Genomic DNA, 115,343 nt, shown 5'->3' on the forward strand with positions numbered 1-115,343 from the left:
CTTGAATGCTTGTATAATAAAAATTGGATTCAAAAGTCAATTGATTATCTATGTTAGCTCTAAAACCAGCTTCCCATGTTCTGAATCTTGTTGGAACGGTATGAGAACCATTTTTTACAGCTACACTCGGGTTTTCATCCATCAGCCCTTGTGCTGTAGCTTCTATAACAGTCATTCCTTCTGGTGAGCCTATGTATGCAGAAGCCATGGCTTGTGCTGTAGCATCATCTGCGCCACCGGCCACTGCAGCATCATATGCTCCTTGATATACTCCTTGTGTAGCTGCTTGTGTCCAAGCTTCTTCAGATGGTGTTTGAAATAAGTATAAATCAATGTTGGTGTTGTTGAAACCAGGCGTACTGAAAGACTGCGTGAAACCTCCCCAAACGGTGAAATTTTCTGTAGGAATGTAACTCACTTTAGCCATTGGTGATAGATAAAAATCATCATTTACCAATGAGTAATTTTCGGCTTTGATTCCAAGTAGGAAGTTTAATTTCCCATCAGCTAACTTGATTTTGTCTTGTATGAATGCCCCTTTCAAAGATTCAGTGCTTTGTGCATTCGTATAGTTTATCGCACTTGTTGCATTAATATCATGAACATCAAATTTGTTGATTCGGTAGTTGAAGCCTACACTTAAATCATTTTGATCTCCAATAGAGAGGTTATCTTGAATTTCAAAATCAATGGTAGAGTTGGATATATCAAAACCACCTGAAAGCCTGTGGAAATCATTTTCCATGTTGGTAGATGCCCTGACAAACAAACTATGGTTTTCATTGAAGCTATGATCGTATCTAAGATTACCTACGAATCTATTTGCACTCACATCATTCCCTGTTAAAACATCACTGCCGGAAAAAGCAAAATCATCTCCAAAATAACTGCTGTAATCAGTAGTTTTAAGCGTATTGTAATGAGAGTTGAAAGATAATGAGCCATTTTCATTGACATTGTATTTCGCTTTAAGTCCCATACTAAACATATCACTTTTGTCAAAGTCTTCAGTAAATCTACTATTTGCTAGAACTTGATCTCCATCTTCGTCTGTACCTGCCAGAGACTCCCACCCTTTGAAAAGTCTCATTTTACCATAACCTGAAATCGATAATTTGTCGTTTATTGCTCCACCAGCTCTAACACTTGTAGCTACATATCCTGCTGATGCTACCTCAGCTCTTGCATTGACTCCGTCATATTTATCAGGCGTTTTAGTGAAAATATTTACCACACCTGTGGCAGAGTTTGCACCATAAACTGTTCCGCCCGATCCTCTTATTACTTCAATTCTGTCGATTTCATCTAGTGGAATATCGAAATTTCGAAATGAAAAGGAAGATGACATTAAATCCTGGATTGGAGTACCATCCAGCAGGTAAAGCACGGTACCTGTCAATCCATTGGTCACTTGCGAATATCTTACATTTGATTCTGCAGAAGAATATTCATCTTGTACGCCCCAATAGCCTGGCACCAATCTTAAAATTTCATGAATAGTAGTAGCACCAGAATGTTCAATATCCTTGGAAGTCACTACATAAATAGAAGAAGAGACATCTTGTAGCCTTTCAGCCTTTTTAGAAACTGAAGTAATCTCAAGATTCATTAAGTCTTCAAGAGACATTTCAAATATGCCTTCGTCTACTTCTTGCGCAAGTAGATTTGGGCTTATTATTATGCCGAAACTCAGCATGTAATAAAATAGTTTGTTTTTTAATCGCTTCATAGTTTTTGATTTAGGGTGTATCCTTCTTTGCTTTCTTACGAAAGCCTGAAGTTTGCCTGAATTAAAAGTTTTCTTGAGTTAGATTGTTTTGCCCAAAGCCAGAAGTTTGGAGCTAGGTATCATTTTTTTATCTCTGATACTTTTTTCATGAATAAGAAATCTAAGTTTTCCACTTTCTAAGTAGAAACCAATATCCGAGCCTTTTCCTGTGAGGTCGCTGTTTTCAGAGACCATTAATACGCTTTTACTACCAATGGCCGAATTGTATGCATCCACCTGAGAATCGGAAGATTTTGGTAGAAAAATGATGTCACATTTACTCACATCACTAGGGCCTGCAATATTCATTACCGTCATATTGCCTTTAGAGGCAGCGAAAGTGGATAGTTCTTGGGACACATCAGATTTTCCAGCCATACCAACGGTAATATTCTTTTTACCAGATGGCCACTCGATGTACTCGGCAAATTTGTAAATAAACAGGGCTTTAAATTTGCTTTCTTGCGCTTGACTTTGAAAGGATATCAAAAGGCCTAGAGCAAGTGCCAATCCAAAAATATTTCTTTTATGCTTCATTAAGTTTTCATTTAAGTTTTCAGTTCAGATCAATTGTTCTCTTCTTTTGCCAATTTAAATTTGCTTACGCTGTCTTTCAAGGCAGAAGCTACGTGAGTCAATTGTTCTGATTTTTGGTTATAATTTTCCATTCCGGAAGACAATTCCGTAGCAGAACTCGCTACTTCTTCTGTGCCTGCCGCTGTTTGCTCAGCAATCACTACAACAGATTCTGTAATAGAAACTACTTTCCCAATATCGGATTGCTGGAATTGTGTTGCGTTCACAATTTCTTCAGAATAGGAAAGTGTTCTACTAGTAGAGTCTGTAATTTCTTTAAACACTTCTGAGGCTTCGGTGGAAGCTTGACCACCTACCTTTACGCTCTGATTCATGGTTTCCATCACTTCAGCAGCTTGTTCTGTATCTTTCTGAACATCTGCGACAAGTGTTTCAATTTCACGGGCTGAGCTTCTTGAATCTTCAGCTAATTTTCGAATTTCTTCAGCAACAACTGCAAATCCTCTACCAGCATCTCCAGCTTGGGCAGCTTCAATTGCTGCATTTAATGCCAAAAGATTGGTTTGAGATGCGATTTCGGTGATTACGCCAAGTACTCTTGTGATCTCTGCAGATCTCTGAGTCAATACTTTTATGGAGTCGTTTGTTTTTACTGAGTAAACAGAAATTTCCTCCATACTGGTGGCTACGTTGTCCACCATTTCTTTCCCTTTTTTACTACTTTCTACACCTGATTTTGCCGCCTCATTAATATTTGCAGCTTTACTTCCCATTTCGTTGGATGAGTTACGGATACCTTCTACAAGGTTTGATGCTTCATCTACTTTCACTACTTGATTTTGTGCTCCTGAACTCATTTGCCCTATCGCGGAAGCTATTTCTCCTGTATTTGCCGACATCTCTTCGCTGGCGTTCAGCATTTCGGTCGAAGCTTCTTCTACTACCACAGCACTTTCTGATATTTGCAGTAATAGTTTGTTAAGGTTAGAGGTAGCTTTATTCAAATTGCTAACCAGCGTATAAATATCTCCTTTAGAATCGAGTAAATATTTATGAGTAAGGTCTCCGTCAGCTAGTGCTGTTACAATTTTATTTACTTCTAGTATTGGTGTAGCAATCGAATGTAGCAAGTGATTGATCGTATCACTCAATTCTAACCATGCGCCTTCTTTGGCCTCTGTAGATATTCTAGTGTCTAATCGACCATCTTCACCAGCAGCTTTTACAACCTCGTTAGTTTCATTTATTACCTTTTTAAGGTTAATCCGCATGGATAGTAAGGCATGTCCTAATACATCATCTTCGCTCAGTGCGTCGAAACGCGCTTCTAAGTTTCCTTTTCCTATTTCACTAGCAAATTCTGACGACGATTTAAATCCTAAAATCAAGGAATTAATTCCGTGACTCATCTCTCCAATTTCATCATTATTCATTACTTGGATGGATTCAGGAATTACACCACGTCTGATTTGACCAATTTTTTCTTGTAAAGATTTTATTGGTTTTGTAATATTTCTTGACAACCATCCAGAAATAACCAATCCGAAAACTGCTCCCATCAAACCAAGTATAAAAATAGCTAGACTTAGATCAGAAAATGACTCTCCCATAGTCGTATTAATGACGTTAGTTTCAGCAGACTTGAGAGCCATAGTGGCATCGAGTTTTTCAATTAACTCATCACAAATAGGGATAATATTGCCTTCTACTAAATCTTCACAGATAAATAATGTCATGGCATCTTCATAGGCGAGCGCCGAATTGAGACTTTCCATAACTGTTTTTTGGTCTTCCAAAATACTATCGAAAGTATCCAATATGGAACCTATAATTTCCGCTTCTTCAGGATGAGTAGTGGTAATTATGGTTTGAAGTTTTTCTTTGAGAGCGGGATAGGTTTCTTGGTGAATAACTCTAAGTTTTTCTTTATCCTTTTCGTATCTGCTCACATACACCCAGTTTGTCGAATAGGCCTTACTGTCTTTTATGAGATTCCGAAAATCACCATAAGTATTAAGAGTAGGGTATACGTCTTTGAATACTTTGTTTAGTAAGTCAATGCTATTATTAAGTGTGCTATAGGTATATAGTCCGTTGAGAACGATCACACCTATGAGTACATAAAAGCTAATTCGGATTTTTCTTCCGATTGTGAAGTTGATTTTAATCAGATGCCTAAGCTCCATCATTGTTTTGGTTCTGTTTTGTCCCAACTTTAATTTACTAAAATCGAAACAAACTGAGTTATAATTGTCTATTCTCTTAAAATAAAAATTGCCTTTGAGAATTAACTTTTACAAAAGTACAATGGTACTACTGAGTAAGACAATAAGCGGAACTACTCAATTTTCGAATAGGAGAATATACGGATGGATATATGTAGCTACATATAGGTAAATCATTCAATGATCATCTTAATGGGATATTTGTGTAGCTGAATGGCACTATTATGTAGCTGAAAGGATATTTTCTTTTCAGATGCCTTACTTAGTTGGATTGGCGGTCGTTCAAAGAAAATTATAACTTACATTGATTACAAGACATGACTTTTAATGACCATGAGTTTTTCACGTGTCATATCATGCATTGAATGAGGAATACTCCCAAGTCCTAATCCAGAAGAATCTCGACCACCAAATGGCATCCAGTCTACTCTAAATGCAGTATGGTCGTTCACCATGACAGCTGTCGAATTAAGCTTTTTCACCGTGTCTAAGGCTACATCAATATCTTTCGTAAAGACAGAAGATTGAAAAGCAAATTCTAAAGCATTCGATTTGTTGATAGCTTCCTGCCGATCAGTATATGAATAAAGACAAACAACCGGCCCAAATATTTCTTGTGTCGACACCTTACAATCATCGGAAGGGTTGAGTAAAATGGTGGGCTCGTAAAAAGAATTAGAGATTTTTTCTCCACCACAAATTACTTTGGCTCCTGATTTTTTGGCTTCAGTGACCCATTCGTGTATGCGATCCACTTCTTTAGGAAGAATTAACGGACCCACTTCGGTTTCTTTTTCCAACGGATTGCCTGATACTAATGCCCTCACTTGCGTATCCATTTCCTCTATGACTTCCTCCATGATTGATTCATGAATAAAAATACGCTGAACAGAAACGCATACTTGACCCGCATGATAAAAGCCCCCTTTGACTAAAGCGGGAATCATTGATTTGATTTCTGCGTCTGGCTCGATGATGACAGGAGCGGAGCCTCCATGTTCTAAAGCGCACCGAGTGCCTGGAGCTAATTTTGATCGTAAATACCAGCCTACTTTAGCAGATCCTATAAATGAAAAGAAATTGACTTTCGGACTAGTGACTAATTGTTCCGCAACATCATTGTCGCAAGGCATGGCAGTACACCAGCCTGCAGGTAATCCAGCAGATTCGAAAATTTCCACCAACAATAAACAAGTCAAAGGGGTAGTAGGAGCTGGTTTTATGATCACTGGACTGCCAACTGCAATAGCTGGTATGGTTTGATGAATAATTAGATTAATCGGATGGTTGAAGGCACTCACTGATGCCACAACACCTATGGGTTCGCGCATGGTATAGGCTATTCGATTTGCCGATGAAGCCGTGTGACCCATGGCCACTTCTTCGCCTTTTAGATGTCCTATATTTTCGATGGCTAATTTTACTCCATTTATCGCGCGCTTCATTTCTACTTCTGTATCCATCCAAGGTTTACCACCCTCCAGTGCTGAAGTTTGAATGAGTTCTTCACTTCTTTCTTCCATCAGGAAGGCTATATTTTCAAGGATTTCAACCCTCTTGTATTTTGGAAGCCATTTTTTATGATCCAAAAATAAGTCGTGAGCTCGATCAATAGCATCGTTCATTTCTTTGCTAGTGGCAAGTGGGATTTCTTTTATAAGCGACTGATCAAAAGGGGCGTATACTGCTAATTTTGACATGGTAAGAGGGGTGCTAGTAATGATTAAAGTGCTTTTGCTTTTTCTTTGATTTTAACGTTGAGAATGGCATGATTGAGTGAATAATCCACCGGACAATCGATGACATGTACTTTATTCGAATTTAGACAATGTTCAAGGGTTTTGCTGAAATCCGCGTCACTTTCAATTCGATGCCCAACGGCGCCATAGCTTTCTGCATATTTTACAAAGTCAGGGTTTTGATAATCCAATCCAAAATTATCGAAGCCCATGCCTTCTTGTTTCCATTTGATCATACCGTAGGCATTGTCATTGAGGATAATTACCACCACATGAAGTTTCTCCCTGACAGCTGTTTCTAGTTCTTGTGAATTCATCATAAACCCTCCATCACCACATACTGCCACAACTCTTTTGTTTGGGTGAATTAGTTTGGCGGCCATCGCAGAAGGTAATCCAGCTCCCATAGTAGCCAAGGCATTATCCAGCAATAGTGTGTTTGGTTCATAGCATTTATAATTTCGGGCAAACCATATTTTATAAACTCCATTGTCGAGTGTAACGATCCCATCTGACGGCATTATTTTTCTGATTTCATTCACAATGCGTTGTGGGAGCATTGGATATCTATCATCTTCAAAATACTTTGAAATGTGAGTTTCAACTTCTTCGTCGACTTTTTTGAAGAAACTAAAATCCCAATGCTTTTGCTTTGTGATTCCTTCCATGATCTCCCATACAGATGCGGCAATATCTCCTAAGACGTCAAGATTTGGGAAATATACTTGATCTACTTCTGCTGAAAAGAAATTAACATGTATCACTTTTTTACCTCCATGCTCCATGAAAAATGGAGGTTTTTCGATCACATCATGTCCGACATTGATAATCAAATCTGCCTTGTCGATGGCATAGTGGAGGTAGTCATTGGATGAGAGTGCTGCTGTGCCTAGGTGCTGATCATGGCGGTTGTCAACCACTCCTTTTCCCATTTGAGTATCGAAGAAATAAATGCCTGTTTTTTCGATGAGTTTCAATAATGCATTTCCTGTACGTTTTCGGTTCGCACCTGCACCAATCAGAATAAGCGGCATTTTTGCCTCCTCAATCATCTGAATGGCTTCTTTGATGGCTTTTGGGTCCGGTGCTGGTCTCCGAACTTGAGGTACGTCAAAAACGGACTCGTCTGCCATTTCTGCTGCGACATCTTCAGGCAATTCTATATGCGCTGCGCCAGGCCTTTCTTCTGAGGCAATTCGAAAAGATTCTCTTACAATCGAAGGAATATTATTGGCACTTACTACTTGTTTGGTGTATTTCGTGATGGGTCGCATCATGTCGACCACATCAAGAATTTGAAACCTACCTTGCTTACTTTTTTTAATTGGTTTTTGGCCAGTGATCATGAGCATAGGCATGGCGCCCAATTGAGCATAAGCAGCTGGCGTAACAAGATTGGTAGCACCTGGTCCGAGCGTTGATAGGCACACACCGGGCTTACCCGTTAACCTACCGTATGTGGCAGCCATAAACCCAGCACCTTGTTCGTGTCTGGTAAGTATGAGTCTGATTTTTGAATTTTTTAGTGAGTTCAATAAATCTAGGTTCTCTTCTCCTGGGATGCCGAAAATATATTCGACTTCTTCGTTTTCAAGGGCTTGGATAAATAAATCAGAAGCTTTGGTCATGATGTAGTTTGTTTACTTGATCGATTTTGAATTTACGTTTTTAGCATGGACACACCAAGGGTCTGAATGATTTTATGTCCCTTACGTACGAATGATCGGTATTTTTACTTACTTTCATATTGAATAAACGAAGCAAAATGGAAGACTTTTTAGATTTTTTTACAAATATCCCTATCTGGTTTCGAGCCACGATATTAATTGGTGGGCTCATGTTTTTTTGGGTTTTGGAAGGTTTAATACCCCTGTATCATTTTCAGTATAAAAAAGTGAGCCATGCAGGGATCAACCTGTTTTTTACTTTGACGACTATGATTATTGGTTTTGGAATGGCTAGTTTGTTGTTGTTAGCATCTGATACAGTATCTACCAATGAGTTTGGGTTATTATATATTGTTGATTTACCACTTTGGCTTCAAGTGGTTGCAGGTGTATTATTCATGGATTTAATAGGCGCTTACTTTATTCATTTTGTAGAGCACAAAGTGAAATGGATGTGGAAGTTTCATCTAGTTCATCATACAGATACAACTATAGATGTGACTTCAGGTCTAAGGCATCACCCTGGTGAGACCGTATTTCGCATTCTGTTTACAATAATGGCAGTGATAATTATAGGTGCTCCTATGGGAGTCATTATGCTTTATCAAAGTTTGTCTATTCTCTTTGCGCATCTAACGCATGCCAATAGCTCCTTTTTTGGCAAATGGGATAAAGCGATGTCTTATGTATTTGTAACACCGAACATGCACAAAGTGCATCATCATTATACACAACCGTGGACGGATACCAATTATGGAAATATATTTTCTATCTGGGATCGAGTTTTTGGTACTTTTCAATATGTGGATGACATGGAAAAAGTGAAATATGGAATTGATACACACATGAAATCTGAAGAAAATGCAGAATTGGGAAACCTATTGGCTATACCGTTTCAAAAGTATCGAGTGCCACCAGAATCAAAATTTGGTTCGGAATGAAAAATAACCGACTACCTTATCTGCTAAATCACTGAATGATTTGTGATAAACAATGATGTCATAGTTGTTTTCGGTTTGGAAAAATGAGCCTTCAAAATAATAAGGATCTTCCCCATCGACCCAATACGTATAATCATACAGACCTTGCTTTAAGAATATTTGAGTGCTATAGGTCTGTGCAACTGTATTGTATTTCATTCTACTTTCTTCATTTTTAGTAAAATCATTAAAACCACCTAGTACGTACACTGGTTCCGGTATTCGCGCTGATTTCAATTGAAATGTTGTTAATAAATAGTCGCAGGCGAGATAATCCCCCATGGCCTCCGTCGACGCAATAATGAACCCTCCATTTTTATCTTGAATTAATGAATAGGCTTCGTGTTTTCTGCTTTTACCCGTATTGATTTCAGCTTCTCTAGGATTAGTGTCAGGTTTCACATGAGAAACGTAAGCACCTCTGAAGCTATAACTTCTTAAATCGGCCATTCGAAATTCATTCCCACCTTTAAAATTATTTTCCATATTAAAATGTCTGTATTCAAGCAGAGATTTATCTCTTCTTATAGCAGTCGGCTGCAATCCTTCTAATGTATTGTCCCACCGTTGATTTTGCCTAATCACAATTTTAAATTCTGTTCGGGGATTAGAAGCTTTGATCCGACTATGAATGATGTCAAAATCAATCTGTTGATTGAAATCTCGTTCCATGACTCCAGTGGAAATTCTAAAATTGGGCTGAATGCTGACATCATTGTCAAAAACGATAAACCTTCGCGTAAATAACACATCGTCCTCGTCTCCATTCTGATAAACTTGAACGATGTAGTTACCAGTGACTTTCACTCTAGGCATGTTGAACCAATAGTTGACATACAAAGCTTTGGAATTGATCGAGTATTCAAAATCTCGGAGATCAAAACTGTTGTAGTCATATAAATATTCAATGTCATTGAGTACAGATTTAGTCCAATCTGCATTACAATGTATGATTTTGGCTTGCACGTCAATGTATTCTTCTAGCAACAAGTCAAATTGTAAAAGGAGTGACTGCACATTTCCTCTAGGTACAATGGGTGAGCCTAATTCTTGATTGGGAAGGTTAGTCACAGGATAGAGTTGAACTACTCCGACAAATGACTCATATTTTTTGTTTTCGTAGGCAATTACTTTTTGTTGAGCTATGCAATTCGGGCTAATTTTTGCTAGCAAAACAGAGATAACCAAAAGGCGGAGGGTAATTTTCATATATCAGATCGAATAAGGTATCAACGAAAGTACATTGGAATATTTTGAATAAAAACAATTTTCATTCCAACCATTTGCCAAAGTGCTGTGTCTTAACAGCGAACCAAAACTAATTATCATTCTTATAGAATGGCGATAGACGAAAAAAAACTCATCAACAGTTGTGTCAAGGGAGATCGACAGGCTCAGGAGCAACTATACCGGCAATATTCTGCCAGTATGTTTGCGATTTGTCTGAGATATACCAAAGCTCAGCAAGAAGCAGAAGATGTGTTGCAAGAGTCATTTATCAAAGTTTTCAAACAAATAAAGAATTATAAAGGAGACGCACCATTGGTGTTTTGGATCAAACGAATTGTGATTAATACAGCTCTTAATGCGCAAAGGGGAAAACTGTATTTGTATCCAATGGTGGATGTGGATGAATTGAAAGAGTCACATGGGCAACAGCAAGAGATTGCTGATTACACCATGGAGGAATTGATGACTATGGTGCGCGCCTTACCAGGCAGTAGTCAGATTATATTTAATCTATATGCCATAGAAGGGTATAAGCACAATGAAATTGCCGAGATGTTGGGTGTTTCAGTTGGGACATCAAAATCACAATACTCCAGAGCAAAATCATTGCTCAGAGAGCGGATGAAAGAAAATAAGAAGAATTATGGAAAGGGCTAATTGGACATTTGAAGAACAATGGAGCCAGTCATTGGGTAATGCTGAAGTGACTCCTCCAGATCGAGTTTGGGTTGCGATAGATGGAAGCCTAGCTAATGAGCAAGCAATTGGCTATAAAAAACAAGCGGATTTTTATCGATGGATCGCAGCTGCTTGTTTGTTTTTGATTACGCTTGGAGGAGCTTTATTCTGGATGAATGGAAATGTAAGTGTTCAATCTGAAATGGCACAAAATGAGGGATTTAATAATTCTAAAACTTCAACCGATGGGAATGAAAACTCTATTGCTTCTTCTCTAATTCTGGATGAAAAAAAAGAAGAGATAAGCGGATCAGACAAGTCTATTGAAGATGTAAGTACCACTTTGTCTAAATCTTCTTCGGATGAATTGAAAAGTCTAATGCCAGCTGATGAAGAATCATTAAGTAGTCCTGCAACTGAAACTAAGAAACTCAAATCAAGAAATAATTATAATTCAGTAAAATTTAATGCTTTAACCTCTAAACCTGCGTCGCTTGCAACTATAAATGAGCCATGGAAAGCTGAACACTTGTATGGTATAGCGAGAACTTGGGAGGTAATAGATCCCGCTAAAACAACGAGTCCACTATGGGCAGGAGTGAGTTTTTCTGCAGGGGCTTTTGATCCTGGGTTTGGTAATGGATCGGATATGGTTAATGTACAAGAAGAAGGATTTTCAGGCCAAATTGCAGAGCAAATTCAGTCAGTAAGCCCTTCGTACTCGAGTGGCCAATCTGTGGCTGGTGGCTTGAATGTAGGTAAGAAATTTACCAATCGATTGGTTGTAAGTAGTGGATTACATTACAGTTCGTTCAATACAGGTTCGGCTACAAGTCAAGTGGTTTCTGACCAACAAAATAATACTTATGCGCTGACCAGTGAGACAAGCGATCGGCAATTAGAAAATGCCTTGTCAAGTGGGAATCTAAGATATGAAGGAGAACAGGTTCAATTGGCAAATGAATATCAATACCTAACGATTCCAATCAAAGCAGGATATGTATTGTTGGATAGTAAATTTAATATAACACTCAATACAGGCTTGTCAAGTAATATTCTTGTTGATTCAAAGCTAGTGTCTGATAGTGATACTCAAAACTTAAATAATGATTTCAACACATCAGAGAATTACGAAAATATTTATTTCAATTTTCTCACAAGTATCGAATTCGGGTATGTATTCAGAAAGCATTATCAATTTCTGCTTGAGCCAAATTACAATCAGGCTATTACAGATTTCACGAATTCAAATCATAGTGAAAATGGAAAACCAAAAAATTTGGGTTTATCCGTAGGATTCAGGTATAACTTCTAAACTAATCTAACATGAACACCAACAAATTAGCTACAATTAGTATAAAAACATTAAGCAAGCTTATAGCTTCGGGTATTTTATATATACTCATGCTTTTCATTTTGGGGAGTTGTGAGAATCCGTCTTGCGATACAGAGATGGTTACTTATTATGAACCAGTATTTGCGGCAAGATCTGAGATTATAAAAGATGCTGAGTTCGGCGTGCCTAGACCTATAGAAAACGCAGGTAAAATTTACTATAAGGATGGTTATTTGTTCATCAATGAAGTAGATAAAGGTATTCATGTCATTAACAATTTGGATAAATCTAACCCAAGGGAAATAGGTTTTATTGAACTGCCTGGGAATAAAGATTTGGCTGCTAAAGGTGAGTTTTTGTATGCGGATAATTATACAGATTTGGTTGTGTTAGACATCAGCGACAAAATGAATATTTTCGAAGTCAATAGAATTGAGAATGTATTTGACGGCTACTACTATTATACAGAAGAGGAAGGCATGCTGATCTCATACACCGAAGTCCAAGAAGAAGTGGAAGTTGACTGTAGTGAAGATAATTGGATGCATCAAAGGGATGATTTAATGTACACTACTGCGGAATCATCGAATCTAGCGAGTAGTGGAGCGGGAATAGGAGGGTCTTTGGCTCGATTTACTATCACCGACAATTTTCTATATACTGTCAATGAATATCGCTTGAAACTGTTTGATATTACTATTACAGATAGTCCAATCGAAGGAAATAGTGTTGATTTAGGATGGGGGATTGAGACCATATTTCCGTATGGCGATAAGCTATTTTTTGGAGCCAGATCAGGAATGCATATCTACGACAATTCAAATCCAGCAGAACCAACATTTATTTCAACCTACGAACATATCAATACCTGTGACCCGGTAGTAGTTCAAAACGATCTAGCTTATGTTACTCTTCGTTCCGGGACTGAATGTGAAACTTTTACTAATCAACTGGATGTCATTGATATTTCAGATGTGAGTCATCCTGAGTTGCTTATTACGCATGAAATGGATAATCCCCATGGTTTAGGGGTCAAAGGAAACTGTCTTTTTATAGCAGAAGGAGATTTTGGGCTCAAGGTTTTTGATGCATCAGATCCTTTGAAAATAGGAGATCAAATGACGGCTCATCATCAGGGTATCCATGCCTTGGACGTCATTCCACTCGATGATGTTTTGTTCATGATTGGCAATGACGGGCTGCATCAATACGAATATGATTGTAATAATCTCTTTACATATATAAGTACCATAAGCTATTAAGGTTTCGGTTTATTTGATTAGTTAAAGGCTAGCTCTACGGAGTTAGCCTTTTTTTATTTATGATTCTGATTTTAATAGAGTCATATCAACTATGCTTTAAGTATTTTTAGACATTAATTTGAATTAAAAAAATAGAAATGAAATATAGTTATAGTTTAATTGTTGTTTTAGGCCTGTTGGTTTCCTGTGCTCCTAAGCTATCATTTACCTGGACAAAACCTGGATACGAGACCGCAAAGTATCAGAAGATCGCCATTTTTTCGAGTGGAAAAAACCTGGAGATTGCTATGAAATTTCAGGATACAATGGTTGAATACCTTGGTAATGAAGGGATAACGGCCATATCAGGAATGGCTATTATGAACCCCACTCAAATAGCAGGCATGGATGAGGCGGCCATTCACGGTATGCTCTTGAAAGAAGGTATTGATGCAGTAATATCTGTTAGTTTAGTAGACAAAGACAAATCTGTGGATTATGTTCACGGAACCAATACTTACATGTATGGAGGTTATGGAGGTTATGGATTCGGTGGGTACTATGGCTATCGATATGGACCATCTTACTATGATCCTGGATACTACCAAGAGACTACTACCTATTTGTTAGAAAACCATTTTTACGAAGTAAGTAAGTCGAATTCTAAGGATGATGCATTGATTTGGGCTTCACAGAGTCAAATTTCTGACCCATCAAAAAGCATAACAAAAACTTACTCAAAACTTCTAGTAAATACTTTGATTAAAGAAGGGATTGTTAAATAATTGAAAGGAAAGTCACTTTATTTTTATCAGTGAAGTGATTTTACCTTTTTGTAATTTCAACCACACATCTAAAACCTACATCTGTTTTGTAAGATGGCGAATATTCTTCTTCGAATATTGCTTCTTCAGTGTTAGGTGTTAGATAGCTCCCTCCAAATGCATAGCCTTCTGCAACTAATTCCTTGACATTCCCATAAAGGTTGTAGAAACCTCTTTTGTTTGGTTCGAAACTATAGATGTACTGGGGAATTTCTATGGGGACACCACCGCTTTCATACTTAAGATTTACATTATAGCTTATAAATGATGCCTTGAGTAACGTAGACTCTGCAGCAAATCGATTTTTAAGAATATCTTCTTCGAGAAATTGGCTGCCCTTTTTCGTTACTTCATGTGGTGCTATTCTAATTTCATCTATAGGAGAACCTGCGGCTGCTAGCCATTCCTCTTTTGTAGGTAGTCTGCCTTTGAACTTGTATTTGTTGGATTCATTGACCAACATTTCTTTGAGTCCAACATTCAGTTGATCTGCGCGCCATTCACAATAGGTTTCTGCCGTTTCAAAAGAAATAGCAAGTACAGGGAAAAATGAAAATTCCGAATTTTTGTAATAATTAAGAACATACTTATTTTCCTGCTTGGGAATGTACGCTCTGTCTTTATACCTGCCAGAATCTTTCACCATAAAGAATAAGAATTCTTCAAAATGAATATTAGCGACTTCCGTTTGGTCTAAAAATTTTCCTTTAGCGATTGGTATTGTACCTGGCGGGACAATATATCGCTGATTATAAAGTTCGGAATCCTTGTATTCTGAGTCCTTCCACGGATCATATTTGCCATAATAAAAGATAGACTTCTCGGAGAATTTATTGGCTATATATACCGGCATCATCTCACCTGAATCGTCTGGGTTGTAACTATAAATAGGAATGCCAGTCCTTTCACTACAACAGCCAGGGTCAAAACTCACTGGGTGTAAATCTTGAGCCATTGTAAGTGTTGGGAATAATAACAAGAGTAATATTTTCTTCATAATGTGAGGTCTTTCGGTTAGCGTACAATTTTCGTAACGCATCTAAATCCAATGTCTGTTTGATAGTCAAATGTTGTAGAATGCTCATACAGGTCATGGTGTGTTTTCATAGTTTTATAACTACCTCCTATGGCATATCCTTCATTAACGATTTCTTTCACGTTTCCAAACATGTTATAGGTGCCAGAAGTTTTGGGCTCAAAGCCATAAATGTAGAAAGGTATTTCCTTTCTCAATGCAAATTCGGTTCCGTGATCTAAGTTTACATTGTAACCATAGTAGGTATCTGATTCTAAAATTTTAGTATCTGCAAAACCATTTTTTACAATATCATTTTCAAGGTATTCCTTTCCTTTTTTAGAAATCTCATAGGTTCTATCTTCGATTTCTTTTGTGCTGTGTCCGGCGGCTCGTTTCCATTCGTGTTCTGTTGGAAGCCGACCTACATATTTGTATTTTTTATAAGGGCTCTCATTTTCGAGAAAAACCTTCAACCCTTCATTCAGGTTTTTAGCTCTCCAATCACAAAATGTTTTAGCCCCCTGTGGGTTAATTCCTACTACAGGAAAAAAATAAAACTCTGGATTATTATAATAATTAGTCATGTATTTTTCATCGAGTACAGGTAGATAAGAATCGTGTATTTCTTGACCAGAGTCACGTTCTACAAAATGCAAAAATTCTTGGTAATGAATATTAGCCACTTCTGTGGCATCGATGTATGTTTTCTTAAACAGTGGAATGGTATGCGGAGGTACAATGTAGAGTTGATAGTACAGCGCATTGCTTTTATTATCCTTGTGTTTCCAAGCATCGAAATAGCCATTGTAGAATATGGATTGCTCCGAATATTCATTAGCGTCATCTAAAAACAGATGGTCAATTTCATAGACCCTATTGTAGGTGTATATCTCCCGATCTGTTACTTCTGATACTGGTCCGGGAGCATTTGCCACTGGGTGCTTTTTCGCTTGTGCAAATAACAGATCACTATTTAAGGTTATTGAAATAGTGAATATCAATAATGATAGTATAAATGATTTCAATCTCAAATTTTTATTTACTACAAATCCAATCTACAGCATCATCCATTTGGCCATAATCAAAACGTCGGAGTTCGGCTTTTACAAAATGACTGGCAAGACCTGGAAAAGATGAAATCAGATTATTCTCGGTCATGAACCCGATTTTGCCAATAACTTTATGATGGTCTTTAACGAATTTCAAATGATGAAAAAAACTATCAAGATTATCCCATCCTGGAAACTGCTTCACTTTAATGATAAGGCCTTGCAGTTCGCCAATATCCTCGATATACTGATCTACTTCTTTTGTCAAATTTTCTATATCAAAAACTGAAATAGGCCCTGTTACCAGGAGAATTGCGTAGCCTTTATTTTTATTAAGACTTAGATTAATCATAAAAATTTTGTGATTGCTGCATTTAAAAATACATGATTTAATTTATAATTCCAGCAATGGAAGATCAGCTATTCGACGAATGAGTTATGTAATTGTACACGAGGAATTAGAATTCTTAAGATCGTAATAAGTTTTGTTTGTTTAGTGCATATTTCTCAATTATACTATCTGCAGTTTTTCGACCATTTTTCGATTGCCTCACACTATCTTAGCGGCAAATTGTAAAATTGAAACATGGATTATCTTTTACAAATTAAAGAAGCTACAGAATTCATTAGAAGTCAGACTGATTTTCAGCCAGACTTTGGAATAGTTTTAGGTACTGGACTTGGAGCCCTCGTTAAGGATATTGAGGTAGCTAAAGAAATAAACTATGAGGAAATTCCTCATTTTCCACTTTCAACTGTAGAGTCGCATTCGGGTAAACTGATTTTTGGACAATTGGGTGGTAAAGCTGTAGTAGTAATGAAAGGTCGCTTTCATTACTACGAAGGGTACAATATGAAGGAAGTAACTTTTCCTATCCGGGTGTTGAAATTGTTGGGTATTAAAAAACTGATTATTTCGAATGCTTCTGGTGCGCTCAATCCTGATTACAAAAAAAGTGAATTGATGGTTATCAATGATCATATCAATTTGCAGACAGAGAATCCATTGACAGGTAAAAATTTGAACGAGCTTGGTGTGAGGTTTCCAGACATGAGTGAGCCTTATGAGCAGTCGATGATAGATGCTGCCATCAGAATCAGTAAGGAAGAAAATATACCTTTGCATCAGGGCGTTTATGTAGGTGTGAACGGGCCAAACTTAGAGACGAAGGCAGAATATAATATGCTTAGGATAATAGGAGCCGATGCAGTAGGAATGTCCACGGTTCCAGAAAATATTGTTGCAAGACAAATGGATATTCCTGTTTTTGCAGTTTCCGTTCTAACAGATTTGTGTTATCCCGGCCACATTCAAAAAATATCCGTAGAAGAAGTGATAGCTGCGGCAAATAAAGCAGAACCTTATATGACAAAATTGATCAAAAAGGTAATTGCAAAAGACAAAGATTAAAAAACATTGAAAGTAGTATATAACAATATGAGTTTAGAAGGGAGAGTTGCCATAGTTACTGGAGCGAGTAAGGGCATTGGGTTAGAAATAGTAAAATTACTGCTTGCTAAAGGAGTGAAAGTAGCAGGCTGGAGTCGAACCGACAATGATATTACGGATCCGAATTATCTTTTTATTTCAGTCGATGTGAGCGATCCTGAGAGTGTGGCTCATGCCTATAATCAAACTACAGAGATGTTAGGGGAAGATGTAGATATACTGGTGAATAATGCCGGTATTGGACATTTTGGGAATATGGATGAAATGCCTTTTGATCAATGGAAACAAATGTTTGATGTGAATGTACATGGCATTTATTTCGTTTCAAATGCAGTTATTCCTAAAATGAAAGAATTGGATCGTGGTCATATTATTAATATTGGATCTATAGCTGGAAAAAATCCAGTGAAAGGTATGGTAGGCTACGCCGGTACTAAACATGCCGTGACAGGAATTTCTCATTCCATGTTTATGGAATTGAGAGATTTTGGAATCAAAGTGACTTGCATCTATCCAGGAAGTGTAAATACCAATTTCTTTGACGACATCGATGCTGTGACGGCTAATGAAAATATGATGAGACCTCAGGACGTAGCGAACAGCGTAGTTCACTGTTTAGAAACCCATCCCAACTACTTGCCAGTAGATTTCGAAGTAAGACCTTTACGTCCAAAACCTGCTAAATAAATAATTAACAAACTGCATCTCTCTTGTCAATAGAAGTCCAAAACCTTACAAAAATCTACGGAAAGCAAAAAGCCGTCAATCAAATTTCCTTTACAGTCAATAAAGGTGAAATTTTAGGTTTTTTGGGTCCCAACGGTGCTGGTAAATCCACTACCATGAAAATAGCTACAGGGTACTTGGGCGCCAGTGATGGTAAAGTATTAATAGGAGGTATAGATGTGAGTGAAGACCCATTAGAAGCCAAACGAATGACCGGTTATCTACCGGAGCACAATCCATTGTATTTGGATATGTATATCCATGAGTTTTTGGCCTTTTCGGCAAAAGTGAACAAGATGAAATCTGGTGAGATAAAATCTTCGGTGAAACGAGTAGTCGAGATGTGTGGATTGACTTTAGAACAAAACAAAAAAATAGGTCAATTGTCTAAGGGATACCGACAGCGGGTAGGATTAGCACAAGCGCTTTTACATGATCCAGAAGTGCTGATATTGGATGAACCAACCACAGGTTTAGATCCCAATCAAATCCTTGAAATCAGAAAATTGATCAAAGAGGTGAGCCAAGATAAAACAGTGATTTTCTCTTCTCATATCATGCAGGAAGTCGAGGCACTTTGTGATCGCGTGGTGGTGATCAATAAAGGTGAACTCGTGGCAGATAAGCCTATTGCTGAGTTTTCCAAAGGAATGACAGATGAGACTTTGCTTCGCGTAGAATTTAAGTCTGATGTAGATGTCAAATTATTGGAGTCTATTGAAGAAATTAAAACTGTAAAGAATTTGAGTGAAGGAATTTATCAATTAAAAGTGACCAATAGCGAGGAGGCAAGAAGTGCCGTATTTAGGTTGGCTGGGGAAAAGAACCTGCCTTTGGTTGGCTTGCAAGAAGAGGAAAGCTCTTTCGACGAAATATTCAATTTGCTGACTAAAGAGAAATAGATGCTGGCAGTATTTGTAAAAGAGATTAATAGTTTTTTGAATAGCCTGATTGCTTACATCGTGATTGGGGTTTTTCTGACATCGATTGGCTTGTTGATGTGGGTATTTCCTGAAAGTAGCATTCTGGAATATGGCTATGCAGATATGAGTACTCTATTCAATCTGGGACCTTATGTTTTTATGTTTTTGATTCCAGCTATCACCATGCGCTTTTTTTCAGAAGAAAAAAGGACCGGAACTGAAGAACTTTTGATGACGAAACCTTTGACTTCGCTTCAGATCATCCTCGGAAAATACCTGGCGGGTTTTGCTTTGGTTGTTTTGTCAGTCTTGCCAACTCTGATTTATTTCTATTCGGTTTATTCGCTGGGAAATCCTATTGGGAATCTGGATATTTCTGGAACTGTGGGTTCATATATTGGACTCATCTTACTTGGTGGCGTCTTTGTTGCAATAGGAATATTTTCTTCCGCGCTTACGGATAACCAGGTAGTGGCTTTTGTCCTAGCAGTGTTTCTATGTTTTGTACTTTATTCTGGGCTGTCATCCCTAGCCACCATAGATGTGTGGGGTGATACCTCTTTAATACTTCAGCAGATGAGTTTGGTTTTTCACTACGAATCTTTGAGCCGAGGCCTCGTTGATTTTGCCGACCTCGTCTACTTCATCAGTGTAATATCACTAATGGTATTTTTTACTCAACTCAAACTGGACGCTAAAAAATGGTAAATCATAAGCGAATCGAGAGCCTATTGAGACTGGGTGTCGGCATTATGTTGATTGTGATTTTGAATCAGCTCGCAGGTTTGTTTCCTGCAAGATTGGACTTGACTGAGGAAAAAAGATATTCTGTTACGCCAGCTACTCGGGCACTATTAAATGACTTGCAAGAAGTAGTTTATGTAGAAGTATTTCTTGAAGGAGAAATGCCTGCAGGGTTCAAGCGTTTAAGAAAAGCCATAGAAGAGACTTTGAGTCAATTCGATTATTATGCTAATGGTTTGGTCAAGGTAAATTTCATCGATCCTTCTGCAGCTCTAAATGAGAAAGCGCGAAACGAATATTTCCGATCTCTCATGGGAAGGGGACTACAGCCAACCAATCTTTCCTATAAGAGGGATGGGAATAAGACGGAGAAACTCATTTTTCCTGGCGCTATCATTAGCTATTATGGTCAGGAAGTGCCAGTTACCTTGTTGAAAGGCAGTCAATCTGCAACTGCCGAAGAACGACTAAATCAATCCATTGAAGGATTGGAATATGAACTGGCCAATGCGATAAGAATATTATCCAATGATCGCCGTAAAACGATTGCTTTGATTCAAGGACATGGAGAGCCAGATAGTTTGAATTTGGCCGGACTTACTAATGCACTTCTCGAAAAGTACGACGTATTTAACGTTGATTTGAGTAAAGCGGATAAGGATTTGAATAAATACGATGCCTTGATTTTTCCAAAACCCACAACCGAATTTGCACAGACCGAAAAATATCAAATTGATCAATACATTATGAATGGAGGAAAGGCCTTGTTTTTTATTGATGCACTTCGGGTAAATATGGACAGCGCTAGTGGGGAAGGTACTTTTGCTTTTCCTTACGAAACTGGGTTAGACGATATGCTTTTCAAATATGGAGTAAGAATCAATCGTGATTATGTGCAGGATATAGTCTGTGGTGAATATCCAATTGTGGCAGGGAATATGGGCGAGCAAGCTCAAATTAGAATGTTGCCTTGGCCATTTTTTCCAATGGTGAATAATTTTGGAAATCACCCAATAGTAAAGAACCTGGATGCAATCTCCATGAAATTTGTATCTACGATTGATACTGTGAAAGCAGATGGTATTGAGAAGATTCCTTTGCTTAAAACTTCACAATATTCTATGGTCAATCAGGCACCCGTTAAAGTGGCGTTTAATGAGTTGAGAAAAAATCTAGACCCAGAAAGATTCAACCATGGTTCAAAAAATGTTTCATATCTCCTCAAAGGTAAATTCACTTCTATTTATAAGAACAGAATTTTACCAAAAGGGATTGACAAAAGTGGTTTTTTAGAAACAGGAAGAGAAACCTCCATTCTGGTTTGTTCGGATGGCGATATGATTAGAAATGAGTTTAGCCTCAAGGATGGTACGCCTATGGAGCTTGGGCTCAGTCCTTATAGTCAGATGAAATTTGCCAACAAGGATTTTGTAATGAATGCGGTGGACTATATGCTGAATGATAATGGGTTGATTGTGTCAAAGAATAAATCCTTGGCTATTCGCCCATTAGACAAGGTGAAAGTAGCCAATGAAAAGCTCAAGTGGCAACTGATTAATCTGGTTTTGCCTATTGTATTACTGGTTATATACGGTGTCTTGAGGGCTTATTGGAGAAAGAGAAAGTACGCCAGTTTTAAGTAATGAGGAAATGACTAAAATTAAGAAACTTAGTTTTGTATTTGTAGGATTGCTTATGGTCTCTATATTACTCCTATGGGTAGGGAAAAAAGAGCGTGTTGTTTCGGTAGATAAAAACCTGTTTGCCATCGCAGATACCACTCAGATCTCTGGAATTAAAATTGAATTTGGAAACGAAAATATTTCAATCCAACGAGGAGCTAATGAATGGTTAATCAATGAGCAGTACAAGGCAGATCCTCAGCTCATTTATCTATCACAACGAATCCTAAATGCAGTTCAAACCCAACGACCAATCAGCAAATCTAATTTGGATGGCATAAAAAAGGAATTGCTTGAGTCTGGAAAAAAAGTGACCGTAGAATTGTCAGATGGTGATTCAAAAACGTTTTATGCAGGAGGTAATTCAGCTAAAACAACAGCCTATTTTGGAAATGAAGACTTGACTAAGATTTATACTGTAGCGATTCCGGGATATCAAAGTTACTTATCTGGCATTTTTGAGCTTTCACTTAATCAGTGGAGAGATCGTGTGTTGTTTGCATCCAGTTGGCGGACGATTCAGCATTTGACTGTTGATTATACAGATCCAATGTTAAATGATTTGAACATTTATTTTGACAATCAATTTCTGGCTGTGAATGGAGTGAATGACATGGACACCACCTCACTTATGACTTATCTCCAGCCATTGGAATTTTTTCAACTGAATGATTATCTTAATCCTGGTACTTTTCCAAGGTATGATAGCTTGTTGAATGTTGAACCTATTGCCAAGATGAGTTTGGATGACATTAATGTCACGAACAATAGGCAATTGAAAGTTTATCCTAAAATAGATGGTGAACGTTTCTACCTATTGACCAATGCCGCCAGCGAAATGATGGTGGTAGATGCAGAGCGAATGCAAAGACTAATGGCAGAGCCAGTTCAGTTTCAAAGAGAATAATTTCGCGAAGGATGAGCTCAATAGTCCATATCAAAAACATGGTTTGTCCAAGATGCATCACAGCTGTCGAACACCTATTTGACCAACTTGAGATTGAAGTGAATTCAATACAATTGGGAAGAGTCGAGTTAAAATCGGATTCGCTGAATAAAGATCAACTTTCATCGCTAGACACGCAATTGAAGGAGCAGGGGTTTGAGAGAATAGATGATGGCAAGTCCAAGCTGTTAGAACAAATCAAGACACTTGTAATTGATAAAATTCATCATCAGGATCATTCTAATTTCAATGTTAATTGGTCGAGTTTTCTTGCCGAAAAATTAGATTACGACTATCATTATTTAAGTGCCTTATTTTCATCCGTCGTTGGTATGACCATTGAGCAATTTATCATTAGACAAAAGGTCGAAAAAGTAAAAGAATATTTGATTTATAATCAGTTATCCATTAAAGAAATAGCTTATAAATTGGGCTATAGTAGTGTAGCTCATCTCTCTTCTCAATTCAAGAAAACAACTGGCATGACCCCCTCTGTTTTCAAAACTGGTTGTTCAAGCAACTTGCGCAAGCCGCTAGACAACATCTTATAATTTTGTTATTCTTCCCGAAGATTATGTAATACAAAATATATTGACCTAGTACAGTTTTGTATAGGTTAATTTTATAAGCCAAATATGATGAAACATACTTATCAGATAACAGGCATGTCTTGCAATGGGTGCAAGTCCCATGTGGAAGAAGTCTTACTTCAAATTCTTCAGATACAATCAGTATCAGTGGATCTCAAAGCAGGTGAAGCGGACGTTGAAATGTCGGAGCATGTGCCCATTAGTCAACTCAAAGATGCTTTGGCGGATTCTCAGTATGATATTTTTCCTGAAGGCCATCAAGTGGAAGAACAGAAGTTGGCACCAATGCCAGTCATAGGAGTAAAGGGCGTTTACTATTGTCCAATGCATTGTGAGGGAGAAAAGACATATCCGAAACCAGGACATTGTCCTGTTTGCGGTATGGATCTGGTTTCAGAAGCGAGTAGCCAACCAGAGGGAGATGATGAAGAGCACTATGCTTTCCAAGTTTTAGTAAAGAAGTTTAAGGTTTCTGTGGCTTTTACTGTCCCTATTTTCATTATCGCCATGTCCGAAATGATTCCAAACAATCCTTTGTTCGAATGGATGCCTGTCAGATACTGGAATTGGGTTCAGCTGGTTTTGTCTATTCCTGTTGTTTTTTATGCTACATGGATGTTTTTCCAGAGAGCTTATGCTTCTATTGTTTCGGGTATGTACAATATGTTCACACTGATCGGAATTGGAGCAGGTGTGGCTTGGTTATTTAGCCTGATGGGGTTACTGTTTCCGGAAGTATTTCCAGCTCAGTTTCATACTGCATCTGGTACCATTCACATGTATTTTGAGTCAGCCACTGTCATTCTTACTTTGGTACTGTTGGGTCAATTGCTGGAAGCACGTGCACACAACAAAACGTCTAGTGCTGTTAAAGAATTACTCAAGTTAGCGTCTAATGAAGCTGTAAAAGTTGAAGAGAATCAAGAATTTGTCATTGCAATTGACAGGATAAAAATAGGGGATATCCTTCGTGTTAAACCTGGAGATAAGATTCCTGTGGATGGGGTGATCTCTGACGGACAAAGTGTCATTGATGAATCTATGGTAACGGGAGAGCCAATACCAGTTGATAAGCAAATAGGAGATAAGGTGATAGCAGGAACTATCAATGGCAATCAATCTTTCTTAATGGAGGCAACCAAAGTAGGCGCTGATACTTTGCTTTCTCAAATTATTGAGATGGTAAAGCAGGCCAGCCGAAGTCGCGCACCCATACAGAAATTGGCGGATAGAATATCTGGATATTTTGTTCCAGCAGTCGTTGGCATATCGGCCATTACATTTGTCATTTGGTTGATTTTTGGCCCAGAGCCTTCGATGGTTTATGCTTTAGTCAATGCCATTGCAGTTTTGATAATTGCTTGCCCGTGCGCGCTTGGATTGGCTACACCTATGTCTGTTATGGTTGGTGTAGGAAAAGGGGCAGAAATCGGGGTACTGATAAAAGAGGCAGCATCTCTTGAAAAAATGAGTGGTATCGATGCATTGATCATTGATAAAACTGGTACTCTGACAGAGGGGAAGCCAGTAGTCGAACAAGTATTCACTTTTGATTTTAACGAAACTGAATTAATCAGTCTGGTGGCTTCTGTCAATCAGCAAAGTGAGCACCCGTTGGCAACTGCCACCGTGGATTATGCCAAATCGAAGAGTGCTGAGTTGGTAGCTTTAGATCGCTTTGAGTCTATCACAGGAAAAGGAGTCGTGGCTGATATCAAAAATTCTGAAATAGCCATTGGTAATGAAAAATTGATGAATGACTTCAAAATTGAAATTGTTCCATCTGTGGAAAAACATATAAAAGAAGTACAACAAAAAGGTAAAACGGTGCCTTACGTAGCCGTGAATGGCCAATTGGTCGGCGCTATTGTGATTGCTGATCCTATTAAACCGACAAGTAAACAAGCCATCAAGAAACTCCAAGCAAATGGGATCGAAGTAATCATGATGACCGGTGATAATCAGTTGACTGCTCAGGCGGTGGCTGATGAATTGGAGTTAGACGACGTTATCGCTGACTGTCTTCCTGAAGATAAAATGAATCGGGTATCAGAACTGAAGAAAGACGGTAGGGTAGTGGCTATGGCTGGTGATGGAATCAATGATGCGCCAGCGTTAGCATTGGCGGATGTAGGTATTGCCATGGGAACTGGAACTGATGTTGCCATAGAGAGTGCTGCTATTACTTTGGTGAAAGGCGACTTGAATGGCATAGTAAAAGCCAGGAAGCTCAGTACAGCAGTAATGAAGAACATCAAACAAAATTTATTCTTTGCTTTGATTTACAATGGACTGGGAGTTCCACTTGCTGCCGGAGTATTATTCCCTGTATTCGGTTTGCTATTATCTCCTATGATTGCGGCTTTGGTCATGAGTTTTAGTTCTGTTTCAGTTATATCCAATGCGCTTCGATTAAAGTCTTTGAAAATCGAATAAAAATCAATTTTCGCATGCCTGAAATGCTATGAAAAGCCAGCGCTTTTTTATTAGCATTTTATCATTAACTTTGGCTCAAATTTGGGGTGGCTTTGCCTCATGCGATTTTCTGAATCTACAAACTTAAATATAGACTAGCGAATGAAATTTATAGTTTCTTCCTCTTACCTACTCAAACAGTTGTCTGCCATTAATGGTGTGATTACAACTAACCCAGTAGTTCCAATTTTGGAAAACTTTCTATTTGAAATCACGGACGGCAAACTGACCATTACCGCATCAGATTTACAAACTTCTATGATTACAGAACTAGAAGTTGAAGCCAAAGAAAACGGCAGCATAGCCGTACCTTCTAAGATCTTATTGGAGACTTTGAGAAACTTACCAGAGCAGCCAGTTACTTTTAGTATCGACGAAGAAACTTATAGTATTGAAATCAATTCTGACAACGGTCGATACAAATTGGCCGGAGAGAACGCTACTGATTTCCCTAAGGTGCCAAGTGTTTCTGATGGGAATGATGTAAATATTTCGTCTGACGTTTTGGGCAATGCCATCAACAACACGATCCTTGCAACTAGTAGCGACGAATTGCGTCCAGCGATGACAGGAGTTTATTTAAATTTGTCTGATACAAATACGACTTTTGTAGCCACAGATGGACATCGTCTGATCAGATATAGAAGGGTAGATATTGCGGCTGATAATGGAGCCAACATGATCATTCCTAGAAAGGCTTTGACCTTGTTGAAGTCTACATTGCCTAGCAGCAATACGAATGTGAATGTACAATATAACGTGGCTAATGCGTTTTTCAAATTCGATGGTATCCACATGGTTTGTCGATTGATCGATGAGCGTTTCCCAGACTACGAAAACGTGATTCCTGCAAACAATGACAATGAAATGATCATTGATAGAACGGAGTTTTTAGGTTCGTTGAAGCGTATAGCGATTTATGCCAACAAAACAACTCATCAGGTTCGATTGAAAATCACCGGTAGTGAATTGGTAATTTCATCTGAAGATTTAGATTTCTCAAACGAAGCCAACGAACGTTTGTCATGTGACCACAATGGAGCAGATATTGAAATTGGGTTCAATGGTAAATTTTTGATTGAAATGTTGGCCAATGTAGATTCAACTCAGGTGTCTATGAAGTTTTCTGAGCCAAATAAAGCGGGGTTACTTTTCCCAGTGGACAAAGATGACAACGAAGACCTATTGATGCTTGTCATGCCAGTGATGTTGAGCAATTATTCTTCGTAAAAGAAGATAATTCCTGAAAAAATAAAAAGTCCCGATGAAAATCGGGACTTTTTTTATACTCCGAAAATAAGGCTAGTTAAAAGCCTAAGGCCTTTTTCTCTTTCACATCTAACTTGATGTAATTGAAGTCTTCCCAAAAATTTTCTGAAAAGGAAGAGGCTTGATGAAAGAAAATGTCGTCTTTGGTCAATGATTCAGTAAGTTCTGGTTTGGTTGTGATGGTCTCAAAATCTGTAACCACTAACAACGCTTCAAAAGATACAGTCTGACCATGCTGATCCCACTCACCGAGATAGGAGACCCTGTGGATATACCAGCTGCTATTGACCTCTTTATATTCTTCTACCCACTTGACTTTTTTCCAAAAATTCTGTCCATGTAGTAACGGCTCATATTCAGTGCGAATAATGGCCTTCGATTCTGAATCGATGAATATCATTCCCCGGCAGTCGGCTTTTTTGGATTTGGGTTCGAAGTGAATTTGAAAGACTTCGCGACCATCATACCAGGTCAGCCCTTCTTTTGTGTAAGTGTAGTGATCCAATTTCTCCTCCTTGACAAAACTATCAGTCCTCCTCGTAACGCCATTGATCATATCCGTGGCATGACCATGGATCAATGGCATGAACATGGTGTCTAGGGAAGCAAAGGTTTTTTTTCTGGTTTTACGAGCATGTATGGTTGGTTTTTCTTTGCTATACACCGTAGGATAGTAGATGTCGAATATTCCTTCTGCCAAATAAATACAATCCTTGTCGGTGGTTAAGGTTTCTTTATAGTAAGAAGAAAGTAATTGGTCTGAGTACTCATAATTGATCTGATGATAATTATTGACATCCATCAATACTTGTTCTGCAGTGACCACGACTACCTCTTCCAGCATTTCTACTTTCGGTGTTAAAGTGACAAATAGGTTGGTGTTATCGGTATCAAGTGCAATGGCAGCTGTTTCGTAACCAATGAACTTGATCAGTAATGAATTTTCTGCTTTGTGGTAATTGATTTGAAAAACAAATTCCCCTTCCAGGTTAGTGGTTGTTCCAGTATGGTTATAGATGATATTGGCGAATGCTAGTGGAAGACTAGTCGCTTGATCAATAACTTTTCCGGAAACTTTCAGAGCAGTTCCTTCTTCTAGGTTAGGAAGGTTGGCTAGAATTCCGCCTGCTATCAATAGCATTACGGATAATAGAACCAATCGCTTCATGATTTTTGCACACTAATTGTCTAATAATTTAAATCTTTCTTAGCTGATTATTAGAATAATACCAATCCATGTGCTGATGAATGGATGAAGTAATTTAGATAAAATAATATTATTTATTGCAATTATTGGTCGTATGAATAGCAACTATTCGTCGAATAAACTCTCCATGCCAACCATCATAATTAAAAATGAACATGAAATTGTGATGTTTTTAAGATTTTATTGTCAGTTCGTCAAACAATTCTCTGATTTTTGGGTCAGAAGGACGAGAAGCATTAGGATCTAATATATTTCCTTCAGGATCGATAATAATAAATCTTGGAATTCCATCTATGGCGTAAGCCTTCACAAATTCGGATTTCCAATCGTTATCAGCAAACAATTGAATGCCTTGGAGCTCTTTATCAGCGACCATCTGTTGCCATTTTTCAAAGTCTTTTTGTACATCAATAGAGATACTCACAAATTCAATAGGTGCATCGTGGTAGTCGTTTTCTAAACTTTTCAACGATGGAATCTCTCTCAGGCAAGGACCACACCAAGTAGCCCATACATCGATATAAAGATATTTTCCACTTAGGTCTGCTAAAGAAACAGTGTCATCATTTATACTGTGATAGTCGAATGTAGCAGATGGCATCCCAACTTGCAGTTTTCTTATTTTCTCTATTTTCTCAGTCAGTTTGGCATTAATCGTGCTATCTGTACTTATAGACATGATACCGTTATAAATGGCTTCTGCATTTTCATTTCCAGCTTGGACATCATAAATGAAGCTTGGAATAATACCGTCCTTGATGGTGGAAGATTCAATATTTCTTATTGCAGCAAAAGCAGCTTCAATCTCTCCACGTTGGATCATTGCTCCAAAATAGCTCTGGATTAGATTTTTGTAATTGCTAAGTAAATTGAAATGAGACTCATTGTTGAGTTTGATATCAGCAAGGTTTTGATTGAATCCATCTGATACCTTAAACTCAGGGTCTTTTGTAGCGAATTGATGATAATATTCGTAGTTGATGAATTGAACAAGGTATTCATAATGAACATTTTTACTTTCCAAGGCAATAAAATCGGTATCTTCAATTTTTGATGACCCCAGTAGTTGTGTCATTTGTTCTTTCCAGTCAGCCACCGTTTTAATGAACTCACCTTCGTCTTTTGAGAAAAGAGATTGAAAATCAATGGTGAGTTCTTCATCTAGTCGAGCTTTGTTAGCTAAATAGTTGTTGATGTTTGTGCCTTTTCCTTCGTTATTGAATATTAATGTCTCATCAAACATTGGTTGATCAATAGATAAATCAATGACATAACCTTTGTCAAGAAAAATATTGGTTCTTTCTCTTCCAGAATAGAATAGGTAATATCCTCTTTCAATTCTCAATGTATCAGAGAAAGTACCATCCGAATTGAGATCAATATCGTAAGAGAAATTATTTCCTTTTACCGTAACATACGTTCCATCTGTGTTAGCAATGGTTCCTGAAAACAAGACATAATCAATGTCGCTATTAGGTTGGCAAGCAGCTACTGCAAGCGTTAAAATGATTAAGTAAAATGAGTGAAAATTTTTGAGTTTTATTGACATTTTATGGGTGTTTTTTTATTTCAAGATACTTATTCTTTTGGAAGCTCTACGATAAATTTTGATCCCTGATTGAGCGTGCTTTGGACTTTCACTTTCCCGTTGAGCGCATTGACATGATTTTTAACTAAGTACAATCCTAAGCCTCTGCCATCGATTTTACCATCGAGTTTTTCATAAATTAAAAATAATCTATTCTCATCAGCTTCTAGATTGATACCAATGCCATTATCGCTTACGGAGATCACGTAGCTGTCTTGAGTTTCTTTAAAACTGATCTTAACCTTCGGCTGTACATCTGATCTTCTAAATTTAATGGCATTATCCACCAGATAGGACAAAATGTTTTTAATGAAATCGTGCACAGATTTTAATTGTGAATCTGGCATAATGTCAAATTCTATTTGAACATCATTGTCTTCTATCACACTCCTGAAATTGATAAGAATATCATGTACCATCGGGTATAGATCAATGACTTCCCTTAATTTTTTCTGGCCTTCACGAACAGTCAATGTCTGATTCAAGTCTTTGATGATTTGATCAAGGTTGACTGTACTTTGTTCTATTAGATTCAGAATTTCAAGATTATCCGAGGTGACAGAAGATTTGTCAAAAATTTTGGTTAACCCCATCATATTCGAAAGGGGGCTCCTGAGGTTGTGAGAAATAATGAAAGCAAACTCCTCCAGATCTCTATTCTGCCCTTTTAAGGTTTCGATTAGATTAGATTTTTCTTTTTCATTTTCTACACGATCAGTAATGTCTTGTATGATACCGTGCAATTCATTCCCTTCAATCAGCGAATTTTGTTCGCCTGTAAAAGTACTACCATCTCGTCGCTGAAACGACATCTGGTAATCAGTCAATTTCCCACTTTCATTTAATTCATCCAATAGCTCTTCCCGATCTTCTGGATTTGAATAGAGTGCAAAACAATTTTGTCTGAGTAGTTCTTCTTCTGATTCAAAACCAAACATCTCCACCATGGCTTGATTGACAAACAATAATTCACCTTTTACATTGGATCTAAAAATGGCAACTGGCAAGCTGTCAGCCAAAAGATGATATTTTTTCTTTTCCTGAAAGAGCGATTTTGAAATTTCCTTCTGTGTAGTAATATCTTGGGCAGTTCCAAAAAGACTGTTTGGCTTTTTGTCTTTATCAAATATGGCGCGGCCTGTGGCAGCGATGTATTTTATATCTCCAGTGCTAGTGCGAATGCGATATTCCATTCTTCGAGATACGCGACCATTCAAATGATCTCTCATGGACTGATCAAACATGGTTCTATCCTCTTCAAAAATTAGTTTCCGAAGATGGTCTATGTTGGGACCTTGATCTTTTGGGAGGTCGAAAATGGCGTACATCTCATCCGACCAATAAACTTCATTGGTTCGAGTGTTCCATTCCCAACTGCCGATTTTGACTTCTTGCTGTGCTTGCCTAAGCATAAACTTCAGGTTCTTATTCTCCTGAAGCAATTTTTTGTTAGGTGGTATGCGTTGCTTGAATCGTCGGCTCCACGTGCCTTGATAAATTGAGTATACTCCACTACCAAGTATTAACATACCTAATAGGGTACTCACAGTACTCTGTATCTCCATAAATGCTACTCTGCGAAACTGGTACAGGTGGATGTACATTTCGCATTTATTTAATCTAACCTTTCTTTCTCAAGTCTAATCTATATCAAAAGGAAATCCTAGCCAAGAATTCAAATAAAACTTTAAACTACACTTGAATAAAATTATTGTAACTGCTTGATTTACAGTTGCTTTTGTCTTAAGTATTTTTTCAATTCTTTAATTGGGTTTAAAAGCATTAAAAATGATACTTTCGCAGTGAAAGTCTTAACCTTCCCAAATGAGTAAATCAAGAGTAATTGGCATTGTTTTAGCCTTGTTAGGTGTGGTGCTGTTTTCGGCAAAAGCTGTGATGGTCAAATTGGCTTATCAGTATGATGTAGATGCTGTTTCGCTGTTGCTTTTGAGAATGTTATTTGCTTTACCGTTCTACGCGGTTATTGCGCTGGTGAAACGACCCAAAGATCCAAAAGTGATGCATTCAAATATTTATTTGTGGATTCTAGGTCTGGGTGTTGTTGGATATTACCTGGCGAGTTTATTCGATTTTTTAGGATTGCAATTTATCAAGGCAAGTCTTGAACGTATTATCTTATTTGTCTATCCCACAATTGTTCTGCTTATTTCAAGAATCTTTTTCAAGAAAAGAATCACGAAACGACAGTTGCTAGCTATAGTGCTTACATACCTGGGGATTGTATTGGCTTTTTCATTGGAGTTTTCATTGAAGAGTGAAGATTTGTTCATAGGATGTGGTCTGATATTCCTCAGCGCGCTGACCTATGCTTCCTACATAGCTGGGAGCGGATGGTTGATTCCGAAAATTGGGGCAACTGTATTTACATCTTATGCTATGATAGTTTCTTGTATTTGTGTGCTTATACATTATGCGATTGTAGGTGATTTTGAATTGGCAAATTATTCTTTTGAAGTTTATGTTTTGGCGCTTTTCATGGCCATATTGTCAACCGTTATTCCTTCCTACTTAGTATCATATTCAATAAAAATGATTGGGGCACCAAGTTTCGCTATTGTGGCAAGCTTTGGTCCTATATCCACGATTTTATTGGCTCACGTTTTTCTAAGTGAAAGTATGCACTGGGCTCAGTGGATTGGAACCTTTTTGGTTATCATAGGGGTCTTTTTCGTTACGAAAAAGGATTGAATGACTAAATAATGATTTCAATCATAAACTTCAAGTTTAACAATTAGTACGTTTGCAGTTGGAAATTTTTAAGGCCTATTAAATTGCTATGAATCAGTCGCTAAAAAAGGCAACTTAATTCATTTTGTACAGTTAACCATTTCTACTACTGTGGGTGATCTATTAGAGCTAACGGTTTCATAAAAACGATTGAGGAGAGGAATCTGATATAATGATATTAAAATTTTTAAAGCCACTGTTTTCAAACAAATTGACCACAGTGCTCTTAGTGCTTTATGCCTTCACTATGGCATATGCGACTTTCTTGGAAAATGACTTCGGCACACAAGCCGTTCTATCTATCATTTATCGAGCCTGGTGGTTTGAAGTAATCATGGGATTATTGGCTCTGAACTTTGCGGGCAACATCTGGAGATATAAGCTTTATCGGAAAGAGAAATTGGCCATTTTAACTTTTCATGTAGCCTTTATAGTCATCCTGATAGGGGCGTTTGTAACACGCTATGCTAGTTTCGAAGGAATTATGCACATCCGAGAAGGTGATTCTACCAACAAAATCGTTTCACAAGATCGATACCTGATGATCGATGTGAAAAAAGGAGAGGAAGTAGAAACCTTTGAAAGGAAACTAAACCTTTCTGTTTTCAAACAGCCGGATCTGGTCGTAAACATGGGAGCCAACGATGAAATTAAGATTGAGCCCAAAGCATTTGTGCCACAAGCAGAACAGCAAGTGATTGAAGCTGAAAATGGATCGACAGTCTTGAAACTGGTGACTACTTCAGGTGAGGGTAGAGAGAATTTGTTTCTGGCTTCTGGTGGGGCGTTGCTCATTAATAACTATCCGGTGACCTTCGATCGTCCAGTAGATGGCGCGATTAACATTTTTAGCAAAGGAGAGGAGTTGTACATCCAATCGCCTTTCGAAATGAACTTTATGGTAATGGCAACACAAAATGCGGGTATATTGCCAGCAGATTCGTTGATGCCCTTGCAAACCAGAGCGCTCTATCGCGGTGAAAACACGCAATTTGTGATCCCTGAGGTGTATGACAAAAGCTCGATTGTTTACCTGCCTGCCAAGGATCAGGAGAAAGGCAAAATGCTGGATGATCTACTATTCGTGAAAATCCAATCTGAAGACCGATCGCAAGAAATATTGTTGAGTTCGTTCGATGGCAACTTCAGCGAAAAACAACATCTGGAAATAGGTGATTATCATGTGGACATCAGCTACGGGCCTAAACCAATTGAAATTCCGTTTTCTATTGAACTTAGAGATTTTCAATTGGATCGTTATCCGGGGTCTACCAGTCCGTCTTCATTTGCTAGTGAAGTGACGATTATTGATGAAGATTCTTCTTTTCCTTATCGGATTTATATGAATAATGTGTTAGACCACAAAGGCTATCGTTTTTTTCAAGCATCTTATGATACAGATGCTCTTGGAACCGTGCTGTCAGTCAATCAGGATTTCTGGGGTACAAACATTACCTATTTGGGTTATACATTAATGACCTTAGGCATGTTGTTGACGCTCTTTGGTAAATACTCCCGTTTTCAAACTATCAATAAAAAGCTGAATGACTTGAAAGCCAAAAAAGTGGCAGTGACCATCGTGTTGTTCATGTTAGGGTTTGGTGTATCGGCACAAGATGGACAAAGCAAATTCAACTATGAGCAATCGCTTTTGACGAATGAAATCGATAAAGACCATGCTTCTAAGTATGGGGAATTGATGGTGCAGGATATGGATGGTCGTATCAAACCGATCAATACGTTGGGTTCTGAATTCCTAAGAAAAGTACATGGTAAATCCAGTTTCAAAGTGAGTGATGGGGATTATACTTCCAAACTCAACAGCGACCAGGTTTTCCTTATGATGCACGTCAACCCTTTGGTTTGGCAACAAGTGCCCATTATCAAAGTTGATCCTGATGGCGGAAAAGAAATTATAGCAGTTATAGGTGAACGGGAGGATAAATATCACACCTTCATCGACTTTCTGGATAAGGAAGGCAATTATTTGTTGACCGATATGGTAGATGTAGCTAGCCGTAAAAAACCAGCCGTTCAGAATGCTTTCGATAAAGAACTGATCAAAGTAGATGAAAGGTTCAATGTCTTTTTTCAAGGATTGACAGGTAACTATCTGAAATTATTTCCTAAAGAAGGAGATCCAGCTAATACGTGGTATACTGGCAACTTCGAAGGGCAGACTTTTACGGGAGAAGATTCGACATTTGTGAGACGAATTCTTCCGATGTATTATCAGAGCATCATGGAATCGGTACGTGAGAAGGACTGGAGCAAAGCAGATGAAGTGCTGGGTTATATCAAAAAGTACCAAGACATCAAAGGTGCAGATGTATTGCCAGATAATGGCATCATCAAAGCAGAACTCTTATATAACAAGCTCAAAATATTTAATCATCTATTTGGCTATCTGTGGTTGTCCGGCATCGCCTTGTTGGTCGTCGCGATCATGAAAATATTCAAATCAGAATCTAAGGCGATCAACGTGGCCAACAAACTACTGGTTGGTTTAGTATTCCTTCAGTTTCTGGCAATGACGTTCAACCTGGGATTGCGCTGGTATGCTTCGGGTCATGCACCATGGAGTAACGGCTACGAGATGATCATCTTGGTAGGGTGGGGCTTGCTTTTCTTTGCTTTTATCTTTTACAAAAAATCCAATTTTGTGGTGCCTTTGGGTGCGCTGTTTGCCGGGACTTTGCTGTTCGTGGCTTTCCTCGATTGGCTCAATCCAGAGATCACCAATTTGGTGCCTGTATTGAAGTCTTACTGGCTCAAAATTCATGTGGCGATCATCGTGAGTAGCTATGCGCCACTAGGCTTGTCGGCTTTGTTAGGTTTGATGACTTTAATTTTTATGATCATTGACAAGAAGAAAAATCTGAAGATCGACATCACCATGAAGGAGATGACCTACATCAATGAAATGTCCATGACGATCGGTTTGTTTTTGTTGACGATCGGGACTTTCTTGGGTGGTGTATGGGCCAACGAATCTTGGGGTCGCTACTGGGGATGGGATCCGAAAGAGACCTGGGCTTTGATTTCTGTCATTGTTTATGCGACAGTACTTCACCTACGTCTCATTCCCAAACTGAATGATGCTTACGTATTCAACACCGCCAGTGTGATTGCCTTTTTCTCAATTATCATGACGTCCTTCGGGGTGAACTACTACTTGTCTGGGTTGCACTCTTATGCCAAAGGTGACCCGCTACCGATTCCTACTTTTGTGTACTATACCGTAGCTATCATATTAGGGATTTGTGCCTGGGCATACTTTGCGAGGAGAAGGAATCAAAAGGTATGATATCTTTGGATGTAGTAGGGAATAAACATGTTGTAAAAAAATGAGATTCATTAAACCAGACGAGATTTCAGGTAAAATTCTATCACTATTAGAAGAAAGCAAGGAACGAGTATTGATAGTCTCTCCTTATGTAAAAATTTCTAAATGGTATAAACTAATTAAGAAGTTAAATTCTCTTCAAGATCGAGGGATTAAATTGGAATTCATTATCCGCGATGATGAAACTAACCGCAACTCTTTTGAAGAACTTGAACGCCTAAATGTTAGGTTTCGAGCAATTCCAAATCTGCATTGTAAGCTGTACATCAACGAAAGAACAGCAATTTTCACATCAATGAATCTACTTCTGAGTTCAGAAATTAACTCACTTGAGCTCGGGTACGAAACTGAAACAGAAGAAGAATATCTTGAACTTCATAATTTTTGCCAGAATCACTTAAATGTTGAATTCTCCATCCAAACACATTCAAATAGCGATCAATTGGCAGATAGATTGATAAATGAACTTTCTTCAAAAACCAACAAACGAGTAAGGATTAAAAAAGAAAACGGATCTTTTAGGATTAACACAATCACTAACAACTATGACTGCTTTATTTGGAATAGAGGAAATGAAAATAGATTAAGAGTTTCCGGCATACTATCTGGACAAGAATTTGAAAATCTATCTAACAATGGTGGAATAATTGTTCCGAATCTATTAATTGAATATCAGCCAGGTAACGGTAAACATTACGACATGGCATGGGGAACTGGAATGGCTAATTTAAAATCTCAAAACCTTGACGCCGTTGCTGATAGCGAACTGAACATTCTACTTACTAACATAATTGATTTTGTAAAGGCAATAGATGAATTCAAAAGAACTCCTCACAACAAAGACTTCCATGAATAATCCCTTATTAACTAATTAACTAAAAACCCTCCTTATGGTAGCTAGGAATTGTTTTATGACATGAATTAGATGAAATAGAGTACGTATTTTTCTATTTTACTTTCATTTAATTGATTACACAAAGCATCATTAACCATGAAGAAATTCACATTTTCATTAGGCTATATATTAACACTGACTTTTGTTGTTGGTATTACGTTCCAACTATTTCAATGGCCATTTTCGAATACTATTATGCTGGCTGGCGTGACTGGACTTGCAGTCTTGTTTATTCCGTTATGGCTTCTTTTTCAATATGAGGTTCATGTTGCGGTGAAATGGATAATGGTTGCCCTGAGTTACGCACTTATCTTTTGGTTTGAATATTTGAAATGGCCAGGTGCAGGAGAGTTACTCTTGCTCGGCTCTTTATTATTTGGGTTTGGAATCTTGCCCTATTTCTTTTTTAGACTTTATAAGAAGTCATTGGAAAATATGTAATTCGTTCTTCCGCTCTTGCTGGTCTTGTGATCAACAATCAGCATTAGATGATTTTGTTTTCAAAGGAAAGAATGAACTCCAGCTTCTGAAATTTGGATTCAAAATCAATACTTCTCTGGCACAAACGTTTGGTAGTCCTTCGGAGGTCTGACGTATTTTTTGTCCCTGGGAAGAGGAGGGAGATCAATCGGGTCGATATGCATCGGTTCGTAAGGAATTTTGCTCAGCATGTGACTGATGCAGTTTAATCGTGCTTTCTTTTTGTTGTCAGCATCTACCACAAACCAAGGTGCCTGTTTGGTGTCGGTGTGGGCAAACATATCATCTTTGGCTTTGGAGTATTCGAGCCACTTGGCTCTGGACTCCAGGTCCATGGGGCTAAATTTCCATCGTTTGAGCGGATTTTCAATTCTACTTTTGAATCGTTTTTCTTGTTCCTCGTCGCTCACCGAAAACCAGTACTTGAGTACAATGATGCCTGATCGAACCAGCATACGTTCAAACTCAGGGCAAGACCTCAAAAATTCATCGTATTCTGCTGTGGTACAAAATCCCATGACTTTTTCCACACCAGCTCTATTGTACCAGCTTCTGTCAAACAAAACAATCTCTCCAGCAGCTGGTAAATGTGCCACATAGCGCTGGAAATACCATTGCGTCTTTTCTCGTTCGGTAGGTACGCCCAAGGCTACCACTTTGCAGACCCTAGGATTAAGCGGCTCAGTAATTCGTTTGATAGTGCCTCCTTTGCCTGAGGCATCTCGCCCCTCAAAAATGATAACCACTTTTAAGCCCTGAGATCTCACCCATCTTTGTAAATGAATCAGTTCGACATGGAGTTTGTCTAATTCTTTTTCGTAATTGAAGCTGTTGCTTTGATTTGCCATGTTTCAATTTACAAAAAAATGATTTTAGATATGGCAATCAACTAAGTCGAGATGGGTGGCTATTGTATCTACTCCGGAAAGTTCAAAACTAAAAAGGGTGCAAAAATCACGAAGAACTTTGCACCCTCTTCAATGTACATCAACCGTGGCTGATGTGCACTGCCAAACTACCGTCCAAAGCCCTTTAATGTTGCAGATCAACTTTCGTCAACCTGTCCGCTTAAAACCTCTCTGAAATTCGATTTAGTTTGACGTATCTCCTTAAATCTTCCCTTCTTTGAGATTGTCTTTCGACTGACTTTTTTCTCTTATTTGGTAATTCTAAGGTAGAAACTAAAACAGCTTTGTACAATAATTTTGCACTTCTCTTATCCTCAACTTTCCCACGCGATATACACAGGTTATACACATATGCCATTTCATATATCAAAAAGGGCCTAACATTAGTTGTAATCATCCGTAGACCGTAAATCAACAATTCTAATGGCATTACAAGATTTAGGTTATACTTCAGATTTAGAAGATTATAGGAATGAGCATGGACTTAATTCGTTAGATGTAGGACGTGTGATCGCTGAGCACCGAGAGCGCTACGCCGTAAGCACTTCGGAGATGGTTTATGACGCCGAATTGTTAGGTAACCTCAGATTTACCGCAGAGAGTCGTGAAGATTTTCCAGCGGTTGGCGATTGGGTGGCACTTTCTCCTTACGACGAAGATAAAGCTTTGATTCATGCAATTTACCCCCGGCGTGCCACACTAGTCAGACAATCCGTGGGTAAGAAAGGAGAAAAGCAGATCATTGCCACAAATATTGACGTCGGATTTATAGTTCAATCTGTCAATCGTGATTTTAACATCAATAGACTAGAAAGATATTTGACAATTTGTCATTCCGCAAAAATTGAACCTGTAGTCATACTCAGTAAAATAGATTTGCTAGAACAAACAGAGTTGACTAATGTGTTGGCGGAAGTTGAAAGTCGCATCAAAGAAGTAAAAATTATACCTGTAAGTAGTCAAATGTCTAATGGTTACGATTCTGTTTTAGCGCTTATTGAAACTGGAAAGACCTATTGCCTACTTGGTTCTTCTGGAGTGGGTAAGTCTACGTTGCTCAATCATCTTTCTGGTCGAGAACAAATGGAAACTGGAGAGATTAGCGAAAGCATCGATCGAGGTAAACACGTGACTACACATCGAGAATTGGTTGTATTAGATAATGGCGGTATTATAATCGACAATCCAGGTATGCGGGAAGTAGGTATTGCTGATGCTAATGGTGGCCTGGAAATGACTTTCGATGAAATTTTAGAACTATCAGAAGATTGTAAGTACAAAGACTGCTCACATTTACATGAAGATGGATGTGCCATTCTCAAAGCCCTGGAAGAGGAAGAGCTAGATCAGAATTCCTATGATAACTACCTCAAAATGTACAAAGAGAAAAGGCATTACGAAACTAGTGAGGAAGATAAGAAACGCAAGGACAAAGGATTTGGGAAGATGATGAAACAGGTCAAAAAAGTAAGAAAGCAGAATAAGTATTAGACTTATTGTTCATCAAACTGACTATCTATGTCCTGTTCTTTTTTGATGGCAGGACGGTAGATTTCAAATTCCACGCGACGGTTTAGTTTGCGGTCTTCTTCTGTCAATTCTTTCACTATGGGCTGGGTGCTCCCGTACCCCTCATTTTCTACTCGGTTTGAAGCCACACCTCCGAATATTACGATGTAATCTCTAATGGTCTGGGCGCGATCTTTTGACAATTGCAAGTTCAGTTGATCCGAACCGTATTTATCTGTATGCCCCGAAATACGTAGGTAAAAATCAGGATTGTCATACATAAAATTGATAATCTTATTCAAATCTCCATACATCTCTACTTTAAGGTTAGCCTGACCAGCATCGAACTCGATAGATTCAAATTTTACTTTACTGGCGATAGGTTCCGTTACTTCATGGAATTGCGCGGGGCCGTCCAGATAAAACATCTCTTCAATTCTAAAATATTCGTCTCCTTGTATGATTAGCAAGTAATTGCGATGATTGATCAAATCAAATTCAAAAGTACCATCTGGTTTGAGGTATTTTGGAGCTACAGCAGTTCCTTCATCCAGGTCTATGACAGATACGATTCCTGTAAATGGTTTGCCTGTGAGCGAATCAGTCAATGAACCAGATATTTTGGTCAATGCTTCTGGCTGTGCTTCCATAGGCAATGGAAAAGAATACAAATCCAGCATATTCAAATCATGTGTAGCTGATCTGGAATAAAACAAATCTTTAGACTCTGAGTCAATAGAAAAATAAAATTCGCTTCCACGCCCATTGACTAAGGGGCCGATATTAATTGGTTCGCTCCATTGGTCATTGTTGTGGTAGGACTTGTAAATATCAAATTCTCCAAACTTGAATAACTGTCCATTCGAGCTAAAGAAAAGCACTTCATGGTTAGGGTGATAGAAAGGACTCACTTCATTTTTTCTGGTATTCACCACTGGTCCTAGGTTCTGTGCGGGCATCCATTTGTCGTCATCATTCTTATAAGTGAAATAAATGTCTGACAGACCAAAACCACCAATTCTGTCAGAAGCAAAGTATAAAGTGTCTTCGGTATGAGACAAACTAGGATGAGAATCCCAACTGACGCTATTCACTGTAAATCCAATATTTTCGATATCCGTCCAAACACTGTCTTCATTGAGTTTAGCCAGAAAAATATCACAGTTACCCATAGAACCCGGAGAATCACATCTTGAGAAAAATAGCGTTTTTCCGTCCTTAGATATGCAAGCAGATCCTTCATTATATTGTGTGTTGATCTCTTTCAAATCGGTGCTTAATTCCCAATAACCATCTTCTTTGACTGAAATAAACAAGTCCTCATTTTTTCTATAAGTCAATCCTTGAAAACGTTCATTTCGTTTGGAAGTAAAAATCATTACTTGATTATTCATTCCTAAGGTAGGGGCATAGTCTGCTTGTCTGGAATTAATCTTTCGTCCCATATTCAGAAGTACTCCTCGTGGTGGGCGAATGGTGTCGATGGCCTTTCTGTGTTCTACCAATTTGTAGTAATAATCCAGCGGAACAAAATTGTCAATCTCCTGCGTATTGAGAGAGTCATAGTACAATTCAATCTCTCGAATATCAACACTTTGATGATGGTGGCGAAGTGCCAGCTTGTAAAGTGATCGAGCTTCTTGTTCTGTGCCATAGATTTCTGTCAATTTGGCTAGTCTCCAGATCCAATACGTGTCTATATAAAAATTTCTTATTCCAAATTGCATCACATATGATTGCAAGGCTGGGTAAAGCTCGGACCATTTCTTTTCTGTTTCTAATTTTTGGATGTGCTGTAATTTCGACTTGTCATAATACTCATTGATGACATTGATGTTTTTGAAGTTATATATACTGAATTGCCCCTCTGTGCCTAAGGTGTCAATCTGCAATAGGGCGGCGCTTTCCTTCTTTTTACCTAATAACTGCGCATTTGACGATGAGATGGTCAGTACTAAAATCGATAGCAGTAAAAAGATATTTTTGGATAAAGTTCTAAACAATGAAATTTCCTTTTTTCGTTACAAGCACATAGGCTATCTTAAGTTTTTGTAAGGTTGTGTCACTTTTTTCAAATTTAGTACAGTCAACTTTCATAACGAATGAAAGCAACGATTAAATATACTTACTTTGGCATACCGATTGTAATTATAGCGTGACTAAAAAATAGACCAGCTGCATACGTGCAATTGTGCCAATATGACAGCTTAGGATGAATACTATATGGAGTTGAATAATTTTTATAATTCTTATCTTTTTTCTGAATTGGCTGATGAAGATGCTGAGGAACTTATACCACTAGATCTCACAGGAGAAGATGACGAATTAGAACCAGGAGATCTTCCAGAAGAGCTACCGATATTGCCATTAAAGAATGCTGTTTTGTTTCCAGGAGTCGTAATTCCTATTACTGTAGGGAGACAAAAATCGATACGATTGGTGAAGAAAGCTTATCGCACCAATAAGATAATTGGAGTGGCAGCACAAATGAATTCAAGTGCAGAGGATCCAGGAGAAAAAGAAATATATAAAGTAGGTACTGTTGCCAAAATTTTGAAAATGCTGGTATTGCCCGATGGGAATACAACCATTATTATCCAAGGCAAAAGTCGAATGGAGATAAAACAGGTGGTTCAGGAGAACCCCTATTTGACAGCCAAAGTTGATTTGCTTCATGAGAATTTTATTGAAGATGAAAACAAAGAGACTGTAGCCATCATTTATTCTTTGAAAGATGCGGCTAAGAAAATTTTGAAACTCAACCCAGAGATTCCAAAGGAGGCGCAAGCGGCTTTAGAGAATATCAATAGTTTCAAGTTTCTAACACATTTCTTATGCTCCAATATTAATACTGAAGTAAAGGATAAGCAGAAATTGCTCGAAATTAATGATGGCAACAAAAGAGCAGAAGCTCTTTTGAAGTACATGTTGAAGGATATTCAGGTCTTGGAGCTGAAGCATGAAATTCATGATAAGGTAAATACGGACATCGACCAGCAGCAAAGAGATTATTATTTGCGACAGCAAATGAAAGTGCTACAAGATGAGCTAGGAAATGGAGGAGCTGAACAGGAACTCGATGAGCTGAGAGCCAAAGGCCTGAAGAAAAACTGGTCTAGTGAAGTAGCAGAGCATTTTGAAAAAGAATTGACCAAAATAGAAAGAATGAACCCCATGGCAGCCGAGTACCCTGTGGCCATGAACTATGCAGAATTACTGGTCGAACTACCTTGGGATGATTTGTCAGAAGACAATTTTGATCTAAAACGCGCCAAGAAAATATTGGACGCGGATCACTTTGGATTAGAAAAGGTTAAAGATAGAATTATTGAGTACTTGGCGGTGCGTAAACTCAAAAATGATCTTAAGGGACCTATTTTGTGTTTGTTTGGCCCTCCGGGAGTGGGAAAAACGTCATTAGGCAAATCTATCGCTAAAGCTTTGAATAGAGAATACGTGAGAATGTCTCTCGGCGGTGTACATGACGAAGCAGAGATTCGTGGCCACAGAAAAACATATATTGGCGCCATGCCTGGTAAGGTGATTCAAAACATCAATAAAGCAAAATACTCAAATCCAGTATTTGTACTTGATGAGATAGATAAAGTATCCTCTGATTTTAGAGGTGACCCTTCTTCTGCTTTGTTGGAAGTATTGGATCCTGAGCAGAACGAAACATTCAAAGACAATTTTCTTGAAGTAGAATATGACTTGTCCAAAGTGCTATTTATAGCTACAGCTAATTCATTGGATACGATCCAACCTGCACTTCGAGATAGAATGGAGATCATTGAAATCACGGGTTATACTCTGGAAGAAAAAATCCAAATTGCTAAGAAGCATTTGTTGCCAAAGCAATTGGAAGAGCATGGTCTAAAATCTAGCCAATTGTCTATGGATAAAAAGTCATTTGCCAAATTGGTTGATGATTATACACGTGAATCTGGTGTAAGAAATCTAGAGCGAAAAGTAGGTGCTGTGGTTCGCGATGCAGCCAAATCTATCGCTATGGAGGAAGAGTATCAGAAGAAAGTGACTCCAGAAGAAATTAGAAGGATTCTTGGAGCAGAAGTTTTTGACAAAGAACTCTATCAAGACAATAAGCACGCTGGAGTAGTGACCGGATTAGCCTGGACTTCAGTTGGAGGGGAGATTTTATTTATAGAATCCAGCCTGAGTAGAGGAAAAGGAAAGTTGACGTTATCTGGACAACTCGGAGATGTGATGAAAGAATCAGCCATGACCGCGCTTTCTTACCTCAAATCGAATGCTGAGAAATTGAAATTGGATTATCGAGTCTTTGATAATTACGATCTTCATATCCATGTACCTGCAGGAGCTGTTCCTAAAGATGGGCCATCAGCAGGTATTACCATGTTGACTTCTCTTGCTTCGGTGTTTACGCAACGAAAGGTTAAACAAAAGCTGGCGATGACAGGAGAGATTACCTTAAGAGGTAAAGTGTTGCCAGTAGGAGGAATCAAAGAAAAGATTTTGGCAGCGAAAAGAGCAGGCATAAAAGAGATTATTCTTTGTCAGAAAAATAAAAAGGACATAGACGAAATCGACGATAGATATGTGAAAGATTTGAAATTCCATTTTGCCGAAACCGTAGAAGAAGTATTGAGTGTGGCTTTGCTCCCTCAAAAAGTTCCGAATGCAATGGAATTGGTAATTACCGAACAAAAATCATAAGTTCATTTATCTTCGAGTGTGCAAAAAATAATAAATATGAAAAAACCCGCTTTAGCTTTTCTATTATGGATGCAAGTGGGTTTTTTATTTGCGCAGATCGAGGACTCCTTTCAATTTCTAGATCTACCGGTAGGAGCTAGAGTAGCTGGATTGGGAGGAGTGATTACTACCTCTACTGATGCTGATGTAAACCTGTTTTTGTCCAACCCTGCTCTCCTTGATTCGGCCAATGACAATCATGTTTCTTGGTCTTATTTAGGTTTTTATGCAGATGTGAAATACAACACTTTCGCTTATGCCAAAACTTTTGAAAAAGCAGGTACATTCGGGATTGGTGTTCAGCACCTTGGGTATGGAACTATAGACAGTTATGATATCTCAGGAAATACTATGGGTACTTTTGATGCCAATGAAACAGCCGTTGTTATTTCTCACAGTCATCAATTGAGCGTATTTAGGTTGGGAGCCAATTTGAAATATGCCCATTCTGGAATTTATACTTTTAATAGTTCGGCCTTAGCTCTTGATATTGGAGGGGTGTTTATACATCCAGACAAGGAACTGATGTTTTCAATTCTGTTTAAAAATTTAGGATTTGTGGTGTCTGATTATTCAGAAACTTCTGATTCATCTTTGCCTTCTGATTTGCAGTTAGGGCTTACATTCAAGCCTGAGCATATGCCATTTAGATTTTCATTTACAGGTTATCACCTATTTAACCCAAATGAAAATTATTATGATGAGTCAATCAATGATGACGAGGGAAAACCGGGTGTGGTAGACCGAGTGTTTCGACACATTAATATTGGAACCGAAATATTATTCAGCCGTAATTTCAATATACGATTGGGATATAACCACAGGGTAAGAAAAGAAATGAAACTGTCAGAAAAAGCAGGATTGTCTGGGATCTCATTAGGATTGATGGCAAGAATCAAAGCTTTTGAACTCTCCTACACTTTTACCAACTATCACGTAGATAGTGGGCGCAGTTACTTTACTATTACAAGTAATTTGAATCGAGTATTTAAGAAAAAGTCAATTATTTAAAATGTTATCAAAAGATCAATACCTCACTCCCAAACAAATTGTAGCGGAGTTAGATAAATATATTATAGGACAGAATGATGCGAAACGCAATGTAGCCATTGCTTTACGTAATCGATGGAGACGGATGAATGTGAAGACTGAAATTCAGGGTGAAATTGTGCCTAATAATATTTTAATGATTGGCGCTACGGGTGTAGGTAAAACTGAAATTGCTCGTCGTCTGGCTAAAGTAGCAGATGCTCCATTTGTGAAAGTGGAGGCCTCTAAATTTACGGAAGTAGGCTATGTAGGTAGAGACGTAGAAAGTATGGTTCGTGATCTGGTAGAGCAATCTGTAAGTTTGGTGAAGCATGCACAGAAGGAAAAAGTGAAAGAGAAAGCCGAAGATATTGTAGAGAATATCATTCTGGACGCACTAATTCCACCAGTAAAAAAGACGCCTTCACCTGTGTCGACTAATTCAGATGGGACGCAAACGATACCAACAGAAGATGCTGAACTCAATGAAAAGACAAGAGAGAGGTTCAGAGAAAAAATCAGAAATGGTGAGCTAGAGGATCGCAAAATTGACATCAGTGTAAGTCAGAATTCTTCTGGCGGAGTGGGTATGATTGGAGGTGGAGGCATGGACGAAACCTCCATGATGAATATCCAGGAAATGATAGGGCAGATGATGCCTAAAAAATCCAAGAAAAGAAAAGTAACGATCGCTGATGCTCGAAAACTATTGATGGAAGAGGAAACCTCTCGCCTGATCGATATGGACGAGGTGAAAGAAGAAGCCATAGCTAAGGCTGAAAATACCGGTATCATTTTCATTGATGAAGTGGATAAGATAGCAGTAGGCGCTTCTAAAAAAGGCGGACCAGATGTGAGTAGAGAAGGAGTGCAAAGAGATTTGTTACCCATAGTAGAAGGAAGCGCAGTTAATACTAAATATGGTGTGATCAATACAGATCATGTATTGTTTATTGCTGCGGGTGCGTTTCATTTTGCTAAGCCATCGGATCTAATTCCAGAATTGCAAGGCAGATTTCCGATCAGAGTGGAATTGGAGAATTTGACTAAAGAAGATTTTGTGAGAATATTGAATGAACCAAAAAATGCACTTACCAAGCAGTACACTGCGTTGATTGGATCTGAAGATGTAGATATTTCATTCAATCAAGAAGCCATAGAAGAAATTGCTTCTATTGCTTTTGATATCAATTCTGAAATCGAAAATATTGGAGCCAGAAGATTGCATACAGTCATGAGTCGATTACTCAATGACATTCTTTTTGATATTCCAGATGTAATTGGACCAAATGCTAAGATTGTAATTGATAAAGAAAAAGTGCAGGAAAAACTGAACGGTATGGTGGAAAATAAGGATTTGAGTCAGTTTATTTTATAAGTTGCACACCTATGCTACTCACTACTAAAATCCCATTAAAGTACATTTTTACGAGTACCTGGAAGGATTTATGCTTCGTTTTTTGCGTAGCTATGTTGACAGTTTTGGCATATAAGTATTACGATATTGCCAATATACCGCCGAATATTACTGGATTAGTGGGTACCTCTATCTCGCTAGTCATAGCTTTCAAGCTCAGTCAATCTTATGATCGCTGGTGGGAAGCAAGAAAAATATGGGGTGCCATTGTCAACGATTCGAGGACATTAGTTTTACAGTTGCGGAGTTTTACGATGGGTGAAGAGACTGGAATTGTTAGTCAGATTGCAGAGCGACAGATCGGGTGGTGTTACTCCTTAGGACAAACCTTGAGGAAATTACCTCCGATGGCAGGACTTGATTCGTTTTTATCCACAGAAGAATTGAGTCAAGTTGAAAAACATAAGAATGTTCCTCTTGCCCTTTTAGACTTTCATGCCTCAGATTTAACGCGACTTCGTAAGTCTGAAACTATTAACGATTTTCAGCAGATTCAATTGGATAAAACCATTGTTAGGTTGTGTGAATCGATGGGAAAGGCAGAACGGATAAAAAACACAGTATTCCCTACGACCTATAGACTTTTCTTGCGTTGGTTTATTTACATATTTGTGGTTTTATTATCTATCACTTTGGCCGAAACCGATGGCTATGGAGATATCCCCTTATTACTTCTAATTACCGGGCCATTTTTCCTACTTGAGAAAACCGCTTATTTCCTTCAAGACCCTTTTGAAAATCGGCCTACAGATATTCCCGTCACTCAGATTGCCAAAACCATTCATTGGAATATTAGGCAACTTTTAGGAAGTGAAAATTTGCCTGAAACACATCAAAGCGGAGAATTTTTTGTGATGTAATTGAGTCATTTCTCAATAGTATAAATTGAAATTGATCGAATACCTGTGATAATGTTTTTTGGTTAAAGAATAATTTCCGTATCTTATTCCTAATCTGAATTAGTTGAAGAATTTTTTATTCATTTTTTTGAAAAAAAAGGAAAACATTCTAAACCACCCATTTAAAAAAATATCTCTGGCAATATTGCTAGTTTGGATTGGATTGATGGTGGGCTGCAATGAAAGCGATCCCAGAGTAGATGACACTTCTGAACAGAAAGACTATGGCTTATTTGAGCCTGTAAATCGTATCAGTCTCATCCAACCGGACGAAATCACCATTGGTGAATTGCCAAAAACTAAAGCGATAGGGACAACAGTAAGGTCGAAACCTCCTCTAACCAGAACTTTTTCACCATTTACCATTAAGTGCAAGGAGCCCCAAATTGTACCAATTAATCGGAAAAAATTAGAAACCATTGTTGTCTCTGACAATGATGCCAATCGAATCACTACGGTTGACTCCATTCGTCCTCAACTCATTTCTCAACCTATTCCAATTAAGGCATTGCCCATGAGGTTTAAAGATGCGGCACAGTTTAATATTCAGTACCTAGATGTAGAACAAGGAATCTCATCTTCATTTATATATTCTATGTATGAAGATAAAAAAGGCAATTTATGGTTTGGAACGTATGGAGGTGGGTTATGTCGCTATGATGGAAAAAATATCCACAACTATACGGACATAGAAGGTTTGTCAAACAATAGAATCCGAGTGATTAAAGAAGATCGTTCTGGCAATTTATGGATTGGAACCAATGGGGGCGGAGCGATTAAGTACGATGGTCAGAGTTTTACCAATTACTCAGTGGAAAATGGATTGGTAGACAATCGGATCTATGGAATTCATGAGGATAGGAAAGGTAGATTATGGTTTGGTTTTGCAAATGGTAGTGCGAGCCGATTTGATGGGGAATCATTTTTTACATTATCAGAAAAAGATGGATTGAGTGGTGATCGAATTTATTCTATTTTGGAAGATCGCGGAGGTAATGTTTGGTTTGGTTCAGATGGAGGAGGTATTTCTATTTATGATGGAAATAACATGCTTAGATTAAAAGCAAAGAATGGGCTCCCCAGCAATCAAATAAGATCAATAATAGAAGATGAATTTGGAGATATTTGGATTGCCACCAATGGCGGTGGATTATGTAAATATGATGAGAAAACTTTGACCTTGTTTGGGGAGAAGCAGGGATTGCCAAATGGAAAAATACTATCGATGATTCAGGATAGTCAAGGAAGTTTTTGGGTGGGAACTTATGGCGGGGGAGCTATCAAATTTGATGGAAATCAATTTAGTCATTATATGGAGGCAGATGGCTTATCAAATAATACAGTTTTGAGTATTCTGGAAGATCGAAGTGGTAATATTTGGTTTGGCACCAATGGTGGGGGCGTGAGTAAATTCAAAGAAAATTCATTCAATAGTCATGTTGCCAAAGATGTATTGGAATATAATACGATCAGATCTATAACAGAAGATAGAAGAGGCAATATATGGTTTTGTACAGATGGCCAAGGAATGACTAGATTCAACGGATCTGCCTATGAAACATTTAGTGAAGAATCAGGCCTGCCCGACGGCAATATTTATTGCATGATAGAGGACCGAAATGGTGTGTTTTGGTTTGGGACACGTGGAGGAGGTGTGTTTTCTTATGACGGTCAAGTTTATACGAATTATAAAGAAGAAGATGGGCTGGCTCATAATAATGTGAGATGTATGTATGAGGATATCAATGGCAATATTTGGTTTGGAACTTATGGAGGAGGCGTAAGTCGTTTTGATGGAGACACGTTTGTTACTATAAGCGAAGCAGATGGGCTGGGAAAGAATATTGTACGTTGTATAACGGGCGATAGGAAAGGGAATATATGGTTTGGTACTGACGGTGGCGGAGTATCTAAACTCACTGGGGATAAACTCACCAATTATACCGAGCAATCTGGTTTGCCTAGCAACATAGTTATGACCATATATGAAGACAGAGCAGGGAATATATGGTTGGGAACTTGGGGAGGTGGCTTATGTAAATTTGACGGAAAAAGTTTTGAGCATTATACCAAAGAAAGTGGTCTGACTCATGATTTAGTGCTTTCAATTATTGAGGATAGGAAGGAAAATCTTTGGGTAGGGACTGAAGCTGGTATAAGCGTAATTCAGAGCAAAGGTGATCAGTTAGTTTGTACCAATCTAACGAAATGGGACGGATTGAAAAGACTTGATTTGGCACTCAATTCGATCTGTTTGGATAGCCAAAATCAAATGTGGTGGGGTCATGGCAAAGGAGTTACTAAATTGGATTTGAATTCTTTTACTACCAGTAAAACTCACCCTGAAGTCCAATTGAATTATGTGGAGATCAACCAAGAATTCGTGGATTTCAGGAAAGCCAGGAATGCTGCTGATGAAGAACAACCATTATTTAATGAAGTTAAAAGCTCGGTCGTGCCATTTTATAATTATCCGGAGCAGTTGAGAGTGCCATATAATCAAAACCATTTAACCTTTCATTTTTCAGCTATTGATTGGGCAGCACCTCATAAAGTCCAATATCAATATAAGCTGGATGGGTTTGATAAAGAATGGAGTCAGTTTAAGTCTGACGGCGTAGCTGAATATAGAAATATTCCTTCAGGCAAGTATATGTTTCTTTTTAAAGCGATTGGTGAATCGAATGTGTATAGTGAACCACTTAGCTATTCGGTTGAGATTGTTGCCCCTTGGTATGAAAATATTTGGGTTAGATTCATATGTGTATTGATATTTATTGGATTGTTATACGGATTCTTTAAATGGAGGATTAGGCAGTTAAGTCAAAATCAAAAAGTGTTAATGCATATTGTAGATGAGAGAACCAAAGAGTTAAGGGATTTAACAGAAGAAATGAAATTGGCAAATGAAAAGCTAATTCAAAAAAATGAGCAAATATCCAATCAATCTGAAAAACTTAATACTGCCAATGAAGCGTTAAATTCTGTAAATGTCAACTTGGAGAAAATGGTAAATGATCGGACGAAAGAGTTGACAGCAAAAAATAAAACACTTTCTGATTATGCATTTATGAATGCGCATAATTTGAGAGTTCCAGTCGCTAATATCAAAGGTATTATTCAACTCTTTGAGTTCAAATTACCGAATGATCAAAAAGAAGAGCTTATCCAGAAATTAAAAGGACAATCTGACGATCTGGATCAGGCGCTCATAGACATAACCAACCGGCTGGAGAACGATAAACTACCCAACACCGATTCTGAATAATGAATTGAGTTGAGAATGACTATATTTATAAACTAACGCCCGTAGCATGTATAGTTGGTTCTTAAAAATTGTCTTATTTCTAGCAATAAGTATCCAGCTTATCTATTCCGCTCATTCTCAAAATTTTTCCACAAAAAAGGAGCATAACCTCTACCAATTTTCAACTGAAAATGGACTTTCTCAAGGGAATATTTACCAAATCTATAAAGATCGAGATGGGTTTGTATGGATAGTCAGCGAATATGGGCTTAACCGTTTTGATGGGTATTCATTTAATGTATTTAAACACGATATTGAGGATTCTACAAGTATTTCTGATAACAATGTATGGTGCATCACAGAAGATTCCAAAAGTGTGATTTGGGTAGGAACGAATTTAGGTGGTCTGTGCAAATACAATAAAGAACAGGGGAATTTTACTCGTTATATGAATGATGAAAATGATCCTAATAGCCTTAGTCAAAATACAGTAGAAGTAATTTTTGAAGATTCAAATGAAAAATTATGGATAGGTACGCACTGGGGGCTAAATATCTTTGATCATAATACTGAATTGTTCCAGCGGATTTTAAAAATGCACGATATTGAAAATTCATTGTTGGACAACAGAATCTATTCTATACTAGAGACCAAAAACAAAGAAATTTGGGTGGGTACAACAAATGGAATTAGCGTGTTTTCTCTTGAAGGCGAGCATATACGAAATATATCTGCAGCATCTAATAACCAAATTCCATTTGGGAGAGTAACAAATCTGTTACTTGATGAAAATGAGGATATTTGGGCTAGTGTGGATGGAGAAGGGTTGCTTAGGATCGATCAAGACAAAAGTGAAATTACACTTTACGCTAGTGACCCATCTGATCTAAATTCACTCGCCAACAATTACATCAGAAGTTTATTAGTGGATGAGCAAGGCATGCTTTGGATAGGAATGGACGGATTCGGCTTTCAGGTTTGGGATAGGTCGTCAGATACCTTTATACAAGCACTTCAAAACTCTAATTTCGAACCCGATCAAATTGAGAAGGTATATGAAATTTATGAAGATGATAACTACAACCTTTGGTTTGGATCCTATGGCCATGGAGTTTTTGTGTTGAACAACAACAGCAACAATTTCACACATTACCACAGAAGTTATAATGGAAAAAACTCATTGTCGAATAATTCAGTTTTGGCAGTTTGTGAAGGAGATGATGGTCGAGTCTGGTTAGGGACTGATGGGGGAGGAATAAATGTATTCAATCCGAAAAACGAAAGTTTTGAAATTATGGTAGAAGATGAAAACGAAAATGAGTCGAAAGCAGGGAAAGTAGTTAAATCTCTTTTATTAGATACAGAAGGAAATTTTTGGGTAGGAACTTACAATGACGGTTTAGCTGTGAAATGGAAAGGAAGTCAAGAATTTGAATTTTTCAGATCTGATAATTCTGGTCTTACTCATAACAATGTATGGGCGTTGGCGGAGGACGGATTGAACAATATTTGGATTGGAACTTTAGGAGGCGGATTGAATAAATTTGATCCAAAAACTAAAAAAATTGAAAGATATCCAACTGATTTTGATCATGATTCGACTTTGTCTGGAGTTAACGTTTCAGCATTATTGGTAACTGAAAACGGGGATGTTTGGATGGGAACCGTGGGTCATGGGATAAACGTTTTGACACCCTCAACTGGAAAATCAAAAATCTTCATGAGTGATAAAAGTGACCCGTCCCAATTGAGTCATAACGAAATCAGGTATTTACATCAAAGCAAAAGTGGGGATGTTTGGATAGGTACTACACACGGACTCAATCGGTTCAATGATACTGATCAGGCTTTTACTAAATTCTATGAGTCAGATGGGCTACCGAGTAATGTCATCAAAGGAATTGTTGAAGATGAGGAAGGAATATTTTGGATTAGTACCAACAATGGTGTTTCAAAATTTATTATAGAATCTGGGCAATTCACCAATTTCAACAAATCTGATGGACTTCAAGGTAAAGAATTTAATTACAACGCATCTATTTTAGCTAGTGATGGAACAATATACTTAGGAGGGATCAATGGTTTTAATCATTTTAATCCTAAAGAAGTACTTAGCAACACCTTTCAACCTAACATATTGTATACCAAGTTCTTATTGTTTAATAGGCCAGTTGAGATCAAGCAGAACGGACCCTTAAAACAAGAAATCAACCAGACTAATGAATTGGAGCTTAAATATGATGAGTACATATTTTCCATTGAATTTGCAGCTGATGAGTATCTGTTCCCAAAGAAAAATGAATACCAATATATGTTGGAAGGATTTGAGCCAGATTGGAACTTCGTTGGGACTTCTCGCATGGCTACTTACACCAATCTTCCAGCTGGGGATTATAGGTTTTTAGTTCGTGCCACTAACAATGCTGGTGTTTGGAGTAATAATGTGAGAGCACTAAATATAACCGTCCATCCTCCTTGGTGGCATACTAAAACAGCGTATACTGTATTTGCAGCTATTTCTATATTATTGATACTAGCTATCGTTAGACTACGTACTTCTTACCTTCTTGCTCAAGAAGTGAGACTTCGTCGCTTGGTGAATAAAAGAACCAAGCAACTCGAAGAGAAAAACGAGAGAATAACCATGCAAGCGGAAGAATTAAATGCCTTTAACGATTCACTGAATGCTTTAAATGAAAATTTAGAAAAGACCGTGATCGAACGAACAAATGAATTGATAAGTAAGAATAAAAAACTCTCAGATTATGCCTTTTTAAATGCGCATAATTTGAGAGCTCCTGTTGCTAATATCAAAGGACTGATTCAGCTACTAGATTTTGATTTGACGATAGAAGAAAAAGAAGATTTTATCAAAAAACTAAAAAAACAAGTAGAGGATGTAGATGCTGTCTTGTTTGATATCAATCTGCGATTAAAAGAAGATTCTATTACAGATTATCGGGAAAAAGATGGTCTTCTAAATCAGTCAACGAGCTCTTCTTCATCTTCCTCCAGCACTTCATCCTGAGTATCTGCAAGTGGTGTAAGATTAGCAGGAATCTCTTCTTCATCCATTTCTGGAAATACCTCTACAATGTTCGTTTTAGCAATACTTGAAATTTCAAATGGTACCAACATATTATCTAGGCTTTGTTCTACTTTTTCATAAGCGTCTTTTACGGACTCGGCACTTGTAAGAATATAAGTTGTGATTTTCACTTCCTTTTCAGAATCGCCGTCTACGGTTGAATATTGCACTTTGCATTTGTACCAATAGTCAGCATCTTCGAAATTGATCACCTCGCCAATGTTCGTTTTTGAGATCGTCATGATTTGAAACTCTCCGCTCACAGTTCTTTCCATGGCTCCATAGATTCTGGATTCAGCGTCAGTGTAAGAAACTGCGTCTACCAAGTGTAATTCGGACGTTTGTTTTACAATGCCTTCTTCGTTTTCCTTACCATATTTTGCTTTGCACTGATACCAGATTTTCATACTTTAAGTTTTATGTCTTTTGATAATAATTTAAAAAATGAGGGTGGCAAAAATAGAACTATTCAGCCTTGCTTTCAACCCATTCAGCTAATGAAATTGTGATAAAAATTGAAATTATTTATTTTCGAAAAATATACCTTTCAGAGGTAAAGTTTTAAATGGCTGGATTACAAAAAATCAACTATCAAGGAAAGGAAATTATTTATTTGGAAGATCTATGGGAAACACTTGGCATTTTGCTTAGCAGCCCAGTGACTCCCAAAGAAATGTTACCTGAAATGGAATAATTATTGATTATTAATATATTACGAGTTGAGCTGTTTCGGCAGGCAGAGTTTGAATTAATTTGAAAAGGAATGAAAATAATTATTGTAGGAGGACACGGATCGATCGGTAGAAGAGTAGTTGATGTTTTAGCCAAAAAACATGATATTATTACTGCCAGTCGTTCGAAGGGAAATGTAAATGTAGATTTGGTGGATATTGAATCTATCCGTGAATTATATGAAACGGTAGGGGATTTTGATGCGGTGATCAGTATTGCTGGAGAAGCCAAGTGGGCTGCAATGAAAGAAATGAAAGAAGGTGATTATTATGTGGGCATCCGAAGCAAGCTTATGGGGCAAGTCAATCTAGTAAGAGTGGGTATGGAATATATTAAACCTAATGGCTCGTTTACGCTTACTACAGGAATTCTCGCTGATCATCCTGTAGATCTTACTACTAGTGCCGCTATGGTCAATGGAGGCATTCATAGTTTCGTAAGAGCCGCAGCACTCGAGATGACCAATGGTGTAAGAATCAATGCTGTTTCTTCTGGTTTAGTAGAAGATGCTATTGACAAATACCAAGATCATTTCCCAGGTCACAACGCCATTCCTATGCGCAAAGTCGTGAATGGATACATTAGAAGTTTGGAAGGTAAAGACAACGGGGAAATTATTCGAATGTATGATAATCAGTAATATCGATTACTGACGTGGGACATACACTACTTTTTTAGTGTCAAAAAAATCTTCGTCGAAGTACTTGGGTAATTCAAAGAGCTTGTACCGAAGCTTAGATTCTTGAAGTTCTTCAGTTAGATCTCCGCCTTTGAGATATAGAATACCGTTTTGGAGTTCATGATTGGACTCCTTTTTTATTTTGCCTTTTGTCCACGTATAAAATGGCTTCATACGAGTGACTGCCCGGCTCACTATGAAATCGAATTGGCCATCAATTTCTTCTGCTCTCGAGTGAATTCCCTTCACGTTAGTAAGTCCTAATGCCTGAGCTACTTCATTCACTACTTTGATTTTCTTGCCAATACTATCTACAAGGAGAAAATCAGTCTCTGGGTTCAGAATGGCCAAGGGAATACCTGGAAATCCTCCACCTGTTCCTATGTCCAATATTTGAGCATTGGGTTTGAAAGATTGGATTTTGGCAATACCAAGGGAATGTAAAACATGACGAATGTACAATTCTTCAATGTCTTTTCTGGAAATCACGTTAATCTTAGCATTCCAATCCACATACAAAGGCATCAATTTCGCAAATTGCTCTTGCTGTTGGCTGGATAAATCAGGAAAGTATTTGAAGATTACTTCTTTGTCGGACATGACGCAAAGCTACTCAGTATCGAACTTGTAAAAAGATTTAGATATGCTTCTTTTTGTCTTTAACCAAATCGTACATCAACTCTCTAGCTCTATGAAGCTGAGCCTTTACAGTTCCTAGAGGAGCATCCAGTGTTTTGGCAATCTCATCATAAGATAATTCATCAAAATATCTCAACCTAACCAGTCTCTGGTATTTTGGGGGCAGTTTAGACACAAACATCTGTACCAATTCCTTTTTCTGAGTGTTGATGGCCTCATCTTGCGGGTTTCGGTTTTTGTCCTCAACATCTATAGTTACAGCTTCGCCACCATCATCAGTGAAAGAAGTATTCAGACTAAATGTATTTAGCTTTTTCTTTCTGATAAAGTCGATGGTATTATTAGTAGCTATTCGAAACAGCCAAGTACTGAAAGTGTAATCCTTTTTGAATTTGTGAAGATTTTTAAAGGCTTTTGCAAATGCTTCAATGGTCAAATCCTCTGCATCATCGGTATTTCTGATCATTTTCAAAATCATATGATACACTGGTCTTTTGTATCGCGCCATGAGCTCAGCAAAAGCTTGTTCATCACCTTCGTTTACAGCATGATCTATGAGTTTGAAGTCCTTTAATGCCTTATCAGAGAATTGTTTTTTTATTTCTTCCATCTAACCTTCTTAGTGAATAACGCAATTATGCCAAATAATGATGCATATCCTACGTACAAAATGTCCATCACGGGTACAAGCCAAATGTTCATACGGTAGCCGAACTTTTTGGATGTCAAATTATTCAAAATGGTCACAAATATCATTCTGAAAATTAACAATCCAGCAGGGATGAGGTAGTTATTGGTTTGTATGGCTAAAATAATCAAAGCCAACCAAAAAACTAGATTAGATAAATTTTGTAGACCTAAAAGAAATTTGTCTTTGAAACGATAGTGCTTTCCAACGGACCAATGTCGGATTTTTTGATGGATATAGTCTGCCCATGTTAGCTTTGGAAGAGAGTAAGTGAGTGTTTCAGCTCCCAGTGCTACGTTTGTATTACTTTTTGTTGCATGATCATTTACAATCAAATCATCGTCTCCGCCAGTAATGTGTTGAATTTTACTGAATCCTTTATGATCTAGAAATGACGACTTTCTATAAGCCAGATTTCGGCCCACTGCCATATAAGGGTTGCCAGCTAATGCGAAACCAATGTAATTCATTGCTGTCCATTGCGTTTCAAACTGAATAAATTGACCTAATAATCCCTTACTTTTTTCATAGGGAGATACGCCCAGTACATATTGTACATCTTTACGAAATGAACCAGTCATTTGAGAAATCCAATTTTCTGAAACGGGCAAACAATCGGCATCAGTGAGCAGAATAATATCATTAGAAGCAGCTTTGATACCCATAGTCAGGGCAAATTTCTTGGCATTGATATGATCATGGACTTGATCTACTCGAGCGAACTTAAGTTTGTCTGATTGATTTCCTAACAAATAATCATAAGTCCCGTCGTCGGATCGGTCATCCACAATTACAATTTCAAAATCAGCATGTGATTGTTTTAGAAGTATCGGGATTAGTTTTTTGAGATGATCTAACTCATTATGAGCACATACTATTACGGAAACCGGATACTGTTTTTTCGCATTTGACTTATAGCCTAAAATTTTTATAAGTATAACGAGCCAATACATCATCAAAACCATCAACGAGCCGATAGCTACCACTGCTACTAAATCTATCATTCAATCTTATTGTTAATCGATGGCAAAGATATGTGTCTGAGTGAAAAGATTATTTTATAAATCAACCTATTTTTGCCCGCAACATGAATTTTCAATTACTCCAGAAAGATCCCAAGTCAAAAGCCCGTGCTGGTAAGATCACCACAGATCATGGCGAAATAGAAACGCCGATTTTCATGCCAGTAGGAACTGCTGGTACAGTAAAGGCATTACATCAGCGCGAATTAAAAGAAGATGTAAAAGCAGAAATCATATTGGGGAATACATATCATTTGTATTTGAGGCCTGGGTTGGAGGTGATTGAAGCAGCTGGAGGCTTGCATCAATTCAATGGTTGGGATCGCCCCATGTTGACCGATAGTGGAGGCTATCAAGTGTATTCACTCAAAGACCGACGAAAAATTACTGAAGAAGGAGTGAAATTTCAGTCTCATATAGACGGTTCTAAGCATAATTTCACCCCTGAAAATGTAATGGATATCCAGCGCACCATTGGGGCAGATATTATTATGGCATTTGATGAGTGTACCCCTTATCCATGTGATAAGAAATATGCTGAAAATTCGATGAAGATGACTCATCGATGGTTGAAGCGATGTTGCGATAGATTTGATGCTACCGAATCAAAATATGGTTATGACCAAACGCTATTTCCGATTGTACAAGGAAGTACGTATCATGATTTAAGAACTAAATCAGCAGAAACTATAGCGTCCTTTGGAAGAGAGGGAAATGCGATTGGAGGGTTATCCGTAGGTGAACCTGCGGAGATGATGTATGAATCTACCGATTTGGTTTGTAGTATTTTACCAGAAGACAAGCCCAGATATTTGATGGGAGTAGGTACCCCGAGTAATATTATTGAATGTATAGCCCTTGGCGTAGATATGTTCGACTGCGTATTACCAACTCGAAATGCCAGACATGGCATGCTTTATACTTCTGAAGGCATAATCAATATAAAAAATGAAAAGTGGGAGAAGGATTTTTCACCGATTGATCCTAATCTCGCAGGTCATGTAGACATGAATTATTCTAAAGCCTATCTACGACATCTGATTCGAACAGGAGAGATGCTTGGTGCTCAGATCGCCAGTATTCATAATCTTTCCTTCTATTTGTGGTTAGTAAAAGAAGCTCGGGCACATATTTTGCAAGGAGATTTTGCCTCTTGGAAAAATGCTATATTGCCCAAACTTTCCAATAGACTATAATATTATTCAGTGAAGCTGCTCGATAAGTACATATTGACCAAATTTCTTAAAACCTATGTTTTCGTTGTAGCGATTTTGGTAGTTGTGATAATGGTCATTGACTTTACTGAAAAGAATGAAAAGTATATTAAAAATGCAGTGCCAGCCGATGCGATTTTTCAATATTATTTGGCTTTTGCCCCGTGGGTTGCAAATTTGATTTCACCAATTACCGTCTTTATTACTACTGTATTGGTTACTTCTGGTATGGCCGTGAAAACAGAAATTGTTGCCATTCTTTCAGGTGGAGTGAGCTTCAGAAGAATGCTGGTGCCGTACTTGATCGGAGCCAGTATGATTGCAGTGGTGAGTTTCTATGCCAATGGTTGGCTGATTCCTAATTCTGAAAAGTATAGGATTGGTTTTGAAATTGAGTATTTGAAAAAGCCTTTCTATTTCAATGAAAGAGACATTCATTTCAAAGTGGCAGAAAATGACTATATCTATATTCAGAGATATAATAATCGAACGGAATCTGCATATAGAGTTACTTTAGAGCGAATTGTAGACAATAGATTGGAAGCCAAGCTATTTGCAAAAAAAATGACCTGGGATGATTCATTGAGCAATTGGCAGTTTAAAGATTGGGAACTTAGAGAGGTTAAAAAATTTGGCGAAGTAGTCACTCGAGGCGAAAAATTAGACTCTATATTTAATCTGTCTCCAGATGATTTTGATACTAAGTATCAACTCAATGCCACCATGAATATGGATGAATTGGAAGATTATATTACGTTGCTCAAATCCAGAGGCTCAAGTGAGGTAGGTCTTTATGAAATCGAGAAATATATTCGGTACATGCTGCCTTTTACGGCTATTATATTAACCTTAATGGGCGTGTCTGTCGCTGCGGAAAAATCTACCAGGGGAGGTGCAGGGTTTAAAATTGCGCTTGGGTTTGTCATTGCTTTTGTCTTCATTCTTCTTTTCGTTTTGGTCAAAGCGATTGCCGAAGCAGGGTCTATGCATCCGATATTGGCGATTTGGATTCCTAACATTGTAGGAATAGCGGCTGCACTTATCATGTACAGATTTGTTCCCAAATAAACTGGAATGTCTGAAAATAAGGTTCCTTCATTGCTCAATGCCTATTTGCTGCTCCACTTCATCGTATTTATATGGGGTTTCACAGCAATACTTGGGAAGTTGATAGCAATCCCACCAGTAGAGATGGTGTTTTACAGAACATTGTTCGCAAGTATTGGTTTGTATGTGCTTTTGAAATGGCGAAAAATCCCAATAAAAATTCCGAAAAATCAGCTTTGGATCATCCTAGGTACGGGAAGTCTGATAGCGATTCATTGGATTCTATTCTTTTTGGCTGCAAGAATTTCAAATGTATCTATTTGCTTGGCAGGAATGGCAACCGCCTCTTTATGGACGAGTTTTATAGATCCCATTGTCAATAAAAGGAAGGTTAAATTTTATGAGCCGATTGTGGCCATTGTTTCAGTTATAGGTATAGCGGTAGTTTTTCAATCGACCATAGATGCTGCTCTTGGGTTTATCGTATCTATCATCTCAGCTTTTTTCTCGGCAGTCTTTACAGTTATCAATGGAAAATTGGTGGCGAAACAAAATCATTTTACAATTACTTATTATGAAATGGTGGGCGCCAGTGCCACTATATTGTTGTTTTTCCCTGTTTATAGTCATTGGTTCACCGAAGATGGATTGTCATTGGCGTTTACTACAAACGACTTTATTTATCTGTTAATCCTTAGTCTGGTTTGCACTGTTTATGCCTATTCCATAGCAGTACAATTAATGCACCGACTGACAGCCTTTACGATTAATCTTACTATCAATTTAGAACCCGTGTATGGTATTACCATGGCCGTATTTTTGTTTGGAAGCGAAGAGAAAATGGATGGTAACTTTTATTGGGGAACGGTAATTATCGTTTTGTCTGTGATCATGTATCCGTTACTGCGTAGATACTTCGATGGCAAAAATATACAAAGAGATATTGTCCGATAATTGTAAAAGTCACGACGATTCAATGGGAAATTTTCATTTATCGAAGAAAACGGGCAATTCGTCGATGAATTTGTTTGATTCCTCCGTTTTTTTTTCTACTTTAGAAGTACAAAATTCCAAAAATCAGACTGACCTAATTCAGTTGTGAAACCATCCCACCCAGGATGGTTTTATTTTTCCTCCTTATTTGGTAATACCCCAACTTCAATATAAGATGGTTTAACCCCAGACCTTCCAACATAGTGTTTGGCTTTGACAAAGTCTTCAGGTTGTGCATCAAAAATGTTTTCTACGTAGGTCTGTGGGTTGATATCAACCATAGGAAACCATGAGCTTTGAACTTGAACCATGATTTGGTGACCTTTTTTGAAAGTATGAAGCACATCCTGAAGAGGCAATTGGATAACTTCTTCTTTTTTCGAATCAAAGGGCTTAGGGAATTCATAACTATCCCTGAATCTTCCTCTAATCACTTCACTACGAACCATCTGATGGTATCTTTTCATTGGTAACTCAGGTTGATGAGGGTAGGGTGGATGACTACTAGGATAAACGTCAATGACTTTTACTATCCAGTCTGCAGCGGTTTGATCTGTTTTCACTACCAAATTAGCAAGGAGTGGACCTGCCATAGTAAGATTCTCATCTAATGGTTCAGAAAGGTAATACAGAACATCAGGTCGGTCATTAACAAAGCTTTGATCATCAGTCATATACGATTTTGGCATACCAATATCATCATATGCTATAAAAGGGACTGGGTTAGATGGATCACTGTCGAAAACATCTACACCAAAATGATTTTCCTGCGGAGGAATTTGAGATAGCCGTTTCTTTTCCTTGAAGTAGAATTTGATTTGTTCAACTTCTTTCGGTGGCCACTCGTCAAATGTTTTCCATTCATTCGTACCCGTTTGAAATACGTAGGCTTCCGGAATTTTGTCTTCTCCTATACCTTTTAAGTGATACGCAAAAAAGGGCTCTATGATGTTGTCATTATAGAAGTTAGAAGTTTTGGCTCCAAAATGAACATTTCCTAAATAATCCCCATTTGTCCGTCTCCAACCACCATGACCCCATGGTCCCATAACAATCGTATTCTTGATGCTAGGATTGTTTTGCTCGATAGTTTTATAAATATTCAGTGAGCCATACAGATCTTCGGCATCGTACCAGCCACCTACGGTGAGCACAGCACAGTTTATATTTTTCAGATGAGGAAGAATATTTCTATCCTGCCAGAAATCATCGTAGTTTGGGTGAGCGGCCAGATCATTCCAAAACTTAATACTATCTCCTAAATAATTCTCTTTGGCTAAAGTGAGAGGTGTGATGGATTGAAAAAAATCATATCCATCTTTCGTACCATGCTGAAATTTTGGGTTCTTAATTTTAGTTTGACCTGTGCGTGGTCTTCCAAATCTTGAAAAGAAATTGAAGGCATGAGGGTAAAAGAAAGCTCCATGATGATGGAAATCATCAAAGAACCAATCGGCTATTGGACCTTGTGGCGAAACAGCTACAAGTGCAGGATGCGAATCTATCATGCCAGCCGCTGCATAAAAACCCGGGTAAGAGATTCCCCATTGGCCTACTTTTCCATTGTTGTTGGCGACATTAGAAAGCAGCCATTCTATGGTATCAAAAGTGTCTTTGCTTTCATTTGTGCTTCTTTTATGCGGAGTCATATTTTCAAATTTGCCTTCAGACATATATGTGCCGCGTACATCTTGATAGACAAAGATGTACTTGTCCCTGGTCATTCTCATATTGGGACCTAAGTCAATTTTGTACTTTTGCTCACCATAAGGCTGTACTGAATAAGGTGTGCGGTGCATAATGATAGGGTATTGCTCGTCGATGTCTTTAGGGGTATAAATGGCTGTGAACAACTGGGTGCCATCTCTCATGGGGATAAAGACTTCTTGTTTGGTGTAGTTGTTATATACAAATGAAGAATCTTCCTCTGCAGAATAGGCAACATACGGATCTCTTTCAGAACTGCATCCATATACGAATAGGAGTGTGATTAGCACTTGAGAAATATAGTTTTTTGTAATCTTAATCATAATTATGCGAGATACATTTTTCCAAGATACCAGCCCAAGCCAGCAGCGGTGAGTCCTAATATGAGACTTAATGAGATATATAGTAAGGCTGAATTTAAATTATCGGTGAGTAGTAAATCAATATTTTCTACACTGAAAGTCGAGAATGTGGTGAAACCACCACAAAAACCTGAGGCTAAAAACACGTAGTACGCCCGATCCATTTTACCCAAATAATGAAACAAGAATCCTAAGAGGAATGAGCCAATTACATTAACTACTAAGGTGCCTGACGGGGCTATGCCCGGTGTCAATTTGAGCATCCCTTGATATATTAAAAATCTTAACATACTTCCCAGCATACCTCCAAGTCCTACAAATAAGGCTAATCTTAACATTTTTCCAGTTTCTTAAATTTCTTTTTAAGGTATTTGAGTGTTTTATCGTATTCTGTGTTTTCCTGTTTACTGATAGCCAGTTGTTTGCCAGATGAGAGTTTGATAGTAAATTCTTCGTACAAGCCACCATAGGTTTTGATAGAAGTATGAAACCAATGATCAATTTCTTTCCCACCAAAAGAATATTTCTGAAATTTGAAAGGAAATTTAACTTCGAACTTTTCTTTGGAAACTTTAAGTGTTTTGAGGGAAAATAAAATTTTAATAAGGACTAGGAAGCCAATAGGCCCGGAGGTGTAAACAAGCACGTACCACCAAGTACGGTCCGTTGCTGTTTGTATCTGAATGAGTCCATATACAAAAATGCCCAGTGCTAGGCTTATAAACAATCCGACAGAAAAAAGAGTACCGATTTTTGGTTTGGAAACGATCATTTACTTTTTATTTGATCGGTAAAATTATGGATATGACTTAATATTTCTTCAAAAAATTCTTGAAATTCCTTTTCAAACCTCTCATAATCATCGGTTAGATTTTTAACTGCTTTTTCCATACCAGATTCGAATTTAGTTCTTCGTGCCATTCCGCTTAGGGCAAACTGAATGCCTTCCATGAATTGATAATTGTACAACCAATCCCCTGCTTGCATGTAGTTCAATAAATAGCTGGATCTCTCTGGTAGCAAAGCTTGATTTTCATTTAGTAATTGGTAGTGTCGCTGGCAAAATTCTTTGAGGTCTTCAGTTGAGTAGTTTGACCAATGTTTTGCCAAGAAGTGGTCGTAATACACATCCATGATAACGCCAGCATAGTGTCGGTAGTCCCTAGCCAACCTTCTCTTCCCATCAAGGAAAATGGGGTGGTTGTCTGCGTAATGGTCAATTTCTCGATGGATTAAGATGCCATGTTGAATTGAGGTAGGATAATCCAAATACTTTTTGCCTTTCACAAAATCAGCGATGAAGTTGCCAATGGCAATTGATTCATCGTCAAATGAAAGGTATAAATGGGATAGATAGTTCATGTGAATTTAATATAGGGCTTTTCGACTGATTTCTTATCTTTGTTAAAATCTAATCCAGCAAATCATGTCAAAGGCGCATCTAAATATTCTTGTACAACTCGCAAAGGTAGATGGTATCGTAGTCCAGGAAGAAGTGGATCTCATCCATGAGGTGGGCAAGGCAAATGGCATGACAGAAAAAGAGATTGTTTCTTGTTTTGATGAAGAGCTACCAATTGGTGATTTATCGACACTCACGTCGGACCAAAAATATGATTTGATTTATTCTATTGTTCAGTTGATGAAGATCGACGGGAAACTTTATAATGAAGAGATTAAATTTTGTGCTAAGATGTCAGCGAAGCTCGGCTATGAGGAAGACGTGCTTTTCGAATTGATGCTAAAAATATATGCGGACCCTGATCTCTGTGCTGACAAAGAATCTCTAAAAAAGCATATCCAGGAATTTTTGATTCCGTGATATAGAAACAAGATAAGCATGATCATGGAGGCTGGACAATTTGGTTTTTTGATTGATCGCCTCGGTTTTTAATCTATTGACATAGAATGATCCATTCGTGTTATCCAAGATGACTTCTTTAAAATCTACGACTTGATCTAATATGGCAAGGGAATCTACCGATTCATTGGAGATCACAACAATATCGGCTTTTAGTATGAATTGAATTTGGTCAGGATCAAATTTTTCGGTTAGAAAAAGTGTCCTCTTATTCTTAAATACATGCAGTTGTGCAAAATCGTCTAATGGTGTATCGATAATATGTGGTTTTTCAGGAGGGGGTAGCAAGTTGTTAATTCTATATGGAATGATTTGCATTTCCTGTTTTTTGAAGTCCATTATTGAATCCAGAGTATATAGTTTGGCTTTGAACATTTCTGTTTGATCGAGAATGATATTTTTTTCTGTAGAATAGAAAATCATGTGATCAAAATTGGATTGTTTCATGACGTTCCAAAATCTATCGAAGCTAAAGCAAATGATGGCTAACGAAATAAACCAGATATAGGAAAACCTTTTGAACTTCAGTAAAGCTAAAAATGTCATAATAACCGCATAAATAAGACAAGCTTGAGTGCCGGAAATAAAGATCCATTCAATGACACTACCGTCCAGATGGAGAATGAATGCTACAAACCAATTCATAAAGCATACCATCTTTTCCAAAAGCCAACCAATCCATAAGGTGAATGATCCGAATGCAAGAACACAAATTCCTAAGATCATAATAGCAAATGCTACTGGAATCACCACAACATTAGCTAACAAGAAATAAGAAGGAAATTGATGAAAATAATATAGACTCAAAGGAAAAGTGGAAATCTGAGCAGCCAAGGAAACGCAAGTCAACTTCCAAAAATAATCTCCAACAGGATTTTGAATATCCCAAAGTTGATAAAGTTTAGGATACATATAGACGATTCCAGCTACAGCTAAGAAGGATAGTTGAAAGCCGATATTGAATAAGAAACTTGGATCAAAAAGTAATAAGACAAATGCAGCAAATGCAAGTGAATTGAAAACTTGACTTTTTCTGTCCAATAATTTTGAAAAAATGATGACCGAAAACATAGTCACTGCCCTGAGAATAGAAGGTGAAAACCCAGTAAGCAACGCATAAAGCCAGAGAGCGAGAATACTGATAGTCGGTGCAATGAAACGTTTAAAGTTTCCTGGAGGAATCCCTCGAAATAACCAATTCAAAACAAAATAAATAATGGAAACATGAAGTCCGGAAACGGCCAATACATGCATAGCACCTGCAGCAGCATAGGCGGTTTTAATCTCACCATCTAGTTGACCTTTAATTCCTAGAAGTAGTGCCAAGACAATACCTTGTTCATCCTTACTTTTAACATTTGACTTTATGATGTTTTCAAAATGGCTTCTGATTCTATAAATACTACTCAGTAAAGCGTTTGCCTCGTGTTTACTCAGCAATGAGATTTTTTCAGATTCCACAAAATGATGTAAGTAAATATGCTGGTCGGTCATGTATTTGCTGTAATCAAAGGCATATGGATTTTTAGCTTCAGATATTAGAAATGGATGTCCTTCAACTTGGATTTTATCTCCATAGGCTAAAATCGAAACTTGACCTTGTTCTTTTTTCTCATAAAGTAAAATTCTGGTTGGCTTATTCAAAAAAGTAGAATCTTGAATTCCCAAGCTCAAATCGACTTGATGAATAGTGTATTTTCCCTTTTCAACTGGAAAAGAGGTGATAGTGCCTATGTAGGCTTGACAAGCACCCCAAGTTGTCTGAAGTTGGAGTCTTTGATCAGAACTATCCGAATGTTTGTAATGATAAATGCCAGTTAAAAAAATCGAACATAAAAGTAGGTTCGCAAGTACGGTATTTGAGTTGCTTCTAAAGAATATTTTCGCAACAAAGACAATTAAAAAAAGGAAGGCCAGAGTATATTCTAATGTAGACAGGGAAATAGCAACGCCCAAGCGAGCTGCTAATATACCAAAAGCAAAGGCCAGAATGATTCTGAGAAAAGGATGGTTGGTCCAAATGTGCATTTCCGGAAAAATCTTGAAATGCTGCTGGCTTAAATCTAATTATTTACTTGAAAATGAAAGTTAATTTTAAGAATTTTCTTCTTTGTCGTATGCTTCAATAATAGAGCGAACCAATTTATGTCTTATGACGTCTTTGCCATCCAATTCAATAAACCCAATGTCTTTGATTCCTTTTAGTATTTTCAAAGATTCAGCTAATCCTGATTTTTGTTTAACAGGCAAATCAATCTGCGACATATCTCCCGTCACGATAACTTTAGAATTGGGTCCCATTCTGGTCAAAAACATTTTGATTTGCATGGGCGTGGTATTTTGAGCTTCGTCCAGTAAAATAAACGCGTCGTTCAAAGTTCGACCTCTCATATAAGCCAAAGGTGCAATTTCTATAACTCCATTTTCCATATAGTACCTGAGTTTTTCTCCAGGTACCATGTCATGTAGTGCATCATAGATAGGTCTCAAATAAGGATCTATTTTTTCTTTTAGGTCTCCTGGAAGAAAACCAAGGTTTTCACCTGCTTCTACGGCTGGACGAGTGATTATTATTTTTTTAACATCCCGATCCTTAAGCGACTTTACCGCTAGCGCAACAGATATATAGGTCTTTCCAGTGCCAGCTGGCCCTATCGCAAAGACCAAATCCTTTTTGTGGACAGCTTCAACTAGCTTTTTTTGATTTTTAGATTTGGGAGCAATTTTAAAACCCTTGGTGCCATAGACCAATACATCATTATCCGAGTCAACATACTTATCTTCTTCCTGATTCAGATAAGTTTTAATTTGATCACTTGTAATCGTTCCAAACTTATGGTAGTGCTCAACCAGTGAACTTAAAATTGCATTGATCTGAATAATTTCAGGTGAAGTCCCCTGAATTCGAATTTCATTTCCACGCGATACTATTTTCGACTTTGGAAATGCCGAAGCAATATCATTGATATTTTGGTTTTCAACACCCAAAAACTCAGTGAGTGGAATGTTCTCTAGGGTAATAATTTTTTCTACCAAATGAAGTTTCTAATTTGCGGTCAAATTATATTTTTGCTAGACAAAATAAACAGATTTTTTAATAGCTTGTATGGCCATTGTTACATTTCTTTCTGACTACGGACAATCCGATCATTACGTGGCTGCAGTGAAAGCAAGCATCTTAAAAGAAAATCCAAACATTACTATTGTTGATATTTCTCATCAGATAGCCGTTGGCGATATTGGACATGCTGCCTATGTGTTGGATTCCGTGTTTAGAGATTTTCCAGAAGGCACGGTTCATGTTTTTGCCGTATCTAATACGACCAAAAGAATTGTAAAAAATGTGGCCGTTAAATTAGAGAACCATATTTTTATCGGAGAGGATTCTGGTTTGATTTCACTACTCAGTGAGGAAAGGCCTGCAGCAGTAGTGGACATTAATGGAGTGAAACCAGTAAGATCGCCATTCATAGCCAAAAGCTTATTTGGCCCATTGGCTGGAAAGATAGCAAGTGGAAAAGATATTCAGGACTTTGGAAAGCGCTTAGAAGATATCGAGCGCCTCATGCCAACCAGAGCTAAGGCTACCAAAAAACAAATTGCTGGCAATGTGATTAGAATTGACCATTACGGTAATTTGATTACTAATATTATGAAAACGGACTTTGATGCGATTTGGAAAATCAATGATCATTTTCCTTATGTTATCAACTTTAGAAGGGAGAAAGTTTTGCAATTACACAATCATTACTCTGATGTAAATTCAGGAGAATGTTTTGTTTTGTTTAATTCCATGGGGCGACTGCAAGTGGGTATTAATCAAGGACATGGCGCAGAATTGCTGGGTTTAATGGTTGGGGATCAAGTATTTATTGAATTTACTTTAGACACATGATAATAAGAGTGGTACGGATGACTTTTAAGGAGGAGCGTGTTGAACAGTTTCTTGAAATCTTCGAACAAAGCAAAGAGAAAATACGGTCTTTCCCTGGCTGTCAACATTTGCAATTGTTAGCTGATGCAAATCAGCCGAATGTTTTTTCTACGTATAGCATCTGGAAAGACGAATCAGACTTGAATGTTTATCGAAATTCTGAACTTTTTGGACAGGTTTGGCCTGAAACCAAGTGTTTATTTGCGGCACCTCCAGTGGCACATTCATACATTCAAAAAATAAAATTGGATTGATTATCCTTAGGATATTGATTTCTTGAAAATCTTTAGATATGTTTGCATCCCTTTTGAAAGAGGGACTACCAGATGCTAGAATTACAACAATAATTTTTAGCAGTCACAAGCCCAGGTGGCGGAACTGGTAGACGCGCTAGACTCAAACTCTAGTGGCTTCGGCCGTGCCGGTTCGATTCCGGCCCTGGGTACTAAAACCCCTGATAATCCATTGATTGTCAGGGGTTTTTATTTTAGAATGTTTCATTTTCTAAAAGTGGTCCAAATTTTGGAATGAAATAATTCGATTGAGGCATTATTCCTTTTTGAAATCAAAGACATCGTTTATTTTAGAGTGACTATTCCTATTTTAGCTGAGTAAATTTCTAAGTCAAAGTGATCTATCATAAATCAATCGCTGTTCTTCCTTTTGATAACATTAGTTCAGACCCTGAAAATGAATATTTTTCTGACGGAATGACAGAGGAGCTCATCAATGCACTCAGCAAGGTAGAAGGCTTGAAAGTGACAGCCAGAACCTCATCATTTGCTTTTAAGAACAAAAAGGAAGATGTAAGAATCATTGGCAACGAGTTAGGAGTGGCTACTGTTCTTGAAGGCAGCATTCGAAAATCAGGTGAGAAAATCAGAATCACGGCGCAGCTGACTCGCACAGACAATGGTTTTCACATTTGGTCCGAAAACTATGACAGACAGCTTCATGATATATTTCATCTGCAAGATGAGATTAGCCTTTTAATAGCGGATAAGATTCGTGAGAACTTTGGCCACATGGTGATAGAGGATCAGTTGGTAGATGCACCAACAGAGAATATAGAAGCTTATGAACTGTACCTAAAAGGAAAATATTACCTCAACCAGTTCAATCCAGATGATATCAAAAAAGGAATAAGTCTACTAGAAGAATCGACCAAATTGCAGTCTGATTTCGCATTGGCACATGTCAATATTCATTATGGATTTAATATGTTGGCGGCGGGAGGGCTTATGCCAGTTAAACAAGCACTAGATATTGGTAAAAGTCATTTGGATCGAGCGATCGAAATTGGTTATAACTTGCCAGAGTATTATCATTCTCTGGGATGGCATCGATTAAACGAAGATTGGGATTTTGCTGATGCGTCGTTTAATCTGTTGAAGGCCATTGAATTGAGACCAGGATATGCAGATGCGCATCAAAAACTGTTTATCAACTGGGTGCTTCAGGGTAAATTTGAAGAAGCCAAAGGACATATCGATTTAGCATATCAATTGGATCCACTATCTGCACTCAATAATTATTTTTATTCCTACTACTATTATCTGACCGAGCAATTTCAAGAATGTAAAACTCATTTTGAAAAGACATTTGAAATCAATCCTACATTTTTAGTGGGTTATTCGATTTATGCTTTAGCATTAGTTAATCAAAAAAACGAGCAAAAGATATTCGATGTAGCTGATATCATCCCAGAAGTAAATGGCGCTGTAGTTGAGCGGCAAATTATGTATGCGTTGGCATATAGTAGTTTAGGTGATCAGCCCAAAACTCAAGAATGCATGGTTCAATTAGAAAATATGCTACAGGGAGAAAGTGGTGAACGTGTGCGTTTTTTTCTTATTTATATCGAAGTGTTGTCTGGCAATCTTGAGGCTGCGTTAGTACATATTGAAGAGGGTGTTGCAAATCATGAGCCGCTGATGACTTTACTCAAAGTAGATCCTTTACTCAAACCACTTCGTTCGGAAAGTAAATTTCAAGACATTATTAAAAAAGTGTTTGCTAAGTCTGATGACATAAAACAATCCACACCTTCTACAGTACCAGCTATTGATTCAGAAGAGGTTTCAAGAATTGTTTCGCTGTTGGATCAATTGATGAGCAACGAAAGGATGTACTTAGAATCAGACCTTTCCTTGCGTCATTTGGCTGAGGCAGTCCATATTCACCCCAATAAATTATCGTGGATATTAAATGATCAAATGGGCAAAAATTTCAATGAGTTTGTCAATGAGTTTCGACTCCATGAGTTTCAACAAAAGGCAGTTGATCCTGCCAATAAGCATTTGACTTTGTTAGGTTTAGCTTATGAAAGTGGATTTAGGTCTAAATCTGTTTTCAATGATTTTTTTAAAAAAAATACGGGTTTAACTCCTAAAGCTTGGTTGAAAGATCAAGGTTAATTTTATATTCTTTCCAATAATTTCTTTATCATCAAAAAAAGTCCTGAATATCATTTCAGGACGAATGAGAAGTATCATTTCTGTTATTTTGAGTCAATGATTTATTGTGAAACACTCAAAGTGTTGAATCTAGATAAGTCACCCGCATATAAATTAAGATGAAATGAAAGCGCCAGATAAAGATCTACTATTCCCATTGGAAGGATATAACAAGCTATGCTTCTTGAAAAACCTTATTTCAAACCCAAACATCGAGGTGGGAAATTATACATACTACGATGATTTTTCGGATGTCCATAATTTTGAAAAAAATGTAAAATATCATTTTGATTTTGTAGGCGACAAACTGATTATTGGGAAATTTTGTATGATTGCGTCTGATGTCACCTTCATTATGAATGGTGCCAATCACCTCACTGAAGCCGTTTCTTCTTATCCGTTCGCCATCTTTGGGCATGCCTGGCAAGCAGCTATGGATGGTAAATCATACCCTACTAAAGGAAATACCGAAATTGGAAATGATGTGTGGATAGGCTTTAATGCCACCATTATGCCAGGTGTGAAAATTGGCGACGGAGCTATTATTGGAAGTAAGGCGGTCGTGACTAAGGATGTTCCGCCATATGCGATAATAGGAGGTAATCCTGCCCGTATCATTAGAAAGAGATACTCAGAAGAGAAAATTACTGAATTGCTAGAAATCAAATGGTGGGATTGGCCTATTGAAAAAATCACCAACCATGTGAAGGAGCTTACAGGTTCCTCCATTCCAAGTTTCTAACTGGGGTGCCACTCTGAACTATCTACTTTACAATCTCCTTTCTTAAGAAATCCTTTTCATCAAATTTCAACTAGTTGATTTTACTCTCTTGTCAATGCTTCAATTGAATATTCATTTGATATTTTGTTTTATGGTTATCAAATTAAGAGTAATTGATAAAGTCCGAAATCCCACCAAAAGGTCTTAAATAAGTATTCTCAGACGATTGAAAAAAGTGCTTTAATAAGCTTTGTGTCATTGAAAACTTAAAATTTAAACTTATGAAAAGCCTATTAATTCTTATTTTGACAATTATCGTATGGGGAATGTTAGGGTCGTGTAGCGATGATAGTCCCGAAACTCAAATTCAAACAGCATATACCAATGCCGATGATTTCCTGGAAACACTTGATTTTTCGGGTAGTGTGCTTGTTCGAGACGGAGACTTGGATCTTGTACGAAAAGGCTATGGTTTTGCAGATCGATCTGCAGAAGTACTCAACAGCCCAGAGTTGATTTATCGAATTGGTTCAATGACCAAGGCATTTACTGCGATGGGAATTGTTCTTTTAAAAAGAGATGGATTGATTACCAGCTACGATCAGCCAATTAGTGATTTTGCTAGTGATTTTCCTTATGGCGACAAGATTACGCTCAGGCACTTATTGACGCACCATTCAGGAATTCCAGACTACTTATATGTTATCGAAGATTTGGCGGTAAATCAAGGTCAGTTTTTTTCTCCAGATTACATATTTGAAATTGTAGTTGAGTCTCTTTCAGAAGATGGGCTTGATTTCGAGCCAGGTGCTAACTATTCCTATTCCAATTCAAACTATTTGATGCTGGGATTGCTTATTGAGAATTTGTCAGGAATGACGTATCACGAATATCTTAACCTGAAAATAAATGTACCTCTAGGTCTGGAAAAAACGGAAAAAGGCCCTGATGTCATGGATAGCGCACCTTATGCCAAAGGTTATTTGAATGGAGTGGAAACGAACCCTTACCAGATGCAATTAGCCAATAGCTCAGGCGACCTGGTTAGTACGATTGACGACTTAGAAAAATGGGGAGATGCCTTGATGGGAGAGGAGTTTCTTACAGTCGCAGAAAAGGAGGAAATATTTGCTGCTCCCTATGACGAAGACGGATATTATACGGTAGGATTTGGGTGGTTCACAATCAAAATAAATGGAAAAATCATGTATTTCCATGGAGGAGATATTGATGGTTACACTAGTTTAATCGGATTACTTCCTGAGTCTAATAGCATGATCATTTTGCTTAGCAATGAAGAAGATAAGGGTGAACAGCGCAACCTCATTCAAGAAACACTTCCTAAATACGAATTCTAACCTTAGATAAATTTAAAAGATGAAAAAGCTAAGTGTAATTTTCATTTATGTGCTGTGTTCATGGAGTCTCAGGGCTCAAAACCTGGATTCGGAACGTCAAGGATTTTATAACATCAAGGATTGGAGTAGTGAAGACTTCAATTTTGGTAAGGGTGTGTTATTAGCTTCTGGATATGAAGTGCTACAAAGGAAGAAGTGGACCATGGATGTTGAGACAAGACTCTTTATGAGTAGTGTATCTCTCCACGAAGGCAGAAAACGTGAGGGTTCAAGTTTTACATTGGCCTTGGGCTTTACTTGGTTCTAAAGAATTTAATGATGAAGAAAAATCAGATTTTACTCATCGGTGTTATTGTGGCTATTGTAGTAGCACTGACTTCTCATGCTGGATTTGGATTACCGATTCTACAAGTAGAATTGGCAACTGACAATTCCAACAGGGCGCGTTGGACCATGAATCCAATTTCTTCAGATCATGATCTAATTGTCAATTCCAATCTTAATTTTAAAACAGAATAAAAAATGAAAAATATACTTGTTGCCGGTGCGTCTGGATATTTGGGAACCTATATAGTCAAGGGGCTTCAGGCTAAAAATAAATCAATCCAAGCGATGGCTCGGAATAGACAAAAACTTCTGGATTTGAATCTCTCTCCAGAACAGATGGTAGTGGCTGAAGTGACAAAACCAGAAACACTAAGGGGTAAGCTAGATGGTATAGATGTAGTGATTTCGACCGTGGGAATTACTCGGCAAAAAGATAATCTTAGTTATATGGATGTCGACTTTCAAGCCAATATGAATTTACTTCTTGAAGCCAAACGAAGTGGAGTCAAGAAATTTATCTATATCTCGGCGATTCATGGAGATAAAATGAGACATTTAAAAATCATGGAAGCCAAGGAGCGATTTGTAGATGCCCTCAAACAATCCGGAATGGAGTATGTTATTGTTCGACCCAATGGCTTTTTCTCAGATATGAAGGACTTTTTGGATATGGCCAAAAGAGGAAGAGTCTACCTATTTGGTCATGGCAATTTTCAACTCAACCCTATCCATGGAAGTGATTTGGCGGAAGTGGTCATTGATGCTATTAAGTCTAAAAAGAAGGAAATAAATGTAGGAGGGCCAGATATACTTACTCAAAATGAGATTGCCGAATTGGCACTTCAAGCTTGGATGCGACCACCCAAAATCAGTCATGTACCAGATTGGGTAAGACGGGCATTATTGTGGTTTTTACGAAAGTTTACTTCTTCAAAAACTTACGGGCCATTTGAGTTTTTTCTTACACTCATGGCACAAGACAATGTGGCGCCTAGATATGGTGTACAAAGATTGCAGTCTTTTTTTAATTTGGAGGTGGATCGTCTGATTCAGGAAAAATCTTAAAATCGGATATCATTTAATTTTCTGTGACTCGATAGATGGTCAGAGGATTTGTTATTTTATGGAGGGACATTTCTTGATAATGTCTTGAATTTATGATTTCCATAGGTGACCGCATATCGAATAATCCCGCAACTGTCAGGAGTATCTCAAACAAAATGTATATTTGAATCTTAATATTTTTTATTTGAATAATCTTGTAGTGAATGCGAAGAGTAACACTATTTATATTCTTAGTTTGCTGGTTATTTAGCTTTGCTGGTTCTTATGCCCAGGAGGGAGACCTATTTCTGACGCACCATCATCATAATATCCCAGGATTGGATGATGTGAATTACCAAATCAAATCAGATAGTAAGGGTCAATTATATATAGCCAATCGATCTGGCGTGATTCAGTATGATGGAAATACTTGGCGTCATGTTTCGACACCGAGTGCCGCCGTCTCACTTGATTTGCACGGGAATGATCAGCTTTATGTCGGTTGCGTAGGAGACTTCGGCTTGTTGAGTATCGTTGACAAAAAGTTGCAGTATCAATCGCTGGATTCAGTTGCAGATGATGATGGACTCTATTTTCAAACATCCTACTTGAATTCCTCGGTGTATTTTGTGAATGAAGAAACCATTGTACGCTATGATGTCTTGACCTCAGCCATTTCAAGAACTAGTCTGGCAGACTATGATGATTTCTTTACTAAACTGTTCGTAGTAGATGGCAAGATCTTAGTTCAAACGGATAAAGAACTATACGAATATATCAGCGATGAACTCGTAAGTTTTACCTGGCCAGAGAGTAATTCATACGAATTCATATTTTTTGAGAAGCACCCATCAGAGGACGTATATCTGGCTGGTACAACGGACAACGAGATCTACATCTATGAACAAGGAGTTTTCACCCTGAGCCAAGTATCAGATTTGTTGTTTAACAATGATTCTTTTGTAGACAATGGCATATGGGTGGATGACAATAATTTTGCGCTCAGCACATTAGAGAACGGTGCTATTCTATATGACTACCGACAAAACCGAACCATAGAAGTAATCAACAGAGAAAAAGGCCTACCCGACAATGAAGTACATGCTATAGGTGTAGATCGGGAACATGGCCTTTGGATCTCACATGAATTTGGATTGTCAAGGATGGAGCTGGGTATTCCATTTAAAACCTTTAGCAATTTTCAAGGATTGCACGGTCACTTGTATGAAGCATTTTTTTATGATAGCAGTTTGTATGTAGCTACCAGCGAAGGGGTGTATCATTTGACGAAAGTGGAACGGTACAAAAATGTACCCTATTATGAAACAGTCAAAAAGAGAATAATCAAGTCTGTACCACAGGAGTCAGCAGCCAAAGACTCGATGGAGGAGGGAGAAGAACAGGAGAAGAAAGTGGAGGAGCAACCCCAGCGCGTACTGTCCAAAAGAGAGCAAAGAATAGCCCGAAGAAAGGCTAAAAAGGCAAAAAAGGAAGCCGAGCGCAATAATGAACCTGAAGAGAAGGAGCCGGAAGAACATAAAAACAAACCTTCTCAAAATATTTACAAACCCGTAGAACAGGTCACTATCATCTCAAAAAATGTACGATTGCGGAAGATGCGCAAAGAGTTGGTGGGCGAAGAGTGGGTTTTTAAACATGTAGATGGGATTCATTCCAAAACAGAACGCTTTTTCATTTATCAAGAAGAACTATATGCCGCAGGGAGTAGTGGTGTTTTTTATATCAATGCGGATAGCGCAGAGATGGTGATTCACGAACCTGTTCGATTCGTGACGCTGGAGAAAAAGCATGACAGGCTGATCGTAGGCAACATGTACAATGAGGTCAAAATATATTACAAAGAAGACGATGAATGGGTAGAAACAGAAAATCTCAATTTGCATGGCGATTTGGTCAAAACGGCCTTTAACGATGAAAATGGTCGAACCTGGTTTGCTACTCCAACAGCTCTGATCGAGTTTGATGACATCACGGTAGATCACTTTGATTACAAAATTTTTAAGTATAAAAACCAATTCATAGACAACCCAAAACTGACGTTTCTGAATGATCGCTTGTATTTGATCAATAGCGAAGGCTATTTCTATCTCGATTCTACCAAGTTGAAAGTGGTGCCCGACGTTGAAATGATGCAACTTCTGGGAAAACCGGTCAAACACCTTCAACAGCGAGACGGAGAAGTATGGGTGTTCAATGGCAAAAATTGGTATAAAATTGATCACGAAAAAAACATCGAAATGATGGATGTTTTTGGACTGTTTCCTGATATGTCTTACGTATCCGTTTACAATGATCGACATTGGGTGATAGACGATGCGAACGAGCTATTGGAATATCACCAATCAATTGACGACAGTCTTTTTACCATGAGTCGTAGTTTCATCAGGAGAGCCATTAGTAATAAAGGGGATATCTTTTTGAATGGCACGATGGTTTTCGACTATGATGAAAATACGTTCAATTTCGAACTTAGCAAACCAGACTATCGGGGTATACTCAATACGACCTATCAGTATCGTTTGACTGGAGTCGATGACAATTGGTCTGAATGGAGTAGCAACTCACAAATCACATTGAGTTACTTGCAGCCGGGCAGCTACAGTCTGGATATTCGGGCACAAGATGCCTTTGGCAATGTGGAGCAATTGGAGTCATTCAACTTTGAGATCGAGCCGCCGTATTGGCAAACGTTGTGGTTTTATAGTTTGCAAATTCTGGTCATGATTTTACTGGTGGTCATATCCGGAATCATGAACCGTTTTGCACGAGAAAAATACATCATCATCACCGAAGTTCTAACTGTGTTGGCGTTAGTTTTGATTATTGAGTTTTTGCAGGCGATTGCGGTCAATTATTTTAATGTACAAAGTTCACCTGTAGTAGATTTAGGGATCAACGTCTTGATTGCTTTCTGTATTTTTCCATTAGAACAAGCCCTCAAGCGGTACCTAAAAGCAGAAGAAAACAAAGCCAAAGGACTGGCGGGCAAAGGTTTTCTGGAAATCATAGGGGTTCCGAACCCTTTTGCGCCATCTAAAAAGGACATCAAAGAAAATAGCAATTGAATTACTTGTGTAGATGGGGCACGCATCACAGATGCGCGCCTGTGGTAAGTTTGAAACAGGTACGAGTTAAATGCTCGTACTAGCAGGGAAATAACTGTAGTTATAAAGACTTGAGCCAATCTTTAGCTGATTCAATTTCTTCAAAGTGTTTGGTGTTGAAAGCACCATCACGTAAATTCTCAATCTTTTTTATCGAAATCTTATTGAGTGAATTATCTCCTACAATTACAGCAGAAGTCCTGTATCCCTTAGTATAGGCTAATGGATACCACTCTTGAGACAGCCATTCTTGATTTTCTTTGCTTATTACAGTTGATTTTCGGTTGTCAACAATCAAACTTCCTGTCCCGTATTCCACCAAAAGGTCAAGTACATAATTACAAGCCTCACGAAATTCCTCAGGTTTTGAAAAGCCATCCCACACCAATCGAATACAATTAGGGTCTTGCTCATGATAAATTTGGCAATATTCTTTATCATATTTTATTGAAGAACTCGGCATAGGGTGAGGGTTTAGATTATATCGTATAATGAACTATAAAAGTAATCTTTGGCAAAAACACCGATTAAAGGTAGTATTTTTGATTGATAGAGTGGGATTAATTACCCAAAGAGTCCAAAGAGAATAGCAATTGAATTGCTTGTGTAGATAAGTCACGCATCACAGATGCGCGCCAGCGGAAGATGTGTTCTGCATCATTTTTCTACAACAAAAACCCATTCTCGTCCGAAATAGCTGGTGGAATATTGTCATCATCTATCATTTCTCTTAAGTCAATCTCTATGCCTCGCGAAATAGAAGTGATCGGCACATCATTGTAAGTGCCTTCGAAGGGGTTTTCAGAATAATCTCCGATTTTTTCCATCAAGAAAAAGACCCAGATAATCAGAGCTGAAATGACTGGGCTAATCCAGTATAACCAGCCTTCCATCGACTTGGCAATATCTAATAATCCAAGCGGAACAAAAGCACAAAAAACAATGGTCAACCAAATGGCTGTTGAAGCATATTGCCTTGGGAATGGAAAATTTTTGATGCGTTCTGCCTTACCCTGATCAGTAAAAAAACTAACAATCAGCTGATGCAATTCCATGTGTCTGAAATCTTCAAAATATTCTTCGTTTCTTAGCTCTTGTAGTCTAATTGATTGATTTTTCATGATTTGAGTGGCAGTGTTTGTTTTGCCATTCAAAGCCGAGATTTCTTCTTTGCTTAGATAATCCACGAGCTCTAATTCTAGTTTATCCGTGTATGCCTCACACACGGTAGGAGAGTACCTACCTTTCAGTCGTTCTTCGCTATGTTCCCATGGTCGACTCAAGCGCAGTTGGTGACGCAGGGCGGTGAGCCATGCGACGTGGCGATAAACCAATTCCTTGATCAATTCATCAGATTTTGGGCCACTCACAAAGGCAACTATAGCCGCACCAAAACTTCTGCTGCTATTTACGATCCCACCATAAATTTTCCTCGCTTCCCAAGTACGGTCATAAGAGCTATTGTTTTTGAAGCCCAAATAAAAGGCGACAGCAATACCAATGATGCTAATAGGCTGCCATGGAATATAAACCGTGAGACCGAGTAAATAGGAGCCTCCAAATAGGACGAATGAGTAGATCAAGCCTAGGATAAATGGCTTTTTAGACCAGTTGAAAGTCATCCAAAAGCCATAGTTTCTTTTAATATACATAGGGTGCAGATAAAGTTTACCTAAATATATATCGTCTCATTGAGCTCACGCAAAAGTTATAGCATAAATCAGGATTCGGTTTGATCAGGAATAAATTATTCCAGCGTCCTAAAATACTCCAATATCTTTCTGGCTTCATCTTCGGATAGGTTCATGTCTGCCATTTCCACTCCATTGACTCGCTCGGCCAGAATTTTGGCAATGGGATCTTTTTGAGACATTTCTTTTGGATTGAGCATCATATTCATGATCCATTCGGGAGTTCTTCTATTCATGATGCCCCGATGAGCTGGACCTTCCATTTGCCTGATTTCATCGTGACATACCCGACAGAGCTGATCATAAATCTTCTTGCCATCTGCCGCCATATTGGTATTCAAGGGCTGCAAATCTAGCTTTTCGATTGGGCCAATTCCCATGTTTTGCATCGGATCGCACGGGTTGGAAGTTGGGGTGCATTGTAACATTACGATGGTACAACAGCTCAGGAGGGCAATTTTAATAGACGTTTTCATGGTTTCGAGTTGTTTAGTCTAATTAAAATTACCCTCCTCAAAAACTAATTCATATGATCTAGCTCATGACCTGGACTGATAATGATCTACTTAGGTGTGAAGAGCGATCGCTATTTCATACTGTGCAACGCCACTCGATTGCCCTCGCAATCTTCAAACACGCCAATAAATCCGTATTCTCCAATGCTCATTTTAGGTTGCATAGTTTTTCCTCCGTTTTTGCTGATTTTCGCTAAAGTCGCCTCGATGTCTTCGACACCCAGATATACCAAAGTGCCGTCGTGAGAGGGTACATAGGTGTCTCCTTTGAGCAAGGTACCAGCAGCCCCAGGCGCTTCAGGATTGTTGGGGAACCAGCCCATTAGTGCAGGTCCCATTTCGTGAATTTCAATTTTAACGTCTAATGATTTTTCATAGAAATCTTTGGCTCTGTCCATATCATTGACAGGGATTTCAAACCAGGATACAGGGTTCATAATGGTATGTTTTTAGTTTTATAATTGATTATCTGTTTGGAAGATCTATGATTCTGACCTCCTAGAAGAATTCTTCAAAATATCTTTTCACAAAGAATTATTCACGCTTTCAATCTGCTACATTTGGTTTAGTACTAAAAGTTAATGAAATCATGCTTGCAGTCATAGAAAGCAACCCCTTCTTGTTGAAGTTTGTCGCCATTGCACTCGCTGTAGTGATAGTGGGTATTTTATTGAAAATGCTGAAGCAGACGCATGTGATCGTATATATCATCACTGGAGTTGTGATTGGCCCGCATGTATTAGGCGTAGTCGATGATGCAGATTTGATTGGATCCATGGGGTCTCTGGGATTGGTGTTGCTTCTGTTTTTTATTGGAATGGAAATTTCTTTAAAAAACTTGGTAGCTAATTGGAAGATATCGGTCGTTGGTACCATACTTCAAGTAATCATCAGTATTCTAGCGGTTTGGCTCATAGGTCAATACTATGACTGGTCCTTGGCACGTATCTTAACCTTTGGATTTGTAGTAAGCCTGAGTAGTACGGCTGTGATTGTAAAACTCCTTCAGGATTCTGGCGAAATGGATCATACCGTAGGGCAAAATGTCCTAGGTATTTTATTGGTCCAGGATGTACTCATTGTACCGATGTTGATTACGCTCAACTATTTGTCAGGCCAGGAAACTTCCATGACGGAAATATGGATGCAAATTATAGGAGGAATTTTACTGATTGGTTTTGTGGTTTTTCTATTCTTCAAAGGAGAACTCAAACTACCATTTCACAAAACGATCAAACACGATCACGAAATTCAAGTCTTTTTTGCCTTTGGATTATGTTTTGGTTTTTCGATGATCACAGGTTTTTTTGGATTGTCAACCGCATTGGGTGCTTTTGTGGCTGGTATTTTTGTGGCCACTTCCAAATCCACAGAATGGTTTCATAAAAGCCTTTATTCATTCAAAGTGATTTTCGTAGCTCTTTTCTTCATTTCCATAGGTATGCTGATCAATATCAAATTTCTATGGGAGCACATTGTTATCATAGTGGCATTGGTGGGGGTAGTCTTACTGACAAACATGTTTATAAACGCTCTTATCATGCGCGGATTCAAAATGAGTTGGAAGGATAGTTTGTATGCAGGAGCGCTACTTTCTCAAATTGGAGAATTCAGTTTTGTCCTTGGGCAGTTGGCCTATTTCAATGAGATCATCACGGATTTTGCTTATCAAACTATTGTGGCCGTCATTTCACTTACTCTTTTGTTAAGTCCTATTTGGATTGGATTGACGAAAAGATTTACTGAATCGAGTCGGACTTAGTGTTCATTTTTTGGCGTGAAATAGTATTTGTAGTTTGAACTCTTGAATAGAATACCTAATATGCAACTCTTTTATTTATGTGTAATAAAAGAGCATTTGTCTAATCCTTAACTAAAGCGTCTCAATTTTTTAAAACTTGAGATATACATTGTTTATTGTGAGATTTACCCCCCATTCTTACAAACCATTGTTTAGAATTTAGCTTATCAATAAAAAGATAAAAGTTGGTCTTAATTAAGTACTTAATATTCTTAATCCTCTGGGTTTCGAGTCTAGGGAGTTTGTCAGCGCAGTATGATACCAAAGGACTTGACCTTGATGGTGATTTATCAGCTTGGTATGACGAAGCTGTCGGATATAAAAATGTTCCGATCCTTGAAGGATCGTATTATCCACTCGACTATTTAGCCTTAAAAAAAGGACCTTATTTTATCAGTTCAAAATGGCAGCAAGGTCATCTGAAATATTCAGGCGAGACCTACGATTCAGTCTATTTGCTTTACCATGTGCACAAGGATGTATTAATCATTAGAAATATTGCTTTGCAAAACGTATCAATAGAACCCACTCTTCTCAACCTTGATAAGGTAGAAGCTTTTACAATTCAAGAGCATCAATTCGTTCACCTTAAGGACTCAGTTTTGCCTTCTCATGGCTCAGGATTTTATGAGCTTTATTATGACGGACAGACAATCAATTTTTATATCAAGAGAGTTAAAAATGAATACGTAAGAGGAGAGGGTATTGAATTTTTGAATGAAGATTTATACTTTCTATACGATGGGGAAGAATACATACGATTTAAAGGTGTAAAATCAGTGTATAAGCGATTTCCAAACATAAAAAGCAAGTTGAAAGCTTATAAAAAGCCGCATTTTGCAAATTTCAAACGGGGAGAAGATAGTGGAATGCGAAAGTGGTTGAGTTATGGAGATCATTTACTGACTGAAAAATGAAAAATTTACTCCTAATTTCATGTTTCGTATTTAGTGCGCTCCAGGCTGTACAGGCTCAACTAGAATTAAATTCTGATTCAACCCAGCTGATTCCCATTCGAGAAGCTATAGCTACAATTGAAAAATCTGAAAATGTCTGGTTCAATTTTAGGAACGAATGGTTGGATGATTATAAGGTAGATCCACTAGTGCTTGAAGCCAAAGGATTAGAAGCTAAATTGGAGTTGCTTTTGGAATCTACCACCATGGATTACTATCTCATGGGTAAGCGAGTAATTCTTTTAAACAATACTTCATTAGTAGACACTCCAGCTATTGCGCAGTTTTTTGATCAAGAAGAAGTAGTAGAAGACACGGAGGTTATTTTCGCACAAGACCTGCATGCTCGAGATCAGTCTGAAGAAGAAATACTTCGCACCATCGGAGTTAGAAATCGGTATGTCAAAGGTCGAAAAAGTACGATTGCTGGATATGTAAAGGACATTCAGACAGGAGATCCAGTTGAAGGGGCGTTTATATACATTCAAAATCCCTATATCGGTACTTCCACAGATGCTACTGGTTTTTATTCTTTAGCGATTCCAAATGGCAAACATCATTTGTTTATTCAATCAGTCAATATGAAAAATACACATCGACAATTGAGAGTGTATTCGGATGGAAAGTTGAATATAGACTTGGAAGTAGATGTCATTGCTCTCAATGCAGTTGAAGTCAATGCCAACAGAGAGGTTAACGTTCAAAGCCCTCAAATGGGATTGACTAAAATAAATCCTGAGGAAATGAAGGTGGTTCCCGCTCTGCTAGGGGAAAAGGATCTTATTCGAGTTTCTACCACTACAGCTGGCGTACAGTACCTTGGTGAAGGTTCTGCGGGTATCAATATCAGAGGAGGAAAGGCGGATCAAAATTTATTCTTACTGGATGGAACACCTATTTACAACACGAATCATTTTTTCGGCTTCTTCTCCGTATTCAATAGCGATGCCCTATCAGGAATGGAGTTGTACAAAAGCGGGATTCCTTCGGAATATGGAGGACGGTTATCTTCCGTTTTTGATGTAAAAACTAAAGACCTAGATTCAAGAAAATTCTCTGGATCTGGTGGTATAGGACCGGTTACTTCACGACTAACTTTGGAAGCACCTATTGGTGAAAATGGGCCTTCGCTGATGATTGGAGGCAGGGCGACATATTCGGATTATGTGTTGAAAAAAATCACTGATTCTCCATTGAAAAATAACGAGGCCGCATTTTATGATTTGGTCGGAAAATTGGAATATCAAATAGGTGATAAGGATGAGATTTCACTTTCTGGGTATTATAGTTTTGATAAATTTCAATTGTCATCCGACACCTTATTGTCATACACCGACTTTTCTTATTCCAATAAAGTAGCTTCTTTCAATTGGAAGCATGTTTTTAATGAAAACTGGCAAAGTAATTTTCATGCAGGTTTAACAGACTATGACTATGACATTGGTTATGACGTATTGCCCACTCAGTCATTTCGAATTGATTTTGGAGTGAAGGAGCGCTTAGTTTCGGCTCAATTTGATCGCTACATTTCAGAAAAATTGAATGTGAAATTTGGAGCTGAGGCCAAAGTTATTCATGTCCAACCTGGAGATAAAAACCCTACAGGTGATGGCTCTCTGGTATTGTCGGATGCTCTGAGTGAAGAGCATGGCAGAGAAACAGCCTTGTTCATGTCTGCCAGATTTATCCCTACAGATAAATTTACCATTGATGCTGGGCTGAGGTATAGTATGTACACGGCTATAGGCCCAGGTACAGTCAGACAGTATGCCGAAAATTCGCCTAAAGATCTAAATTATGTAATCGGTGAAAAGGATTATGCCAACGGCGAAAGAATCGCAACTTATCATGGTGCTGAACCAAGAATTTCAGGAAAATACTCATTGAATGAATCTAGCTCAATAAAAGCCAGCTACGGTAGAACGAGACAGAATGTGCATCTCTTGCTCAACGCTGCTTCTGTAGCACCAACTGATATCTGGAGACTATCTGGTGCTCATATTAAACCCCAAATCGCAGATCAGTGGGCTTTAGGATTTTATAAAAATATCTATGGCAAGCATACCATTGAGTTGTCTGCTGAGTCGTATTACAAGAGAATTCAAAACCTGGTAGATTTCAAAGTGGGAGCAGACTTGCAATTCAATCAGGCCATTGAGACAGACTTGTTGCAGGGACCCGGAAAATCTTATGGACTGGAGTTATCTGTAAAAAAGTCTTCTGGTTGGTTAACGGGTTGGATCAATTACACCTATTCGCGATCGCTAATTCAATTGGATGGTGCATTTACGGATGAAGTAATTAATGGAGGTGAATTTTTCCCGACAGGATATGATAAACCTCATTATCTGAATACAGTTACTAACTATAAATTTTCCAGAAGATTTACAGTCACACTCAGTGCGGTGTATGCGACAGGTGTACCCGTAACATACCCCGTTGGGAAATGGGATTTCAAGGGCTCAGAAAACTTGATTTATTCTGACAGAAATGCCTTTCGGATTCCTAATTATTTCCGATTGGATTTAGGTGTCAATATTGAAGGGAGTCACAAAATCAAAAAGTTGGCGCATTCATCTTGGAACTTTTCTATATACAACTTGATGGGCCGTGACAATGTTTATACCGTGTTTTTTAGGGTAGAAGAGGGAGAAGTAAAAGGCTATAAGATGAGTGTTTTTTCGAATCCAATACCTACTATCACTTATAATTTTTCTTTTTAATACATGAAAGCAGGCCAAATCTTATTGTTGTTACTCACTGGAATGCTGGGATGCGTCGAGCCCTATGACTTTCAGGTAGATGAAACGGTGGAGGTTATGATTATAGAGGCTGAGTTTTCAAACGAACCAACCAATCATCAGGTGAGAATGTCAACTTCAAGGGCTTTGGATCAATTAGAGTCAGTGCCTTTATCTGATGCAACAGTTTGGTTGACAGAAGATGGAAATAAACAAATTGATTTTACTGAAATTGAAAACGGAGTCTATGAAACGCTACCTACCATTGCTGGCAAAGTTGGTAGCTCCTATGTCCTAGAAGTTAGGTTGAAGGATGGTACAGCTTATCAATCTTCAGCTCAAATTTTGAACAATCCCGTTGAGATAGATAGTGTCTATGGTCGATATTTAGAATTGCCTTCTGAAGAGTCAGGTGAGTTAGATACGGGTGTACAATTTTTTGTGGATACACATGATGAGAAAACTGAAGCTTCCTTTTTCAGGTACGAATATGTCGAAGATTATATCATAAGAGCGCGATATCCTTCTAGGTTTGAGTGGGATACCGAAACACAAACCTACTATTCTAGAGAGGAGGATATAAGCACCTGTTATGGGCAGAATCAATCGCTGGGATTGATGATCGCTACCACAAGTGGTCTTTCTGAAAATCAATTAAATGAATTTCCAATTTTGATGGTTAGTAGACAGGATCCACAGCTTATTTATGAATATTCGATTTTATTAAAACAGCATAGTATAAGTCCTAGTGGTTATCAATATTATAAAAAGCTGAAAGAAAATAACGAGTCGGCAGGGAGTTTCTTTGATAAGCAAAAAGGGAATATTGCTGGAAATATATCAAATGTGAATAATTCAAGTGAGGTAGTTTTTGGTTTTTTTGAGGTGTCAGGAGTAAGCTCAAAACTTACTTTTTTTACTTCTGAAAAATTTGAGGATGAAGGTTATTTGGCTGAAGGTAGATATAGTCAAAATTGTGCTGCAGATATTGTGTTAGATACATTAGCAATTTCTGATTTGAATAATATTGTTATGTCCGGACGTAATATTTATGATTTTCCATTTATGCCTCCTGGATTAGTGGTCATTGCTACAGTGTCTTGTAGTGACTGTAGAGTATATGCGGATAATATTAAACCTGATTATTGGGATTGATGATGAGAATAGCTAGTACAACTTTATTGCTTTTTCTTTCCTGTGTTATTTACGGGCAATCAAATATTCGGGAGTCTGTATTTACCCATCTAAGTGGTAATGATTTTATAGTCGGAGAGACTATTTTTTTTAGTCCTTATGTCTATAGTGAACAAACTGGCAAATGGTCTGATTTGAGTAAATTATTGTATGTTGAATTACTTAAATCTAGTGGGGAATCTGTGTATCAAACTAAAATCCTATTGGAAGGAGGCAGAGGTGAAGGAGAGTACTTTATACCAACAGATTTAGAAACTGGCACTTATCATTTGGTAGCCTACACGCGATGGATGAAGAATTTTGAAAGCTTTTCTGAACAGTCCATAAGAATTATTAACCCATACCTAGCTCAGAAATTCCCAAAAGCACCAGAAACAAAATTTAGTGTTAGTTTTTCAGTAGAAGGAGGAAAAATGCTACAGGACAAGAAAAACAGAGTGGTTCTACGAGTAGCAGATCAGTATGGAACTGGAATTTCTGTCAAGGGAAAAATAACCTCAAAATCGGATGGTGAAGCAATTGAAGTCTTAACAGATAGATTTGGCTTCTTTGGGTTTGACTTCACTCCAAGTCCAAATAGTAACTATCATTTCATTCTGGAATCAGAAGATAAATTTGAGTTTTTTGATTTACCAATGGCGGTTAATGAAGGCCTTAGTTTGAAAGTCATAGATACAGGTGGGGCATTTGTTTATAAAATAATTGGAGCATCTGCAGATAACTATACGCAAGGGGAATTGAGCATTTCAGGAAAGAATGAAAAGGACGTAGTTCAGGTGATGGCAGCAAATACGGCTTTTTCAATTCAAAAAAGATCTCTTCCTGAAGGTTTGATTTATGCTTCATTCAGTATTGATAATGTCATCGAAACTGATAGAATAATATGGAATGGTGCCTGGCCAAATACTTCCTCAAAGTATCTGGGGAGTTTCGATACACTGTCGAGAATTGGAGTAATTTTTGAAATTCCAGATTCTTGCATTTTATCAGTTGCCATAGAAATGGTGAATGAAAAGAATACTGTAGAAAGTTTCAGAACCAATATGGAGTGGAAAAGTCAGCTAAGTATTTGGTTGCCAAATGAGTTTTACAACGCTGCCTCAAGGACTCAGCTGGATGATATGCTTATTGCCAATTCGAGGTTAGTGAAAAAAGAAAATCTTGATAATGTGAAATATTTACCGGAGTATAGATCTGGACTGGTACAAGGAAGCGTATTTGATAGCCTAAATCAACGAGTCCCTGACGAGCCAATAACCTTGGCGGTATCAGGAGCCAATAGACAATTGGGGTCGACTAGAACAAATGAATCAGGGAATTTCGTCATACCTTATGATCCCAAAAGCCAATTAGACATGGCTACAATACAGACTTTTGGTGAAAAAAGTAACATAACAATTGACATCGAGCCTGAGTTTTATCCAAAATTTAGTCCTTTCAAGGATCGACCCATCATATTTGATTCTTTGCTTGTATCTGAGTCGATAAAAAGAAGCATTCAAAATCAAATTTACAATGCTTATAGTGATACTTTGGAAGCAATTTCTTGGCCAAGTCAACCAGAACAGTTTTATGGGATCAAATCGTATCGGTTGGATGATTTTACAAGATTTACTACTATTCGCGATACATTCATAGAGCTAATTGCGGAAGTAGGTGTAAGCAAAAAAGAAGACAACTATGAATTCAAAATGCGGACTCAGGAATCCAGTAAAAAATTGTTTGTAGAAAGCCCAACCCTGCTGCTATTGGATGGAGGATTTGTAGAAGCGGAAGATCTAATGAAATTATCCCCTTATGTGGTTGATCGAATTGAAGTTTTAAACAGAACATATTATTTTGGAAATACCATTTTTGATGGCATTGTATCGGTAGTCACTTTCAAAGGAGATCGCGGAGAGATAGAGCCTCAAGGAAAAAAGGTCAATTTTTCACCTGTTCAAGTGACTAACGCAAGCAAACAAAGATTTAATACAAATAGCCAAGGGAAGAGAAAGCCTGATTTTCAAGATTTGCTGCTATGGAATTCCGGGATTCAGCATGCAGGTGGAAATTTTGAAATTAACAGCCGTACTTCCGAAGTCACAGGTTTGTTTGAAATACGTGTAGAAGGATTAACTACTGAGGGAAAGCCAATCAGTCGAATGGCATATTTTCATGTAAAGTAGTTTTGCTTTGGTTATTCAATAAAAGTATGCATGCATAATAAATTGACAATCCCTTCATCAAGTCGATAATATCTATTAAAATTAAGGTTAGGCAATTAACCCAATAGATAAATTATGGCGCACGCTAAGTATCCGCATTTATTTGAACCTCTTGATTTAGGATTTACTACCTTAAAAAACAGAGCTTTGATGGGCTCCATGCATACCGGCCTTGAAGAAACTAAAAATGGTTTTGAACGCATGGCTACCTATTTTGGCGATCGAGCCAAAGGTGGCGTAGGGCTGATTGTAACGGGCGGAGTTTCGCCGAATCGTCAAGGTTGGGTAGCGCCTTTTTCGGCCAGAATGACTAAAACTATTCATGCCAAAAAACATAGAATTGTTACGGAGCGAGTTCATGAACATGGAGGTAAAATTTGTATGCAAATCCTTCATTCAGGACGGTATGGGTACCATCCTTTAAACGTTGGCCCATCTGCTATAAAATCTCCTATTACTCCATTCAAACCTTTTGCCTTATCCGAACGGGGAATTCGAAATACGATCAGTGATTTTGCTCGATGTGCGGCATTGGCTAAAGAGGCTGGATATGATGGAGTAGAAGTGATGGGATCTGAAGGTTATCTTATCAATCAATTCATTGCTCAACACACCAATAAACGAACTGATCGATGGGGAGGAAGTTATGAAAATAGAATGCGTTTTCCCATTGAGATAGTTAAGGCTGTTCGTCAAGCCGTAGGCGAAGATTTCATTATTATTTACAGATTATCTATGCTGGATTTGATCCCTCAAGGAAGCGAATGGTCTGAAGTGGTACAGCTCGCCAAAGAAATTGAAAAAGCTGGAGCAACTATTATTAATACTGGAATTGGCTGGCATGAAGCACGAATTCCAACTATTGCTACGATGGTGCCGAGGGGGGCATTTACTTGGGTGACCAAAAAAATGAAAGGTGAAGTGAACATTCCATTGATCACAACCAACAGAATCAATAAACCCGACGTGGCAGAAAATATCTTGGCCAATGGTGACGCTGATATGGTGTCTATGGCTCGCCCGTTTTTAGCAGATGCTGACTTAATGATTAAATCCGAGCAAGGGAGAGAGGATGAAATAAATACTTGCATTGGATGCAATCAAGCTTGCTTAGATCATGTGTTTAAAAATAAACTATCTACTTGTCTGGTCAATCCAAGAGCTTGTAAGGAAACGGAGTTGAATTATTTACCTGCTGCCCATAAAAAGAAAGTAGCAGTAATAGGTGCAGGTCCAGCTGGATTGGCGTATGCTACGGTGGCAGCGGAAAGGGGCCATTCGGTCACTTTATTTGATGCTGCTGGTGAGATTGGTGGTCAATTCAATATGGCGAAGAAAATTCCAGGTAAAGAGGAATTTTATGAAACACTAAGATATTTCAATAAACGCATTGAACTCACGGGTGTTGATCTGAATTTGAATACAAAAGTAGATGCAGAGAAGCTTGCAGAAGGTGAATATGAGGAGGTGATTGTAGCAACAGGAGTCAATCCTAGAAATCCCGGAATAGACGGACAAGACCACGCAAAGGTATTGTCATACATTGATGTGTTAAAACATGAAAAACCAGTTGGGAGTAAGGTGGCTATTATTGGAGCAGGAGGTATTGGATTTGATGTTGCCGAATTTTTGAGTCAAGAAGGTGAAAGTCCAAGTTTGAATATCGAAGACTTTATGCATGAATGGGGGGTAGATGTCAAAAACGAAAAACGTGGAGGTTTGGTAGAGCCTGAGATGCCCAAGGCTAAAAGAGAGATTGTTATGCTGCAGCGTTCAGAAGGGAAAATGGGTGCTAGATTGGGTAAAACTACCGGATGGATTCACAGAACTACCCTTAAGCATAAAGCCGTGAAAATGATTACGAATGTATCTTATGACAAAATTGATGATGAAGGTTTACATATCACTTTAAAGGGAAAAGAAAAACAAGTGCTCGACGTAGATCATGTCATTCTTTGCGCAGGACAACTACCCGAAGATTCATTGGTAGCCACATTGGAGCAAAAAGGATTCAAGGTCACTAAAATTGGAGGTGCAGATGTAGCTGCAGAACTAGATGCAAAACGAGCCATTGATCAGGCCAGTCGATTAGCGGCTGACTTGTAAGGTTTATTTGTCTCTTACGATATATTTCTGTTTCGAAACTTTTTTGCTCAGTTTCTTGGCAAATTTTTCTATCGATTTTTCAATTTCACTCGGATCCACTCGCATGATGACATCATCAGTCATCAATTGTTTGTCTTCTCCAATGTGATATATATCAGATTGAATTTCTACCCTTGTTGAAGATACCGTGTCAAAGTAGTTGCCATATGCATAATCACCCCAGGAATAGGTCTCGCCTCCGCTCATTACGACACCGCTACTATTGGCCGAGGTAAATCCAGCACCCGTGTATTGAGATCGTTGATTGTACGAATAGCTGTTCTCTTCCTTACTATCTACTAATCGAATCACTAACACCCCATCAGCTTCATGTTTTTTACAAACTGCTATTACTTCTTCTTTAGTTAATTTCTTTGAACTAGCTAATCTGGTCGAATGACTACTCTTCGTGGATATTCCATAGTCGCCTAGATCATAGCCCAATTCATCTTCAAGTGTAGTCCTGTTTTCTTTTTCCCGAACCAAAACAATAACAAGTAATTTGTTGATTTTTAATTCAGTAGGAGGATCCTTTTTGATGACTTCTAGTGCTGTGTTATTGGCACGTGCCACGAAAGAACTATAGATAAATAAAAAGAATAATAAAAAGGTGTATTTCGCACGCATCATTAATGTCAATTCAATTAAGCCTCAATAATAGCAAATGAAGGTCACTCCATTGTTAAAAATATCAAATTATAAGAACTAAAGCGTAAATAAGTAGTATTCAATAGATGAATAAAAATTACAGGTTTATTTTTCTTCTATTCCTCTTATATTCGAAAGTCTATTTATTGAAAAAAGTATGAAAGAGATTTTTGCAGAAGTACTCACTATAGGTGATGAAATATTATACGGTCAAATTTTAGATACAAATTCAAAATGGATCAGTAGGGAACTGGATGATATTGGAATCAAAGTAAGAAGAAAAACTTCTATCGGGGATAAAAAATCGGAAATCACAAATGCGCTAGATGAATCTCTCAATAGGTCTGATATTATTCTAATCACAGGAGGATTAGGCCCTACTAAAGATGATATCACCAAAAAAACATTGGCAGAATATTTCAACATGGAACTTGAACTAAACCCAAGTGCACTAGAAGATGTAGAAGATATATTTCGACGGTTTGGTAAAGAGCTAACTGAAATAAACCGTCAGCAAGCCTATTTGCCAGAAGGGTCAAGGAAGATAAAAAATGAAAGAGGAACTGCGCCTGGGATGTGGTTTGAGAAAGGTAAAAAGGTTGTTGTTTCCATGCCAGGCGTGCCATTTGAAATGGAGGCCATGATGTCCAAAACCATTTTGCCTAGACTTAAAAAGGAATTTCCACTTCCTACAATTGTGCATAAAGTGATCAAGACGATTGGAATTGGAGAGTCTTGGTTAGCAGAAGAAATTAGTGACTGGGAAGACAATTTGCCTGATCATTTGGGACTGGCCTATTTGCCAGGCAAAGGACAAGTGAGATTGAGATTGACCGGTGTTGGAGAAAATCGAGAGGAGTTAGAAGCTGAGATGGACAATCAAATAGAAGAAGTACTGCCATTGATTAAGAAATATGTGTTTGGATTTGGGGATATCCAAATCGAAGATGCGGTCGGGGAAATGCTCAAATCTCGCGAACTAAAAATTGCCACGGCAGAAAGTTGTACCGGTGGATTTTTAGCTCATCGATTGACAGCTGTTCCAGGAAGCTCAGAGTATTATTGGGGGTCTGTTATTTCTTATCATAATGACATTAAAAAGGAGACACTAAAAGTCAGTGAAAAGACGCTCGAAACGTATGGCGCGGTGAGTGAAGAAACAGCGACTGAAATGGCCAAAGGTATCCGTAAAAAATTCAAAACAGACATAGGAATTTCCACTACAGGCATTGCTGGACCTGATGGAGGTACAGAAGAAAAACCTGTGGGAACGGTTTGGATGGCAATTTCCTTTGGGAATAATGTATTTACTCGAAAAATTCAGTTACCCGGAACGAGGATTCTCAATATAGAATATACAGCGATTTACGCCCTTAATTTCCTACGTCAAACCCTTGATAAACCGTGATTTTTAGCTGTAAATCAAGTAACTTAGCCACTTATTAGACCCGAAACTGTAATAAAATATTATGGCCTTAGTAGAAATGGTAATGCCCAAAATGGGTGAAAGTATAATGGAAGGCACCATCCTTTCGTGGCTTAAAAAAGTAGGAGATACGATCGAGCAAGATGAGTCTGTTTTAGAAGTGGCTACTGACAAAGTAGACACAGAAGTACCATCTACACATGCTGGTGTATTAAAAGAAATCTTAGCAAATGAAGGTGATGTGGTTGAAGTAGGAAAACCGATTGCGGTAATAGCTACTGATGGTGCAGATGTACCAGCTCCCTCTAGGCCAGAACCTGAAGTAGTTGAGAAAGCCGAAGCTTTAGTAGCAGAAGCAGTCGAAGCGCACTCAGCCAGTGCTAGTGCTGCTGCGCCAGTGTTAGAAAAACCTACATCTGGGAGATTCTACTCTCCTTTAGTTTTGAATATTGCAAGGGAAGAGTCTATACCGATGACCGAACTTGAATCTTTGCCTGGCACGGGTAAAGAAGGCCGAGTAACCAAGAAAGATATATTGGCTTATGTGAAAACCAGAAAGTCAAACGGTGCTCCTGTTCCGGCTGAAGCTCCAACAGCTTCTAATGGCGTTGCACCTGCTAAAGCAGCCTCTCAGCCTGTGGCAGTTTCTTTCTCAGGCGAGGATGAAATAATTGAAATGGATCGTATGCGGAAGATGATTGCCGAACGTATGGTGTCATCTAAACAAACTTCTCCACACGTAACTTCATTTGTAGAAGCTGATGTAACTGAAGTAGTGAAATGGAGAGGTAAGCACAAAAAAGCATTTATGGAGAAAGAAGGTCAAGCCCTGACTTTTACACCGATTTTCATTGAAGCTGTGGTGAATGCAATTAAAGATTATCCGATGATCAACGTCCAAGTAGATGGCAACAAAATCATCAAAAAAGGCTCAATCAATGTAGGAATGGCAGTTGCATTGCCATCTGGAAACTTGATTGTACCCGTTATTCACAATGCAGATCAATTGAGTTTGAAAGGAATCGCACTTAAGGTGAATGATTTAGCTCGAAGAGGTAGAGATAATAAACTGAAGCCAGATGATCTGAGTGGTGGAACCTATACCGTTTCGAACGTAGGCTCTTTTGGGAATGTCATGGGCACGCCAATTATTATGCAACCTCAGGTTGGAATTTTGGCTCTTGGAGCCATCGTGAAGAAACCAAGCGTGATTGAGACACCACAGGGTGATTTGATTGGCATCCGACACAAAATGTTCTTGTCACACTCTTATGATCACCGAGTAGTTGATGGTGCATTGGGTGGAATGTTCGTAAGAAGAGTAGCTGATTATCTGGAGAAATTTGATCCGAATCGAACGATCTAAGAAATGTTAAAACAAAAAAGAGGCAATCATTTGATTGCCTCTTTTTTTAGTTCCTTTTGTTTGAATGTTTAATCAAACTGCGTTTCTACATAATTAAATTCTATACCAAGTAGGTCGGCATAATCTTCTCCTGCTTCAAGCATATCTTCGTCATCTTCTTCATAGTACCAATTGATCGATAAGTCAAATCCACTTTCTTTGACTATATTCAGTTTCCTGAAAATATCGAATAGACATTTAGAAGAACTGGTGTTGAAATATTCAAATTTGAAATTTGCTATCAAATTTTTCTTGCCTGTACGTCCAAATTCTTCAAGATCACGAATCAAGCCGCTATAAAACTGTATTGAGTTTTCTGGGCTGGATTTGCCTCTAAGTTCAAGTAATCCACGATTGGGATCAAAATATATTAGGGGTGTAATTCTGGTTGGCCTAACAATCAATTTTTCCATAAATCCTCCATCTTCTTTTCTCACAAACGGAATAGCTGGTTTTATTACCGTCCGATTTGTCGATTAAGTTGCTTATTATCATTTGAGGTTTGGGTATAGACAAGGAGGGCTGACATTTTAGTCAGTATTCAACCTTTTCACATAGTACAAATATTTTTCTCCGTCTGCTGCTTGACTGATAATAACTTTTTGTACAAAGCATACCTAAATAACCTATCGGCTAATATATTCTTTTAGGTTTAAATTATGAATATAAAATTGAATTTGTTTGATTATGATTTGCATTGATCTTGCAATCTTTAAAAGAGATATTCAATGAATTCTATTTCATGAATGGTCGCTTAAACTATCTTTGAATGATGAGTGAGAAAAATCTTTTGGTTGTAGTAGTTGGAGCTACGGCAGTAGGAAAAACAGCGGTTACAATTGCATTAGCTGAACATTTCAAAGGAGAGATTTTGTCTTCTGATTCCAGACAATTTTATAAAGAAATGGACATTGGAACCGCAAAACCGAGTCAAGAAGAATTGGCTCAAATCCCACATCATTTTGTGAATTCTCATTCGATCAATCAAGACTACGATGCTGGTGCTTTTTCTACAGATGCAGAGGTACTATTACATAGCCTATTTCAAACAAATGAAGTGCAATTTATGGTCGGTGGATCGGGACTTTATGTGCGTGCTTTTTGTGAAGGGCTAGACGAAATGCCCGAGACTGATCTATCCTTGAGAGAAACACTCAATAAAGAACTTGAAGAAAAAGGTTTGGATGCACTGTTGGATGAATTGAAGGAGAGTGACCCCATCTATTACGAACAAGTAGATAGAAAAAACCCTCAACGGGTGGTAAGGGGATTGGAAGTAACTCGTTCCACTGGTTTACCTTATTCTCAATTTCGACAGGGAGGCAAAAGGAAGGAGCATCCATTCAAAATATTAAAGATTGGATTAGACATGGATCGTTCGAAACTCTATGATCGAATAGATAGAAGAATGGATTTAATGATCGAACAGGGCTTATTTGAAGAGGCCAAAAATTTATATCCAAATCGATCAAACAATGCGCTCCAGACGGTAGGGTACAAGGAAATTTTTGATTTTTTGGACGGGCATTATGATAAAGAAGAAGCTGTAAGATTGCTCAAAAGGAACTCGAGAAGATACGCCAAGCGCCAAATGACCTGGTTCAAAAAGGATGAAGAAGTCCATTGGTTTAAACCTGATCAACTAGATCAAATGATTCAGTTAATTCAAGAGGTAAAACCTAATGAATAACCCTTCTGAATGCCTTTACATTTTTTTTATAATAGTCTGCATTTAGATCCGAGACAATAACACCTCGTGAAGTAGAAGCATGAATAAAATATATACCGTCTTTAGAGACTGACGTAATCATCCCACTGTGATACCATTTTTCTCTTTTAGCTTTGAATTTGAAGAATACGATATCGCCTTGTCTGATTCCGCCCCATCCTACTTTTTTGCCATATTTTGATTGTGATTTAGCAGTTCGAGGTATTTTATACCCAGCACTGGCATAAGAGTTTTGCATGAGCGCTGAGCAGTCGATACCAGATTGAGAATTGCCTCCATATTTGTAGGGAGTGCCCGAGTAGGTGTAGGCAACGTCTATTACTTTCTGAATGTCCTGGGCTCTTTTTCTTTTCTTCTTCTGAGCTAAGGCGCTTCCTCCAAATAGGAGAAGCGATATCAGAAGTATCCAGCTTGCTTTTTGCATATTTTAATTTTAATTCCAGTCAACCAGTAATAATGCCAAATTTATGAACCTGCGATTTTAATGACTATTGTATTTAAGGAAATTTGTAATAATTATCTTTGTTCAGATTTTGAACGCAGTTATTATTGTAAACTGGATTAAAAGGTAAAAATTATGTCTTGGCAATTTGAGGAAGAAGAGCTAGTAGATGTATTAGAAGACGAAAAGGAAGACGAAGGTCGAACGCTTGTGGTTTTTAATGATGAGGTCAACTCGTTTGATCACGTAATTGACACATTGATCAAAGTGTGCAAACACGAACGTGTACAAGCGGAGCAGTGTACTTATATCATTCATTTCAATGGGAAATGTCAAGTCAAAAAAGGCAGCTATGAGAAGCTGAAACCCATGAAAGAAGGAATCTTGGATGCTGGGATAAACGCTGTGATTAATTAAATAACTGAATGGAATTTCCAAGTGAATTGATAGAAGAGGCGGTAAAGGAAATTTCCAAATTGCCGGGTATAGGAAAAAAGACGGCACTTAGACTGGCGCTTCATTTACTCAAAGAGCAGGAAGCCACCACAGAAAATCTAACCGCTTCACTAACTAGATTAAGAAAAGAAACCAAATACTGTGGGACATGCCATGTGATTTCTCACACGACAGATTGTACCTGTCGAACAATCAGCAGAGATTTGTCTGTCATTTGTGTGGTTGTGGATACACCCGATTTATTGGCCATTAGAAGTACAGGGCAGTATCAGGGCATGTTTCATGTGCTCGGTGGAGTGATTTCCCCAATTGAAGGAATTGGACCTGAAAATTTGCATATCGATTCCCTAATAGAACGCATAAAAGCATCCGAGGGTGAAGTGAAAGAAGTGATTTTAGCTTTAAGCGCCACAATGGAAGGAGATACCACTTGCTTTTATATTTCTAGAAAATTAGAAGAGACAGGAGTCAAAATTTCAACGATTGCCCGAGGTATTCCAGTAGGAGGAGAGTTGGAGTATGCCGATGAGGTGACCTTGGGGCGCAGTATCGTCACCCGAACCAATTATTCTTCAGGCCAAATCTAGTATTTGGTTTGTCACTTTTACGTGACGCATTTCGAATCTCATAGAAGAACCTACACTTTGCTGTAGTATATTTCAGTAATTCTTTAGATTTTTGAACATATTTTAACGTAGATGTTAAAATTTTTAATCTGATTGCTGTGCGATTGGCTTTTAGCTTATCTACTTTTGCGCATATTATTTCAAGAAAATCAATCAATGGAACACTTATCGGATAGAATCAAAAACATGGCAGAGTCTGCCACATTGGCGATGGCTGCTAAAGCTAGAGAATTCAAAGAAAATGGAATAGATGTGATCAGTTTGAGTCTGGGAGAGCCAGATTTCAAAACACCAAAGCACATTCAAGAAGGAGCTAAAGAAGCCATTGATTCTGAAAAATATTTCGCTTATCCACCAGTCAATGGGTATGCCGATTTGCGACAAGCGATTTCTGATAAGTTCAAAAATGAAAATGGTCTAAATTATACAGCTGACCAGATTGTAGTTTCTAATGGAGCCAAGCAGTCGATCGTGAATGTCATGATGGCATTAGTGAATCCAGGTGATGAAGTAATCGTACTTTCTCCGTATTGGGTAAGCTATACTGCGGCTATAGAATTGGCTGAAGGAGTGCCAGTATTAGTAAAAGGAGGGATCGAAACCGATTTTAAAGCCACAGCCGCACAAGTCAAAGCTGCTTTGACAGATAAAACTAAAGCTATTATCTTCTCTTCACCTTGTAATCCTACAGGGTCTGTATTCACAAAAGAAGAGCTAAGTGCCATAGCTGATGTGTTGAGAGGAACTGACGTCACAGTCATTTCGGATGAAATCTATGAACATATCAATTTTTCTGGTGCGCATGCGAGTATTGGTGCACTTCCAGGTATGATTGATCAAACAGTCACGATCAACGGAATGGCGAAAGGATTTGCCATGACTGGATGGAGAGTGGGATATATTGGTGCACCTACTTGGATAGCTAAGGCATGTGCTAAAATTCAGGGTCAGGTTACCTCTGCGAACTGTAGCATTGCTCAAAGAGCAACAGTGACTGCCTTGACTTCTGACCTGGGACCTACCAAGGCTATGACTGAGCAATATGGCAAGAGGAGAGAGTTGGTTTTTGGATTGTTGAATGATATTCCTGGTGTGAAGACTAATATGCCTCAAGGTGCATTTTATTTTTTCCCAGACGTAAGTAGCTATTTTGGAAAATCTGATGGATCTACCACAATCAAAAATGCGAGTGACCTTTGCATCTATTTGCTTGAAAAATCCCACGTTTCCTTAGTGACTGGAGAAGCATTTGGTGATCCTGATTGTGTGAGATTGTCGTACGCAGCTTCTGAGGAAAATCTAAAAGAAGCGCTTAAAAGAATCAAAGAGACGCTGGCTAAATTAAGCTAGTTTCAAATTGGAAAGAGGATTGTGGTCTATAGCAATCCTCTTTTTCTTTCTCTTATTCCGTTGATTTAGTTAGTTTTATCACTTGATGATATCTGGCTGTAAACTAACTTCTTATTTTAACTCCCTGAGCCATTTAAAGCACATTATTTTAGCTTTATTGATGTTTGGCTGTTGGGTGTGCGATGCACAAGAATTGCCTAGAGCGCAGAAAGGTATCCTCGATTTGAGAAACTGGGAATTCCAAAAAAATCAACCCATTTCACTTGCAGGTGAATGGGAATTTTACTGGGAAAGAATCCTTTATCCTGCCGATTTTGAATATCTGGAATTACCAGAAACTTATCGGGAATTTCCTAAACTTTGGAAGGGGGATGTGGTCAACGGCGACACGATTATTTCAGAGGGATTTGCTACCCAGCGATTACAAGTCATAGTCAATTCAGTGACGCCAGAATTGGCCATTACCATTCCTCACTTTTACTCTTCTTATCTACTCTTTTTGAATGGTGAATACCTCGGATCGAATGGTCAGGTAGGTATGCATGAAGTAACGTCTAAACCTCATTGGCAATACATGACCAGGGAGTTTAAAGTTACCTCAGACACGCTCGAAATCGTGCTACAGATTTCAAATTACAAACATTCTCGAGGTGGAAGTTTTTACGATATCAAATTAGGGGAAAAAGTAAAAATGCAGACCATTGAAGGTCGAGAAAAAGCTTTTGATTTGATCATGTCTTCAAGCTTATTTTTTATAGGACTTTTTTTTATGGTTCTGTTTTGGTTTGGCAGGCATGAAAAGCAGATTCTGTATTTTTCACTTTTTTGTCTTTTTTACAGCTACCGATCGGTAGGGTCAGGAAGTTACACGCTCCATTCGTTGTATCCTGAGCTTCCCTGGTTGCTTACACTCAAAGCTGAATACATCACCATGTTTATGGCGGGGCTTTTCTTCTCCTATTATTCATATTATTTGTATAAAAGAGAAACGTCTAGATTATTTCTCTTGTTGGTGACCATCATCAGTGGCACGTTTGTTTTGATCACTTTATTTGCTCCGGTAAAATTCTTTACCACTTTAGTTGGGCCATATTCAGTTACCATTTTTATTGGATTTGTGTACATGATGTACACTTATGTCATTGCTGTGGTGAATAAACGGGAGGGTTCATTGATGTCTTTGATCAGCTCTTTTTTATTGTTTTTGGTCATGGGAGCAGTGATTTTGGAGCATTTCGGATTTTTAAAGAATTCCATGCTTTTCTACTTTGTGGGATACCAACAATTTTTCTTTTTTCAATCCATCATACTTTTTTATCGATACAATAGGAAAATAGAAATGGCCAAAGAAAAGGCAGAGTCTGCGGCTCGTTCGCAGTCCGATTTTTTGTCCATGATCTCTCACGAAATTCGAACACCACTAAATGCGGTTATAGGTTTAACCAATTATTTGATTGGTGACAAACCCAAGAAACAGCACGCTGATGACCTGAAAACACTCAAATTTTCTGCCGAACATCTTCATGTATTAATCAATGATGTATTAGATTATAGTAAGCTCGATGCAGGAAAGATTGAGTTCGAAGAAGTTGATGTAAATGTGGTCGAAATGGCCAGAAACATCACCAAAGGGTTTGAGACTAGAGCCAAAGAGAAAGATATCTATTTGAGCTTCTTATGTGATGAAGAAATTCCCAACTACATCGTTTGTGATGGATTACGCTTGAGTCAGATTCTTACCAATTTAATAGGCAACGCGATCAAGTTTACCGACGAGGGTGGTGTGACTTTGAGTTTGAACATAATTGCACAATCCAAGAAAAAAGTATCCATCAAGTTTTCTGTTGAAGACTCAGGAATTGGAATCCCAAAAGAGAAGCTTAAAACAATTTTTGACAGTTTCTCTCAGGCATCTACTTCTACGACCAGAGAGTACGGGGGTACAGGACTTGGATTGTCTATTACCAAAAGAATATTAGACATGCAAAACACGAAAATCAACGTTTTCAGTGTACATGGGCAAGGTTCTAGGTTTTATTTTACTCAAACATTTGCAATCAGCGAGAATCAGGAAAAAGTGACGGAGAAAATATCTGAAGTTCAAAATCAATTAGAAGGAAAGCACATCTTATTAGTTGAAGACAATCCTGTCAATGTAATGGTGGCTAAAAAATTCCTTTCCAGATGGGATATCAAAGTGGATGTGGCTGAAAACGGTCGGGAGGCGTTGGAGAAAACTGCTATTACGGCGTATGACTTGGTATTGATGGATTTGCAAATGCCTGAAATGGATGGCTATACGGCATCAGAAGAATTGCGCAAGAGTGGCTATAAGGTTCCAATCTTGGCTCTTACCGCTTCAGTAATGCTCGATGTAGGGGACCGCGTCTTCAAGTCCGGAATGAATGATTTTATTACCAAACCATTTGATCCAGACGATCTATTCAATAAGATTAAAACACATATTGAGATAAAAGAAGCCTCAGAAAACCAAGTAAGTTAGTTGGCTTTCCAGTTTTTCACGGTCTCAATAAACACCTTTACTTTTTCAGGATTTATGTCTGGGTAAACCCCATGACCTAAGTTGGCGATGTGTCGATGACCGCCGAACGATTCAAGCATCTCTATGGTATGCAATTCAATTTCCTTGTCGGTACTGTAAAGCACGCAGGGGTCTAAATTACCCTGAAGCGTCTTGTCAGGTCCGATCAATCTACGAGTAGGGGCTACAGCCATGTTCCAGTCCAATCCGATGGTTTCACAGTTGAGCTGTCCCATTTGCTTACGAGCGAAATAAGCCCCTTTAGCAAAAACGGTAACTGGTACGATATCTATGGCATCACAGATCTTGGAGATATACTTCAATCCAAATTCTTCATATTGAGAAGGAGAAAGAATACCCGCCCAGGAATCAAATATCTGAACCAAATCCGCTCCACATTTAATCTGCATTTGTAGATACTTGATCGTACTCTCTGTAATCATATCCAGTAGCTTGTGAGAAAGTTTTGGCTCGGTGTAAAGCATTTTTTTTGCTTTGGAAAAAGTCTTGCTTCCTGCTCCTTCTACCATATAGGAGAAAATAGTCCAAGGTGCTCCAGCAAAGCCAATTAGTGGCACGCGGCCATTCAATTCTCGTTTTGTGATCTTGATGGCTTCGGCTACATAGTTCAAATCAGCTTCAGGCTCAGCTATTCTGATTTTCTTCAGATCGGCTTCTGACTGTATGGTATTTTCAAACCAAGGGCCTTTTTTCTCGATCATTTGATAGGGAAGTCCCATGGCTTCAGGAATGACCAAAATATCCGAAAAGATAATTGCTGCATCTACTCCCAAAAGATCCACGGGCTGGATGGTGACTTCGGCAGCTAACTCGGGTGTAGTGGCTAATTCTATAAACCCACTCACACTCTCACGAACCTTTCTGTACTCTGGAAGAATTCTTCCGGCTTGGCGCATCAGCCATACTGGCACTCGTTCAGTTTCTTCTCCTCGGGCAGCTCTTAGTAGCAGGTCGTTTTGTAAAATCATGGGGTGCAAATCTTATCCGGCGGCAAAGATAATAGGGGACGGGAGAAATGGATGGGAGGAAGTGAGAATTTAAAGTAGAATTGATTTCTAAATGTAGATTTTCACATGAGCTTCTAAATGAATTGAAAGCTGCTATCTGACTTTTTTCCAAATAACCAGAGCAACTAATTCAAGATTTGAAGGACTGGTGGAGTTTTCATACTCTTCTCTGAATTGCAATCCTATACTATCACACGCATTAGCTACTAAATCAAAATAATCCTTTTCAATTATGGCTTTGCCGATAGTCTTTTGTGAGTCATAAGTGTAGTTTGGTAAGGCTTTGTATGCAAATACTTTTCCTCCTTCAATCTGATATTCAGAGATCTTATTTGTGACATCGATTCTTTCATACCCAAATTCATAAAGATCCATATCATTTATTTCCTTTTCAGTAACTGTGTACAATACACAATTCATGGATTCTTTTTTTGATTCTGATATATTTAAGTAGATCGTATGGTCAAAGGCTAAAGTGTCATTGTCTTGAATATAGAATCTGTCATATTTTAAATCATCTTCTGTATATACTTGGCTGTCAAAGTTTGAAGTGACATAGTCCCAACTTCTTTGAAAACCCTCCAGGTGCACCAAATAGATAGAATCTTCATAGGTATGTCCGAATACTTCTTCGGTCCGACTTATTGACATAAGCGATCCAAAACCAATCATCCCGACCTTACCTTCAGGGATTACAATCGTGGGTTTGTCTTGAAGATTGCAGCCGCCAATTAGTAGGCATAGAAGAAGGTAAATAAGATTATTTCTAGATAACATGTATGAATGGTTCTTAGCTTCAACGAGGTAAAGAATCCGAAGATAAGTAATGCACTTCACTCTTTCTTGATCAATTCAAATCAATGAGTAGGGTATGTTTTACTTTTCTCGTTCTACTCGTAAGAGAAATATTAAAAATTACTAAAATGAAAAAAACTATTTTCTATATATCAATGATGCTTGGGCTTACTTTTATGTATGCTTGCTCAGACGACGACAACTCAAATGATGATGGCGATGACGAAGGTAATACTGCTGGTGAAGGGGTAGCAACTCCCACTTCCGCATTTGATGAATTTAATTCTGAGGCCGTGACTGTCTCCTTTGATGGTAGTGAAATCACTATCGTATCGAATGCGCTACCGAATCACACCTCTCCTTATTGGTCTGATGACGCGGAATTGTACATCGATCCAATCATCGCAGATGCAAGCGGTATTTCACCGGGTAAAATCACAGAGAGCAGTTATACACTTACGGTATCTGCAAATCCCGAATTAGCTACTACCACAACTGAAACAGGATTAGGAGCGATTGGTATTTCTGTTACAGGTGTACCCATTTATAATCAGTCCGAAGGACCTACAGATGTTACTGAGGGCACGGCTTCTGGGTTTGATTGGGCCGGCGGGCACTCTGGGCCTACAGGTTATCACTATCATATAGAAGCTAGGGATGTACAAGAAACATCACCACTGACAATAGATGATGATGAACTATTGGGTATCATGTCAGATGGATTTTTGATTTATGGCAGAAAGTGTGAATCCACTGGCGATTATCCTTCTGATGGTGATGCGTCAAATGGTCATTTTTCTACTACTCAGCACAGTATTGAGGAGTTTTACCATTATCACATCGTCAATGATATTTATTTAAATACTTATTATTTGTTATTTGGTGTAGACTTACAAGGGACACCGAATAATATCATGTAAAGTCCAATTCACCAATCTCTGAGTTGCTCAGAGATTGGTATTAATTCAAATGAGATACGCACAAATTTTAATCCTGGCACTATTGGTTGGCTGTGATGGTCAGTTGAAAAATGCTAAATCAATTCTTTCAGAGAGTAAGATTGTTGATATTCCTTTAGTAACCTATGAGTTGCAAGAGGTATTTTTCAATAAGAAAAGTAGTCGCTGGCAGTTTCGTGTGAATAACGCTTTGGTCTCAGGGTATATCGTAGATAGATTCAAAAATGGGCAAGATGCCAAACAGATTAGTGTCTATGAAGGGCGAAAGGAAGGAACGCTAAAGACATACTTTCCAAATGGACAATTAAAATATGAAGAAAATTACAAAAACAACAAATTGCATGGTGAAGTAAAACGTTGGTCACAGCAATCTGGCTATCAGCTCATGGCTCATCTGAACTACAAGGATGGGAAACTTCATGGGGAACAGAAGAAGTGGTTTGTGACTGGAGAGCTGCACAAGTTGATGCATATGAAAGAGGGCAAAGAAGATGGAATTCAACAAGCCTTTAGGAAAAATGGAAAACTATATGCAAACTACGAATCGAAAAATGGGAGAGTATTTGGACTAAAAAGATCAAATTTGTGTTATGAATTGGATGATCAACAAGTGGTTTATAAAGACTAGTTTAGTTTGTTGTATGGCGTGGTTGGCTCTGCTATCAAGCTGCTCATCAAATGTTAAAGAAACGACGAGCAGAGTAGATCATTTGCCATTTTACAATGACGCTACTTTTACTCCAAAATGGATTGAACCTTCAGACGTGTCAACTGACTTTCATCAAATCCCGACCTTCTCTTTGACTAACCAACAAGGAGAACAAATCACAGAAAACCATCTGGACAATAAGATAACAGTAGTTGATTTTTTCTTCACCTCTTGTCCAGGTATTTGCCCCAAAATGACTGATAATATGCTGATCGTGCAAGAGACCTTTTCAGAGGAACAAGCATTGCAGATTTTTTCTCATTCAGTGACGCCAGATTATGATAGTGTATCTGTTTTAAAAGAATATGCCAGCCTCAAGGGTGTAGATAACAACAAATGGCATTTGCTCACTGGTGATAGAGACATGATCTATGACCTAGGTAGAAATCATTATTTCATAGAAGAGAATTTAGGACTTCAAAAAGACCCTGCGGATTTCATCCATACTGAAAATTTTCTATTAATAGATCAAAACAGAAGAATTCGAGGCATATACAATGGCTTGAGCAAACCTGCCATTCGTCAACTGATAGCAGATGCCAAGACTTTATTGTAAGCCTTGGCATTTATATCTCCCTATTTTACTTCAAATTCCAATTTAATTTTGCTCTCTAGTGTTGCTAGTAGATGATCGCCAGATTTAACCAATCCTACGCCGTGTGCTGGAGTGCCAGACAAGATAATGTCTCCTGGATTCAATGTCATGTACTGAGAAACATGCGCGATAATTTGAGGCAAGGTGTAAACCATGAGTGATGATTTCCCGGTTTGCACACGTTCGCCATTCAGATCCAATGCAAAATTGATTTCTTCCACAAATTCTGAAAGAGGAATAAACGCTGAAATAGGGGTGGCGCCGTCGAATCCTTTGGCCAAAGCCCAAGGCCCTTTGTTTTCTCTGCTTTTAGCCAGAACATCCTTCGCTGTGAAGTCGATCGCGATAGCAACTGCATCCACATGATTCATAGCATCTGCTTCGTTGATGTTCTTTCCTGATTTAGAAATTCTAAAAGCTAACTCTACTTCGTATGCCACTTCGTTGGATACCGCAGGTATCTCAAAAGGAGCATTGTCTGTAAGTAGCGTAGTTTCTGGTTTAGTGAAAATGATCGGCGCCCATTTCGGTGACGGCATTTCCTCTGGTGTGTTTACGTAATTTTTTCCTATTCCAACAATGGTCATGATATTGTATTTCTATTGATTTAAAAACAAAAATAATTGATTTTTATATCACCGTTATCGAGCACGGTATATTAAATATTATATTTCACCGACTATTGAAATCTGACTGATCCAGAACATTCAAGATAAATTTTGGGCAAAGAATTAAGAGACCAGAAAAATGCTTGTGGAACAGAACATCATTCTGCCTGCTAGGCGGGAATTGTAAATGACCGTATTACACGCATATTCCTTCCAAAATACGGATTACAGCACATCCAAGTACTGTTTAAGCTAGAGCATATAAGCTCTTAAATATCCAATAGTGATTAGCAAAGTATGAATGATTAGAAAGAGGTGAATCCAAATCATTTTAGGGGATTTGATCATGAATATCGTAATAACTAAGAGACTAGCAGCCCCTATGATATACGGACTCATATTTACATCTGACAATACAGCTATTTCATAAACCATGAATGCAGTCCAAGGAATGAAAATCTTTTTCCTATGATCGATCAGGTATGCTTTTAAGTTTTTGTTGCTGTGTTCGTTGGGGAACATTTGGTACGTCATAAAAGTAAACAAGGAAGGAGGTACCACTACAACCAAAAGAAACATGAGGGGGTTGGTCACCGCTTCATAATGCTCTGGAAATCTATTCGCCCAGTACACATTTACGATCAGTAAAAATACATTGATAGTCAGAATAATGTATTCCCAATATATCGCAGTGGCTTTGGTATTTGCCATTTCGGACCACTTAATCAAAATTCTACTCACGATGAGTCCATAAAGGATGGACTCAAATGCCAAATAGTATTCACCTACTCCCATGCTCCAAATTGTCTGATTTGCCTGTGTTTGACGAAGTGCCCACACAAATTAATAAAGCACTAAAGTAGCCGAATCACCACAAACTGCAAAAGCTTGTGTAGCCCTTCTTGTTGGTAGCCACAGTTAAGCCTTTATTAATTGTTTTCTCCATACCAGCCAGAATTCTAACATCACAAGAGGGTAAACCCAACATATCCACTCATAAACGGTTCTTCGCATTGTGTCATTCTCTATAAAATTAAAAATCCCGATTACGTCGTTTATTTCGGGCAGTAAGCGAATAAACATGAATGCCAGACCACAAACATAACTTCGAAGCATATATTCTTTATGACGAATAATATTGTGTTTTCTAATAAATATAAATGCAGCAATTGTGGTGTAAAGCCAGATAGCCGCCAATAAGCCAAGTGAAGGAATTGCACCGGGTAAAGTATAAGTGGTCGCTAAGAGAACGTATACTGTAAGTGCTGAAACAATAGAGCCAATTATATAAAATCTCCCAGCGAACCTATGAAATCCAGGAAACTTATTACGAATAAGTGGAATAAATTGTAGCGGACCAATAAACAGAGTGAATGCGGCAAAACCAAAATGGGCAATAATCCACCATTTAAACCTTAGTCTTATTTTACTAAGTTCACTTTCATCTCCAAATAAGTAGAAACTGGTATCTCTTTGATAATAATAAACAGAAAAGTAGAGGACAAAAATTAAGATTAGGTAAATCCACCAGGTATTTTCCTTTTTACTACTCATACACTCAGATTGTGGCCAACATTTGAAAATATGCAATGCACTAGAAACGCACTGCATCATTATCAAATTTAATCGATTTATAAATCTAACTTATGAATTGATAACTTGAATTTGACTGGTCATTTATTTAGCGATCCGCAAGGCTTCGGCGAAAGCATGATCAAATTCGCTCTTCTCGACGGCATTTGCGGCTTTCTCCACGTCATAGGCTGCTCTTTTAAAAGTGACTGCAAGGGTGTCTGGATCAGAAGAAGAGGTAGATTGACTGAGCTCTACTAGAGCATAACAAATGCTAGGATCACCATCTTTAGGCTTACCCACGGAGCCAATGTTTATTACATGTTTGAAAGCATCCCCGTCTTGAATGACACGATGAAAAGGTTTGTGTGTGTGACCGCATAAAAGAACATCTGCCTGCTGTGATTTCATCATTTCTAAGACTTCGTCCTCTGGATAATCCACGACCATATAATCATTAATAGCTTTTACGCTACCATGAACCATCAGGAGATGAAAAGGTTGATGGTTAATGACAAATGATAAGGACAAATGCCTGGGAAGGTTGATGAGATAATCTCTGTTTTCAGCACTCACCAAAGATCGAGTCAATGTTCTATTGGACAATGCTGCTTCTTTGGAGATGGGATCTAGTAAAGCTTCATCATGATTTCCCATGATGGTAGGGATGCCTCTTTTCTGAATTTCATGAACCACTTCATTTGGCCAAACATTATAGCCTACCAAATCACCTAAACAATAAACGGCATCTACACGTTCTGAATCCAAATCTTTGAAAAAAGATTCAAGGGCAGGTAAATTGGCATGAACATCTGAAAAAAAAGCAATTTTCATTTTTTAGGCTTTTTGTGTGTCGTAGTACTTCTTTTTGAGCCAAAAGGAGACTTTCACTAATAAAATAAGGGCAGGAACTTCCACCAAAGGCCCAATGACTCCAGCAAAAGCTTGTCCTGAGTTCAAACCGAAAACCGCAATCGCAACAGCTATCGCCAATTCAAAATTGTTTCCAGCTGCTGTAAAAGCTACTGAAGCTGTTTTGTCGTATGTTGCTCCCATAGCCTTGGTAAAGAAAAAACCAATGACAAACATCAATGTAAAATAGACAAGCAAAGGAATGGCAATAATTAACACGTCCATTGGAATTTGAACAATCAATTCACCCTTTAAAGAGAACATAACCACAATCGTAAATAGAAGAGCAATCAAGGTCATGGGTGAAATGGTAGGAATGAATTTTTGTGTGTACCAATCTTCACCTTTAAGTTTGACTAAAAGCAATCGACTGAAAATTCCCAGTAAAAACGGAATACCTAAATAAATAGCTACGCTTTCAGCTATGGTTGCAATGGAGATATCCACAATCGCTCCTTCAAAACCAAAGTAGGGTGGAAGAACGGTGATGAAAATCCAGGCATAAAAACTATAAGCAAACACTTGAAAAATACTGTTCAAGGCTACCAAGCCAGCACCATATTCGCTGCTGCCTTCAGCCAGGTCGTTCCAAACCAAAACCATCGCTATACATCGAGCCAACCCAATGAGAATAAGACCGACCATATATTCTGGATAATCTCGTAAGAATGTGATGGCCAAGACAAACATGAGCACCGGACCAATGACCCAATTGAGAATGAGGGAAATAGAAAGGATTTTGGTGTTTCTAAATACTTTCGGCAAAAGCGCATAATTCACCTTAGCCAAAGGCGGATACATCATAAGAATCAAACCAATCGCAATTGGAATGTTGGTTGTTCCGCTATTGAACGAATTAATGATATTGGGAAATGTCGGAATGAAATATCCAATACCTACACCTATTGCCATTGCTACAAAAATCCAAAGTGTTAGATTTTTGTCTAGAAAGCTTAATTTTTTTGCTGCCATTATTTAATGATTGATTTGAATGCACCTGTTGAAAGTACCAATGTAATATTGCAATATTACGATGAATATCTATGTGTTCAAAACATAATCTAGAATTGAAATCAAGAACTTATTAAATTAAGTGCTCAAAAAATCAGAAAAGCGATAACAATCTGTATTCCAATCGATGTGAAGTAGGTTTTACCTTCTCCTGCGACCACCACCACCGCCACCAGATTTTTTACGATTGGCGAAAAACTCCTGCTTGCGACGCTGCTTTTCTTTATTCCACTCTTTCTTCTCAGCCTCAGTCATCGGCTTTTCGGTTTGTGGGAATGGGTTTTTGTGGATGACCTGCAGCGTAGTTTTGGTCAGTTTTTCTATGGCTTTGATGCGTTCGTTTTCTTCTGGTTCGCAAAGCGAAATGGCATTTCCAGCTTCACCTGCCCGGCCAGATCGACCAATTCTATGTACGTAGGTTTCTGCTTCTTCGGGTACATCGTAGTTGATCACATATTTGAGTTTGTCGATGTCGATGCCTCTGGCAGCGATATCTGTAGCTACCAACACTCTGATATGTCCTGCTTTAAAATCCTTCAAAGCTTTCTGTCTTTGGTTTTGCGCTTTGTCGCCATGAATGGCAGCAGATTTAATTCTTTTATTGTGCAGCTCTCGAGCAATGCGATCAGCACCATGTTTGGTTCGGCTAAAAACCAAGACCTGATCGATCTTTTGGTCTGTCAGGATGTGCAGCAACAATTTCTTCTTATCTGTACGATTGGTATAGAACAGGAACTGCTGGATCGTTTCCGCTGTGGATGACACCGGATTGACTTCTATTTTCTTCGGATTGGTCAAAATCTCATTGGCCAACTTAAGAATGCTTTTAGGCATTGTAGCTGAGAAGAAAAGCGATTGTCTCTTCTTGGGCAGGTAGGTGAGGAGTTTCTTCACATCATTCACAAATCCCATATCGAGCATACGATCCGCTTCGTCCAATACGAATATTTTGATCTGGTCTAAAGAGATATAGCCTTGGCTGATCAAGTCCAGCAAACGACCAGGTGTAGCTACCAATACATGTACGCCTCTTTTGAGTTTGTCGACTTGAGAACCTTGCTTGACACCGCCAAAGATGACGGTATGTTTCAAGTTGGTGTATTTGCTATACAGTCTGATGTTGTCATCAATTTGAATGGCCAATTCACGAGTAGGCGTCACGATTAAAGAAAGCAATTGTGGTTTACCACCTGTTCCACCTTCCATTTCATGAATGCGCTGAATGATAGGAATGGCGAAAGCCGCTGTTTTTCCTGTTCCTGTTTGTGCGGAACCAAGTACGTCATTTCGATCCAAAACCAGGGGTATGGCTTTTTGTTGGATGGCTGTCGGTTCTGTGTAATTTTTATCTTTGAGCGCCTTCAAAATCGGCGCAATGAGGGGCAATTCGTCAAATTTCATATAATGCAATAAAGTGCTGAAATGCACTTTTGGCATTTCTCTGAGGTGCAAAGGTAGGCATAAGTAGAACTAAACAATGATTATCTTAAGAATTGATTTTTTGATAAGCCAAATGCGTTAATGGACGCTGCATTTGTAGAAGCTATTTAGAAAGATAGCCTGTTTAAAAGAAGGGTTTCAATCTCCTAATAGTACAAATTAAGCTCCGGATATTTTCTTGTAATTGTAGACGGAAATTCACAAATTACTAGAGAGATTTAACTTGAACAAACTAAAATTATGTTAGAAGAAAGCAAATACTACTTCAACAAAGCCGCTGATGTAATAGGACTGGAAACTTTAGGACGCAAAATTTTGGCTACTCCATTTCGGATAGTAAAAGTTGAAATTGTGACCGACAAGGATGATGGTAGTTTCAATCACCACATTGGTTTTCGGGTGCAGCACGACAATTCACGAGGTCCTATGAAAGGTGGACTCAGGTATCACCCAAGTGTAGACGAATACGAAGCAGAAGCACTCGCTTCACTAATGACTTGGAAGACTGCAGTGGTCAATATTCCCTATGGCGGTGCCAAGGGCGGTGTAAATTGTGATCCTGAGTTGTTGTCCGAGAAAGAATTACACGATATCACTCGGACATTTGTAGGCCACATCAAAGAAGTAATAGGTCCTAAACTGGATATTCCAGCACCTGATGTCAATACCAATGCCAAAATAATGGGTTGGATCATGGACGAATATTCCCAGCATTATGGGTTTTCGCCAGGCGTAGTGACAGGCAAGCCTTTACATTTATTTGGTAGTGAAGGTAGGGAAGAAGCTACTGGCCGTGGGGTGATGATTGCACTTGAGCATGCTTTGAAAGACAAAAAAATGTCGTTTGAAGGATTACGTGTGGCTGTCCAGGGCTTTGGTAATGTAGGTAGTCATGCTTCGAGATTAATTGCTGAAAGAGGTGCAAAAATTGTCGCTGTAGGAGATCATAAAGGTGGAATTCAAAATCCCGATGGTCTTGATACTATCAAATTGAGTGAGTGGGTAAGAAAAAACCGAACCGTAGCTGGATTTGATGGTGGAGATGCTTTTGAAAGCTCAGAAGTGCTAACCTGGGATTGTGATGTATTGATACCTGCTGCGCTTGGTGAAGTATTGACGAAAGAGAATGCCAAAGATGTTCGTGCAAAAATTATTGTAGAAGCGGCCAATGGTCCAACCACGCCTGAGGCGGATGAAATATTCTTCAAAAATGATATTTTGGTGATTCCTGATATATTAGCTAATGCGGGTGGAGTAACGGTCAGTTATTTCGAATGGGCTCAAAATATTCAACAGTTTAGATGGGAGTTGGAACGAATCAAAAATGAATTGTACCAAACCATGACCAAAGCGTATAAAGATGTATCTGATATAGCCAAATCCAAAAAAGTGGATATGCGTACGGCTGCCTTTGTATTAGGGATAGGACGTGTGGCAAGGGCTACTATGTCAAGGACTCATATGTCTAGTGCTCAGTTTGATGAATATTAACTAAATGTCATGGGGCACAAGGTGGTATCCTTGTGCCTTTCAACGATAAACCAAGGCTTAGACTGATTTTATTCAATGAATGCTGCTTGAAGTAATGACGTCGACCCACCCGATAGTGGCGAAGCTGAGAAAGAGTAATTTATTTATAGACTGTTAGCCATAGCACTTTTTAATTTTTCATTAAGGCTGCTTATGTATGCTTTTCTTTTGACAAGGTCATTCATGCTGGTCTCAAATGTTTTTGTGTCGGTCAATTTTGGAAATGATAGCTTACCTTTTGCAATTGAATAGGTAATAAGAATATTGAAATAATTGTACGTCAAAATTAACTTTTGAATGTAATCCGTTCCTGTAACCTTAAATCCAATACGCTCGGCGGTTCTTTTATTAATGATGTAACTGGTTCCACGAACTTTTATGTTTTCAGTCTTATCATCCTTTGCTTGAATCAGGTTCAAAAGTCCATCCAAATACTGTTGAATAATCAAATTCGTTCTCTGTTTCCCATTCAAATTTTTGTCAATGACAAAAACGTAATCGAACAAGGTTCCACCATGAATTTTTATTACTCCATTGCTCGGTTTTTCACTGATGAAGAGCAGGGAGTGATAGCGCAGTTTTCCGCTTTGTTTAGCAGAGGGCATATCGATAAACGGTGCGATGATGGACAATACAAGCGAAAAGGATAAAATCCCAAGTAGATAAAAGTCAATCATCCAAGAAACCCAGACAGACAAGAGAATGACTAAAAGGGCGACAAAGCCAATCAAAAGTTGAATTTGATTTTGTTGCCTCTGGGATTTACTATAAAATCGATGTGTCAATTGCTATCTTAAGTTATTGGTGACGACCATGAATGGGCTGTGTGCTCTCACTTGATGGCAGCACTAAAATAGAAAGGTTTGTTGGTTATTCTAAAGTTTGTAAAAAGCACTTTCTTTTACGTCAGTTGGCGGTTTGTTAAATATCACTCCAATAAACGTGGTAAAGCATTAGTCATTTTTGGTAAAATAACCTTTGTTTGATACTGCAGCATCGCTCACTTCAATCGTCGCTTCTTTTAACCAAACTTCGGCATAGTTTCCATCTTCATATTGTTTTTGAATATCTCCACCGTGCGTTTCGGCACCAGAACACCAGTTTCTGTTGACTTCGGGCGATTTCCCATTGGTTTGATTGTATGAACCCAGTTTGAAAAATAGACCTTCTTCGGCATAAGCATTTTCGCGTTCTACGCCGTCTTGACCTATAGGCACAAATAACTTTTGAGTTTGTTCTGGGATGTCCGCTGTAGTAGTGTACTCAGATTCGATGAGGTTTTTTGTAAATGTTTTAGTCTCATGTCCAGCACTGGTAAACTTTAAATTCATCATACCATCCTTCACTTCGATTTCATAACTCAACTCTTCGCCCAGTGCAATACCATCCTCTGGTTCTTCTGGGTAAGTATTTTCATCAGATCCTACGGTAGAAAAGTCATAACCCCAAACAGCGGTAGAATAATCCCATCGACCAGAATTGTCGTCGCCGGCAGTATTGATTTCATAATGCCAAAAAACGGATCCTTTGGAATGACCAGGGAATTTCTTGTAAAATATTTTGAGCGGTTCGTTTTCATGTCCATCCGCACTATGAATCTGACCAATCACCACGGCATGTGAAGCCGCTACGCGAGCATCACCAGTAGCGGAGACATTCATTACTTTCACTGTGGCTGTCATTTTAGCATCGGTCATTGGCGTCCATTTCTTTAGCTGAGCCAATTCGGTTCTTGTATTGTTCGATGTGCCGTGGGTGTCTCCTGCATTTGGCGCTTTGAATACGATCCAATGCTGAGCACTATCAGCTCCAGTGTCTTGTGCTGTATAGAAGAAATCTGGATGCGCAAAGTTGTTGGCAATGCCAGCATTAGCGCCATCTCCTAATATCAAATTCCAATGATCAAAAAATGGGATGACATCACTCGCGTAAACGGTTTTTTGAATTTCCGTATCCTTTTCTTTAGAAGGGGTAGAGCAGCTATTGAGTATTAATGCAAAACCAAAAATCAAGAATAGTGATAGGGTGGTGTCAATTGTGTTTTTCATCATTCTAGCGATTGTTTTCAAAATTCTTTCGGTTTTTAGTTCAAGTTTCAAAGTAATCAATATCTATTGATTTAATGTATGTACCAATTTATTTTCGGTTTTAAATTTGCTCCAGTAGGAGATTATTTGAGAGTGGTTCTTATTGATCCAGTATCCAATTG

At 38.2% G+C, this 115,343-nt stretch carries 99 protein-coding genes and 1 tRNA gene (2 of these 100 cut by a window edge); 58 read left to right on the forward strand and 42 right to left on the reverse strand.

The genetic code is table 11. The annotated features are described in order from the left end of the window. From ABJH98_RS05480 to ABJH98_RS05500, 5 genes are all read right to left on the reverse strand, one after another. A protein-coding gene (locus ABJH98_RS05480) for a TonB-dependent receptor (protein WP_348306627.1) crosses the window boundary here: on the reverse strand, positions 1-1,729 show its 5' portion. It extends 635 nt beyond the left edge of the window; only the first 1,729 of its 2,364 coding nucleotides appear in the window; it begins with the start codon at positions 1,727-1,729; the stop codon falls past the left edge of the window. Positions 1,730-1,807: 78 nt separating this feature from the next. Continuing rightward, positions 1,808-2,305: a YfiR family protein gene (locus tag ABJH98_RS05485; protein ID WP_348306628.1), complete on the reverse strand. Its 498-nt coding sequence runs from the start codon at positions 2,303-2,305 to the stop codon at positions 1,808-1,810. A 29-nt stretch (positions 2,306-2,334) separates the two neighbouring features. Next, on the reverse strand, positions 2,335-4,494 hold the full coding sequence (locus tag ABJH98_RS05490; RefSeq protein WP_348306629.1) for a methyl-accepting chemotaxis protein: 2,160 nt from the start codon (positions 4,492-4,494) through the stop codon (positions 2,335-2,337). A gap of 344 nt (positions 4,495-4,838) precedes the next feature. Then, entirely contained in the window at positions 4,839-6,230 is a 1,392-nt protein-coding gene (locus tag ABJH98_RS05495) for an aldehyde dehydrogenase family protein (RefSeq protein WP_348306630.1), read from the reverse strand. A 23-nt stretch (positions 6,231-6,253) separates the two neighbouring features. Continuing rightward, entirely contained in the window at positions 6,254-7,897 is a 1,644-nt protein-coding gene (locus ABJH98_RS05500) for an acetolactate synthase large subunit (protein ID WP_348306631.1), read from the reverse strand. A gap of 137 nt (positions 7,898-8,034) precedes the next feature. Between ABJH98_RS05500 and ABJH98_RS05505 the strand changes: the two genes are divergently transcribed. After that, positions 8,035-8,877, forward strand: coding sequence for a sterol desaturase family protein (locus ABJH98_RS05505; RefSeq protein WP_348306632.1), 843 nt, complete (start codon positions 8,035-8,037; stop codon positions 8,875-8,877). Here ABJH98_RS05505 and ABJH98_RS05510 read toward each other — a convergent pair. After that, the gene (locus tag ABJH98_RS05510) at positions 8,857-10,125 is read right to left on the reverse strand and encodes a type IX secretion system plug protein domain-containing protein (protein ID WP_348306633.1); all 1,269 of its coding nucleotides are present in this window, start codon (positions 10,123-10,125) and stop codon (positions 8,857-8,859) included. The genes ABJH98_RS05505 and ABJH98_RS05510 overlap by 21 nt on opposite strands. A gap of 129 nt (positions 10,126-10,254) precedes the next feature. On the opposite strand from ABJH98_RS05510, the gene ABJH98_RS05515 reads away from it, so the two are divergent. From ABJH98_RS05515 to ABJH98_RS05530, 4 genes are all read left to right on the forward strand, one after another. After that, the gene (locus ABJH98_RS05515) at positions 10,255-10,803 is read left to right on the forward strand and encodes an RNA polymerase sigma factor (RefSeq protein WP_348306634.1); all 549 of its coding nucleotides are present in this window, start codon (positions 10,255-10,257) and stop codon (positions 10,801-10,803) included. Then, a complete protein-coding gene (locus ABJH98_RS05520; RefSeq protein WP_348306635.1) occupies positions 10,790-12,139 on the forward strand; it encodes a hypothetical protein in 1,350 nt (449 codons plus the stop codon). The genes ABJH98_RS05515 and ABJH98_RS05520 overlap by 14 nt, the downstream gene beginning before the upstream one ends. Positions 12,140-12,150: 11 nt before the next feature. After that, positions 12,151-13,422 carry a hypothetical protein gene (locus ABJH98_RS05525; RefSeq protein WP_348306636.1) on the forward strand — a complete coding sequence of 424 codons (1,272 nt, stop codon included), beginning with the start codon at positions 12,151-12,153 and terminating at the stop codon, positions 13,420-13,422. A gap of 137 nt (positions 13,423-13,559) precedes the next feature. After that, positions 13,560-14,186 (forward strand): hypothetical protein, encoded by a 627-nt coding sequence (locus ABJH98_RS05530; protein WP_348306637.1) that lies wholly within the window; start codon positions 13,560-13,562, stop codon positions 14,184-14,186. Positions 14,187-14,226: 40 nt separating this feature from the next. Here the strand turns inward: ABJH98_RS05530 and ABJH98_RS05535 are convergent, their stop codons facing one another. Genes ABJH98_RS05535 through ABJH98_RS05545 form a run of 3 tightly spaced genes read right to left on the reverse strand, consistent with a single transcriptional unit; the run spans position 14,227 to position 16,644 of the window. Next, positions 14,227-15,222 (reverse strand): SUMF1/EgtB/PvdO family nonheme iron enzyme, encoded by a 996-nt coding sequence (locus tag ABJH98_RS05535; protein WP_348306638.1) that lies wholly within the window; start codon positions 15,220-15,222, stop codon positions 14,227-14,229. A 17-nt stretch (positions 15,223-15,239) separates the two neighbouring features. Next, entirely contained in the window at positions 15,240-16,268 is a 1,029-nt protein-coding gene (locus ABJH98_RS05540; RefSeq protein WP_348306639.1) for an SUMF1/EgtB/PvdO family nonheme iron enzyme, read from the reverse strand. A 10-nt stretch (positions 16,269-16,278) separates the two neighbouring features. Beyond that, positions 16,279-16,644 (reverse strand): STAS/SEC14 domain-containing protein, encoded by a 366-nt coding sequence (locus ABJH98_RS05545; RefSeq protein WP_348306640.1) that lies wholly within the window; start codon positions 16,642-16,644, stop codon positions 16,279-16,281. A gap of 234 nt (positions 16,645-16,878) precedes the next feature. On the opposite strand from ABJH98_RS05545, the gene ABJH98_RS05550 reads away from it, so the two are divergent. From ABJH98_RS05550 to dnaN, 9 genes are all read left to right on the forward strand, one after another. Further along, positions 16,879-17,703 (forward strand): purine-nucleoside phosphorylase, encoded by an 825-nt coding sequence (locus ABJH98_RS05550; protein ID WP_348306641.1) that lies wholly within the window; start codon positions 16,879-16,881, stop codon positions 17,701-17,703. 6 nt (positions 17,704-17,709) lie between these two features. Next, a complete protein-coding gene (locus ABJH98_RS05555; protein WP_348306642.1) occupies positions 17,710-18,429 on the forward strand; it encodes an SDR family NAD(P)-dependent oxidoreductase in 720 nt (239 codons plus the stop codon). 23 nt (positions 18,430-18,452) lie between these two features. Further along, positions 18,453-19,370, forward strand: coding sequence for a gliding motility-associated ABC transporter ATP-binding subunit GldA (gene gldA / locus ABJH98_RS05560; protein ID WP_348306643.1), 918 nt, complete (start codon positions 18,453-18,455; stop codon positions 19,368-19,370). Then, positions 19,371-20,099 (forward strand): gliding motility-associated ABC transporter permease subunit GldF, encoded by a 729-nt coding sequence (gene gldF / locus ABJH98_RS05565; protein WP_348306644.1) that lies wholly within the window; start codon positions 19,371-19,373, stop codon positions 20,097-20,099. After that, entirely contained in the window at positions 20,093-21,778 is a 1,686-nt protein-coding gene (gene gldG / locus ABJH98_RS05570; RefSeq protein ID WP_348306645.1) for a gliding motility-associated ABC transporter substrate-binding protein GldG, read from the forward strand. The genes gldF and gldG overlap by 7 nt, the downstream gene beginning before the upstream one ends. A 7-nt stretch (positions 21,779-21,785) precedes the next feature. Further along, entirely contained in the window at positions 21,786-22,724 is a 939-nt protein-coding gene (locus tag ABJH98_RS05575; RefSeq protein ID WP_348306646.1) for a hypothetical protein, read from the forward strand. An 11-nt stretch (positions 22,725-22,735) separates the two neighbouring features. Then, positions 22,736-23,314 (forward strand): helix-turn-helix transcriptional regulator, encoded by a 579-nt coding sequence (locus ABJH98_RS05580; RefSeq protein WP_348306647.1) that lies wholly within the window; start codon positions 22,736-22,738, stop codon positions 23,312-23,314. Positions 23,315-23,398: 84 nt separating this feature from the next. Continuing rightward, complete coding sequence (locus ABJH98_RS05585) at positions 23,399-25,789, forward strand: heavy metal translocating P-type ATPase (protein ID WP_348306648.1); 2,391 nt, start codon at positions 23,399-23,401, stop codon at positions 25,787-25,789. A 141-nt stretch (positions 25,790-25,930) separates the two neighbouring features. Then, complete coding sequence (gene dnaN / locus ABJH98_RS05590; RefSeq protein WP_348306649.1) at positions 25,931-27,058, forward strand: DNA polymerase III subunit beta; 1,128 nt, start codon at positions 25,931-25,933, stop codon at positions 27,056-27,058. A gap of 76 nt (positions 27,059-27,134) precedes the next feature. On the opposite strand, the gene ABJH98_RS05595 is transcribed toward dnaN, so the two are convergent. From ABJH98_RS05595 to ABJH98_RS05605, 3 genes are all read right to left on the reverse strand, one after another. Continuing rightward, positions 27,135-28,265 carry a carboxypeptidase-like regulatory domain-containing protein gene (locus ABJH98_RS05595; RefSeq protein WP_348306650.1) on the reverse strand — a complete coding sequence of 377 codons (1,131 nt, stop codon included), beginning with the start codon at positions 28,263-28,265 and terminating at the stop codon, positions 27,135-27,137. A gap of 211 nt (positions 28,266-28,476) precedes the next feature. Beyond that, positions 28,477-29,853 (reverse strand): TlpA disulfide reductase family protein, encoded by a 1,377-nt coding sequence (locus tag ABJH98_RS05600; RefSeq protein WP_348306651.1) that lies wholly within the window; start codon positions 29,851-29,853, stop codon positions 28,477-28,479. A gap of 29 nt (positions 29,854-29,882) precedes the next feature. Further along, a complete protein-coding gene (locus ABJH98_RS05605) occupies positions 29,883-31,496 on the reverse strand; it encodes a PAS domain-containing protein (protein WP_348306652.1) in 1,614 nt (537 codons plus the stop codon). Positions 31,497-31,716: 220 nt separating this feature from the next. Between ABJH98_RS05605 and ABJH98_RS05610 the strand changes: the two genes are divergently transcribed. The 4 genes from ABJH98_RS05610 (at position 31,717) to ABJH98_RS05625 (ending at position 37,322) form a co-directional block, all read left to right on the forward strand. Continuing rightward, positions 31,717-32,601: a DMT family transporter gene (locus ABJH98_RS05610; protein WP_348306653.1), complete on the forward strand. Its 885-nt coding sequence runs from the start codon at positions 31,717-31,719 to the stop codon at positions 32,599-32,601. A 211-nt stretch (positions 32,602-32,812) separates the two neighbouring features. Beyond that, complete coding sequence (gene ccsA, locus ABJH98_RS05615) at positions 32,813-35,947, forward strand: cytochrome c biogenesis protein CcsA (RefSeq protein WP_348306654.1); 3,135 nt, start codon at positions 32,813-32,815, stop codon at positions 35,945-35,947. Positions 35,948-35,987: 40 nt separating this feature from the next. Then, positions 35,988-36,842, forward strand: coding sequence for a phospholipase D-like domain-containing protein (locus ABJH98_RS05620; RefSeq protein WP_348306655.1), 855 nt, complete (start codon positions 35,988-35,990; stop codon positions 36,840-36,842). A 135-nt stretch (positions 36,843-36,977) separates the two neighbouring features. Beyond that, on the forward strand, positions 36,978-37,322 hold the full coding sequence (locus ABJH98_RS05625) for a hypothetical protein (RefSeq protein WP_348306656.1): 345 nt from the start codon (positions 36,978-36,980) through the stop codon (positions 37,320-37,322). Positions 37,323-37,426: 104 nt separating this feature from the next. On the opposite strand, the gene ppk2 is transcribed toward ABJH98_RS05625, so the two are convergent. Further along, the gene (ppk2, locus tag ABJH98_RS05630) at positions 37,427-38,209 is read right to left on the reverse strand and encodes a polyphosphate kinase 2 (RefSeq protein ID WP_348306657.1); all 783 of its coding nucleotides are present in this window, start codon (positions 38,207-38,209) and stop codon (positions 37,427-37,429) included. A 483-nt stretch (positions 38,210-38,692) separates the two neighbouring features. On the opposite strand from ppk2, the gene rsgA reads away from it, so the two are divergent. Continuing rightward, positions 38,693-39,760 (forward strand): ribosome small subunit-dependent GTPase A, encoded by a 1,068-nt coding sequence (gene rsgA / locus ABJH98_RS05635; RefSeq protein ID WP_348306658.1) that lies wholly within the window; start codon positions 38,693-38,695, stop codon positions 39,758-39,760. A gap of 2 nt (positions 39,761-39,762) precedes the next feature. Here the strand turns inward: rsgA and ABJH98_RS05640 are convergent, their stop codons facing one another. After that, the gene (locus ABJH98_RS05640; RefSeq protein WP_348306659.1) at positions 39,763-41,781 is read right to left on the reverse strand and encodes an OmpA family protein; all 2,019 of its coding nucleotides are present in this window, start codon (positions 41,779-41,781) and stop codon (positions 39,763-39,765) included. 220 nt (positions 41,782-42,001) lie between these two features. On the opposite strand from ABJH98_RS05640, the gene lon reads away from it, so the two are divergent. The 6 genes from lon (at position 42,002) to ABJH98_RS05670 (ending at position 54,132) form a co-directional block, all read left to right on the forward strand. After that, positions 42,002-44,473 carry an endopeptidase La gene (lon, locus tag ABJH98_RS05645; RefSeq protein WP_348306660.1) on the forward strand — a complete coding sequence of 824 codons (2,472 nt, stop codon included), beginning with the start codon at positions 42,002-42,004 and terminating at the stop codon, positions 44,471-44,473. 36 nt (positions 44,474-44,509) lie between these two features. Further along, complete coding sequence (gene porQ, locus ABJH98_RS05650) at positions 44,510-45,523, forward strand: type IX secretion system protein PorQ (protein ID WP_348306661.1); 1,014 nt, start codon at positions 44,510-44,512, stop codon at positions 45,521-45,523. 1 nt (position 45,524) lies between these two features. Then, the gene (gene hslU, locus ABJH98_RS05655; RefSeq protein WP_348306662.1) at positions 45,525-46,919 is read left to right on the forward strand and encodes an ATP-dependent protease ATPase subunit HslU; all 1,395 of its coding nucleotides are present in this window, start codon (positions 45,525-45,527) and stop codon (positions 46,917-46,919) included. An 11-nt stretch (positions 46,920-46,930) separates the two neighbouring features. Then, complete coding sequence (locus tag ABJH98_RS05660) at positions 46,931-47,818, forward strand: bestrophin family ion channel (RefSeq protein WP_348306663.1); 888 nt, start codon at positions 46,931-46,933, stop codon at positions 47,816-47,818. A gap of 103 nt (positions 47,819-47,921) precedes the next feature. Beyond that, positions 47,922-51,125: a two-component regulator propeller domain-containing protein gene (locus ABJH98_RS05665; RefSeq protein ID WP_348306664.1), complete on the forward strand. Its 3,204-nt coding sequence runs from the start codon at positions 47,922-47,924 to the stop codon at positions 51,123-51,125. 46 nt (positions 51,126-51,171) lie between these two features. Further along, on the forward strand, positions 51,172-54,132 hold the full coding sequence (locus ABJH98_RS05670; RefSeq protein WP_348306665.1) for a two-component regulator propeller domain-containing protein: 2,961 nt from the start codon (positions 51,172-51,174) through the stop codon (positions 54,130-54,132). On the opposite strand, the gene ABJH98_RS05675 is transcribed toward ABJH98_RS05670, so the two are convergent. Continuing rightward, complete coding sequence (locus tag ABJH98_RS05675; RefSeq protein WP_348306666.1) at positions 54,087-54,599, reverse strand: DUF4494 domain-containing protein; 513 nt, start codon at positions 54,597-54,599, stop codon at positions 54,087-54,089. The genes ABJH98_RS05670 and ABJH98_RS05675 overlap by 46 nt on opposite strands. Before the next feature lie 158 nt (positions 54,600-54,757). Here ABJH98_RS05675 and ABJH98_RS05680 point away from each other — a divergent pair, with 158 nt between their 5' ends. After that, positions 54,758-54,886, forward strand: coding sequence for a hypothetical protein (locus ABJH98_RS05680; protein WP_348306667.1), 129 nt, complete (start codon positions 54,758-54,760; stop codon positions 54,884-54,886). A gap of 69 nt (positions 54,887-54,955) precedes the next feature. After that, positions 54,956-55,564 (forward strand): short chain dehydrogenase, encoded by a 609-nt coding sequence (locus tag ABJH98_RS05685; RefSeq protein ID WP_348306668.1) that lies wholly within the window; start codon positions 54,956-54,958, stop codon positions 55,562-55,564. Between the two features lie 6 nt (positions 55,565-55,570). Here ABJH98_RS05685 and rsmG read toward each other — a convergent pair whose 3' ends face one another. Genes rsmG through ABJH98_RS05700 form a run of 3 tightly spaced genes read right to left on the reverse strand, consistent with a single transcriptional unit; the run spans position 55,571 to position 57,934 of the window. Beyond that, a complete protein-coding gene (rsmG, locus tag ABJH98_RS05690; RefSeq protein WP_348306669.1) occupies positions 55,571-56,203 on the reverse strand; it encodes a 16S rRNA (guanine(527)-N(7))-methyltransferase RsmG in 633 nt (210 codons plus the stop codon). Between the two features lie 37 nt (positions 56,204-56,240). Then, the gene (locus tag ABJH98_RS05695) at positions 56,241-56,852 is read right to left on the reverse strand and encodes a sigma-70 family RNA polymerase sigma factor (RefSeq protein ID WP_348306670.1); all 612 of its coding nucleotides are present in this window, start codon (positions 56,850-56,852) and stop codon (positions 56,241-56,243) included. After that, positions 56,840-57,934, reverse strand: coding sequence for a glycosyltransferase (locus ABJH98_RS05700; protein ID WP_348306671.1), 1,095 nt, complete (start codon positions 57,932-57,934; stop codon positions 56,840-56,842). The genes ABJH98_RS05695 and ABJH98_RS05700 overlap by 13 nt, the downstream gene beginning before the upstream one ends. Positions 57,935-58,017: 83 nt before the next feature. On the opposite strand from ABJH98_RS05700, the gene tgt reads away from it, so the two are divergent. Genes tgt through ABJH98_RS05715 form a run of 3 tightly spaced genes read left to right on the forward strand, consistent with a single transcriptional unit; the run spans position 58,018 to position 61,167 of the window. Next, positions 58,018-59,148: a tRNA guanosine(34) transglycosylase Tgt gene (tgt, locus tag ABJH98_RS05705; protein WP_348306672.1), complete on the forward strand. Its 1,131-nt coding sequence runs from the start codon at positions 58,018-58,020 to the stop codon at positions 59,146-59,148. 9 nt (positions 59,149-59,157) lie between these two features. Continuing rightward, positions 59,158-60,234, forward strand: coding sequence for an LptF/LptG family permease (locus tag ABJH98_RS05710; protein WP_348306673.1), 1,077 nt, complete (start codon positions 59,158-59,160; stop codon positions 60,232-60,234). Positions 60,235-60,240: 6 nt separating this feature from the next. Continuing rightward, a complete protein-coding gene (locus tag ABJH98_RS05715) occupies positions 60,241-61,167 on the forward strand; it encodes a DMT family transporter (protein ID WP_348306674.1) in 927 nt (308 codons plus the stop codon). A 170-nt stretch (positions 61,168-61,337) separates the two neighbouring features. Here ABJH98_RS05715 and ABJH98_RS05720 read toward each other — a convergent pair whose 3' ends face one another. The 4 genes from ABJH98_RS05720 to ABJH98_RS05735 are packed head-to-tail and all read right to left on the reverse strand — an operon-like array spanning position 61,338 to position 64,637. After that, positions 61,338-63,236 (reverse strand): CocE/NonD family hydrolase, encoded by a 1,899-nt coding sequence (locus ABJH98_RS05720; RefSeq protein WP_348306675.1) that lies wholly within the window; start codon positions 63,234-63,236, stop codon positions 61,338-61,340. Between the two features lie 2 nt (positions 63,237-63,238). After that, positions 63,239-63,613, reverse strand: a complete 375-nt coding sequence (gene crcB / locus ABJH98_RS05725) for a fluoride efflux transporter CrcB (RefSeq protein ID WP_348306676.1) — start codon at positions 63,611-63,613, stop codon at positions 63,239-63,241. Then, the gene (locus ABJH98_RS05730; protein WP_348306677.1) at positions 63,607-64,047 is read right to left on the reverse strand and encodes a hypothetical protein; all 441 of its coding nucleotides are present in this window, start codon (positions 64,045-64,047) and stop codon (positions 63,607-63,609) included. Before ABJH98_RS05730 ends, crcB begins: the two co-directional genes overlap by 7 nt. Then, positions 64,044-64,637, reverse strand: a complete 594-nt coding sequence (locus tag ABJH98_RS05735; RefSeq protein WP_348306678.1) for an ACP phosphodiesterase — start codon at positions 64,635-64,637, stop codon at positions 64,044-64,046. The genes ABJH98_RS05730 and ABJH98_RS05735 overlap by 4 nt, the downstream gene beginning before the upstream one ends. Before the next feature lie 64 nt (positions 64,638-64,701). Here ABJH98_RS05735 and ABJH98_RS05740 point away from each other — a divergent pair, with 64 nt between their 5' ends. After that, positions 64,702-65,097 carry a TerB family tellurite resistance protein gene (locus ABJH98_RS05740; RefSeq protein ID WP_348306679.1) on the forward strand — a complete coding sequence of 132 codons (396 nt, stop codon included), beginning with the start codon at positions 64,702-64,704 and terminating at the stop codon, positions 65,095-65,097. On the opposite strand, the gene ABJH98_RS05745 is transcribed toward ABJH98_RS05740, so the two are convergent. Together ABJH98_RS05745 and ABJH98_RS05750 are read right to left on the reverse strand one after the other, a co-directional pair. Next, positions 65,062-67,164 (reverse strand): ComEC/Rec2 family competence protein, encoded by a 2,103-nt coding sequence (locus tag ABJH98_RS05745; protein WP_348306680.1) that lies wholly within the window; start codon positions 67,162-67,164, stop codon positions 65,062-65,064. The two genes, ABJH98_RS05740 and ABJH98_RS05745, sit on opposite strands and share 36 nt — an antisense overlap. 66 nt (positions 67,165-67,230) lie before the next feature. Then, positions 67,231-68,172 (reverse strand): PhoH family protein, encoded by a 942-nt coding sequence (locus ABJH98_RS05750; protein WP_348306681.1) that lies wholly within the window; start codon positions 68,170-68,172, stop codon positions 67,231-67,233. A gap of 70 nt (positions 68,173-68,242) precedes the next feature. Here ABJH98_RS05750 and ABJH98_RS05755 point away from each other — a divergent pair, with 70 nt between their 5' ends. From ABJH98_RS05755 to ABJH98_RS05800, 10 genes are all read left to right on the forward strand, one after another. Next, positions 68,243-69,031, forward strand: a complete 789-nt coding sequence (locus tag ABJH98_RS05755) for an SAM-dependent chlorinase/fluorinase (protein ID WP_348306682.1) — start codon at positions 68,243-68,245, stop codon at positions 69,029-69,031. Then, positions 69,028-69,324, forward strand: a complete 297-nt coding sequence (locus ABJH98_RS05760; RefSeq protein ID WP_348306683.1) for an antibiotic biosynthesis monooxygenase family protein — start codon at positions 69,028-69,030, stop codon at positions 69,322-69,324. Before ABJH98_RS05755 ends, ABJH98_RS05760 begins: the two co-directional genes overlap by 4 nt. A gap of 109 nt (positions 69,325-69,433) precedes the next feature. After that, a tRNA-Leu gene (locus tag ABJH98_RS05765) sits at positions 69,434-69,515 on the forward strand. Between the two features lie 184 nt (positions 69,516-69,699). Beyond that, positions 69,700-71,487, forward strand: a complete 1,788-nt coding sequence (locus ABJH98_RS05770; RefSeq protein WP_348306684.1) for a helix-turn-helix domain-containing protein — start codon at positions 69,700-69,702, stop codon at positions 71,485-71,487. A 163-nt stretch (positions 71,488-71,650) separates the two neighbouring features. After that, positions 71,651-72,268 (forward strand): CatB-related O-acetyltransferase, encoded by a 618-nt coding sequence (locus tag ABJH98_RS05775; protein WP_348306685.1) that lies wholly within the window; start codon positions 71,651-71,653, stop codon positions 72,266-72,268. Between the two features lie 260 nt (positions 72,269-72,528). Continuing rightward, entirely contained in the window at positions 72,529-73,605 is a 1,077-nt protein-coding gene (locus ABJH98_RS05780) for a serine hydrolase domain-containing protein (protein WP_348306686.1), read from the forward strand. A 19-nt stretch (positions 73,606-73,624) separates the two neighbouring features. After that, positions 73,625-73,912, forward strand: a complete 288-nt coding sequence (locus ABJH98_RS05785) for a hypothetical protein (protein WP_348306687.1) — start codon at positions 73,625-73,627, stop codon at positions 73,910-73,912. 8 nt (positions 73,913-73,920) lie between these two features. Further along, positions 73,921-74,124 carry a hypothetical protein gene (locus tag ABJH98_RS05790; RefSeq protein ID WP_348306688.1) on the forward strand — a complete coding sequence of 68 codons (204 nt, stop codon included), beginning with the start codon at positions 73,921-73,923 and terminating at the stop codon, positions 74,122-74,124. 3 nt (positions 74,125-74,127) lie between these two features. Then, entirely contained in the window at positions 74,128-74,997 is an 870-nt protein-coding gene (locus tag ABJH98_RS05795) for an SDR family oxidoreductase (RefSeq protein WP_348306689.1), read from the forward strand. Between the two features lie 203 nt (positions 74,998-75,200). Further along, entirely contained in the window at positions 75,201-78,062 is a 2,862-nt protein-coding gene (locus tag ABJH98_RS05800; RefSeq protein WP_348306690.1) for a triple tyrosine motif-containing protein, read from the forward strand. A 100-nt stretch (positions 78,063-78,162) separates the two neighbouring features. On the opposite strand, the gene ABJH98_RS05805 is transcribed toward ABJH98_RS05800, so the two are convergent. The 4 genes from ABJH98_RS05805 to ABJH98_RS05820 form a co-directional block, all read right to left on the reverse strand. Continuing rightward, entirely contained in the window at positions 78,163-78,564 is a 402-nt protein-coding gene (locus tag ABJH98_RS05805) for a hypothetical protein (protein ID WP_348306691.1), read from the reverse strand. A gap of 202 nt (positions 78,565-78,766) precedes the next feature. Next, the gene (locus ABJH98_RS05810) at positions 78,767-79,753 is read right to left on the reverse strand and encodes a bestrophin family ion channel (RefSeq protein WP_348306692.1); all 987 of its coding nucleotides are present in this window, start codon (positions 79,751-79,753) and stop codon (positions 78,767-78,769) included. A gap of 95 nt (positions 79,754-79,848) precedes the next feature. Beyond that, on the reverse strand, positions 79,849-80,268 hold the full coding sequence (locus ABJH98_RS05815; protein ID WP_348306693.1) for a cytochrome c: 420 nt from the start codon (positions 80,266-80,268) through the stop codon (positions 79,849-79,851). Positions 80,269-80,378: 110 nt separating this feature from the next. Next, the gene (locus tag ABJH98_RS05820) at positions 80,379-80,744 is read right to left on the reverse strand and encodes a VOC family protein (protein ID WP_348306694.1); all 366 of its coding nucleotides are present in this window, start codon (positions 80,742-80,744) and stop codon (positions 80,379-80,381) included. 152 nt (positions 80,745-80,896) lie between these two features. Between ABJH98_RS05820 and ABJH98_RS05825 the strand changes: the two genes are divergently transcribed. The 6 genes from ABJH98_RS05825 to ABJH98_RS05850 all read left to right on the forward strand — a co-directional run bounded on the left by ABJH98_RS05825 (position 80,897) and on the right by ABJH98_RS05850 (position 91,312). Then, positions 80,897-82,069 carry a cation:proton antiporter gene (locus tag ABJH98_RS05825; RefSeq protein ID WP_348306695.1) on the forward strand — a complete coding sequence of 391 codons (1,173 nt, stop codon included), beginning with the start codon at positions 80,897-80,899 and terminating at the stop codon, positions 82,067-82,069. Positions 82,070-82,293: 224 nt separating this feature from the next. Beyond that, positions 82,294-83,025, forward strand: a complete 732-nt coding sequence (locus ABJH98_RS05830; protein ID WP_348306696.1) for a hypothetical protein — start codon at positions 82,294-82,296, stop codon at positions 83,023-83,025. Beyond that, positions 83,022-85,787, forward strand: coding sequence for a carboxypeptidase-like regulatory domain-containing protein (locus ABJH98_RS05835; protein ID WP_348306697.1), 2,766 nt, complete (start codon positions 83,022-83,024; stop codon positions 85,785-85,787). The genes ABJH98_RS05830 and ABJH98_RS05835 overlap by 4 nt, the downstream gene beginning before the upstream one ends. 3 nt (positions 85,788-85,790) lie before the next feature. Beyond that, positions 85,791-86,960 carry a DUF4249 domain-containing protein gene (locus tag ABJH98_RS05840; RefSeq protein ID WP_348306698.1) on the forward strand — a complete coding sequence of 390 codons (1,170 nt, stop codon included), beginning with the start codon at positions 85,791-85,793 and terminating at the stop codon, positions 86,958-86,960. Beyond that, positions 86,960-89,167: a hypothetical protein gene (locus tag ABJH98_RS05845; protein ID WP_348306699.1), complete on the forward strand. Its 2,208-nt coding sequence runs from the start codon at positions 86,960-86,962 to the stop codon at positions 89,165-89,167. The genes ABJH98_RS05840 and ABJH98_RS05845 overlap by 1 nt, the downstream gene beginning before the upstream one ends. Positions 89,168-89,281: 114 nt before the next feature. Further along, positions 89,282-91,312: an NADPH-dependent 2,4-dienoyl-CoA reductase gene (locus ABJH98_RS05850; protein WP_348306700.1), complete on the forward strand. Its 2,031-nt coding sequence runs from the start codon at positions 89,282-89,284 to the stop codon at positions 91,310-91,312. Between the two features lie 3 nt (positions 91,313-91,315). Here ABJH98_RS05850 and ABJH98_RS05855 read toward each other — a convergent pair whose 3' ends face one another. Next, positions 91,316-91,981, reverse strand: coding sequence for a hypothetical protein (locus ABJH98_RS05855; RefSeq protein ID WP_348306701.1), 666 nt, complete (start codon positions 91,979-91,981; stop codon positions 91,316-91,318). A 175-nt stretch (positions 91,982-92,156) separates the two neighbouring features. On the opposite strand from ABJH98_RS05855, the gene ABJH98_RS05860 reads away from it, so the two are divergent. Together ABJH98_RS05860 and ABJH98_RS05865 are read left to right on the forward strand one after the other, a co-directional pair. After that, positions 92,157-93,407, forward strand: coding sequence for a competence/damage-inducible protein A (locus tag ABJH98_RS05860; RefSeq protein ID WP_348306702.1), 1,251 nt, complete (start codon positions 92,157-92,159; stop codon positions 93,405-93,407). Between the two features lie 61 nt (positions 93,408-93,468). Next, positions 93,469-94,791 (forward strand): dihydrolipoamide acetyltransferase family protein, encoded by a 1,323-nt coding sequence (locus tag ABJH98_RS05865; RefSeq protein ID WP_348306703.1) that lies wholly within the window; start codon positions 93,469-93,471, stop codon positions 94,789-94,791. 68 nt (positions 94,792-94,859) lie between these two features. On the opposite strand, the gene ABJH98_RS05870 is transcribed toward ABJH98_RS05865, so the two are convergent. Further along, positions 94,860-95,267, reverse strand: a complete 408-nt coding sequence (locus ABJH98_RS05870; RefSeq protein WP_348306704.1) for a DUF1987 domain-containing protein — start codon at positions 95,265-95,267, stop codon at positions 94,860-94,862. A 332-nt stretch (positions 95,268-95,599) separates the two neighbouring features. Between ABJH98_RS05870 and miaA the strand changes: the two genes are divergently transcribed. Continuing rightward, positions 95,600-96,520, forward strand: a complete 921-nt coding sequence (miaA, locus tag ABJH98_RS05875) for a tRNA (adenosine(37)-N6)-dimethylallyltransferase MiaA (protein WP_348306705.1) — start codon at positions 95,600-95,602, stop codon at positions 96,518-96,520. Here the strand turns inward: miaA and ABJH98_RS05880 are convergent. Continuing rightward, positions 96,510-96,983, reverse strand: a complete 474-nt coding sequence (locus tag ABJH98_RS05880) for a C40 family peptidase (RefSeq protein WP_348306706.1) — start codon at positions 96,981-96,983, stop codon at positions 96,510-96,512. The two genes, miaA and ABJH98_RS05880, sit on opposite strands and share 11 nt — an antisense overlap. A 153-nt stretch (positions 96,984-97,136) precedes the next feature. On the opposite strand from ABJH98_RS05880, the gene ABJH98_RS05885 reads away from it, so the two are divergent. The 4 genes from ABJH98_RS05885 (at position 97,137) to ABJH98_RS05900 (ending at position 101,936) form a co-directional block, all read left to right on the forward strand. Continuing rightward, positions 97,137-97,418, forward strand: a complete 282-nt coding sequence (locus ABJH98_RS05885; RefSeq protein WP_348306707.1) for an ATP-dependent Clp protease adaptor ClpS — start codon at positions 97,137-97,139, stop codon at positions 97,416-97,418. 8 nt (positions 97,419-97,426) lie between these two features. After that, positions 97,427-98,044 carry a recombination mediator RecR gene (recR, locus tag ABJH98_RS05890; protein WP_348306708.1) on the forward strand — a complete coding sequence of 206 codons (618 nt, stop codon included), beginning with the start codon at positions 97,427-97,429 and terminating at the stop codon, positions 98,042-98,044. A gap of 195 nt (positions 98,045-98,239) precedes the next feature. After that, the gene (locus tag ABJH98_RS05895; RefSeq protein ID WP_348306709.1) at positions 98,240-99,433 is read left to right on the forward strand and encodes a pyridoxal phosphate-dependent aminotransferase; all 1,194 of its coding nucleotides are present in this window, start codon (positions 98,240-98,242) and stop codon (positions 99,431-99,433) included. 160 nt (positions 99,434-99,593) lie between these two features. Next, on the forward strand, positions 99,594-101,936 hold the full coding sequence (locus ABJH98_RS05900; RefSeq protein ID WP_348306710.1) for a response regulator: 2,343 nt from the start codon (positions 99,594-99,596) through the stop codon (positions 101,934-101,936). Here ABJH98_RS05900 and hemE read toward each other — a convergent pair. Beyond that, entirely contained in the window at positions 101,933-102,964 is a 1,032-nt protein-coding gene (hemE, locus tag ABJH98_RS05905) for a uroporphyrinogen decarboxylase (protein WP_348306711.1), read from the reverse strand. The two genes, ABJH98_RS05900 and hemE, sit on opposite strands and share 4 nt — an antisense overlap. 132 nt (positions 102,965-103,096) lie before the next feature. Further along, the gene (locus ABJH98_RS05910) at positions 103,097-103,780 is read right to left on the reverse strand and encodes a hypothetical protein (RefSeq protein ID WP_348306712.1); all 684 of its coding nucleotides are present in this window, start codon (positions 103,778-103,780) and stop codon (positions 103,097-103,099) included. A 146-nt stretch (positions 103,781-103,926) separates the two neighbouring features. Between ABJH98_RS05910 and ABJH98_RS05915 the strand changes: the two genes are divergently transcribed. Genes ABJH98_RS05915 through ABJH98_RS05925 form a run of 3 tightly spaced genes read left to right on the forward strand, consistent with a single transcriptional unit; the run spans position 103,927 to position 106,022 of the window. Beyond that, positions 103,927-104,718 (forward strand): YHYH protein, encoded by a 792-nt coding sequence (locus ABJH98_RS05915; RefSeq protein WP_348306713.1) that lies wholly within the window; start codon positions 103,927-103,929, stop codon positions 104,716-104,718. 49 nt (positions 104,719-104,767) lie between these two features. Beyond that, complete coding sequence (locus ABJH98_RS05920; protein WP_348306714.1) at positions 104,768-105,385, forward strand: membrane-binding protein; 618 nt, start codon at positions 104,768-104,770, stop codon at positions 105,383-105,385. Continuing rightward, entirely contained in the window at positions 105,357-106,022 is a 666-nt protein-coding gene (locus ABJH98_RS05925) for an SCO family protein (RefSeq protein WP_348306715.1), read from the forward strand. The genes ABJH98_RS05920 and ABJH98_RS05925 overlap by 29 nt, the downstream gene beginning before the upstream one ends. Positions 106,023-106,042: 20 nt before the next feature. Here the strand turns inward: ABJH98_RS05925 and ABJH98_RS05930 are convergent, their stop codons facing one another. The 6 genes from ABJH98_RS05930 to ABJH98_RS05955 form a co-directional block, all read right to left on the reverse strand. Further along, a complete protein-coding gene (locus ABJH98_RS05930; RefSeq protein WP_348306716.1) occupies positions 106,043-106,648 on the reverse strand; it encodes a fumarylacetoacetate hydrolase family protein in 606 nt (201 codons plus the stop codon). Between the two features lie 273 nt (positions 106,649-106,921). Further along, the gene (locus ABJH98_RS05935) at positions 106,922-107,464 is read right to left on the reverse strand and encodes a hypothetical protein (protein WP_348306717.1); all 543 of its coding nucleotides are present in this window, start codon (positions 107,462-107,464) and stop codon (positions 106,922-106,924) included. Between the two features lie 123 nt (positions 107,465-107,587). Next, positions 107,588-108,223 (reverse strand): DUF2306 domain-containing protein, encoded by a 636-nt coding sequence (locus ABJH98_RS05940; protein WP_348306718.1) that lies wholly within the window; start codon positions 108,221-108,223, stop codon positions 107,588-107,590. Between the two features lie 123 nt (positions 108,224-108,346). Then, a complete protein-coding gene (locus tag ABJH98_RS05945; RefSeq protein WP_348306719.1) occupies positions 108,347-109,075 on the reverse strand; it encodes a metallophosphoesterase family protein in 729 nt (242 codons plus the stop codon). A 3-nt stretch (positions 109,076-109,078) separates the two neighbouring features. Further along, positions 109,079-110,125 carry an ACR3 family arsenite efflux transporter gene (arsB, locus tag ABJH98_RS05950; protein ID WP_348306720.1) on the reverse strand — a complete coding sequence of 349 codons (1,047 nt, stop codon included), beginning with the start codon at positions 110,123-110,125 and terminating at the stop codon, positions 109,079-109,081. 180 nt (positions 110,126-110,305) lie between these two features. Continuing rightward, positions 110,306-111,565 (reverse strand): DEAD/DEAH box helicase, encoded by a 1,260-nt coding sequence (locus ABJH98_RS05955; protein WP_348306721.1) that lies wholly within the window; start codon positions 111,563-111,565, stop codon positions 110,306-110,308. A gap of 279 nt (positions 111,566-111,844) precedes the next feature. Here ABJH98_RS05955 and ABJH98_RS05960 point away from each other — a divergent pair, with 279 nt between their 5' ends. After that, positions 111,845-113,095, forward strand: a complete 1,251-nt coding sequence (locus ABJH98_RS05960; protein WP_348306722.1) for a Glu/Leu/Phe/Val dehydrogenase dimerization domain-containing protein — start codon at positions 111,845-111,847, stop codon at positions 113,093-113,095. Between the two features lie 143 nt (positions 113,096-113,238). On the opposite strand, the gene ABJH98_RS05965 is transcribed toward ABJH98_RS05960, so the two are convergent. The 3 genes from ABJH98_RS05965 to ABJH98_RS05975 all read right to left on the reverse strand — a co-directional run. After that, the gene (locus tag ABJH98_RS05965) at positions 113,239-113,865 is read right to left on the reverse strand and encodes a hypothetical protein (RefSeq protein WP_348306723.1); all 627 of its coding nucleotides are present in this window, start codon (positions 113,863-113,865) and stop codon (positions 113,239-113,241) included. Between the two features lie 222 nt (positions 113,866-114,087). Beyond that, on the reverse strand, positions 114,088-115,185 hold the full coding sequence (locus ABJH98_RS05970) for a polysaccharide lyase family 7 protein (protein WP_348306724.1): 1,098 nt from the start codon (positions 115,183-115,185) through the stop codon (positions 114,088-114,090). Positions 115,186-115,321: 136 nt separating this feature from the next. Next, positions 115,322-115,343, reverse strand: the final stretch of a protein-coding gene (locus tag ABJH98_RS05975) for a hypothetical protein (protein ID WP_348306725.1). The gene runs 908 nt beyond the window's last position; 22 of the gene's 930 nt are visible here — the last part of the coding sequence; its start codon lies off the right edge, out of view; it ends in the stop codon at positions 115,322-115,324.

Source organism: Reichenbachiella sp. (assembly GCF_039969095.1).
Lineage (GTDB): Bacteria > Bacteroidota > Bacteroidia > Cytophagales > Cyclobacteriaceae > Reichenbachiella.

Excerpts from the sequence above, each read along its gene's own strand:
- ABJH98_RS05485 (WP_348306628.1), bottom strand. The coding sequence starts at position 2,305 with ATGAAGCATAAAAGAAATATTTTTGGATTGGCACTTGCTCTAGGCCTT.
- ABJH98_RS05490 (WP_348306629.1), bottom strand. The coding sequence starts at position 4,494 with ATGATGGAGCTTAGGCATCTGATTAAAATCAACTTCACAATCGGAAGA.
- ABJH98_RS05495 (WP_348306630.1), bottom strand. The coding sequence starts at position 6,230 with ATGTCAAAATTAGCAGTATACGCCCCTTTTGATCAGTCGCTTATAAAA.
- ABJH98_RS05500 (WP_348306631.1), bottom strand. The coding sequence starts at position 7,897 with ATGACCAAAGCTTCTGATTTATTTATCCAAGCCCTTGAAAACGAAGAA.
- ABJH98_RS05505 (WP_348306632.1), top strand. The coding sequence starts at position 8,035 with ATGGAAGACTTTTTAGATTTTTTTACAAATATCCCTATCTGGTTTCGA.
- ABJH98_RS05510 (WP_348306633.1), bottom strand. The coding sequence starts at position 10,125 with ATGAAAATTACCCTCCGCCTTTTGGTTATCTCTGTTTTGCTAGCAAAA.
- ABJH98_RS05515 (WP_348306634.1), top strand. The coding sequence starts at position 10,255 with ATGGCGATAGACGAAAAAAAACTCATCAACAGTTGTGTCAAGGGAGAT.
- ABJH98_RS05520 (WP_348306635.1), top strand. The coding sequence starts at position 10,790 with ATGGAAAGGGCTAATTGGACATTTGAAGAACAATGGAGCCAGTCATTG.
- ABJH98_RS05525 (WP_348306636.1), top strand. The coding sequence starts at position 12,151 with ATGAACACCAACAAATTAGCTACAATTAGTATAAAAACATTAAGCAAG.
- ABJH98_RS05530 (WP_348306637.1), top strand. The coding sequence starts at position 13,560 with ATGAAATATAGTTATAGTTTAATTGTTGTTTTAGGCCTGTTGGTTTCC.
- ABJH98_RS05535 (WP_348306638.1), bottom strand. The coding sequence starts at position 15,222 with ATGAAGAAAATATTACTCTTGTTATTATTCCCAACACTTACAATGGCT.
- ABJH98_RS05545 (WP_348306640.1), bottom strand. The coding sequence starts at position 16,644 with ATGATTAATCTAAGTCTTAATAAAAATAAAGGCTACGCAATTCTCCTG.
- ABJH98_RS05550 (WP_348306641.1), top strand. The coding sequence starts at position 16,879 with ATGGATTATCTTTTACAAATTAAAGAAGCTACAGAATTCATTAGAAGT.
- gldF (WP_348306644.1), top strand. The coding sequence starts at position 19,371 with ATGCTGGCAGTATTTGTAAAAGAGATTAATAGTTTTTTGAATAGCCTG.
- gldG (WP_348306645.1), top strand. The coding sequence starts at position 20,093 with ATGGTAAATCATAAGCGAATCGAGAGCCTATTGAGACTGGGTGTCGGC.
- ABJH98_RS05575 (WP_348306646.1), top strand. The coding sequence starts at position 21,786 with ATGACTAAAATTAAGAAACTTAGTTTTGTATTTGTAGGATTGCTTATG.
- ABJH98_RS05580 (WP_348306647.1), top strand. The coding sequence starts at position 22,736 with ATGAGCTCAATAGTCCATATCAAAAACATGGTTTGTCCAAGATGCATC.
- ABJH98_RS05585 (WP_348306648.1), top strand. The coding sequence starts at position 23,399 with ATGATGAAACATACTTATCAGATAACAGGCATGTCTTGCAATGGGTGC.
- dnaN (WP_348306649.1), top strand. The coding sequence starts at position 25,931 with ATGAAATTTATAGTTTCTTCCTCTTACCTACTCAAACAGTTGTCTGCC.
- ABJH98_RS05595 (WP_348306650.1), bottom strand. The coding sequence starts at position 28,265 with ATGAAGCGATTGGTTCTATTATCCGTAATGCTATTGATAGCAGGCGGA.
- ABJH98_RS05600 (WP_348306651.1), bottom strand. The coding sequence starts at position 29,853 with ATGTCAATAAAACTCAAAAATTTTCACTCATTTTACTTAATCATTTTA.
- ABJH98_RS05605 (WP_348306652.1), bottom strand. The coding sequence starts at position 31,496 with ATGTACATCCACCTGTACCAGTTTCGCAGAGTAGCATTTATGGAGATA.
- ABJH98_RS05610 (WP_348306653.1), top strand. The coding sequence starts at position 31,717 with ATGAGTAAATCAAGAGTAATTGGCATTGTTTTAGCCTTGTTAGGTGTG.
- ccsA (WP_348306654.1), top strand. The coding sequence starts at position 32,813 with ATGATATTAAAATTTTTAAAGCCACTGTTTTCAAACAAATTGACCACA.
- ABJH98_RS05620 (WP_348306655.1), top strand. The coding sequence starts at position 35,988 with ATGAGATTCATTAAACCAGACGAGATTTCAGGTAAAATTCTATCACTA.
- ABJH98_RS05625 (WP_348306656.1), top strand. The coding sequence starts at position 36,978 with ATGAAGAAATTCACATTTTCATTAGGCTATATATTAACACTGACTTTT.
- ppk2 (WP_348306657.1), bottom strand. The coding sequence starts at position 38,209 with ATGGCAAATCAAAGCAACAGCTTCAATTACGAAAAAGAATTAGACAAA.
- rsgA (WP_348306658.1), top strand. The coding sequence starts at position 38,693 with ATGGCATTACAAGATTTAGGTTATACTTCAGATTTAGAAGATTATAGG.
- lon (WP_348306660.1), top strand. The coding sequence starts at position 42,002 with ATGGAGTTGAATAATTTTTATAATTCTTATCTTTTTTCTGAATTGGCT.
- porQ (WP_348306661.1), top strand. The coding sequence starts at position 44,510 with ATGAAAAAACCCGCTTTAGCTTTTCTATTATGGATGCAAGTGGGTTTT.
- hslU (WP_348306662.1), top strand. The coding sequence starts at position 45,525 with ATGTTATCAAAAGATCAATACCTCACTCCCAAACAAATTGTAGCGGAG.
- ABJH98_RS05660 (WP_348306663.1), top strand. The coding sequence starts at position 46,931 with ATGCTACTCACTACTAAAATCCCATTAAAGTACATTTTTACGAGTACC.
- ABJH98_RS05670 (WP_348306665.1), top strand. The coding sequence starts at position 51,172 with ATGTATAGTTGGTTCTTAAAAATTGTCTTATTTCTAGCAATAAGTATC.
- ABJH98_RS05675 (WP_348306666.1), bottom strand. The coding sequence starts at position 54,599 with ATGAAAATCTGGTATCAGTGCAAAGCAAAATATGGTAAGGAAAACGAA.
- ABJH98_RS05680 (WP_348306667.1), top strand. The coding sequence starts at position 54,758 with ATGGCTGGATTACAAAAAATCAACTATCAAGGAAAGGAAATTATTTAT.
- ABJH98_RS05685 (WP_348306668.1), top strand. The coding sequence starts at position 54,956 with ATGAAAATAATTATTGTAGGAGGACACGGATCGATCGGTAGAAGAGTA.
- rsmG (WP_348306669.1), bottom strand. The coding sequence starts at position 56,203 with ATGTCCGACAAAGAAGTAATCTTCAAATACTTTCCTGATTTATCCAGC.
- ABJH98_RS05695 (WP_348306670.1), bottom strand. The coding sequence starts at position 56,852 with ATGGAAGAAATAAAAAAACAATTCTCTGATAAGGCATTAAAGGACTTC.
- ABJH98_RS05700 (WP_348306671.1), bottom strand. The coding sequence starts at position 57,934 with ATGATAGATTTAGTAGCAGTGGTAGCTATCGGCTCGTTGATGGTTTTG.
- tgt (WP_348306672.1), top strand. The coding sequence starts at position 58,018 with ATGAATTTTCAATTACTCCAGAAAGATCCCAAGTCAAAAGCCCGTGCT.
- ABJH98_RS05715 (WP_348306674.1), top strand. The coding sequence starts at position 60,241 with ATGTCTGAAAATAAGGTTCCTTCATTGCTCAATGCCTATTTGCTGCTC.
- ABJH98_RS05720 (WP_348306675.1), bottom strand. The coding sequence starts at position 63,236 with ATGATTAAGATTACAAAAAACTATATTTCTCAAGTGCTAATCACACTC.
- crcB (WP_348306676.1), bottom strand. The coding sequence starts at position 63,613 with ATGTTAAGATTAGCCTTATTTGTAGGACTTGGAGGTATGCTGGGAAGT.
- ABJH98_RS05730 (WP_348306677.1), bottom strand. The coding sequence starts at position 64,047 with ATGATCGTTTCCAAACCAAAAATCGGTACTCTTTTTTCTGTCGGATTG.
- ABJH98_RS05735 (WP_348306678.1), bottom strand. The coding sequence starts at position 64,637 with ATGAACTATCTATCCCATTTATACCTTTCATTTGACGATGAATCAATT.
- ABJH98_RS05740 (WP_348306679.1), top strand. The coding sequence starts at position 64,702 with ATGTCAAAGGCGCATCTAAATATTCTTGTACAACTCGCAAAGGTAGAT.
- ABJH98_RS05745 (WP_348306680.1), bottom strand. The coding sequence starts at position 67,164 with ATGCACATTTGGACCAACCATCCTTTTCTCAGAATCATTCTGGCCTTT.
- ABJH98_RS05755 (WP_348306682.1), top strand. The coding sequence starts at position 68,243 with ATGGCCATTGTTACATTTCTTTCTGACTACGGACAATCCGATCATTAC.
- ABJH98_RS05760 (WP_348306683.1), top strand. The coding sequence starts at position 69,028 with ATGATAATAAGAGTGGTACGGATGACTTTTAAGGAGGAGCGTGTTGAA.
- ABJH98_RS05775 (WP_348306685.1), top strand. The coding sequence starts at position 71,651 with ATGAAAGCGCCAGATAAAGATCTACTATTCCCATTGGAAGGATATAAC.
- ABJH98_RS05780 (WP_348306686.1), top strand. The coding sequence starts at position 72,529 with ATGAAAAGCCTATTAATTCTTATTTTGACAATTATCGTATGGGGAATG.
- ABJH98_RS05785 (WP_348306687.1), top strand. The coding sequence starts at position 73,625 with ATGAAAAAGCTAAGTGTAATTTTCATTTATGTGCTGTGTTCATGGAGT.
- ABJH98_RS05790 (WP_348306688.1), top strand. The coding sequence starts at position 73,921 with ATGATGAAGAAAAATCAGATTTTACTCATCGGTGTTATTGTGGCTATT.
- ABJH98_RS05795 (WP_348306689.1), top strand. The coding sequence starts at position 74,128 with ATGAAAAATATACTTGTTGCCGGTGCGTCTGGATATTTGGGAACCTAT.
- ABJH98_RS05800 (WP_348306690.1), top strand. The coding sequence starts at position 75,201 with ATGCGAAGAGTAACACTATTTATATTCTTAGTTTGCTGGTTATTTAGC.
- ABJH98_RS05805 (WP_348306691.1), bottom strand. The coding sequence starts at position 78,564 with ATGCCGAGTTCTTCAATAAAATATGATAAAGAATATTGCCAAATTTAT.
- ABJH98_RS05810 (WP_348306692.1), bottom strand. The coding sequence starts at position 79,753 with ATGTATATTAAAAGAAACTATGGCTTTTGGATGACTTTCAACTGGTCT.
- ABJH98_RS05815 (WP_348306693.1), bottom strand. The coding sequence starts at position 80,268 with ATGAAAACGTCTATTAAAATTGCCCTCCTGAGCTGTTGTACCATCGTA.
- ABJH98_RS05820 (WP_348306694.1), bottom strand. The coding sequence starts at position 80,744 with ATGAACCCTGTATCCTGGTTTGAAATCCCTGTCAATGATATGGACAGA.
- ABJH98_RS05825 (WP_348306695.1), top strand. The coding sequence starts at position 80,897 with ATGCTTGCAGTCATAGAAAGCAACCCCTTCTTGTTGAAGTTTGTCGCC.
- ABJH98_RS05835 (WP_348306697.1), top strand. The coding sequence starts at position 83,022 with ATGAAAAATTTACTCCTAATTTCATGTTTCGTATTTAGTGCGCTCCAG.
- ABJH98_RS05840 (WP_348306698.1), top strand. The coding sequence starts at position 85,791 with ATGAAAGCAGGCCAAATCTTATTGTTGTTACTCACTGGAATGCTGGGA.
- ABJH98_RS05845 (WP_348306699.1), top strand. The coding sequence starts at position 86,960 with ATGATGAGAATAGCTAGTACAACTTTATTGCTTTTTCTTTCCTGTGTT.
- ABJH98_RS05850 (WP_348306700.1), top strand. The coding sequence starts at position 89,282 with ATGGCGCACGCTAAGTATCCGCATTTATTTGAACCTCTTGATTTAGGA.
- ABJH98_RS05855 (WP_348306701.1), bottom strand. The coding sequence starts at position 91,981 with ATGATGCGTGCGAAATACACCTTTTTATTATTCTTTTTATTTATCTAT.
- ABJH98_RS05860 (WP_348306702.1), top strand. The coding sequence starts at position 92,157 with ATGAAAGAGATTTTTGCAGAAGTACTCACTATAGGTGATGAAATATTA.
- ABJH98_RS05865 (WP_348306703.1), top strand. The coding sequence starts at position 93,469 with ATGGCCTTAGTAGAAATGGTAATGCCCAAAATGGGTGAAAGTATAATG.
- miaA (WP_348306705.1), top strand. The coding sequence starts at position 95,600 with ATGATGAGTGAGAAAAATCTTTTGGTTGTAGTAGTTGGAGCTACGGCA.
- ABJH98_RS05880 (WP_348306706.1), bottom strand. The coding sequence starts at position 96,983 with ATGCAAAAAGCAAGCTGGATACTTCTGATATCGCTTCTCCTATTTGGA.
- ABJH98_RS05885 (WP_348306707.1), top strand. The coding sequence starts at position 97,137 with ATGTCTTGGCAATTTGAGGAAGAAGAGCTAGTAGATGTATTAGAAGAC.
- recR (WP_348306708.1), top strand. The coding sequence starts at position 97,427 with ATGGAATTTCCAAGTGAATTGATAGAAGAGGCGGTAAAGGAAATTTCC.
- ABJH98_RS05895 (WP_348306709.1), top strand. The coding sequence starts at position 98,240 with ATGGAACACTTATCGGATAGAATCAAAAACATGGCAGAGTCTGCCACA.
- ABJH98_RS05900 (WP_348306710.1), top strand. The coding sequence starts at position 99,594 with ATGTTTGGCTGTTGGGTGTGCGATGCACAAGAATTGCCTAGAGCGCAG.
- hemE (WP_348306711.1), bottom strand. The coding sequence starts at position 102,964 with ATGATTTTACAAAACGACCTGCTACTAAGAGCTGCCCGAGGAGAAGAA.
- ABJH98_RS05910 (WP_348306712.1), bottom strand. The coding sequence starts at position 103,780 with ATGTTATCTAGAAATAATCTTATTTACCTTCTTCTATGCCTACTAATT.
- ABJH98_RS05915 (WP_348306713.1), top strand. The coding sequence starts at position 103,927 with ATGAAAAAAACTATTTTCTATATATCAATGATGCTTGGGCTTACTTTT.
- ABJH98_RS05920 (WP_348306714.1), top strand. The coding sequence starts at position 104,768 with ATGAGATACGCACAAATTTTAATCCTGGCACTATTGGTTGGCTGTGAT.
- ABJH98_RS05925 (WP_348306715.1), top strand. The coding sequence starts at position 105,357 with ATGATCAACAAGTGGTTTATAAAGACTAGTTTAGTTTGTTGTATGGCG.
- ABJH98_RS05930 (WP_348306716.1), bottom strand. The coding sequence starts at position 106,648 with ATGACCATTGTTGGAATAGGAAAAAATTACGTAAACACACCAGAGGAA.
- ABJH98_RS05935 (WP_348306717.1), bottom strand. The coding sequence starts at position 107,464 with ATGGGAGTAGGTGAATACTATTTGGCATTTGAGTCCATCCTTTATGGA.
- ABJH98_RS05940 (WP_348306718.1), bottom strand. The coding sequence starts at position 108,223 with ATGAGTAGTAAAAAGGAAAATACCTGGTGGATTTACCTAATCTTAATT.
- ABJH98_RS05945 (WP_348306719.1), bottom strand. The coding sequence starts at position 109,075 with ATGAAAATTGCTTTTTTTTCAGATGTTCATGCCAATTTACCTGCCCTT.
- arsB (WP_348306720.1), bottom strand. The coding sequence starts at position 110,125 with ATGGCAGCAAAAAAATTAAGCTTTCTAGACAAAAATCTAACACTTTGG.
- ABJH98_RS05955 (WP_348306721.1), bottom strand. The coding sequence starts at position 111,565 with ATGAAATTTGACGAATTGCCCCTCATTGCGCCGATTTTGAAGGCGCTC.
- ABJH98_RS05960 (WP_348306722.1), top strand. The coding sequence starts at position 111,845 with ATGTTAGAAGAAAGCAAATACTACTTCAACAAAGCCGCTGATGTAATA.
- ABJH98_RS05970 (WP_348306724.1), bottom strand. The coding sequence starts at position 115,185 with ATGATGAAAAACACAATTGACACCACCCTATCACTATTCTTGATTTTT.